Genomic DNA, 107,340 nt, shown 5'->3' with positions numbered 1-107,340 from the left:
ACACCCCACATTATAGTTGGCATTCTTCTTTCCATCGCACTTTGGGGATGCGCTAGTTATTACCAACAAAACCTAGTACTTCAACAAAATATTACCAGTGGTAATTTTGAGAAAGCTGATAAAATATTAAGTTCTGACAAGAAAGGTGAAGAGGGAAAAAATAGGGTGCTTTATTTTATGAATAAAGGAACTGTAAACTTTATGATGAATAACCATGAAGTGAGCAATGCCTATTTTGAGAAAGCAGATTTATACATAGAAGATTTTAAAAGGAGTGCAGCAAACGAAGCCTTAGCACTAATATCAAATCCAATGGTGCGACCATATAAGCCTGAGGATTTTGAAGCTGTAATGATACATTATTACAAATCTTTAAACTACTTGTTCCTTAATCAGTACGATGAGGCCATAGTAGAAGCCAAGCGTGTTAATATTTTACTACACCAAATAAACGACAAATACTCAAAATCAAAAAACAAATATAGCGATGATGCATTTGCTCATAACCTGATGGGCATAATTTACGATGCTTCAGGGGATAAAAACAATGCTTTTATTGCCTACAGAAATGCACTTGAACTATACGAATCAAAATACACCGAACTTTTTAAGCTAGCAGCACCACAACAACTAAAAAAAGATATACTCAGAACAAGTTACGAATTAGGCTTTGGCGAGGAACACAGAAGCTATAAAGAAAAGTTTAACATGAGTTACGAACCAGACAGCACTGAAACAGGTGATTTGGTATTTTTATGGATGAACGGGTTTGGTCCAGTGAAAGACGAATGGAGTATTAATTTTACAAACACTGGATATAATAACGGATGGATCACCTTAGTCAATGAACAGGAAGGATTTAGCTTCCCTATATACATAGGAAATAAAAGCAAAGACCAGCAAAATGCCTTTAAAAACCTATCCTTCCTACGTGTTGCATTCCCTAAATACAAAGAACGCAAACCACTTCTTTTTCAGGCTACTTTAACCGTAGACAATAGCGTACACAAATTAGAATTAGCCGAAAACATTAATGCTATTGCATTCCGATCGCTAAAAGACAGAATGGCTAGGGAGATGGCATACGGTATTGCCAGACTAGCAACAAAAAAAGCAATGGAAAGCATCGCAAATAACCAAGATCAGAACATAGGTACTATAGTAAGCATTGTGAACGCAATGACAGAAAAGGCAGATACCCGCAACTGGCAATCGTTACCATACGCAATTCATTATAGTAGAGTCAAACTTCCTGAAGGAAATCATCAAGTAACACTTAATGCAAAAGGTAAAACAAATACTCAGGAGCAATTTAACTTTGAAATAAAAAATAACAAAACAACATTCTTTTGTTATCATGAGTTGAATAGCGAACCTGTACAATAATACTCACAGCAAATTGACTAGTAAAAAACACCCTAAATAATTAACAATCACAACGTACTATACATAAAAACAATTACTAGAAATAAATCGCTCTTAAACTTTAACTTTTAACACTTTTCTAACACTTTTAATTCCAAGCCAGAAGGCAAAAACCTGTTAAAAAACAAGAATCTTTATGAAACTGAGGCATTGAATAATCGTAATAAAAACTATTTTTGTGGCTGCTAAAAAAAAGGCAATATACCATATAGTTATAACAGCATATTAATGTGACTGAGTGGGCGAAGCTGTATCACGCCTCGAACAAATCATCAAAACTTGACAAATAAAACTAATTAATATGGATGAAGTATTACATCAAACACCATGCCATATTTAATAACATTAAATTAACAATCTCATAACACTACCATATTTAGCATATCGATTATGAAATTTTCATTCCTTATTATTGCATTATCATTTGCATTATCCATTAGTAACACATTTGCCCAATCTTCTAACATCGACCCTAGTAGTGTTAATGTAGATGAACTCTCCGATGACCAGATTAGAGAAATGGTTCAGGAAATTGAGGCTCGTGGACTCAGTGATGAAGATGCTATTGCCATTGCGCGCATGAAAGGGGCTACATCTACTCAGGTTAGTAAAATGATGATGCGAATTCAAAAAGTAAGGCGTGAAAACCTAAACTCGTCTAATCCCAGCAATAACACCAATGTAAGCACTGATCCTGAATCATCATTTTTCATTAACGAGAGCAAAACATCAGAAAAGCAAAACTTCGTTTCTTTCGAGGCACAGGAGACTTATGGCTATCAACTATTCAACACCAAGAATCTAACTTTTGAACCCTCAATTAACATACCTACTCCAAGCAATTACATTATTGGTATTGGTGATCAAATAGATATTACCATTTGGGGAGCTTCTCAAACTACCTATCAACTACCAATTGATATTAACGGACAAATCAACATTCCAGACCTCGGATTAATATCTGTTTACGGAAAAACATTTGATGTAGCATCCAAATTAATCAAACAACGTCTTCAAGGCATATACAGTGGCATGAAAGGGGCAAACCCCAATACGTTTTCTGAAATTAGCCTAGGTGCCTTAAGGTCTATAAAAGTGAATGTTATCGGTGAGGTAAACGTACCAGGCACCTATAGCTTGCCAGCTACTGCAACAGCATTTAATGCTTTATACTTATCAGGAGGGCCAAACAAGAATGGTTCTTTTCGAAACATCTCAATTATACGCAATGGAAAAAGCATAAAGACAATAGATGTTTATAATTTCTTATTAAATGGTGATTTAAGCGATAATATTAACCTAAAAGAAGATGACATCATATACGTCTCTAGCTTTATCAGTAAAGTTAGACTACAAGGTTCATTTAAAAACATAGGTCTTTTTGAAGCACTTCCTGAAACAACCCTAGAAGAGGTAATCAAAATAGCAGGAGGTTTTTCTGAAGAAGCTTTTCAGAAAAACTTGAAAGTGATTCGTAAAACTCAAACTGAACTAGAGGTAAAAACAGTCGCTTTTGATCAATTCAAAAACTTTAAGTTAAAAAATGGTGATGAAATTACCGCAGGTAACCTATTAAGCAGATATGAAAATAGAGTTCGTATCCAAGGCCATGTGTTCAGACCAGGCGAATATGAACTTAAGGATGGTATGACACTTTCTGGTTTGATAAAGGACGCAGAAGGTGTTAAAGAAGGTGTTTTTACCAATAGAGGTTTAATTACACGTTTAAAGGTAGATAATACTTATAGTAACATATCATTCAACCTTAAAGATGTTCTAGAGGGTCGATGGGACATCCCTTTACAACGAGAAGATATCATTATTATACAAAGTGAAATAGGTTTAAAAGAGAAAGAGTTCATCTCTGTAAATGGTTTAGTACAAAAAACTGGCAAACAACTCTTTGCGGATAATCTCACTTTAGGTGATGTAATTTTTAAAGCGGGTGGTTTTAAAGAGTCCGCAGATATCAATAGCATAGAGGTATCACGCATATTATCTATTGAAGAAGGACAAGAATATACCAACCAATTACGACACACATTCAGCTTTGATGTGGATAGAAACCTCAAACTCAATGATACAGATGAAAGGTTCATTTTAAAACCATTTGATATCGTAAGTGTGCGTAAAGCTCCCGGCTTTAGAAAAGGGGGTACAGTAACGATTATCGGCGAGGTTATGAATGGTGGAACATATAGCATAACCACTAGAGAGGAATCTATCTCGGCATTAATTAACAGAAGTGGTGGACTTACTCCCCTAGCCTACCCTGCTGGTGCTATACTCATAAGAGAAAAAAACCTCACAGAGGAAGAATTACTAATTCGTGAAGAACTTATCAAAAAAGATAGCACTTTGAATATTTCATTATCTAACATCAGGCAGGTTGGGATAAAGTTAGATGAGATATTAGCAAACCCTGGAGAAGCAAATGACCTCATTCTTTCTGATGGAGATAAAATAATAATCCCCACACAATTACAAACGGTTAAAACTACAGGGAATATTATGAACCCCATATCGCTGACCTACCAAAAAGGGAAACGTGCTAAATTCTTTATCAAACAAGCAGGAGGATATGGCAATAGACCTAGAAGAAGTAGTGTTTATGTAGTCCATGCCAATGGAATTTCTAGCACAACAAAAAACTACATCTTATTTAAGCGCTACCCAAAAGTAAAGCCAGGTTCTGAGATAATAGTACCACAGCGCCCTGAGTCCAATATGGGTGCCGCACAATGGGTAGCAATAGCATCTGCTGTAACAGGTTTGGCAATTAGTATAACCTCATTGGCAAATATTTTAAAGTAAACCTCTAGTTAAATATATTCAAGACAGTATAACATGGATAACAATATAGAAAAAGCACAAATAGAGGACGACGAAATAGATTTAATAGCAATTGCTAAAACCATTTGGGAAGGCAGGGAAATTATCATTAAGTCAACTATTATTTGTACTATAATAGGTTTATTTATAGCCATATTTTCGCCTAAGGAATACACCGCAACAACAACTTTCATACCTCAAGTAAGCGATGGAAAAAGCATGGGTGGATCTTTAGGGGGCTTGGCTGCCATGGCAGGAATTAATTTAGGTAGTATGGGTAGTAATGCAGACATTTCACCTAATCTGTACCCTCAAATAATAGCTAGTACCGATTTCTGTAAAGAAATCATGCAAATGGAATTAACCATAAGTGATATTGATCATCCTGTAACATTTTATGACTACTTCATTGAGGAGCAAAGCCCTTCTATTATAGGATCTATTAAGCAATATACCATTGGCTTACCTAGATTAATTATTAGTGGTATAAAATCCATAAGTAAAGACGAAGAAGATACAACAGAGGAAACAAACTACAATGACATCGCAGTGTTAACTGCAGAAGAATATGGTTTGCAACTAATGATCCCTGCAATAATTACAGCAACAGTAGATGATAAGGAAGGTGTGGTAACTTTATCTTCCGTAATGCACGAGGCACTAGCAGCAGCACAAGTAACTCACAAGGCACAAGAGCTATTACAGAAATATGTAACACTCTATAAGGTAGAAAAAGCTAAAAAAGAATGTCAATTCATTCGAGAGCGCTATAATGAACACAAAATTGACTTTGAAAAAGCCCAAAATATATTAGCCGAATACTCTGATCAAAATAAAAATATAACCTCTGCAAAGGCTAAATCGGAGTATGAAAGATTGTCATCTGCTTATCAATTGAAGTTTAATATTTATAATGAACTCGCCAAGCAATTCGAACAAGCGAAGTTAAAAGTAAGTGAGGATACACCAAGTTTTAGCATGATACAAGAAGTGGTTGTCCCGATGGAAAAGAGTGCACCTAGGAGAAGTCTAATACTAGTGATTTGGTGTTTCCTAGGCGGATTTATTGGCCTAAGTACTATTATTGGAAGGCAAGTATTGGCTAAAATAAAGGTAAGTTGGACGGCAAATGATGAAGTAAAAAGTTAATTATATATGAAAAAAATACTCTTAGTTTTCGGAACTAGACCAGAAGCCATTAAAATGGCTCCAGTTGTCAAAGCCTTTAAAAAAGACACCACAAACTTCCAAACCAAAGTATGCGTAACAGGACAGCATAGAGAAATGCTTGACCAAGTGTTGAGTTTCTTTAGTATTAAACCTGATTATGATCTTGATTTAATGAAACCAAATCAAAATTTATACTCGCTAACAGGTGACATTATTAATGGTTTGAAACCTATACTAGAAGAATATAAACCTAATACAGTACTAGTTCATGGTGATACCACAACATCTACAGCAGCGGCTTTAGCGGCCTTTTATTCAGGTGCTAAAGTGGGCCATGTTGAAGCAGGCTTAAGAACCTTTAATAAATTATCTCCTTTCCCTGAGGAAATGAACCGTCAGATTACAGGGCGACTGGCAGACTATAACTTTGCACCCACATCCAAATCTGAAGAAAACTTATTAACAGAAAATATTCTAACAGAAAGTATCACTGTTACAGGAAATACAGTAATTGATGCCCTTCTTGAAAGTGTAAGTATTGTCAATAGTATAAGTGACAATGGGGATATAAACAAGCTCAAAGAAATTATTGAACCAAATAAAAAGCTTATTGTAGTCACAGGTCATAGAAGAGAAAACCATGGTCAAGGTTTCTTGAATATTTGTGCGGCTTTAAATGAATTGGCTACAAGAGAAGATGTACAAGTAATATACCCAGTCCACCTAAACCCTAATGTACAAAAACCAGTATATGAAACATTAGGTAACAACACAAATATTCATCTTATTGCACCTCTACCATACGAAGCATTTATATGGTTGATGGATAAGTCCTATATTATTGTTACAGATAGTGGTGGTGTACAAGAAGAGGCACCAAGTCTAGGTAAGCCAGTATTGGTGATGCGAGATACAACAGAACGACCAGAGGCAGTAGAAGCAGGAACAGTAATCCTAGTGGGAACCAATAAAAACCGTATCCTTAATGAGGCCAACCATTTATTAGATGATGAAGAACGCTACAATAAAATGAGCACATTACACAATCCCTATGGTGATGGTAAAGCCTCACAGAGAATCGTTGAATTCCTAAAAAAATAATACCATATTCGATTGCCTCAATGTCACTACATTATATAGTGCTTTTACAAATTAAACTTACTAACAAATGAACAAAGATATAAGTGTATCAACCATTGGCCTTGGGTACATAGGCCTGCCAACAAGTGCATTAGTAGCCTCTAATGGCATTAACGTAAAAGGAATGGATATTAACGCTAAAGTAGTAGATACCATTAACCAAGGTAAAATACATATTGTTGAACCTGAACTAGAAACTTATGTCGCACAAGCTGTAAAAGATAAGTTTTTATCAGCATCAACAAAAGTCCAAGAAGCAGATGTGTACCTCGTAGTTGTACCAACCCCTTTTAAAGGTAACCATGAGCCAGATGTTTCTTACGTTGAAGCAGCCACTAAGAATATAATACCTCTCTTAAAGGATGGAGATTTATATATTATTGAATCTACATCTCCAGTTGGAACTACCGAGGCTATGGAGCAATTCATCTTTTCAGAAAGACCAGAGTTAAAAGGTAAGATTCATATTGCCTACTGCCCAGAAAGAGTGTTACCAGGTAATGTAATGTACGAATTGGTAGAGAATGATAGGGTAATAGGTGGTATTGATGCTGAAAGTACACAAAGAGCTATTGATTTTTACTCCCTATTTGTAAAGGGTAAATTACATGCAACAAATGCACGAACAGCAGAAATGTGCAAACTAACAGAAAACTCAAGCAGAGACTCACAAATTGCTTTTGCCAACGAACTATCAATTATTTGTGATAAAGCAAATATTAATGTTTGGGAACTAATAGAATTAGCTAATAAGCACCCACGTGTAAATATATTACAACCAGGCTGTGGTGTCGGGGGCCATTGCATTGCAGTTGATCCATACTTTATTGTATCTGACTATCCTCGTGAAGCGCAGATGATTAATAAGGCACGAGAAATTAACAATTACAAATCCTTTTGGGTAGCTGAAAAAATACAAACGGCTAAATTAGAGTTTGAATTAAAACATGGTCGTAAACCTTCTGTGGCAATTATGGGATTAGCTTTTAAGCCCAATATTGACGATTTAAGAGAATCCCCAGCAAAGTATATTGCCCAAAAAGTTTTACAAAACTCTAATAACGAAGAAATCTATTTTGTAGAACCAAACATTAAAGAACATAATGTTTTTAAACTAACAAATTACAAAGTAGCGATTGAAAAAGCAGATATTATAGCCTTTTTGGTTGCGCATGATGAGTTTAAAACTTTAATTGTAAATGATAAGATCATATTAGATTTCTGCGGTGTTCAAGGTGAGTAAGTTCATTGATAAATATATTACTAGCCAAAAGTTTTTTCTTTTAATGAGCATTGGGCTTCCTGGATTATCTAAACTAATACTGGCAATACTCATTAAACATACCCAAGGGTTAATTTCACTTGGGGAATATGCAAATGATATGAATATTGCATTAATTTTTTCAGCTGTTACGGGAGTTGGTTTCTCAGCTCTTATTATGAATAGGGCGCCTTTGTTATCTGAAGAAACTAAGAAAAAAGAATTATTGGCTAGAATATTAATCTTATCAATTTTAGTTTCTATAATTTCTATTCCTATATTGATTCTATTAAGTTACTATAATTTAATTACAAATTGGGAGTATGTCCTTTTATTTATATTAGGGTATTCCTTGTATCAGATTTATAGACGATACTTACTCGCATTTAAAAAATATAAAAAAGTTGTATTATATGAGACAATATCTATCTTCTCTCTTATTATACTATTTATGTTTTTTAGCACTGTCAATTCATTATATATTCATAGTCTATCACTTATTACCTTATATGGAACTTTAAATCTACTAAGTTCTAGAATTTCTACTATTTCCCTTTTTGTCAAAAGGGAAATAATATCAGGTCTAGGTTTTGGTTTCTCAAATATTTCAAGCACTTTCTTGTCTCTCATATCAATTCCCTTAGCTCTTCAACTACTAGGTCCCTTATATGCAGGTTTATTAGGCATTATCAATCCAATAATACAGTTTATCATCCTTATTCCTCGAAGCCTAAGTACGTATTACTTACCTGACATCGTTAAGTTTAGAAATGACATCAAACAACTTATAATTTATAAAAAATTTAGTAATACTAATTTACTCTTTTTAATTACATCTACGATATTAATAGGTCTTATCTGGACATTATATAATCTAGTATTTCCTAATTCTGAATTAATATTAGCTAACAGTAGTATTGTTCTCGTATTAATTACTTTAAATGTTTTTTCATCACAAATTAGTTTACCAGGGTTTACTTTTTTATCAGCTTGGGATAAATCAGGGCTTAGTTTTCTTATAAACTTAATCTCGCTCTTATACTTTGTATGCTTTTTACCATTAATATTGAAATTTAGCAATGAGTTTAATAGTTTCATTGCAATTTATGTCCTATTAATAACAGGTAATGCACTAAGATATTACTATATAAAACATAAAGTTTATAGTAATATAATAAGAATTAATGTACAACATGGGAACAGTATTTAGTACAAAGCAAGAATCACAATTAGCATTCTTTATTATAGCAGCAACATTTATACTAACCTTTTTATCTGATGGTTTATCAAAATATGCATTTGTTCAAAGTGGAGGCTTTTATCGATTTAGTTTAATAACACGTGCGTTGCTAGAAATGATATTCATAGGGTTTATTATTCTATTTTTCAATAAATATAGGGCAACTTTAATTCTAGGAATTATAGTTTTATTTATAATATTTACAGCAAGTCAATTTTTTCTATCCCTCAACTTTCAACAAATTGATTGGGTAACTAACTTTATTTTTTGGAATAGATTTATTTTCCCTTTATTTATTGGGGCGGTATTCTTTTCACTAAAAAATGACTCCTTTTTTATTACTAGATTATGGGCAACAGTACGATTAATATTACTAATCAATAATACTTTAATAATCTTTGGTGTTTCTCGCCAAATAAACTTTTTAAAGACTTACCCTGATTCACTTTGGAAATTTGGATACGACGGTCTAATATTTGCACAAAATGAGGCGTCATACCTTTATATAATAGCATTATTAATCTTGTATTACGATGCTGTTTTTTTAAAAACACGTCGTTTACTTTTTACGTATACACTTGTTAGTAGCTTCTTTATAGGTACAAAAGCGGTATATATATTTCATGCTTCATTACTTCTATTTCATATAATTTATTTCATTTCATTTAAAAAGATTTTCCTTATTTTGGGGATAATATTTAGCACTACTTATTATTTTCTAACAGATAATTTACTTGTAAAACTTCAGTCTATATGGAGTGTTTTTCTTAACAATTATAAAAATGAAGGTCTATTAAGCGCCTTACTTTCTGGTAGAGATAATTTTATTCACAATCGAGTTATACCATTATTTTTTGAATTTTGGCAATGGCCAAATTATTTTATTGGAGGGCATGATTTAATTAATTTTTATACCGAAATGGGATTTATAGATCTATTTTTAATGTTTGGCATTATTGGTTCAATAATATATCTTTCGCTATACTCATTTTTTGTTTTTCCATATTTTACGAGAAATACTTATTTAATATTTTCAGCGACAATAACATTTATCATAGTATTTACTTCAGGACACTTCTTCGAAAGTCCGTTAAATGCAGCTTATGCGGCATTGTTTACTTTATATATGAGAAACGTTAATACTAAAGAACTTAAAAATGCAAAATAGAATCTTAATTATAGGTCCCATATCTGATACTTTAGGTGGAACAGGTGTTGCTGGTGTTGCCAGGCACATAGAAGGTTTAGCTCAAAATTTACAAACTGAAGGACAAAAAATTACTATATGGTATCACAAACAAAATAAAAGTTTACACACTGATGAAGGTATTAAAATTATAGGTGACACATATTTACAAAAGGGAATAAAAATCATTAAGGGTATTGTATATCTTTTATACAAACAGAATAATTTTATTAAAGAGTATCCAATTGCACGAAAGTTAACTATTGCATACCAATATATTGCTTTACAAAAAGTACTAAAAAAAAATGATTTTACCATAATACATATTCATTCACTGAATAGCTATATAGGCAACACTTTACAATTATTAAAAAGAGAAGGATTTAAACTACCAAAAATAATATACACAGATCACGGATTCTGGCAGAATCCACACCTTAGAAACTGTAAAAACAATGTTTATTATAAAAACATCAAATATAATACTGAAAGTGCTGATGCGGTAATATATATATCAGAATATGCTAAACAACAGTTAGTCGAGTATTGCTTTTGGAACAAGAGATTCAAGAAGATACCCAATCCTGTTTTAACCAAAAACCCGAAAAATGGAGAAGAGTATAATACCCCGCAAAATATAAAAACATTTTTAGATGATAATCCTAATAAAAAGATGATCTTTTTCAATGGTTACACAGAGTCTATAGAAAGAAAGAAACTTGATATTCTGCTAACTGCTATTGAAAGTAATTCAGACTTGCAAAAAAACGTTATACTTATTGCCATATGCAATAATAAAGGGACTAACTACATAAAGAAAAACCATTGGTCCTTTCCAATTCTTGCATTAGAAAAACAGCCTTTCAATGTCATTAGGGCTATATATAACGAATGCTATTGCTTAGTAAACCCAAGCCTTAGCGAAAGTTTTGGTTTAGTATACATTGAGGCCCTACAACATGGAAAGCCTATTATTGGTTTTAAAAGGGTTATAAATGAATTTAAAACTAATTTTGGGATGGATATCGGTTATGGTTTTACACATTCAGGAGATGTACAAAAGGATAAAGAGAAACTTGCTAGTTTAATTGTCAAACTACTAAGTAATAATTACAGTTCCCAATCTATAATATCAAAAGCCAGAAACTTAAGCTGGGACAGGCAAATCTTTAATTTTTTAGAATTGTACAAATCATAAATTATGACAAGCAATATATATGTTTTTTTTAAAGAGTCATTTAAGAGCTTCATAAGGTCAAAATTATTCATATACCCATATTTAAAAGAGCTTGAAACTGTGGCAGAAATGAGCACTGAAGAAATTAAGCATTATGAAGACCAAAAATTCATTAAAATTTTTAGGACAGCATATCGACATTCACAGTTCTATCGGCAATTATATTTAAAAAATGGTATACAAGAAGATGATATTAATGGATTAGACGACATAAATAAACTACCTATTATTAGCAAAAAAGACATTCAGAGGAATTCCGCAGAAACAATAACTACAGGCCGTTTAGGCTTAATTTCTACTAAAACTAGTGGTACAACAGGAGCACCTCTAAAATTACTATTCTCACTTAAGTTTATCCTTCGTGATTATGCTTATATACATTTATATAGAAAAAGAATTGGTTGCCTAAATAGTAAAATTGTTTCAATCAGAGGTAATCTTGGTCGTAATATTCTTAAGCAATATGTATTTACCAACAAAACTCTATACTTATCAAGTTATAATATTAAATCAGACACTTGTATCATTTATTACAAGCTAATAAAGAAGTTTAGTCCAAAGGTTATTGAAGGTTACCCAAGTTCTCTATATAACTTAGCTCTATTTCTAAAAGAAAAACAGTTATATCTATCTATTCCTATAGCTTTTACATCTTCAGAAACACTATTCCCATATCAAAGAGATCTAATTGAGAGAATATTTGGTACAAAAATATATGATATTTATGGTAATACTGAACGAACTATATCGTTACGACAAAACCTACAAAGTAATCAATACTTTGCTCCTGCTGGTTACTCTCATTTTGAGATATGTGAATTTGGCTTATTAACAACGAATCTAAATAATAAAACTTTTCCACTTATTAGGTATATAGTAGAAGACAAGGTAATACCTGCTACTAGCAATGAAACTTATGATAGCTTTTATCCAAGATCTCCTAGAATGCCAAATATCGAAAGAATAGAGGGGCGTTGTGAAGATGTAATAATTGGAATAGATGGAACTAAATACGGAAGACTTAATTTCTTAATAAAAGGGCATGAAAAAATTAAAGTTGCTCAAATAATTCAAAAACAAATTGGAGACATACTTATTCATGTTGTTCCAGATACTGATTATTCAAAAGAAGATGAGCGTTCAATACTTGATAGTGTTGCAGAAAGAATTGGCATCGATAATATTAATTGCCGTATAATTCAAATAACAGAATCTGAAATAATCTATTCTAAAAATAATAAATTTCGCTTTGTTGTATCTTTAATCGATGATAAATAATGAAAACTAAAAATGCAGTTGTAATTTTAGGACTCCAATCACAAGGTTTATTTTTAGCCAAGGCAATACAGCCATTTGTATCCAATATTATCGGTATAAGCAATGTTAGGGCAATTGGCTGCTACTCTAAACATATTAATTCAACAATAGTTAATTCAGATATAGAGCTCAAGGCAAAACTTGAACGTATCTATGAACGGTATGGGAGAATTAAACTTTTTGTAACTAGTGGAACATTTCTAGATTTTATAATTAATAACTCATCTAATACTCTCGATTTGTTTGATGTACAGATCGATGATTTCTCTAAAATCATGTATTTCTCAAATAAATGGGAAACTTATAAACTGTGTGATGTATTAGGCATAAAGTACCCAAAACTTGTTGATCTGAATGCACTAAAAAATAACACATTTGGAAATATAATTGCCAAATGGAGTAGAGAGGATTCAATATTTAACAAAAGGTCGTTTAAAACTTGTCAATTTAAGAAAAGTGATAATATCAACTCATTCCTTGATGCCAATAGCCAATACATTGAAAATGGATCGATCATTATTCAAGAATTATTAGATAAAAAAATATTTAATTCTGTATCTTATTTAGGCTCATATAAAGACGGTGAAGAACAAGGTGGCATTGGAGTAAAACAACTTCGACAATATCCTATAGGTATAACTAGTGCCATAAAGTCATTAGATGCTGAATCTGAAAATCTAATAAAAGAAATAGCATCTAAATTAATGAGAAAAACAAGATACTCAGGATTTGCAGAAGTTGAATTTTTAACGGATGATACTTTTAATCAAATATATTTAATTGAAGTCAACCCAAGGTTATGCGGTTGGAGTTCAGCACTACAATATAAATACACTAATATTGGTTCATTTATTCTTGGTAAAGAAAGTATTTTAAACAAAGAACAAACTAGTTTTAAAAATCCTCTTATATGGGTCAATATTACACGTGATATTATTGCTTTATTTAAGGAGCTAATAAAAAATAAGTCAATCTTTACTTTCTTATATGGTCTTAAAACTACAATTAACGCTGGAGTATACGACGGCATATATGATGATGAAAAGTTATTACTTTTAAAATATTACATGAATATACGTTAACTATACTTACTATAAAATGAATTTAGTTAAAATCAAATGTTTTGTCCGTGAAGAAGGGATTAGAAAACTTTTCAAATTACTTTTTAAAAAGTTACAAAAAATTACGATCTCAACTAACACTACTATCTTTATAAGACTTAAAAACACCACTTACCTTCAGAAAAACATAACAAATCTTACAGCAAAAACTTATAACATTGATAATCTACCTAAAATTGATTTCAAAAATGGTCGAATAGATACCAGAAAAGTAACGGAGATGTTAGCTAATGGGGGTAAATTATTTTGTTTTTACAATACTTCAAATCAACTAATAGGATATGGCATAATTAGATACAATTATGTAAAGATAGAACGTGATTTAAACTTAAATATAAATAATAATTACGTGTGGATTGGCCCAATTTACGTTTATAAAAAATATAGAGGTAATGGATATAGTAGTAAAATAATTAATATAATATTAAATGAAATAGCAATAAAAGGTCACACTGATTATTATTTAACTTGCATCAATATTGCAAATATAGCTTCAGTAAGGTCTTTTATTCGATGTGGATTTTCTATGTTTGGATACCTGATACACAAAACAACATTTAATAAAAAAGAGATTGTTTATATTTCAAATAATGGAATTCAATTAGATATTAGTTAGAAAATGAATCTTTTAATAACACTCGATTACGAACTATTTGGAGATGGCTCTGGGGATGTTTTCACCCACATGATTAATCCAACAAATCAAATTCTTAAAGCATGTGCCGAATTTGATATTAAGCTAACTATTTTTGTTGAAATAATTGAATACTTAAAACTTAAAGAGCAATGGGAAGATGACAATACGATGGGGTATTCTAAAAACCCGATTAAGGCTATTAAAAATCAAATTCGAGCTGCAGCGGAGGCAGGTCATGATATACAGTTACACATACACCCACAATGGATAAATGCTAAATACTTAAATGATAAGTGGCATGTGGATTTTAGTAATTGGAGACTTGGTAGTTTTAAAACAACAAATGGATTCGGAATTAGTGAACTTATTGCCCTTGGCAAAACTGAATTAGAGAAGATTGTAACGTTAGTCGATAAAGATTATAAATGTATAGCTATACGAGCTGGCGGTTATAATATTATGCCCTCAACAGATGTTTATAAAACTATAGAAAAATTGGGTATGAAAGTAGATAGCTCTATTTATTCTGGCGGTATTGAAAATGGAAAACTATCTTCATATGATTACTCATCTATATCTAATAATATTGATTATTGGTGGGCCGATAAAAATGATATACGTAATGCATCTAAAGACAAACAAATTCTTGAGATTCCTATATTTGCTATGCAAATACCTAGGTGGAAAAAATTTTTTACTATTGAAAAGGTACTCTCAATAATTAATCAAAAGAAAGGATCTGTAAGTGCCCTCACAAAAGAAAAAACAAAAAATATAAGTTTTGCACAAAAAGTAAAATATTTAATCCAAAAAGAATCAACTCCATGGGATATTTGTGTTTGTTCTAGGTCGTTAAATAAACATTTTTTTAAGATGGCTGAAAATACATTGTCTACAAAACGCCAGAATATAGTAGTTGTTGGCCACCCTAAAAGTCTTTCTAATAAAAACACATTTGAAAACTTTTTAGAGATTAATATCCAAAGAAAGCAACCATTCAAGTTTAAAACAATTAAAGAACTATATGACGAAGTTAGATAGCAATATTGCATTTGATAAGCTTAAAGATTGGTGTATTGCAGAAGGGTTTAAAGGTTGGGATCCATATGATGGATTAAATAGTAAATTATTCCAATCAGTACCCACAAAAAACAGCCGTTTTTTTCGTTTGGCTTGGATACAGTTTTTTAAACGCTCTCCTATAAATTTCAGAAAAATTGCGTTAGTACCAAAAGGATACAATCCAAAAGCCTTAGCTTTATTTATGATGGGTGATTGTAAAAGATATGAATGTGAGCAAAATGATGGTTTAAAAAAACAAATATATTTCTTTGCTGACAAGTTAATAGAACTACAAACAAAAAGATATTCAGGTTCATGTTGGGGATATAATTTTGACTGGCAGGCGCGCGCTTTTTTTCAACCCAAAGGAACACCTACTGTTGTGGCTACTTCATTTATTGCCAATGCTTTTTTAGATGCTTACGAACTGTTTAAAGAAAAGCAGTTTCTTGACATAGCAATATCTGCAAGTAAATTTATTTTATTCGACTTAAACAAGACATTTGACAATGATGGTGACTTCTGTTTTTCATACTCCCCTGAAGACAAAAGCCAAGTTTATAATGCAAGTTTACTTGGCTCTAGATTGTTAGCTCGTGTATATTATTATACCAAAGAGGTATTATTAAAAAATGAAGCTGAAAAAAGTATAAGGTACTGTATTAAGGCACAGAAGAAGAGTGGCGCTTGGGGATATGGTACTTTACCCTACCATCAGTGGATAGATAACTTTCACACAGGATATAATTTGGAATGCATAGCTGATTTTCAGAAATATACTGGCATCAATACCTATCAAGAAAATATAAACAGGGGACTTAAATACTATTTAATTACTTTCTTTACGAATGAAGGCATACCTAAATACTATAGTAATTCAATTTATCCTATAGATATACATGCCCCTGCTCAATTAGTCGCAACACTTTATAAATTAGGCAAACTCAAAGAACATGCTGAACTAGTTAATAAAGTACTTAATTGGACAATAAAAAATATGCTTGATAAAAAAGGGTATTTTTATTTCCAAAAAACAAAACATTACACCACTAAAATACCGTATATGAGATGGGCACAAGCATGGATGTATTATGCGCTCTCTTTTTATATAAACCAATTTTCACAAGATGACACACCCAACGATTAATCTATTTAATACCAATATAGCAAATTTAACGATGTCTGAGACCTTGAATATGATTCACAATTCCATTCAGCAAGGCACAAACATGCAGCATGTTGTTGTTAATGCAGCAAAAGTAGTGGCCATGCAAACAAATGATGAATTACGTACATCAGTAAACTCTAACGACATCATAAATGCCGATGGCCAAGCGGTAGTTTGGGCGTCAAAATTAGCTGGAAAACCATTACCCGAGCGTGTTGCTGGTATTGACTTAATGGAAAACTTAGTTGAGTTGGCTTCGAAAAACAATTTCAAAATATATTTTCTTGGAGCAACGGATGAAGTTGTGCAAAACGTAGTTGATATTTATTCTAGTAAATATGGCAAACAAATCATTGCAGGTTATAGAAACGGTTACTTTAATAAGGCCGAATGGGACACGATTGCTAATGATATTGCAAATAGTGGTGCTCATATATTATTTGTGGCCATCAGTTCACCTACTAAAGAAAACTTTCTAGCACAAAATAGTGCTGTTCTAAAAAATGTGAACTTTACCATGGGAGTAGGTGGAAGTTTTGATGTAATTGCAGGTAAGGTAAAACGAGCACCCAGGTGGATGCAAAATAATGGCCTAGAGTGGTTCTATAGGGTTAAACAGGAACCCAAACGCATGTGGAAACGTTATTTAATTGGAAACACAAAGTTTATTTACTTGGTTTGTAAGGAATGTTTAAAAAAGAGCAACTAAAAGCAGGCCTAATAAATAGACAATATAGCGAGCAAATATTACTATTTATGCTCCTTTTGTTTTTTACAACAGATGCAATTAATAAGGTTGTACCGCTTGATTATATACTTGAACCATTTAGATGGTTTAATTATGCGAAAATATCTTCCCTGAGCAAAGGCCTAGCTCTTTTGATACTAGGCCCCATTATCTTCTCTCGTTTATGTAAAAGGAGTGCTATTACTATCCTTTTATTTATAATAATAAGCTTATTAGTTAGCGTGCTCTTTAATAATATGGAACACTTAATTACTTGGATCTTACGAATCTCCAAAATAGCATTACCAATAGTAATACTAACTGTTATTAGATATTTTTTTGAAAAAAAATCGCTAGCAACACGAGTAATTAACCTTTATAAAGTACTCATTACAATACAATGTTGTGTAACAATAGGAGCTTATATTTTTAGTTGGGACAAATTTCTTACATTTGGAATTCACCGTTTTGGGTACTCTGGTCTTATAGTTGCACAAAACGAAGCTACCTTTTATTATATTATTGCTAGTATATTTCTATTAAAAGAATGGCAAGTTAAAAATAAGAACTTAGACTTACTCCTACTAATTCTAGTATCTACTAGTACCCTCCTATTAGGTACTAAAGCGATATTCATATACTATCTATCCATATTAATCTACTTTATATTCACACAAAATAAGTACAACAAATTTCACTTAGTTTCAATAGCTAGTTTTTTTAGCCTTATCATAATTTACATAGGCTACTTTTTTAGTTTCTTTGATTATTACATCAATTTCGCAAAAGAAAAGGGCCTCCTAACAATGATTACCTCCTTTCGGAGTGATCTTTTCTTAGAAAGAGTTCCTCGAGTTCTTTCTAGTTGGCATTGGTATAATTTTATATTTGGTGGTGCTAACCCAGCGACTGACTTTGTAGAAATGGATTTTGTTGATCTATTTTTATTTGGTGGCATTTTAGGATCAATCTTATATCTATATATTCTATCTAAAACATTATTTTCTTTCTCTAAGTCTAACAGAATGGCATGGCTCTTAGTCTCACAATACTTTATCATAGGAGGATTAGCGGGACATGTGTTTGCCAGTGGTATCAATGCTATTTATTTAGCTATAACCTGCTATTACTTACAAGAGTTTAACAATACATCCAAGCAGTTAATTGATGATAACACCCAATAATAAACATGGCAAAAAAGCCCTTTGTTTACTCATTGCATTTATAATAAATACACATTTATTTTCTCAAGAAAAGCTGCACATTGATATCAATACTTTTGGTATTGCATCAGCACACAATAACATTCAGCCCCATTATCAACATGCCAATAATTGGGGTATCATAGCTCCTTTGGATAAATCGTCACTATTCTTACAACCGAGAATCAATTATAAGTGGATTGAGACAGATAAGTTCCTATTGAAGACAGGTATTTCTGGGGTGATAAAAAACCAATATGAAGATAGTTTCTTACAAGAAATCTATTTAAGTGGAAATATATTCCGATTAATAGATTTTTCTTTTGGTAAAGAGGCTTATACTCCTTTATCGATTAATGACACCTTAACAGTTGGCGGTTTTCTCTACAACAGCAATGCTAGACCAATACCCAGATTTACTATTGGTTTTTTTAACTATGTGTCGGTACCCTTAACCAATGATTACATTAGAATAAAAGGTGGTATATCACATGGGTGGTTAAATGACGATAGAACAGCAAGTCTTAAAAGCAATAGTGCTGATAATATTCTTTTGCATGAGAAGTGGTTCTACTTACAAATTAACACCAAGAGCATCCAACCACATATTGGTCTATCTCACAGCTCTTTAATGGGAGGAACTAGAGCCGATGGAACAAAAGTACCTCTTGACTATTGGGCTTCGTTTTTTGCAAAAGGCTCAGATCATGTTCCAGGGGATAAATATAATGCGGCTGGAGCTCACGAAGGGTTCTGGGATTTTGGTTTTGATACACAATACGGTGATCAAAAAGTAAAAATTTATTTACAAAAGCCCTTCGCCGATGGTTCTGGTATGAATATATTAACTCTAAGAAATAAAGACTTCAAAATTGGTACTCTTGTAGACATTCATGGTATTAAATGGTTTAATAAATTAAGTTTTGAACTTATTCGAACTGACTATCAATCAGGTGCAGGCATCCCTGATCCCATTTACCCAAAAGATCACGAAAAGTCGGGTCAAATAATTTGGCTTCATAAAGTTGAGGACTATGATAAGTTTATGTCTGACAATTTTGGAGAAGAAACATCTGGGTGGACCAAAAAAGACGTAACATCGTATCTTGAAACAAATTTTAATGAAGGTCATAAATACGGTGGTCGTGACGATTATAATAACAATGGATCCTATTATAATGGATGGTCATATCATCATCAAAACATAGGATTTCCTCTCTATCACAATAATGACTTAGTCAGTATGTATGCCCCGAATTGGAATACCAATAATACAGTGAGCTTTAAAAACACTAGAGTTAAAGCTATTCATATTGGTATGGAAGGGCTACTAGCTGAACAAATATCATATTTAATTAAAGCTACCTATACTATCAACTACGGTTCATATGGAGAAGAATATATTGCAAGATATAGTTGGGAAGTTAGTGATAATTATTTATACGAAGGAGGAAGAAGTCAATACTACACCAATCTGCAATTAAAATATACACCTAGGTTAATGCCGAAACTTGTTCTTAATACATCCTTATCCTATGATGGTGGTCAGCTTTATAATGCTTTTGGTTGTATGTTTGGTATTAACTATTTACCCTTTAAGTAATGATGTAACTTACATATAAAATAATAAGTAATCTAACATTATATAAGCAATGGCAACTTCATACGAGTTTGCCTTTTTTTTGTCGCAAAAATCTTCTAAAATAACGTGAGCTCGATCTAAGCAGCCTTATTAATATGGTCATTATCTATGATGTCTATATTTAAAGAGGGTTTCTTAGGTAAGAAATGATATACTATTAAACCTGCGATTAGATTTGAAAGAAAGTTTTCAAACGACCTGTGTCTCGTATGTTCAATTTGACAGATATTTTTTAGTTCATCATTTACAGTTTCAATGAGAGCTCTCTTTTTGAGAAGAACTTTATCGTGTATGTGCATCAATGCATTCTTCATGTTCTTTTTTATTTTTGTAATCATATGAATACCGTCAATAAATAAGTCTTCGAATAGGTTTTTGCTTATGTATCCCTTATCTGCAATAAGCTTTCCGAATATTTTATCATGAAAATTCTTGTTTTTTAAAGGGGCTCTATCATCCACATTACCATGAGTAAACAAGAAATCTAGAATTTCACCTTTATCATTTATAACTATGTGTAGTTTGAATCCGTAAAACCATCCCATTGAGCATTTACCTTTCTGAGCTAGGTCTTTGAATACTTTATTTTGTTTCTCTCTTTTAATATGACATGCTCTTATGGGGGTTGAATCTATGAATGATATGCCAGTACATTCACCTAGACAAGACACTTGCAAGAAAACGCTCATAGGAATAAGTACCTTTCGTTGTAGCTCAGTAAAGCGATTGTATGATACAGTTTCTGGAAAATCATCGACCATGTGTTTCTGTACATAGTTGATATAAAAATGCTTAAGATTTCTAAATTGCCCTAAGTGAAACAGTATTAAAATAGTAATAACTTCACTGTCAGACATCTTAAACTTTCGTTTGCGAGTGTTTTTACTAGTATCTTTAGTTAAAACATGGCCTTCCTTTGCTAATTCAAACTCTTTACAAAATTCATCAACTAGATAGAAAATTTCAGTAACTTTACTCATCATAAGAAACAAGGTTTTTTGTAACTATATATTTAAATGTTAGATACTTAAATATAACAAACACTTTGTTTCTTTTCTCTTAAAATAGAACTTTTCTTACGTCGAATTCACGTTAAAATAAATTTCCTACATTTGCAGAAAAGAGCTTATTTTCAAAATAACATACGCATACAATGAAAGGAATCATACTAGCAGGAGGTTCAGGAACACGCCTCTACCCCATCACAAAAGGAATTAGCAAGCAGCTTGTTCCCATCTATGATAAACCCATGATCTATTACCCCTTATCAATTTTGATGCTAGCGGGTATTACCGAAGTACTTATTATTTCCACGCCTAAAGATTTACCAAACTTTGAAGGTCTTCTTGGTGATGGCAGTGAATTAGGGATGCGTTTTGAGTACAAACAACAACCTAGTCCTGATGGATTGGCGCAAGCTTTTACTATTGGGGCAGACTTCATAGGTGATGATGATGTATGTATGGTATTGGGCGACAATATATTCTACGGACATGGTTTGCCGGAAATGTTAGCCAATGCACGAAAAAATGTTGAAGAAGAAGGTAAATCTACCGTATTTGGTTACTATGTAAACGACCCAGAACGATACGGTGTTGCAACCTTTGACCAAGAAGGAAATGTAACCTCCATAGAAGAAAAGCCAGAAAAGGCTGCCTCTAATTATGCCGTTGTTGGTTTATACTTCTACACTAATGATGTGGCTAAAATAGCGAGTGAAATTGAACCTTCGCATAGGGGGGAATATGAAATAACTACAGTAAATCAAGTATACTTAGATCAAAGCAGGCTTAAAGTAGAGTTAATGGGTCGTGGTTATGCATGGTTAGATACAGGTACGCATGAATCATTCCTTGAAGCCAGTCAGTTTGTACAAACCGTAGAAACACGTCAAGGTTTAAAAATTGCTTGCCTAGAGGAAATTGCTTATAAAATGGGCTACATTGATGCGGAACAAGTAAAAAAACTAGCTGAACCATTAAAGAAAAATGCATATGGTCAGTATTTGTTGAAGTTGGTGGAATAGGATTAAGGGTTAAAAGAGTAAAATGGGTTGAAGAGGTGAAAAATGTTAGCCTTTCACATAACTCTTAAAAAAAAACACTTCTACCCTTTTAACCCCTTTTACCTTTGCAAGCATTTATACCCCCTTTAACTTTTTGAACCTTTGCAACCACTTCTAACTTTTACAAGTCCTTTAACTCATTAAACACTCAAAACTATGAAGGTAAGTCGCTTTGAGGATTTAGTTGTATGGCGAGAGTCACGTATTCTTGTTGGTGAAATATACCGAACGTTCAATGCATCTAAGGATTTTGGATTTAAAGATCAAATTCAACGTGCCGCAGTTTCTGTTATGAACAATATTACTGAAGGCTTCAAACGACAATCCAATAAAGAATTTATCCGATTCCTTTATATCTCTCGAGCATCTTGTGGCGAGGTACGCAGCATGCTTTACGTTGCGAAAGACCTAAAATATATTGACATTACAACTTTTGAAAACCTACATGGTAAAGCACTCAAAATTAGCATCAGTATATACAATACTCATAAAATCAATAGAGAGCTGAGAAGTTAAAGAGGTAAAAAGTGTAACTAAATTAGAGGAGTGAGAAGAAAAGAGTGTAAATAGTTAAAGTAGTGGCAGGTATGCTTAGACTAGTTAAAATAGTAGAATGCGTAGAAATAGTAGAAGTGTGCTATAGTTTGAAGAGGTGAAAAATGTAACCTCTCACGTAACCCTTTTAACAAAAAACACTTCTACTCTTTTAACCACTTTTACCTTTCCAAGCATTTATACCCTTTCAAACACCTTCAACACTTTGCAGCCCTTTAGCCCCTTTAACACATACACCCATTAAAAAGTAAAATAAAATGAAATTCATTAAAACAGATATACCTGAAGTAATCATTATAGAACCCGCAGTATTTGGCGATAGCCGGGGTTATTTCTTAGAATCTTTTAATCAAAAGCAGTTTGAGGCTAATATTGGTCCCATTACTTTTGTACAAGACAACGAATCAAAATCATCGAAAGGTGTACTACGAGGATTACACTTTCAAAATCCTCCTTATAATCAGGCTAAATTAGTTAGGTGTATCGAAGGTGAAGTTTTAGATGTTGCTGTTGACCTGCGTAAAGATTCACCTACTTATAGAAAATACGTAGCTGTAAACCTTAGCGGCGATAACAAACGTCAGTTATTTGTACCACGAGGCTTTGCACATGGCTTTGTAGTTCTCAGTGAAACTGCTACTTTTGCGTATAAAGTAGATAACGACTATGCCCCTGATCATGATTCAGGCATAGCATGGAACGATGAAGAAATAAATGTAGATTGGCAGATTGATGCTTCATTAATTCAACTTTCAGGAAAAGATCAAATATTAAAACCATTAAAGGATACTGCTAATCCTTTTTAAAACAGCATTATGAGTAAAAATATATTAGTTACAGGAGGAGCCGGATTTATAGGTTCGCATGTGGTTCGCTTATTGGTAAATAAATATCCTAAATACCACATTATTAACCTCGATTTATTGACCTATGCTGGTAATTTAGCCAACCTTACTGATATTGAAAAGAAAGACAATTATACTTTTATAAAAGCAGACATCTGTGACTTTGAGCAAATGCAAGAGCTATTTAAAAAGTATGATATTGACACTGTTATTCACTTGGCTGCAGAATCTCATGTGGATAGATCTATTAAAGATCCATTTACTTTTGCTCAAACTAATGTAATGGGTACCCTAAGTCTATTGCAAGCAGCTAAGCACTATTGGGGCGATAACTACGATGAGAAACTATTCTATCATGTATCTACCGACGAAGTATACGGTTCATTGGGCGAGGAAGGTTACTTTTTAGAAACTACTAAGTACGACCCGCACTCTCCATACTCAGCATCAAAAGCCTCATCAGATCATTTTGTAAGAGCTTTTCAAGATACCTATGGTATGCCTACTGTAATTAGCAACTGTTCAAATAATTATGGTCCATATCAGTTCCCTGAGAAATTAATTCCTTTATTCATCAACAATATTCAAAATAACAAGCCCCTACCCGTTTATGGCAAAGGAGAAAATGTAAGAGACTGGCTATTTGTTGAAGATCATGCCAGAGCTATTGATATCATTTTTCATGAGGGAAAAACAGGAGACACCTATAACATTGGCGGATTCAACGAATGGAAAAACATTGACTTGATTAAAGTAATGATCAAAACGGTTGATCGCTTATTAGGCAGAGAAGAAGGAACTTCTGAAAATCTTATCACCTATGTAACAGATAGAGCTGGACACGATTTACGTTATGCTATTGATTCAACTAAACTAAAAGATGAATTGGGCTGGGAACCATCGCTTCAGTTCGAAGAAGGTATAGAGAAAACCGTAAAATGGTATCTTGAAAACAAAGATTGGATGGAAAATATCACTAATGGTGAATATGAAAAATATTACGCAGAAATGTATAAGTAGTAGGAATTTGATAGAGGAATAAATAAGTTAATAGCATTAAATGGATTAAAAGTACGCCGCAATCTACTGACTAAGCATCACTATCTATTCCTAAAAAAACCGATTCATATACGAGTCGGTTTTTTTATGCCCAATAACTCTCTAAAAAGTGTGTAGCGGATGCGCAAATAGTTCGTACTATCAAGGTATTAAACTCTTATTAAATACATTTTTTATTGAATTTAATTTGATTTTACTATGAATTGTATATAGCTTTAATATAACTCTAATACGAACTTAATATGGCTAGATATACTAAAATGATGCAGGAAGGATCTTCAGGAAAAATTGGTAGTATTGTTACTTATCAGATGTATGGAAAAGGTTATATGGGCTCTCTTCCCTCTCATTATAAAGACCAGAAATCAGAGAAACAATTAGTACAACGCCAAAAAATGCAACTAATCAATAAGTTCCTGAGTCCTATTAAAGATATTCTAAGGTTCACATTTCGGAAGGAAGCATATGGACGATCGGCATATATGGCAGCAAAATCTTATAATATACGCCTTGCAATTAGTGGTGAATACCCTGAGCAACACATTGACTATACAAAAGCCTTGGTTAGTAAAGGGGATGTATTACTTCCCACTGATGCTCAAGCAAAACGAACGGATAAGGGACTCCTGTTTGAGTGGAAATACAATATAGAAAACATCCCTTAGATACCTTAGTGGTAATTGCAAATACACGCGATGAAATAAATTGCAAATATAAAATGACCGGCATTGAACGCTTTGAAGAATCGTACCTTTGGAAGGAGAACTTCAATCTGAAAAAAGCCTTTGATATATGGTTGGTATTTCGCGATTATAAAGAACGAGGTTTTAGTAATAGCCTTTGGCTTGGTCAAACCTAATAAACACCGAAATAACTCTATTGCAAATTAACTTATATAAAACGATATTTATACCATTAAAAAATCAGTGACGAATATAAATATATCTGTAACTGAAAAACTAATAACATGTCAAAAACAGCACTTATAACCGGTATCACCGGACAAGACGGCGCATACCTAGCCGAATTTTTATTACGCAAAGGGTATATTGTTCACGGACTAAAAAGACGTTCTTCGCTTTTTAATACCGATAGAATTGATCACTTATATCAACATCCACATATCGAGAATCGAAATTTGATTCTTCATTATGGTGATATGACGGATTCAATGAACATTACTCGAATTATTCAAGAAGTTCAGCCCGATGAGATTTATAACCTTGCGGCAATGAGTCATGTGAAGGTGAGCTTTGATACGCCTGAATATACAGCAAATGCCGATGGTATTGGTACACTTCGTATCCTTGAGGCTATTCGTTTTTTAAACTTAACGGAGAAAACCAAAGTATACCAGGCTTCTACTTCTGAGTTATATGGTTTGGTGCAAGAAGTTCCTCAAAAAGAAACTACACCCTTCTACCCTCGCTCACCATATGCAGTAGCTAAAATGTATGCCTATTGGATTACAGTAAATTATCGGGAAGCTTATAACATTTATGCATGTAATGGGATTTTGTTCAACCATGAGAGCCCCTTGCGAGGTGAAACCTTTGTAACACGTAAAATTACACGTGCGGCGTCTAAAATTGCCTTAGAAATGCAAGATTGCCTTTATCTTGGTAATATGGATGCCAAGCGCGATTGGGGGCATGCCAAAGATTACGTGCGCGCTATGTGGGCGATTCTTCAACAAGAGAAACCTGAAGATTTCGTGATTGCTACGGGAATAACCACTACTGTAAGAGATTTTGTGAGAATGGCGTTCGGTGAAGTAGGTATCGAACTTGAGTTTTCAGGTGAGGCAGAAAATGAAGTAGGCAAGGTAAAAGCCTGTAATAATCCTGATTTCCAAATAGAAATTGGTAAAGAAGTGGTAAAAGTTGATCCTGCTTATTATCGTCCTACAGAGGTAGAATTACTTATTGGTGATGCCACTAAATGTAAAGAAAAACTTAACTGGGAACCAGAATATGATTTAGCAGGGTTAGTGAAAGATATGATGCAATCAGATGTTAAACTGATGCAAAAAGATAAATACCTTAAAGAAGGTGGTTACGAGACACTAAACTATTACGAATAAAGTTTATCACGAATTAAGCAAAAGTGAACAAGTTCTGTTAACTAATTTAGAGAATTAGATGACTCCGATAATTTACAAAGACGAAAGTTATAATATTATTGGGGCATGTATGGCAGTACATTCGCAATTAGGCCCTGGGTTTTTAGAGGCTGTTTATCAAGAGGCATTAGAAAGAGAATTCTTTAAACGAAAAATTCCTTTTGAGAGCCAAAAGAAGCTTAACATAAATTACAATGGTGAACGGTTAAAAAAATACTATGTAGCAGATTTTGTTTGCTATAACGCTATTGTTGTTGAAATTAAGGCTCTAAACTATCTTGGTAAAAACCAATTTGAACAAACTGGTAATTATTTGCGTGCCATCAATCATAAACTTGGTATTCTGGTTAACTTTGGTTCTAATTCTTTAATCAGTAAACGAGTTTTAACCCAAACTTTTCCTAGCAAAGAATTCGTTTAATTCGCGATAATTCGATAAAATTAGTAGGTAAATGAAATTTACAAATAAAATATATGTAGCAGGTCACCGAGGATTGGTGGGGAGTGCTATTGTAAAAAAACTTGAAGCCCTAGGGCATACCAATATAATTACACGTACTTCTTCTGAATTAGATTTGCGTAATCAAGTTGCTGTAAATCGGTTTTTCGAAGAAGAAAAGCCTGATTTTGTCTTTTTGGCTGCTGCTAAAGTTGGTGGTATTGTAGCAAATAATACCTACAGAGGTGAGTTTATTTATGAAAACATGATGATACAAAACAATGTGATTCATGCATCGTATATAAATAAAGTACAGAAGCTTCTATTTCTAGGATCAACCTGTATTTATCCAAAATTAGCACCGCAACCAATGCCAGAGGATTGTTTATTAACAGATACTCTAGAATACACAAACGAGCCTTATGCGATTGCAAAGATTGCTGGCATAAAAATGTGCGAATCGTATAATATACAGTATGGCACCAACTTCATTTCGGTAATGCCTACCAATTTGTATGGACCTAATGATAATTTCGATTTAGAGAAGTCACACGTACTGCCAGCTCTAATTAGGAAAGCACACTTAGGCAAATGCCTGCAAAAAGGTAACTGGGATGCTATTAATGCCGATTTTAACCAGAACCCCATTGAAGGAGTTTCAGGAGCAAACTCTCAAGAAGAAATCTTAAATATCCTTGCCAAATATGGCGTTTCCTTAAATGCGAAGGGTAAAGTTAGCATCGAGATTTGGGGAAGTGGCAAACCAATGCGAGAATTCTTATGGTCGGAAGAAATGGCTGACGCTTGTGTATACATAATGGGCAAAGTCGATTTTAAAGATACTATTACCGATACTAATGATATTAGAAATACACACATCAACATCGGTACTGGCAAAGAAATATCAATACGTCAATTGGCTGAAACCATACAAAATAAAGTGGGCTTTAACGGAGAACTCGTTTTTAATGCTGATAAACCTGATGGTACTATGCGTAAGTTAACGGACGTTTCTAAATTACATAGTTTAGGATGGCAACATAAAGTTGAGCTTGATGAAGGTATCGATAGAATGTATAAGTGGTATTTAAAAGGATAACTAATTATCCATAAATGAAGATAATACCTAAGGGCAAGTTCAGTTTTGAGCTTGCCTTTTTTTATTAAAAATGAGCACAATTACACAGTATGAAAAAAGAAGATTTATTACATGTCGATTTACTTAAAACAGTTTAAGAGCGGAGATGAGTTAAATTCCTTTTTAATATTTCACGATATATCTGGGCTTGTTTTAACTCTGCCTTTAAACGAGCTATTTCTTCTTTTTCAGGTGTTAGTACTGGATTTCCATTACCTTGAGAACTATCTTTTCTTAAACCCTATATTCGCGAAACCAACGTCCATCCATACCTGAATCTAAACGCAACTCTTGGGATACATCCGAAACTTCCTGCCACTTATACACAGGTTAACTACCATTGATTTTAAATTCTTTGTTGTATTTCTTTTACTTTTATTTCACTTTTATTTCACTTTCATTTCATAATGATAAAGATAAAAAAGCTTAACTAAGCATCTACACAAATGCACCTACTTCATAAGTATTAATCGAAATTTTAAAAATTACTCTTGTTTTATAGGGGGCAAAACAAAAAAGTGGTAACATTTTATTTGCAATTCCTAGTAGGAAATATTAATTTAAATTATATATCTTCATATTAGTTTATGAAAAAAGAAACTGTTACTACTTATATGTGACTCACGTGGCGAAGCTGTGCCTATTAACCAACAAATAAAACTTACAAAAACCCACTCCATTCTGATAATATTTCTGTTAAAGCAGTTATGTATTTCAGCAACAAATCTTGCAGATTTGGTTGAAAAACAAGTCAATACCCCTCAGTTAAGCGTTTTTAACACTCTCCTGGAATGGTTTATCAATTTAAAACACCTTTTATTTGTTTTGTCCTGTAAAATTAACTGGACTTTAGTAGAGGATGACTTGTCGTTATGTTATTCTGACATAGGGCGTCCTTTTATCCCTATTTGTAGAATGATTGGGTTATTATTGTTCGAAAAGGGTACCAGGGAAGAACAAGAAAAAAATTTTAGAAGGAGCATTAAATCAGTGGACTTTAGATGCTGCTATTGAATCTAATCTTAATGAAATATATGTTTTTACAGAAGATGCTAATATTATGTGAAATTTTGAGAATGAATATGTTTGGAGTAATAAGGTTAAGGTAATGGAACGTAATACTGAAAGTGTAAATGACATAACTAGTAAAGAAATGGTAATGCTTGAATGTGCTGAACGTTTGAACTATGATTTTGAACTATTAACATTAATTCAAGCAACTAGCTCTCTAATTACGTTTAGTGATATCAATACAACGTTAAGGATGGTCAAAAAGAAAGTTTTTGACTCTGCCGTGACTGTTATCGAAACCAAACAATGCATTACCTGGAATAATTAGCAAACTGATATTAAGCTTACACATAATGGATGTGATATGGCAATACGAGAAGCTGTTGGATGCATAGTAAAGCAAAATAAACGTTTTAAATAAAATCAAAACATTGATTATAAATATGAAAGAAGCAAAAGTAATAGCAGAAATTGGTTGCAACCATAAAGGTGATTTGGAGATTGCAAAAGAGCTAATAAAGGTAGCTAAAATATTTTGTAATGCTGATGTTGTAAAGTTTCAGAAGCGTAACAACAAAGAATTATTAACTAAGGAGCAATATGACGCTCCTCATCCAAATCCTGCAAATTCTTATGGCGAGACATATGGTGCCCATCGTGAGTTCCTCGAATTCAATTTAGAACAAAATCGTGAATTAAAGGAGTATTGTGAAGATTTAGGGATCGTATTCTCTACCTCAACATGGGATCTAACTTCAGCAAAAGAGATTGCGTCACTAAAACCGGAGTTGATTAAAATACCATCAGCATGTAACAACAACTATGATATGTTAACATGGTTATGCGAGAATTATCAAGGAGAGATTCACTGTTCTACCGGTATGACAACTAAAAATGAGATAGAAGATCTAGTGTCATTCTTTGAAAGTAAGGGACGCGCTAAAGATGTTGTTCTTTACAATTGTACTTCGGGTTATCCTGTACCTTTTGAAGATGTATGCTTATTAGAGATCACAAGGCTTAAAGAGAATTATGCACATCGAGTTAAGGAGATTGGTTTCTCTGGACATCATTTAGGAATTGCTATTGATGTTGCTGCATATACATTAGGTGCAACATGGGTAGAGCGCCATTACACACTCGATCGTACCTGGAAAGGAACTGACCATGCTGCTTCACTTGAGCCAGAAGGTATACGTCGTTTGGTACGTAATCTTAAGGCTACTTCAGCAGCTTTAAACTATAAGAAAAAAGACGTGCTTGATATTGAAATGGTACAACGTAAAAAGTTAAAGAATCAAAAGTAATAATTGTATTTTATGAGCAAAAAACATGTCAGTAGAAGAGAATAATAAGCGAATTGCCAAGAATACATTACTCCTATATTTTAGGATGTTACTAATACTGGGAGTATCTTTATATACGGTTCGTATTGTTCTTGAAACACTAGGTGAAGTTGATTATGGTTTGTATAATGTTATAGCAGGAATAGTTGCTATGTTTGGTTTTATAAGCAACTCTATGGCTACAGCAACTCAACGTTTTTTTTCGTTTGAACTAGGGCAAAATAATCATGAGAAACTTAATCAAACTTTTAGTGTTACCGTAATTATATACACATTCATTTCAATATTAATAGTCGTTTTAGCAGAAACGATTGGATTATGGTTTATGAAAACTCAAATGACTATCCCTTTAGATAGAGTCGAGGCTGCAAATTGGGTCTATCAATTTGCAATTTTATCATTTGTTGTTACAATAATGTCTATACCATATAACGCAGCTATAATAGCACATGAAAACATGAAGATATATGCGTATGTAAGTATCATAGAGGTAACCCTAAAGCTTGCAGTTGTATACCTATTAGTTATATTCTCGTACGATAAACTTAAGTTATATTCCATTTTGATGTTTGGGACCGTATTAACTATTAGGCTGATTTATCAGGTTTATTGTAGAAGAAGGTATTCTGAGACAAAGTTCCAGTATTATTGGGATAACGAATTATTTAAAGAACTAGTTGGTTTTTCAGGTTGGAATTTGTTTGGTACAATTGCTATTGTCCTTAAAAATCATGGAATGAATATACTCTTGAATATGTTCTTTGGTCCAATTATTAATGCCGCAAGAGGCATTGCTTTTCAGGTGAATATGGCAATAAATCAATTTGCACGGAATTTTTTAACTGCGACAAAACCCCAAATGACAAAATACTATGCACAGGGTGAAGTTAATAAGATGTTAGACCTAGTCTATAGAACATCGAAATTTGCATTCTATTTATTACTTATGCTCTCACTACCTATTTTGCTGGAGACAAAATTTATTCTTTCTATTTGGCTAAATACTACTCCTGAATATGCGGTGTTATTTACACGTTTAGTTATCGTAACTTCTATCGTGGACTCATTATCATACTCTCTTATGTCAGCTGCTCAATCTAGTGGCAAAATTAGGAATTATCAAATGATTGTTGGTACAGTAATGATTTTAAATTTACCTATATCTTATACTATTCTAAAATTAGGCTATGGGCCAGACATACCATTTTATTTGTCAATACTAAACTCTTTAATTTGTTTACTTATTAGACTTAATTTATTAAATAAAATGATCGGGCTTTCAATAAAAAGGTTCGTTATTGACATATTAATGATAATTAGTTCTGTAACACTTTTAGCATATATTTTACCTTTGATAGTTTTATTCTCGTTAGATGAAAATATCGCGAGGTTAATTTTAGTATGTATTAGTTCTGTAATTTCATGCATAGCTGTTGTCTATATCCTTGGAATTACTGTAGAAGAAAGAAAAGATTTCAATATTTATATTAAGGAAAAACTTAAGAAATAAAATGGCAAAGATTTGTATTTTAAGCGATAATAGAACTGGAATTAATTGGGGAGCAAGGGCAACTAGTATATCTTTAAGTCAAATACTAAATCTCAAAAATGATATAGTAGGTGTAATATATAATGATCTAAAGAAAAACAATATAGTTCTATATTATAAATTGTTAGGACTTATTAAAATTAATTCTCCAAAAGAGAATAGCTCATCTAAAGCATTTACTCTATTTATGAAGATATTGTTAAAACTAAAAATATTGAAACCAATTTATTTTATTGGCTCAGATATAAATAGAAATATTAAATATTTTAATAAATATAAAAAATCTAATAAAGACTTAAATTATATTCAAGATCAAATACATGAGGCTGAATATATAGTTGTAAATGGAGAGGGAGATATGATCTTCAATTATAAAAGGAATACCTTATTCTTTTTACTGACCATAATGGAGATAGCATTTCAGCAGGGGAAGAAGATCACTTTTGTTAATGCGATGGTTTCTGAGTCACCTACAAAAACAAAATTTCCCGAGAAGAATCTTAATCTTAAAAACAAATGCATTGATATTCTTGCAAAATGTGAGAATATTCAATTGCGAGATTCTTTATCCCAGGAATTATTGAATAATATTTCAACAGGAATTAAATCATCTGTATTACCTGATGCCTTATTTTCGTGGTTACGATACTATGATGAATTAGATATCACTTGTGCAGATGTTGTATTACCAATAAAATCAGAGAAGAAATTCGGAGCATTTGACTTTAAAGAACCTTATATATGTGTATCAGGATCGTCAATTGCGCCGTTATTAGATAGGCATGAATTAATTAATAATTTTATCAAACTAGTTGAAAAATTAAAATGTTTAGATAAAAGAATTTATTTAGTTATTCCGTGTACTGGAGATCTTTTTTTGGAAGAGGTAGGAAGAAAAACGAATACCGATGTAATTCATGCAGAAACATCCATTCTTTTTGGCATGAAAATATTAGCTAATTCGGAGCTTTATATATCTGGTAGGTATCATCCAAGTATTATGGCATCTTTAGGAGGGACACCTTTGATTTGTATGGATTCAAATTCTCATAAAATGCCTGGCCTGCAAAAGCTATTGAATTATGGAAAAATAACAGAGTTTAAGTTGCCTTTGTCTAATAATAATATTGAAAAGATATATTCATTAGGCGAAGAATATATTGGCAATAAGAAACTAATATCAAGTATAAAAGATACAGTTAATGGTTTTAATGACAACTTAGCTAATAGCATAAATAAACCATATATAACAAGTAAATAATACTACATCTTAGTGAATATGTAAATGTTAAAATTATTTAGAATGAATTATCTTTCGAAGATTCCGAACAAGCTTAAAAGCATATATCAGAAACTAAAACCATTTCCTACAATTGTGAAATATACGCCAAATGGGACAAAGAAAATGTTTCATATATCCGCCTTTACTTATGGAAATGCTGGAGATATAGTGTTACCAATAGTTCTAAGAGATTTGTTCAACATTGGAGTTGGTGTTAAGTTGTGGAAAGGGCAACATGTATATAAAATTGTAAGTCAGACTGATGTCGATAACATAAATAGACACGATGCCATGGTTATTGGTGGCGGTGGTCTGTTTTTAAAAGATACCAACCCTAATGATTTAAGTGGGTGGCAGTGGTCATGTTCTATCGATGAGTTAAAACAGATGAATGTACCAATAATAATGTTTGCCGTTGGGTACAACAGATTTAGAGGTCAAAGTGAATTTAAGCCGCTTTTTAAACAGCACCTGAATGCTTTTGTAGGACAAGCTAAATTTATTGGAATTAGAAACACAGGGAGTATTAATAAATTAAAGGATTATTTGGAGACAGATGAGCTTAAAAATAAACTCACATTTCAACCCTGTATGACAACTCTAATATCTAAAATATATCCTGATTTGCATAATTACAAAAAGAAGGAAGATTTTATTGCTATTAATTGTGCTTTCGACAGAGTAGAATTAAGAAAAGGAACCGATTTGATATTAAATTCTATTGCGAGAGTAGCAAAAGAATTATCAAATATCACGAGAATTAAATATTATTCTCATATGCTATCCGATAATAAGATTCTTCCATACTTTAACAAATATAAAGTTCAATATGAACTTATTGAAATGAAAACGGAAAAACAAGTTCTTGAAGAATATATTAAACCAAGGTTGGTTATAGGTATGCGAGGACATGCGCAAATGATTCCCTTTGGATGTTTAACTCCAATACTTTCAATTGTATCCCATAACAAACTACAATGGTTTTTAGACGACATTTCACATCCCGATTGGGGAGTTGATGTACTTTCACCAAACTTCGAGAAAGAATTGTTAGAAAAATCTGTAGAAATATATACGCAATATACACATAATATGATCGAGGTAGAAATAGCTCAGGAAAAACTATGGCAAATTACGAAAGCAAACTTAAAAGAGATTAAGAGCCTACTAGATAACTAAATTATAAATCCATATTTAATACCGATTAAAATGTTTATAAAGAACTTCTTTGTTAATGTTAAAATGTTCTTAGCAACAATATATCATTTTACTCGTATTTGTTTTACCTTTTTTCGCGGTTACAATGGAATAAACAATATTGCATGTAAGAATAGTATAAGGCAAAAGGAATTAAAAATACTTGGTAACGGCAACTCTTTAAAAAAATCATTACATGAAATATCTATAAGCGATTATGACTTTATGGTTGTCAATCGCCATGTTTTATCAGAGTCGTACAATGTGATTAAGCCAAAATATTATATTTTGGCTGACCCACATTTTTATTCTCATGAGGAAGGAATAGGAATATTAAGTAAAGTTATTAAACAAACATCATGGGAGCTTAATTTATTTCTACCATTCGAAGCTCTTAATAGTAAAACAAGGTCAATCTTAAATAATATACCTGGTAATATTAAGGTGACTTTTTTTAATACAAGAGGTGCAAATGGGTTTAGTTTTTATAAATATTGGTTATATAACAAAAACCTTTCGATGCCCATCGTTCAAAATGTAATGGTTGCTGCAACCTATCTTGCTATTTCACTAAAATATAAGCGAGTAGATTTATATGGTGTAGAGCATTCTTGGTTGAAATATTTAAGTGTGAATGATAATAATGAAGTATGTCTGGAAAACCCACATTTTTACGATAAAGGAAAAACTAAAAAGCAGACATGGTATGAAATACAACATGTAACAGCGACATTGTCAGAAGTATTGAGAGCATATGCTAATATGTTTGAATCCTATCTTGAGGTAGAAGCATATGCAAGAAAAAAACAGGTAGCTATTGTGAATAAAACGGCAAATTCATACATCGATGCTTTTAGGCGAGAGTAGCTCATTAGTTTGTAGATATACACTCTGTAATAGAGTCACATATGGTATCCTATGAATTTAAAAAAGTTTAATTATTAAATAGTGTAACTTAACTTTTGATAGCATGGGTAAAATTAAAGAGATAGTTAAATTTATATATTATTTTAAAGTATATAATTATCTATTTAATCAACTTGTAATGAAGTTGAATAATGTAAAGAGTTCCTCAACTCCTAAACTTAATGGACGCTTATATATTAAATGTAAAAAAGGATCTCTTTTATTAGGCAAAAATGTAAAAATTAATAGTGGCAAAAAATATAATGTAATAGGAGGAGATACTCGAACAAATTTCATTATTAGTCCAGGGGCAACAATGCAGGTAGGTAATAATGTAGGCATTTCCAATAGTACCTTTTGTTGTCATAACTCATTAATTATTGAAGACAATGTGCTATTTGGTGGAGGGTGTAAAGTTTATGATACTGACTTTCATTCAATAAATTTCGACAATAGAATATTACCCTACCGATATGGTAAAAAAGATAAAACTATTCAAACTAAAGGTATTATAATAAAACGTGGTGCCTGGGTTGGGGGACATTGTATCATCCTAAAGGGTGTTAAAGTTGGGGAGAATTCAATAATTGGAGCAGGGAGTGTTGTGACAAAGAGTATTCCACCTAATGAAATATGGGCTGGAAATCCTGCTAAATTTATTAAAAGAATATGAATCCTAGCGTGTACTTCCCAATACTTAAATGATTTAGCTTTATGTTTTTTAACATAGATTACTATAAGTATACACAAAATTTAGTTTATAATAGACTTTGCCAACTTCAACATTATAATTAATTTCTTATGATCAATCTAATTAAGAAACTACTTAAGCATTATTATATTCTTATTAAGAATAGAAAAAAACTGATCTTATCATTTTCGTGCAGTGTTACGCTTAATTCCATATTTGAAGGTCGCAATAGAATTTGTTCTGAGGCATGGTTCAATGGTTCTATTGGCTATGGATCCTACCTAGGTTCAAAAACTATTATTGATGGGAAAATAGGAAGATATACATCTATTGGACCTTCCTGTAATGTAATATTTGGAACACATCCATACACTTATCCTTTTGTATCTACCTCACCTATGTTTTTTTCAACACGAAATCAATCAGGTTATACCTTTGCAGATCAACAGCATTTTAACGAATTTAGATATGCTGATGAAATAAATAAATATGCTATTGTTATAGGAAATGACTGTTGGATTGGAGCTAATGTTTCTATCATCTCAGGGGTATCTATTGGTGATGGAGTTGTAGTGCTTACTGGTTCTGTGGTGACTAAAGATGTACCAGATTATGCCATCGTTGGCGGTATTCCTGGAAAGGTAATTAAGTATAGATTTTCTGATGATGATATTGAGTTCTTACTAAAAATTAAATGGTGGGAGAATGGAGAAGAATGGATGAAAAAGAACAAAGACTTATTAATCAATTTTAACCTGCTCAAAGAAAAGTATAAACATTGTGATATATAAAAACAAGCACCAAATAATAACCTTGAGAATAGCTTAAAACCTAAATAATGGAGAAATTAATATTCTACCTTTTTGTCTATTCTTTAGGAATCGCAATTTATATTCGCAGGCCTGGCTATGTGCCATTATATGCAATTCTATTGATGGTATTTTCTTTACCTTTTATAGATTTAATATTTACTGGTGAGATCTACAGCAGTGGTAATAATGGATACTTAGGCATTTGGATTATCACACAAGTACTGCGGAACTTTCTCTTTATCATATGCTTTATAGAAATTGTAAAACGAGGTAACATTTGGCAATTTCGTAAAGTCCTTTTTGCTACAGGGGGGCTACTTGTACTGCTTACATTTTGGACAAGGCTTAATTATTTTCCTTTAAGAACTGTAATGGGCGATATATATTATATAATAACATTTCTTTCATTTTTAGTTTATGTGTATTTAAATAACAGCCTAAAGTCGAAAAATATAATTATAATGATTATCGTTATAATTATTGCAGAGGCATTGGTAGTTATTATCAACTTAAAAGGTATCTATCTTTTTAAAATGTATTATTTACCTAATTTAGGTAACATCCCTACCTATAAAATATCGGGAACATTTCATAGGTTCAATGCTTTTTCTAATTTTTTAACCACAATTTTCTTGTTTATATCTTTAACTCAATTTTCTGACAAATTAATATCAAAAGCCAATTATTTATTGTTGACAGCAGTTTTGGGAGCAATGTTGGTTTTGTCTGGTTCTAAGGCGTCAATCATAGTCTTCATTGTTATTCTACTTTCTGGCCTATTATATATAAAAAGAAAAAATCTGGTTCTATATGTGCCTGTTCTTGTATTGGTATTTATCGGTCTGATGATGATGAAAAACTATATAGAGAATATTAATTATAGTGCTGTTGACGCTGAAAATAGTTTTCAGCGAATTGTATATGGCTTTGCTGATGTAGCAAATGATAATCATACAACCTTATCTATCACGGAAGGTTTATTTGAAGATCTGTCGTTAAAAAATTTATTTTTTGGGCATGCTCTAGCCCCCTCCGTAGATTACTATAATGACATTGACGTAGCTCTTCTACGGGCAGATGCACGTGTGGCTTATATGCTATTTCAATTTGGCTTGTTGCCTGTTCTTGCCTATGTTCTGTTTTTCTACCAAGTTTATGCTTTTACAATTAATAAATTACGAAAGAAAAAACATAGGTTAAATATTAAAGTTGCCTACTTGTGTTGCCTATTGTATACCTTTACTGAAGGTGGTTTTTTTGATTTAACTATGATGATGATGACTGTATTATATTCGTTTTATCTTTATAAAAGAACAGAAGAGGCACTTTTTAAAGAATTTATAAAAACCATCTCCTCATGAAAAAACAACTTGCTGTATTAATCACTTGTTTCAATCGTAAAGAAGACACCTTGAGCTGTATCCATTCTCTAAGCCGTTCTTTTGAAAACACGTCAGACTTTACGATGAACATATATTTGGTAGATGATGGCTCTACCGATGGAACGTCAGAGGCTATCGCGAAGTCCTTTCCTGTGGTTAATCTAATACAAGGAACTGGTAATTTATTTTGGAACAAAGGAATGCGTTTGGCTTGGCAAACTGCAATTAATTCTCCAACAAAATATGATTACTACATCTGGTTGAATGATGATACAATATTGGATAAAAACAGCTTAGCAGAGTTATTTTTAACCTATACAAAAGCTGTAAAAAAAGAAGGTCATGAGGTTATAGTTACTGGTGCTTGTAGAATGACGAATGATGAAGCTAACTTTTCATATGGAGGTAGAGATGAAAAAGGACCTGTTATACCTAATGGCAAGATTCAAGAATGCAAGTACATTAATGGTAATGTAGTGCTAGTGCCTTCAGGTGTATATCATTCCATAGGAATATTATCACCAGATTATACTCACGCGATGGGTGACTTTGATTATGGAATTAGAGCTATAAACGCAGGCTATAAATGTTACACAACTGAAAATTTTGTAGCTACATGTCCCACTAACAATGGTATCCCTAAATGGTGTAACCCTGAAACTCCAATTATAAAAAGGCTAAAGTTATTGTATGACCCACTAGGTTTAAATTTACCCGAATATAATACATTTAGGCGTAAATTCTGGAGGAGTAAGTGGCTAGTATATGCCGTAAAAGCACACTTTAAAGCCCTATCACCAACTCTCTACACTATCATAAAAAAATAGAACAATTCTAATATAGTAGGTATAAGATTAAAACAATTTACTATAAATGCTAACAACTATGAAATATAATAATTCAATTAGTCTGAATAATTTCAATCTTCTTTAATAAAAAATATCAGGCAATAAATCTTACCTACTAAAGGCAATATTATGCAAACTCCTAAATAGATATAATGAAAAAAGGAATTATTTTTTACACTTACCTTCCTCCTTGGCGCATTGATATTTTTAATGAGATGGGGAAACTTTTTGATCTTCAGATAGTGTTTCTAAATACATCAGCTGAAGGGTTTAAATATAACCGTAACCGCCTATCAAATTTGCTCAATATAAAACATCACTTTTGGCATAGAGGATTTAAGTTACAAGGAAAAGTTTTTAGAACAGGTGTATATAAATTTTTATCAAAGGAAAAGCCTGAAGTAGTTTTTTCACATGAATATTCGCCTACTAGTGTTTTACTGGCTATTCTGCTAAAATTTAAATTCTTAAATTATCAATATGTAATAACTACTTCGGATAACTTATCTATTGCTGCAGAGGTTAGAGGATTAAAAAAGATAGCAAGAAAGTTTGTTTTGAATAATGCTGATGGTTTAATTGTATATAGTGAGCCTGTTAAACAGTTTTATAAAAATCACTTTAGAAATATAAATATAGAAGTTTGCCCTAATATACAGAATCCTAAAACGTTACTTTCTTATAAACCTCTTTTTGAGAAATTATGCATACAGCATATTGAAAATTATAATTTGAAAGGGAGCAAAGTGATACTATATGCAGGTAGACTAGTGGACGTAAAAGGGTTAGATTTATTAATAAGGGCATTCAGTAAATCTAAAAATAAAGGATATACCTTGGTGTTAGTAGGAGAGGGAAATGAAAAGGGTCAGTTAATAAGACTGGTGGAAGAGCTTGCGCTAAAAGACAGAGTATGCATGCCTGGTTTTTTTGATGGTGCTGAATTATATGCGTGGTATCATTTAGCAAGTTTCTTTGTGCTGCCGAGTCGATTTGAACCTTTTGGGGCTGTTGTAAACGAATCTTTAGTACTAGGATGTCCTGTGATGGCCAGTAAATATATTGGAGCTTTAGAGTTTATTGTAGAAGGCATAAATGGTCATATTTTTGATCCATTAGATGAACCTGATTTTATTAACATTCTGAATCATTGCATAATGCAATATTCAGTATTGGATGAGAAACGCTCCGATCTTATGCAACTTTCATTTGTGCAATACATAAATAGTTTTAAAACTGTACTCAATGATGAAAATTGAATATACAAACATGGCAAAAGGGGAAAATAAGCTTGTATTCATTAGTAAATACCTATTGCATATATTAAGAACATGGTATTTGTTTAACTTCAAATTTTCTTGGGTAAATTACAAAGGTTTTGTACGTGTTATGCGTAACGTCCGCTTTGCAAAAATGAATATTACAATTGGTGATAAAGTGCAACTCGGCAAAGACACTAAAGTAGCATGTGATCTTGTGATAGGTAATTACGTGTTAATTGCAGGGCAAGTTAGCTTTGTTGGGCGAAATGATCATCAATATAATTTACCTGGCACTACCATGTGGGATAGCCCAAGAGGCAAAGATAGTGCAACAATAATTCAAAATGATGTTTGGATAGGGAGTGGTTCTACTATTATAGCAGGCGTAAATATTGGCAAAGGTGCTGTTATTGCTGCAGGCTCTCTTGTTAATAAAAACATTCCTGATTTTGAAATATGGGGAGGCGTGCCAGCGCGAAAAATAAAAGATAGATTCGTAAGTCCCGAAGATAAAAAAACACATAAATTATACCTAGAATCTTTAAGTTAAAAACTTTTTTTATTTCAATATGAAAAAAAAAATAGGAATAATCACAGTCTCTCGAACAACTAATTTTGGGGCAGAATTACAAGCATTTGCCTTACAGTATAAACTTAATAAATTGGGCTACGATGCTGAGGTAATTGATTACTTGTATTTTAAAAACAATCGACATATCGTTTCAAAGAAAGCGAGACCTGAACTTTGCTTTAAAAAGAAAGAGCAGTTAAAAAATCTATTTATTTACAGAATTATTGGTCCGCTTATTGATGTTGCTTTCCCAATTTTTCACAAAAAAACAAATAGAAAGTTCAATAACTTTAAAAACTTTCACAAAAATAATACACGATTTTCGAAGGAATTCCGTACTGCAGACTCATTATACAAGCATTCATTCAATTATGATATTTTTATTACAGGAAGTGATCAGGTTTGGAACCCAGCAACATTCTCATCGTTGAAACCTTACTTATTAGACTTTGCGCCGCCTTTCAAGAAAAGAATCTCATACGCAGCTAGTTTTGGAGTTAGTAAAGTAAGCTCAGAATACAAAAACACCTATTCAGGTTTGTTTAAAAAGCTGGATTCCATTAGCGTTAGAGAAGAACAAGGAAAAGAAATTATCAAAGAAATTACGAACCGTGAAGCAAATGAGGTATTAGACCCTACCTTACTATTGTCTAAATCTGATTGGAAAGAGATTGCCAAAGGCAGTAAAATAAACATAAAAGAACCATATATACTTATTTATGATTTACATCCGTCACCGGAAATAATAGAGCTAGCCAACAAAACTGCTGCAAAACTGAATTGTAGAGTTTATCGCATATGCAAAAGAGCTTTCTCTAATCCAAAGAACAATGGCATAAAAAATATTGATGATGCTGGACCTACTGAATTTGTATCTTTATTTATGAAGGCTACCTATGTTATTACAAATTCTTTTCATGGAGTTATATTCTCCACAAATTTTAATATTCCCTTTAACGCAGTATTAAATCCAAAGAGGAAAAATAATTCTAGAATACTGAATTTCTTATCTTACGTTAACCTTAGTAATCGTATTGTTTGGGAAGACAATAAGGATCACTATCCCATTGATTTAAAGTTAAATTTTGAGGATGTAAATTTACGTTTATACAAAAAAAGAAAAACATCGGTAGAGTTCCTGAACTATAACATCTTAAACTAAAATAATAATGTGCAAAACTCTAAACTTTCTGCTTAAAAGGAGAATACATTTTGTTGAAGATGTATCACTAGCCAAAACCTCTTATTTAAAAACAGGAGGTACTGTTAAATTACTGATCTATCCTGAAAAGGATAAGGACCTACGAGAATTAATTAATTTTCTTTATACCAATAAGGTCAATTATAAAACCGTTGGTGCAACAACTAATTTATTATTCAAAGATGGTGTAGATTACTCATGCCTAGTATCATTAGAACGTTTCTCCAATATGTCGTTAAATACTGACGAAGGCATATTTACGGTTGATGCAGGTGCATCTCTGCCTGAATTCACTCGATTCGCATTATACAAATCATCGACTGGTTTTGAAGGATTAGAAGGCATTCCTGGATCTATAGGTGGCGCTGTATATATGAATGCTGGTGCCTATGGTTATGAAATTAAAGATACTTTAATAAAGGTTGAAACAATAAATCCTGAGGGAAAACAAAACTTCCTTAATGTATCTGAATTAAACCTAAGTAGACGAAATTCTATATTTAAGTCTGAACAGCAAAAACAAATAATATTGCGATGCTTTTTTAAATATAAAGCAGGTTGTAATATTGCAATTGCTCAAAGAATGGAGAACTATCACTATAAAAGACATAAATATCAGGACTTTTTATATCCAAATTTAGGCAGTATGTTTTCGGGATCATTATATCGCCATCTCGGGGAAAAAGATTTTATATTCAAAATAATATCTACGTCATATTACCTCTTTAATTACAAATTAAAATTTCATAGACGAGAATCACCATTGAATAGAAAGTGGATTAATGAAATTGTTGTTAAGAGGTTTAAGCTAAAGTATGATATTCAGCCTTTCTCTGACAAAACAATAAATTGTTTAGTTAATAGGGGGCAAGGCACTGATGAAATGATCCGTTATATTCAAGAGATGAAACAGCTAACAAACAACAATGTGGCAATTGAAAATGAAATTGTTGATGGTTTTTAATTATTAGCGAAAACAATAATGAATATTTTAATTAACGCTTATGCCTGTTCTCCAATAAAGGGTTCAGAGCCTGGGATGGCCTGGAACTGGATTATTCAACTTGCCAAACATTGTAAGTTATTTGTAATTACAGAGGGTGAATGGAAAGATGATATTGAAGCTTACCTTGAAGAGCATCAATTAAGGACTTGCATTCAATTTTATTATAATCCAGTCTCAGACAAAGTGCGCACAATGTGTTGGAATCAGGGCGATTGGCGTTTTTATTATTATTATAGAAAGTGGCAAAAGAAAACCTTAACTATTGCTAACAAAATTGTTGCTCAGGAATCAATTGATATTATTCACCAATTAAATATGGTGGGGTATCGTGAGCCAGGATTACTATGGAAAATAAAAAATAAACCAAATGTATGGGGCCCTATAGGTGGATTTGGTGAAATACCTAAAGATTATTTAAGTTTATATACTAAACAGTCGGCCTTAAAACAAAGCTTAAAACAGTTGATTAATAGACACCAAGTTAAACTACCCTATATAAAAAAACCCATACAAGGATTTGATCGTTTAATAGCTTGTAATAGCAGTGCCAAGATTATATTAGATAAAATATCAAAAAAGAATACGGCTACAATATCTGAAGTAGGTGCTCAAACGTTTAAGGGAGTTGTAAAATCCAAAAACTTTAATAGTAAAGTACTTAAAGTAGCATGGGTTGGTAAAAATGATGAACGCAAAGCTTTAAATATTGCACTCGATGTATTTAAGGAAATAAATAATTACAATATTGAATTGCATATTTTTGGAGTTGCACAAGCCGATTTGTCTTCTAATTACAAAAACATTATTTATCATGGCTGGTTAGCCCACGATAAAACAATACAAGAATTACAAAGTTGTCATTTGCTTCTTTTCACAAGTTTATTTGAAGCAACAGGTACTGCAGTGCTTGAAGCAATATCATATGGGCTACCAGTACTTTGTCATAACACCTGTGGGATGGGCGACATTATTGATGATTCGTGTGGTTATAAAATAGATATGAAAGGTGTTCATTATAGTATTCAACATTTTAAGCTGAAGATAATAGAGCTCTTTGAAAATCGTGATCTATTGCAAAGTTTATCCAAAGGCGCATTGAGTAGAGTGTTAGACTTATCGTGGGAAACAAATGCAAAGAGTATGGTACATATTTATAAAGAATTATCAGATACGAATACAAAACCATAAACTAATACCATGCAGCCGTTATGTACGAGCGCATTTACAAGAAAAATATTTTAACACTATTGCTTACTGTTTAGCATAGTGAATAAAGGTATATATACAAATACATTACAAAAGATGTAGTTACATTTTTTGTTATTGGTAATTTATCAAACAAAGTAGTAACACATGCAGTATTACGATAGAGAATATTTGTCTTAATTCTGAATAGTACCCATATTCAAATTAATGTTAACATCAAAAAAATATGATTTAAATAACTGGAGGCATACTTATTACACGATTTTGTTGCTAAATAAAAGAAAACAACAAATGTTTGTTTCAAAATAAATCATCAATTTTAAGCCTTTGGTAGAAACAAGCTACTATTAGATTAGTATCTAAATATAAACCGATCACTAAGCTGCACCCTTTCTATTAATCATCAGACACTTAAAGACGCACAACATATCAAACAAACATTAATACCATTGTAAATATTTTTTTTAATAACATCTGGACAATGTAAAATAATTGTTCTAACTTTTTTTTATCGATAATCTAATCCGATAGAAATTATGAGAAACAATTACTTAACAGTTCTGGATTACAATATTTATTCTGGAGACATTAGTACACTTTCGTTAAACAAGCGTACAGTAGTAAACACCTTAAATGGCCACTCATATGCAGTAGCCAAAAAAGATGTTGAATTTAAAAATGCATTACTTCAATCACAAATTCTATTGCCTGATGGTGAACCGGTTGTTTTTGGTAGTAAGTTATTATGTGGAGAAAAAATTAATAAAATTTCAGGTTATGAATGCTTCACTGCTATTATGGAGAAATTAAACAGACAAGGAGGATCTTGTTTTTTTCTTGGGTCAAATAACCATACACTAAATTTAATTAAGGAGAGGGTGTCGAGGGAGTATCCACTCATAAATATGGATTATTTTTCGCCACCATATGCAACCGAGTTTAACGCCGAGGAAAATAGAATAATGGTAGAGCGTATTAATGCTTATGATCCTGATGTATTATTTGTAGGTATGACTGCTCCAAAACAAGAAAAATGGGTGCATTCAAATAAGGATAAACTAAAAGTGAACGTTTTGTGCTCCATTGGCGCCGTGTTCGATTTTTATGCAGGTACCGTTAAAAGAGCTCCTGGTTGGATGGTTAAGTGTAAACTAGAATGGTTTCACCGCTTCTTAAAACAACCATTCAGGTTGGCACATAGATATTTTGTGAGTACGCCACAAATATTTATTGACATTTATATGCAAAAGAGAAAACTAAATAAAGAAAAACATAATCCTATTATAGATACCCATAAGGTGTATCAGAATTAAAAACAATGACATAATGCAGAAAAACACTAGCCTAAATTTACTCACACTTATTATTCTTACATTGTACTCTTGCCAACCACAAAAAGATCTGGTTTACTTTAATAATTCGGCAGATAATGAAGCCTTGGATGGTATGTTATCAAAAAGTCCTGATTATAAGATCAGGCAATTTGATAATTTATTTGTAGACATACAAACATCAAACCCTGAAGTAAACCAGCTTTTTAAGGCAACCTCTGATAATGCTATAAGTAGGGGTGGGTTACAACAAAACTTCGGTCAACCTGCCTTGCAATATTTAAGTGGCTATTTAGTTGATGCCAATGGCGATATTGTATTACCCATGCTAGGAGATATAAAAGTTGAAGGTTTGACGTTTGAAGAAGCACGTTCTATTATATCAGAGAAAGCCAGTGAATACCTTAAAGATGTAACTGTTAAAGTAAAGTTTTTAAGTTATAGAATAACCGTATTAGGAGAAGTTAAGAACCCAGGTGTGTATTATAACTATAATCCCAACTTATCGGTTTTAGATGGTATTAGTATGGCTCGTGGAGTAGCTACTTATGGTAGAATAAAAAAAGTATTGGTAATGCGCAATACTCCTGAAGGAAGTACTACTTACAGACTTGATTTAACAGATAAAAATGTGGTTAAGTCACCTGCTTTTTTCCTACAGCCTAACGATGTTTTAATGGTTGAGCCTCTAAAGAATAAAAACATAGTAGTTAGTGCACCTATATTTTCGCTCTTATTCTCAGCGGTATCTTCATTGGTGCTGATATTAAACTATATTGAATAGTATGCGTAAACCCTTACTTTACGTATTACTATCTTTATCAACAACTTATGTGTATTGTCAAAAAACCAATATTTATATAAGTACCTTCGGATTAGCAAATAGTAATAAAAACCTAGTGGGGCATTACCTACATGCCAATAAATGGGGTCTTATTTCTGAACTTGAAACATCGCATTTATTTTTGCATACCTACCTTAAACAGCAAATTATCAAAACAAAAAGAGTAGAACTCAACATTGGTGCTGCAGCACTATTGAAAGAGGATTGGCAGGAGAGCTTTTTGCATGAAGCCTATATTAGCGGAACTGCTTTTAGCATTCTGAACTTTTCATTGGGGAAGGAAGCTTTTTCGCCAGTATCTTATAATGATACACTTTCAACAGGTGGATTTCTTTACAATAGTAATGCACGTCCCTTACCTCGTATTACAATTGGGTTTTATGATTATGTTGATATACCCTTTACAAATAGCCTATTTCAAATACGTGGGGCCATATCTCACGGATGGCTAAATGATAATAGATTAGAAAGTGGTCATCCCAAGGCAGCTGATAATGTTTTGTTACATGAAAAGTGGCTTTATCTTCAATTCGGAAAATATAAAGTAAAACCGTTTGTAGGCATAGTACACAGCTCTATGATAGGTGGTACAAGACAAGATGGTAGCAAAGAAGCCGTTAATTACACAGCTACTTTTTTTGCCAAAGGAGGTAGTAAAGGTGGGCGAACTGAAACCAATGCCTGGGGCTCACACATGGGATTTTGGGATTTTGGCTTAAGTACTACAATCAATGAAAATTCATTTCTTTTATATATGCAAAAACCATTTTACGATGGGTCTGGCCTAAATATATGGAAAGGCAGAAATAAAGACTATAAATTAGGTATTCTAGCAAATCTTAACACAGAAGGACTCATCAAAGGCTTTAATTTGGAATTAATTAAAACAGATTATCAATGTGGTGAAGGAATACCGGATCCCATTTATCCTGAAAACACGCTATATAAAGAATTTAGCGAAGGAAACATTATCTGGGATAAGGACATAAATAATGACTACGATGACTTTATGCATGCTGTTTTTCCGCAAGCTCCCAATAAAACAGGATGGACAAAAGATGAGGTTTGGGCTTACATAAGGCAAGAAACTAATAATGGCCATCAATATGGCGGAAGAGACAATTATGATAATGCCAGCAATTATCATGGTTGGTCCTATTATGAAACAAACATAGGCTATCCTCTTTATCTTAATACGAATCAGTTTAGTATATATGCCCCTGAAGCAAATATAGACCACCAGGCATTTATCAACAACAATAGAGTTCGAGGCATTCATCTAGGTATTAATGGTCAGCTCATACAAGAAATTACCTACACCCTTAAAGCCACCCATACAAAAAATTTGGGTGCGTATCATGAGAAATATGAATCGAGATATTCCTGGGAACTCACACCCAACTATTTTTTTGCTACTAGCAAAAAACAGGTTTATACCTACCTAGATATAAAATATACACCCTCAGAGAAACCTAAAATAGAACTGTTTACCGCTATAACTTTTGATTTTGGTGAGTTATATCATACCTTCGGTGCTCAGTTCGGAGTCAAATACACACCCTTTTCATTGTAAAACAATTATGGAGAACAACATGAAAGAAATGATGGAATTATTAGAGACTGAAGAGTCTTTTGATATAAAGGCCTTTATAGGCAAAATGGTAAAGCACTGGTATTGGTTTTGCATAACAGGCTTTATAGGCTTATGCAGTGCTTACTTTATTTATAAAAACACCCCTAAAGAATACCTTTCTAATGCTGTGGTGCTCTTTGAGAGTGAGGGTGGTTCTCTAGGAGATGCTAGTATATTCGGAGATATATCAATTGGATCTAATAGTAAATCTAATATCCAAAACCAAATTGGCATCTTAAATTCATACTCTATACACCTAAAGGCACTAGAACAGCTTGATTGGACGAATACATGGTATAAAGAAGGTTTATTTAATGACACTAGCTTTTACAACAATAGTCCCCTTGAGGTCATTGCTAATAAAGATTACAAAAACCCAACAGGTATAAAGGTGTATATTAAACCTTTGGATCATGAAAACTACGGCATAAATGTAGATGATGAAAATGCAAAAGGTGAAATAATAAACTTTGCATCTCAGGGTAAATATGGCGAACCATTTAATAATGAATATTTTTCTTTTACAATAAATAAAACAGGTAAAACCACACCAGGTGACTACTACTTTACCTTAAACGATTTAGAACATACAGCAAGAGTATACAATAGATTAGTTGACGTAAGTTTACTCGACAAAAAATCAGAAATTATTCAATTATCACTCATAGGACATACACCTCAAAAACAAGTGGATTATTTAAACCAACTACTAGAAGTTTACATACAGTATGGTATGCAAAAAAAGAATAGAACTACCTTAAATACTGTTAGATTTATTGATGACCAACTAGATGGAATAGTAGACTCACTTGAGTTAGCTGGTAAGAATTTTACAGCTTTTAGAACCAAAAACAAAACAATTAACTTAAGCATAGAAGGCACAATGGTAGCCACTCGTTTGCAGGAGCTGGAATCACAACTTATGGAAGTAAGAATGCAAATAGATTATCTTAATAATTTATTGCACTATATGGAAGATGCTTCCGAGATCGATAAAGTAGTAGCCCCTTCCATTATTGGTATCACTGACCCTGGTTTAAATTCTCAGGTATTACACCTTGCGGATCTTTATGCCAAACGCACTTCTTTGAGTTACGTGGCTCAGGATAAAAACCCTAGTCTCATTTTGTTAAATACTGAAATTCAACAATCCCTAATTCAGTTACGTGAGAATGTGAGAAATCAGCTTTCAGCCTCTAAAAATCATTATAAATCCATTGATAATAAAAAGGATGAAATTACTATGCACATGGCTAGTTTACCTAGCACTGAACAGGAGATGATTAATATTAAACGTAGCTTTGATTTAAATAATGAATTATACACGTTTTTACTACAAAGAAGAGCTGAAGCTTCAATTACAACAGCATCTAATGTTCCGGATGCACAAGTATTAGATACTGCTCGCTTAAAAACAACCCTTAACGTCGGTCCTAATGCATCAATATTTCTAGCCCTAGGCCTCATTTTAGGCTTGGCTATTCCTTTTATAGTTATCATACTAAATGATTATTTCAATGATAGTATATCTTCTACAGAAGATATTGAACGCGCCAGCAAATTTCCTGTATTGGGAGAAATTGTGAGAAACAAATATAAAGAGGAATTACCAATTGCCCTCCACCCTCTCTCAAGTCTTGCTGAATCATTCAGAAGTCTAAGAACCAACCTTCACTTTAAACTTAATAAGTTTGAAGGCCCTAAAGTAATTGCGCTCCACTCTATGTTTCCAAAAGAGGGAAAAACATTTATTTCGGCCAACATAGCTAATATTTTCGCCTTAAATAACAAAAAAGTATTATTATTAGGTTGTGATTTGCGTAAGCCTAGACTAGACAAGATATTTACTACCTTAGACCTTGATAGAGGTGTTAGTACCTTTTTATTGGGTACTGATTCTCTTAGTAATATAGTACAATGTACTGATATCAAAAATTTATCTATTATTAATACAGGGCCTATACCTCCTAACCCAGCTGAGTTACTAGAAAATCAATTGTTTGAACAATTACTTATGGAGGCTAAAAAAGAGTTTGATATTATCGTTATTGATAATGCTCCCATAGGAATGGTTACTGATGGCTTAATATGTGCAAAATATGCCGATGTAAATTTAGTGGTATTACGCCAAGGTAAATCACATAAGAAGCAAGTTAACCATGTAAACCAACTTGAAGTTAAGAATAACTTACCTAACGTTGGCTTTATTTTAAATGATATGGTGAGTAATAGTTATGGTAACTATAGCGGTTATGGCGGTTACGGTAATTACAGCAAAAATACAGGCTATTATGTGGAAGGAAATGATAAAAAGACTGTCAAAAAGAAAGTATTTAGCCGTTTTTCAAATAATTAGTACTACTAACTTAAGGTTATTATTCAGTATTGATATTTGCTAAGATATTATAGCTGAACTCCATTATGTTCAGCTTTTTTTATACCCTATATTTTGTATTTTTGCAGCACAAAATAATCCATTTTATTATATGAATCCCACTACAGCAATCGATAAAAACTTTAACCTACATATTAAGCATCTTCCGGCACAAAAGACTTTCCTACAAGTTTTTGAACGTGAAGGCCTAACTTATATTGATAGCGGATTGGTGGTTGACACCTATAATGTAATTCATATTACTGATGCCTCTACTGTTAGCAAAGATACTATTGAAGAAGCTGTTAACTTTTACGATAATCGATTACGTAAATCGTGCATTTGGATTGAAAAAGATAAGCTAAATAAGTCACTTCTACAGATTTTCTCTGAACTTAATATCACGCATTCTGCTACAAATGAAGGAATGAGTGCCCCAGTAAATGTGCTTACCGAGGGAGAACTTAATCCTAATATTGTTCCTGCCTATAATAAACAAGCTATTATCGATCATGCTTTTATTATTGCTAATAATTGGGAACCTTTTGATACCAATGTATTAAAGTATTATAATACACTTGCAGAGACTATTCTTGACGATGATAATTTAGTCCTTTTGAATTATCTGCACGATAGCGTACCTAGTGGGGCTATTGAACTCTTCATTGAACCCGAGAACCCCAAAAGTGCAGGTATTTATAATCTCTCAGTAATGAAAGAAGATCGTAATCAAGGTATTGCCACAGCATTAGTAAAACATACTATCGCGTTGGCTAAAGAACGTGGTATTGAGCAAATACATTTACAAGCTTCGGATGATTCAAAAGGTATTTTTAGTAAAATGGGATTTAAACAAGCAGGCGAATTTATGGAGTATGCACTAGATGCTAGTTATTAGGTACTAGTTGTTAGTTATTAGGTACTAGTTGTTAGTTATTAGGCTGAAGGTAGTAGTGAATCCAATACCTACTCCTTCACTTCAAGCCTCTGCCTTCACCCTACTTACTCTATTAAACAACTAACTCGCTATTGGCTTTAACCTCACAGAATCACCATCTAAAGTGTAGCTTTTTAGGCGCTCCATAGCTGTAACTTCAATGCTTACAAAACCATACTCTTCAGCAACAAGTCCCTCAATGGTATAACAACCTGGCCCTCGGAAAGGATGCGTTTGCGCTGCTGGCGGAAAATGAACGGTATCTACCCAATGTCCATCTAAATCAATCCAGGTACCAAAAAACATCATTTTTCCTTTGTTAGTTTTATTGGGTTTGCAATGAATCAAGTAGGCCACAATACGCACATGTTTCCCAATAAGCTGTGGCAGATGATGTGCCCTAAGGCTCGATGTAAATTCGCCTTCTACCAACTCAAAAGGTGTACGCACTGATAAACCTAATAACTCCATCTCGTCAAAGGCATCCTCTAAATTATGCGCCCAAAGCTGTGGTAATTCAAATTCTTGTACTTCCGCTTGAAAGAGTGTTCGTTCTGATTTTGTTTTTTTATTATGCCCCAACAGCAGGTGCGCATCCCACAGCAATTCCTTTTTTCCCTTCCCGCTAAAGCGGAAAGCACCCACTCTTATTAAGCTAATCAGACTTTCTAAACCAACAGGGCAACGATTTACAAAATCGCGCAAGCTAGTATAAGCACCATTGGCTTTACGTTCTGTAATTAAATTCTGACAAATAGCATGTTCTGCGTCGCGCAGCAAATAAAAACCCAGATAAATAGTTTTATCATGCAAGGTATTTTGCCATTCGCTGCTGTTTACGCAAGGCACCTCTACAGCTGCCCCATTCATAATAGCCTCGTGCAAATACAGCTGTTGCGAGTAGAAACCACCACCATTATTTAGCGTAGCCACCATATATTCGAGCGGATAATAGGCTTTTAAATACAAGGCCTGAAAACTTTCTACTGCATAACTCGCCGAGTGCCCTTTGGCAAAGGCATAATTGGCAAAACTCTCTATTTGTCGCCATATATCCTGAATAACAGCATGAGCATAACCTTTTCGCTTACAATTATCGAAGAACTTATTGCGGATTTTCCAAAACTCGTTGCGCTGCCTAAACTTCCACGACATGCCACGGCGCAGCACATCCGATTCATCTAAACTTAAATCGGCAAAGTAATGTGCCACTTTTATCACATCCTCTTGGTACACCATTACGCCATAGGTTTCTGTAAGGATGTTATACAGCTCGGGCAAAGCCTTACGCGCACGCAATCGCCTACCCTCATCCTGAAAGCGCTCAATGTACTCGCGCATCATACCGCTTTGTGCAACTCCCGGCCGGATAATGGAACTTGCCGCCACCAAACGCTTATAATCCTCAGCCTTTAGCTTGGTAAGCAACATTCGCATGGCAGGCGATTCAATATAAAAACAACCTATGGCTTGTCCTTTTTTAAGCATCTGCTTAACACGAGGATCTTCCATAAAAAGTTTGGTATTATTAATATCTATATCTACCCCATGATTTTGCTTAATCAGGATAAGTGCATCTTTAATTTTACCCAAACCTCGCTGACTCAAAATATCAAACTTATGTAAGCCCACATCTTCGGCAATATACATATCAAACTGAGTGGATGGATATCCCTTGGGCAATAGCTGCGTAGAACAGTAACTACTAATAGGCTCCTCAGCTATTAAAATTCCACTGGAGTGGATGCTGCTGTGACTGGGAAAATCGATGATATACTGACTGTATTTAATCACCCACTTTCCGTATTCATCGGCCTCTTTAGGATTTGTATTTTTCTGTAAGCGCTTAATTTCTTCATCGGGCAAACCAAATACCTTACCTATCTCGCGAAAGGCTGATTTGTGATTAAAAGTGATAAAGGTGCCCAGTAGCACCGTTTTATCCCATCCGTAAGTATCGAACAAATAGCGGGTAATATCATCTCTATCCGTCCACGAAAAATCTATATCAAAATCGGGTGGCGAAGTACGATAAGGGTTGATAAAACGCTCAAAATATAAGTCGAGCTCAACCGGATCAACATTGGTTATTTGTAATAAGTAAGCCACCAAACTATTGGCTCCACTACCCCGCCCCACATGGTAATATCCTTTACTGATGGCGTATTGTACCAAATCCCAATTAATCAGAAAATAGGCACAAAAGTTCAGCTCTCTAATTACTTTCAGTTCTTTTTCGAGGCGAGCCAATACCTCATCACTCACAACATCGCCATAGCGATATTGGAGTCCTTTATGGGCTTCGTGCTTTAGCAACTCGTAATCGGCATCAGCCGAAGTACTGAAAACCTGCTTGTTTTTATTGCTCTTAAACTCAAACTCTAAACTGCAATTATCGAGCATGCGCTGTGTATTGATAATCAGCTTTGGGTACGATTTATAAATACGCATCAGCTCTTCCCTACTCAAATAAGCATCACTTTCATCAGCTTGCTTCTCCTTCGATAATTTACTCAACAAAGTATTGTTGTGAATGGCGCGCATTAAACGATGTATATTATAATCGCGTTTATTGCGGAATGTGGCCGTATGCAACATCACCAATTTGTTCTGATTATCATTCCACTCAGTAAAGTGCAAGTATTTTACATTATGCGGGCTCACTCCCATAAACTCGTTATCGCGCAGTTGGCGTAACTTCGATTGAAAGGGATATATAATATATACATGTCCAAACTCTGGAGCCTCGGTCTCAAATGGCTCGCCACTATGCAAATGCGCACTCACAAACTCGTTCAGCTCTCTAAAACCTTCAGCATTTTGAGCCAAAGCTACGTATTGTTGCGTTACGCCATTGCGGATATCAACGCCCACCACAGGGTCGAGATCGAATTCGGCTGCCTGCCGCACAAACTCAAGACTGGCTGCCGTGTTGTTTATATCGGTGAGTACGGCCGTAGCGTAGCCTCCATGCTCTAACTCTTGCAGAACTTGCTCTACGGACAATGCTCCGTATTTAAAACTGTAATATGAATGATTATTTATCACTCTTTATTTTTTAATCTGATTACAATATCGTCTTGGGATTTCATCCCAAACCCTGACTTCATTTTTTATCTTGATATAAAAAACGGAAGCAAAAAACATCAAGGCTGCTTTTTAAATAACTTTCTTATTTATTTAAAGCTTAAGTGCGGCCAGGCGATTTTCGAGCAAAGCTCTCAACTTCCTAGTCTTACTAAAGCTTTATATAAAACAAAAGCCATTTAAAAAAGAGGCCATAAACCGAGGCGCTTAAACCATATTGCATCAATACAATAAGAAATAATAATTCGCCAAACTCAATGTATTTGTGGCTCACTTAATGCATTATAGAACGGCTCGCCTTGAGACTGCTTCGTGCCTCGCAGTATCGCAATATCGTGGTGCTAAATACACTTCTGCCTTCAGTCTTTTCTCTTCAGCCTATCCCTCACTCTTTCGTTCCCTTAAAAGGGTTCATCCCGCCAAGGTTTACGGTATCCATACCCACCGCACGTTTGAGTGAGTTTTTGCCATATTTGTTTCGTACATTATCCATTGCCTGATAAAGTTTTATAATTTTCTCTGAATCTTCGAATAAACGCATCTGATAGGTTCCGCCCACAAGGTTGCTGAGCCTGACTCCAATAAGGCGCACCAAAACCCTGCGGTCGTAAACCTTCTCAAACAAATCGAGCACCGTTTCAATTAGTGTGTGATCTAACGAAGTGTAAGGCACTCGCTTTTGTCGGGTGTATGTCTGAAAATCGGTATATCTTATTTTTAATGTGATGCAAGCGGTTAGCTTGTTTTCTTTGCGTAGCTGATAAGCCAAACTTTCGGCCATGGCCACAATAATACTGCGCAGTTGATGGGTATCTGTAGTGTCTTGCTCAAAGGTACGCTCGGTAGATAACGACTTGCGCTCGTGCCAAGCCACAACCGGGGTATTATCAATACCCTGAGCCTTTTTCCAAATCATATTGCCATTTTTACCCAGCACACGCTCCATTAACTCCACAGGCATTTCTTGTACAGTTTTTACGCGCTCAATACCTAAACTGCGTAGCTTATGATAGGTTTTATCTCCCACCATCGGAATCTTTTTAACGGATAATGGCGCTAAGAAAGGCTTCTCATTTCCCTGCGGAATCAGAATGTGATTATTAGGTTTGGCTTCCCCTGTTCCTACTTTCGATACAGTTTTACTAGTTGATAAACCAAACGAAATAGGCAAATGCGTTTCGTGCAATATTTTCTCTCGCAACTCCCGAGACCATTGATAGCTCGATTGCACAAAACGATCCATTCCGGTAATATCAACATAAAATTCATCGATAGACGATTTTTCGAACAATGGCGAGCGTTCACGTATAATTTCGGTAACCATTTCGGAGAACTCGCTATACACGCCACTATTGCCTCTAATTATTATAGCATCCGGACAAAGCATCCTGGCCGTTCGCATGGGCATTGCAGAATGAACCCCATAAGTACGCGCCTCGTAACTGCATGCAGCTACCACTCCACGGTCTGCAGTCCCCCCAATTAGCACAGGTCTGTTATTTAACTTCCTGTCTAACAACCTCTCGCACGACACAAAAAAGGTATCTAAATCCAAATGTAAAATTGTCCTATCTAACACTGTCGACTATTTCGTAAACTTTCTGTCAATAATTTAAGCAATAATTCTTATATTTGACAGAGTATTCACTTTTTTAACACAGTGCACATGTGTATATTTGCAGCATTATGTTGATTTTTAAGACATACTGATTCATAAAAATTTTAGACAAATAAATACGATGTTTTTTCCCACCAATATTAAGTACCTACGCAATAGAAAGAAGCTTTCGCAAGCTGCTTTAGCCAAAGAATTAGAGCTAACTAGAACCAGTTTAGCGGGGTACGAAAAAAATATTCAGCCACCCTTTAGAGTACTGATTCGATTTGCTGAATATTTCGACATGTCGGTTGATGCCATCCTCAGATATAACCTAAAAGCACTATCGGAATTTCAGTTATCGCAAATTGAACAAGGTTTTGATATTGATATTACTGGTAAAAAATTGCGTTTACTTACCATATCGGTAAACGAAGAAGGTGACGAGAATATAGAAGTAGTACCTATTAAGGCACAAGCAGGCTATACCAACGGCTTTGGCGATTTAGAATATATTGAATCATTAGATAAATTCTCTATTCCATTTTTACCTAAAGATAAAACTTACCGCACTTTTCAGATACAAGGAGATTCTATGCTGCCTGTTCCTGAAGGAACTTGGGTTACATGTTCGTATATTCAGGATTGGGAAAATATTAAGGATGCCACGCCTTGTGTAATCGTTACAAAAGACGAGGGTATTGTGTTTAAACTGGTTTACAATCAGCTCGACACCAAACAAAACTTTCAGTTGGTTTCGACCAACAGATTATACAAACCCTACGAACTGCATATTAAAGAAGTACTTGAAATATGGCAATTTGAAACTTACAATAAGTTCGACATTGACTCTTAAGTCAACAATTGATAATACATCATTTTAAAGGCACAAAACTCTAGCAGTTCTTTGTGCCTTTTTTCTTTTAAAACAATCTAATCAAACTTAATTCACTCACCTTTTTTATTAAAATTTATTCAATTATATTTTATAATGAGAATATTCTCATTATGTTTGTAGTGAGAATATTCTCAATTAAACTTTTGATTGTTGAATAAATGCCACGTCAAAGAAGACTCAGAAAAGTAGTTGCTCCACCAAAGTTTAGGGGTTTTAAACCTTACGGAACATCAAACTCATCGGCCACAGCCATAGAGTTACTATATGAAGAATATGAAGCATTAAAACTGGCTGATTACGATATGATGAACCACAAGGAAGCCTCGGAACTTATGAATGTTTCAAGGGCTACCTTTGCGCGCATCTACGAAAGTGCCCGTAGAAAGATGGCTCAAGCTTTAGTGGAAACTAGAGAAATTAAGACTGTTTATGGAAATGCCGAAATGGATGAAAGTTGGCACTTATGTAATGACTGCCATGCTCGATTTACCATTCCTCCATCGGCGAATAGCCAAAATTGTGCTTTGTGCAGCTCCACTAATATTGAATCCATTAAAAAATAAGCTATGAATATTATAATTACCTCAACGGGAGATAATACAGATGCGGTATTTGACAAACGTTTTGCACGTGCTCAATATTTTTGCGTGTATAACACTGATACTAGAACTGCACAATTTATAAGCAATACCAGTAATAACAATGCAACATGCATTGGTGATACTGTAGTTGATAAAATAATTGACCTAAAAGCTTCTAAAGTAATATCGGGCGACTTTGGGTCTAAGGTAAAAGAGCTGCTTGATAAAGCTAACATACAAATGATAATATTACCCAATACGGAAGAAACCATTACTCAAATAATAAACAAAATTAAATAGTTATGCCACAATGTAACGGAAGAGGCCCTAAAGGTATGGGGCCACAAACAGGACAAGGATTAGGAAGATGTAATCCTGAGAATTTACGATTGGCTTCGGATAAGCACGAAGGAAAAAAGAAATGCTGCAAAGAAAAACATGGTCAGCACAAAGGCGGTCATTCTAAACATGGCAAAGGCTGTGGACATAAACATCACGAAGCTTAAAACTCTAACCCAACTTATAAATTATAGGTTGGGTTCATCAATTATTACAACTACTATGATTTCACACACAATGCAACTTCGGCCACGTTATGGCGAGGTAGATCAAATGGGTTATGTATATCATGCCAACTATGTAAGTTATTGTCACCAAGCTCGAACTGAACTACTCAGGGAAATAGGTTTACACGACAGTTATTTAGAAGAGAATAATGTGATGCTACCTGTAATCTCTTTTGATATAAAATATAAAAAGCCGGCTCACTACGATGAGTTAATCAACATAAAAACCACTATTAAGGAAATTCCGAAAGTGAGGTTTGAGTTTGAGTTTAAAATTTATAACGAGAGTAAAGAAATTATCTCAATGGCTAAATCAACTGTTGTATTTGCAGATGCAACAAGCCGCTTACCTATAAAGATTCCACCTTTTATTTTAAACATAATCAGTAAAATAATTAAAAAAGAAGATAATAGTCACTCGATTATATAACTGCTAATTGCACGCTACCTCCACTCACTTAAACCACTGAATACCAACATACATACCTCCCAAAAAGCATATAATACACTCTATCTAAACGGCATACAACCAACCAAATAACGTCTCATGAATAATAGAAAATACTTTTAACTCTAATTAAATTTTGACAAGTATCTAAAGTTCACTAACTTATTTAGAATAAAACTAACCTAAATAGGATGGACTTAATTAATTATCAATACCTACATGTCGGCGAAAATAAAATTGCCTATAAAAGACAAGGTGAAGGACAAACTATTTTGTTCATACATGGTATTGTTACTTATTCTTTTATTTGGAGAAACATTGCTCCTTCATTTGCAGCCAGAAATGATGTAATTACTATTGACTTATTAGGCTGTGGATTCTCTGATAAAGCATTTCATCAAGATCTTTCTCTTAAAAAACAAGCTCAAATTATTCATACATTTTGCAGCAAGCTAAAGCTTCAAAAGATCATATTAGTCTGCCATGATGTTGGTGGTGGAATTGGGCAAATACTAGCAGTAAACTATCCTAAATATTTTTCTAAACTCGTATTAATTAATTCAATTGGTTATAACTATTGGCCAGTACAACCTATTATTTCAATGCGTATACCTATTATCAGACAGTTAATTATATCTGTTCTTGATATGGGTATGTTAAGCTTAGTTATAAAACGAGGATTATACTACAAAAACAACCTAAGTAATGAATTACTAGCCCTCTTTTCGTTACCCCTAAAAAATATTGATGGTAGAAAAAGCGTTTTGCAATTTATTAAGAATTTAAATACTAAAGACTTAATAGAAATAGACGAGCAAATATCAGAATTAACTATCCCAACATTAATTATAAGAGGTAAAGCTGATATATACCTAAGCAAAGCTATTTGTAACAGGCTACATACCCAGATTAAAACCAGCAAACTAATTACCATAAAAACCGGAGGCCACTTTATTCAGGAAGATGAACCTGAGTTAATTTCAAGCTATATTAAATCTTTTATTTAATGAACCATGCCCGACTTAAAGAAAAATAAAACAGATCATCGCGCTCAGTTAAAGGTACTAGAGCATGAAAATGAAGTCCTCTCTATTAAAGTTGAGGAATCGTTATTATTGAATAAGATATTTGAAGAAATTGGTCACTTTCGAGAAATTGAGCAACTTTTAAGCGATGCACTTGAGTGTATTTCAATTTTTTTAGATCTACCTGTGACCGCCTTATATGATTACAAGGATAACGAATTTATTTATGTAGATGGATATTCTCAACTACATAACATTTCGAACTCTAATGTAAATATTAATATTCCCCAGCACTTATTAGAGGAAGATACAGGTACTAAATTTCACTTTTTTGAAGGCTCAGGATCTGTTATAATTAAGGATGGATATAATACGTTTTCTTCTAGTTGTATTGGATTAATTTCTCTTAGAACTGAGATTCATAAAAATAGATATTTTTTATTTGCAACTAATACAAACTCATCTGACCTTGAACAGAGAATTCCTATTCTTAAGAAGGTCGTTCATATTATATCGCGAAGACTTGAACGTATTTATTATCAAAAAGAATTAAAGCTTGTTAACACAAAACTTCAGGCAACCAATACAGCATTAAATAAAAAGAACCAAAATCTAATACTAAAAAATGAAATAATAAACACACAAAACACTGAACTTAAATGCACCATGAAAAACCTAAAAGAAGCACAGGCTAAATTAATTGAAGCTGATAAAATGGCATCGTTAGGTATTTTAACTGCGGGTATTGCACATGAAATTAATAATCCGCTAAACTATATTATGGGTGCCTACTTTGGACTTGAGAATCATTTTAAGGGTCAAAAACTAGAGAATGATGAAACCATAAAAATACTTATGGATAGCATAAAAGAAGGTATAGATAGAACTGCAAACATAGTACAAGGACTAAGCAACTTTAGTAGACAAAATGACAAGTTTGACGAGGATTGTAACTTAAATGAAATTATTGATAATTGTTTATCAATACTTCAGTATCATATTAAATCTAAAACTGAGATTATAAAAAACTATAGCAAGGTTATAATATGTAAAGGCAATGTTGGAAAGTTACATCAATTGTTTTTAAATATAATTTGCAATTCAGTACAAGCAATCAGTAAAAATGGTTTAATCAATATTTATATGGAAAAATGCAAAAATAATATTGAAATAACGATAAAAGATAATGGTTGCGGAATCAGTGAAAAAGATTTGCACAAAATTACAACGCCCTTTTACACTACAAAAGAACCTGGTGTTGGTACAGGATTGGGCTTATCAATATCGTATAACATTATAAAAGAGCATAAAGGAAACATAGAGTTTAACTCAATAGTTAACATTGGCACAACTGTTGTTATTGCTCTTCCACAATAAAAACACATAATATGAATAATTCTATAGGAATACTTTACGTAGATGATGAGCCTATTAATCTTCAATTATTCAAGATAAATTTAGGCAATAAGTATAATGTCTTCACTGCTAATAGCGGCAGTAACGCTTTGGAGGTATTAGCTGAGTTTAAAAAACAAATTAATGTTATTGTAAGTGATTTTAGAATGGCTAGAATGAGTGGTATAGAACTCATAAACACTGCAAAACTTAAATATCCTTCAATTTATTGTTATATGCTTACTGGTTTTGATAACAATAAAGAAATTGACGAAGCTATTGATAAAGGTACACTAAAGAAATGCTTTAGAAAACCGTTTAATATGGTAGAAATTGAATATGAAATGAAAGCAATAGGTGGAAGTATGTAATGGTATTTATTTTAATTCTTTAGTTTTCCTTTTATAAGGAATTTCAAAAGAAAAAGTACTACCCTCTCCTTTTTTACTTTTTATTTTTAGAGATCCTCTGTGTTTTTCAATTAAAGTAGAACAAAAATAGAGACCTAAGCCTGAGCCCATTTCGCCACTAGTGCCTGCGGTTGAATTATGATTATCATTTGATAATATACTATTTATCTGTGATTTCGACATTCCTACTCCATTATCGCTAACACTAAATTTGATTTTATCTGCTTTTAGAGCACACGATATCTTAATTATAGAATCCGGATCAGAAAACTTAATAGAGTTACTTAATAGATTACGCAATATGGTAAGTAACATATTCCTATCCCCACAAAAATTAATATTATCTACCTTTTTAATAATACAAATATGCTTTGTATTGGCTAGGTGCGATACATGACTAATTGCATCGCTTATTAAGGAATATGAATTAGTATCCTGACACGTGGGCTCAAAGCCTTGAGTATTATTTTGCGACCACAACAATAAATTCTCCAATAAATTATGTGTGGAATTAACCATAGGTACAAACTTTTTTAATAAGCCATCTATTGATTCATTGTCAAGTAATTTATGATGCATTAATTGTGTAAAGTTCTTCAGATTACCTATCGAATCGCGCAAATCGTGGCCAATTATACCTAATATTTTACGCATCGAATCGTTTAACTTATCAAGTTCAATGAGTAAGTTACGGTTAACATTATGCTCTTTATTCTTTTTATAAAAACCAATTGCTACCATACATAGCAGCAGAACTATTAACACACTAAAACCTATTAAAAACTGCTGTTGCTTCCACAACTGGTTATTCATTTCTTCACTGATCTGCAAATTACGCTTATTCAGTTCAAGTGCATGCTTGGTGCCCAAGGCATCTATTAACTCCGTATTATTTTTTAAATCTAGGCTATCAATATAAGCCCTTTCTTTTCTCGCATAAAGGAGTGACCGGCGGTAATACCCATTTTGCTCACAAAGACTACTGAGAAGAGCACTACTTTCTTTTAAAAGCTTATAATTACCAAGCTTTTCCGATCGTTGTAAAGCTTCTTTAGCGGAACTAAAGGCTGATGAAATTCTTCCGCTTTCATACTCTACTTCGGCAATCATATGCAGCTGTTTTATCACCTCATACTCTGAAGGTTCTTCCTCAAAAAAGGCCTTTGCTCTTTTGTAATGAAATAATGCCTTACTGTAATTCTTTTGGTTTTTTTCGGCTGTACCAAGGCCATCATATATATATCCATATAATTTATCGGTTTTACCATCTATATAAGTAAGCGCTTTATTCAAATAAATAATTGCACTATCATTTTTATTAACCTCTAAATAATAAGATCCTATATTATTAAAATTATAGCTGAGCGCTACACTATCATTGGCCTCTTCGTTATACTTTCTGGCAATTTGAGTATGATCAACAAAGAGTTTCTCGTAACCCAAATTGTAATAATCAACAGCAATATTACTATGGCATAAAGCAAGCAGACTTGAGTTTCCTTCTGATAAACTTGTAGCATCATCAAGTATGGCAAGCGACTGCTTATACTCTCCATTCATTGAATAAATTTGACTTAAGCCTACTGATGCATTAACAATGCCTGTGATATCATTTAACTCTGTAGCTAAGTCAAGAGATTTTTTATAATATTCTATAGCCTCATCAGATGAATTATAGGTAAGGTGCTGAGCCATTTCTCTGTATAATTCTACTTTAAGAGTATCTTCATCCGCAATTGAAATAGCATATTTTAGGCTATCAGTTTTGCTAACTTGTGACGACAGCTTATCAGAAACAATAATAAAAAGGGTGGTTAGTAAGATTGTTTGTAAAACAAACTTCATAGATTAAATAATATTACAATTACATATAAATGGGATAGGTAAGTGTTATATTATTAATATTTAAGGGCGCTAAAGTAATGATTTTTATTTATTCACAAAGAATAAACCGCTTCTGATATAAAACTGTTAGAATTGATAATATACTCAAGATTTCTATACCAATTATAAACATCTTCATCCGTAAAAAATATGCATTAATCATAAATCTGAATCATCTAAGCCATAATATTTATCCATTTTTTGAATTATGTAATATGTTTAAGATATTAGTCGCATTAAACAAAATAACCTTAAAATTTTTAATTTACTATGGAACTTATTGTATTGCCTCGCCTAAGTTTAAACCATCTGCAAACCATTACCGAAGAATCTGTTAAACTATGCGAAACCATTCCGGAACTCAGCGCTGCCATTGAAAAGGTAAATAATGTACTGGAGCCTTTTAAAGAAGGGATGCTTAAAGAATCGCTTACCGCCGTTGATAAAAAAAATACGGATTGGAAACGTGATAGATTAACCAAAGGGTTTATTAAAAGTGTGAGAAACGAACTCCTTTTTGATCATTCTGATGCTGAAGTTTTAGAAACCCTAAAGCAACTAAACAAAGTTGTAGATAAATATGGTATTGAGGTTACTCGCTTACCTTTAAATGCTGAAACGGCAGCCATTGATAATCTTTTAAGCGATGTGGCACAGATTGATATTACTTCATTATCGAACACTGGTATTACACGATGGATACCTAAAGTGAATGATGCCAACCAAGCATTTAAAATAGCCAACCGCGATTATAACGCTAAAACCACATCGAATAGTGCCATTAATTCGGCCTCATCAATAGCTCCATCGCTACGTAAATCTGTGAATGGTTTATATGCCATGCTTTTCGGATTAATAATGATGTCGCCTAGCGATAATTTAATCTCAACCTATAAACAACTTGATACTTTAGTTGACACCTATTAAAACTGAGTAAACGAGCTCTACTGATGAGCTCGTTTTAATTTTTTCACCATTTCAAAAATGCACAATGCCTCTGCACCCGTGCATCAGGCTGATTCAAAACTGTAATACCCTTCGGCAGATGTACCTAAGGCTATTTCAAAATTAAAACACCCTTTTTCATATATGCATAACTTATTTTTAAAACTGACATACCCTTTTTCATACGTGCAGAAGCCTATTTCAAAACTGTTTTACCCCTCTGCACAAGTGCACAATACCCTTACATAAATGTTTTTTGTAAAAGTTTAACAACTCATTTTTAACCGCTACTTTGCATACATAATTAATCATCGGCTTAAGCCGATATAGTAAAAAACACATTGCCTCGAGCATTGTAATCTTAAACTTAAATCATATTATTATGACTACATTTTTGGCGTTTTCGCCATTATCATCGGACTAATTGCGCTTATTATTTCGGCGCTAAACAAAACCAACAGTAACTTCCCAAGCATCTTAAAAAGCATTAAAAAGAGTCACTCGTATTTCCTATTCGGGATAGGTATATTCTTACTATTGACCAAGTCGTTATTCTTTTTTGCCGATCGTGGATTTAACTACCTACTGGTATCGCCAACTGGTAAAATGAGCGCTGTTATGGAGCAAGGTATTAAGTGGCGTGGCTTTGCTAAAATAGACAAATGGCAGAAGTACATTGATGTTAAGGTAGTAAGTAAAGCAACCGAATCAGATATTGATGAACTAGAAGGCGTAATGAGTCCTATTCCAATTCGTTTTATCGATCAGGTTACTGCTCTTGGCCATGTATCATTACGCTTTCAACTGCCTACAGATAACGAATCGTTTATTGGGCTTGCAGTTAAGTATCGTACTATGAGTAACTTGGTAAACAACACCATAATTCCTACCGTTAGAGAACAATTAACGAACACGGGTTATATGTTTGCTGCGCAAAATTATATCTCAGGTGAAGCTCAATCGTTCCGACAAACTTTTGAGGAGCAATTAAAAGGAGGAACTTATGCCGTAAATAAAATTGAGGTTAAGGATACCATTTTTAATCAGATTGAAGAAATTAAAACCGCGCGTACTATTAAGGAGATACAAACCAGCTATATTGTTGAAAAGATTCTAAAAAATGGAATTCCTAAACGTATACCTCACGAATTATCAGAAAACAATATTATTGTATCTCAGGTAATAGTTGATAAAATTGACCTTGAAGCTACCTTTAAACAACGCTTAGAAGCGCAACGCGATGAATCGGCAAAACGCCAGCTTGAACAACAAATGATTGAAACAGCCAAGGCCGAACAACAACGTATTGTTGCCCAAGGGGAGCGCGATAAAGCTGAAGAGCGTGTTAACCAAGAAAAGGAACAGGTGAAGGCCCTTATTGCCATTGAAACCAAATTAAAGCAAGAAGAAACCAATAAGAAACTTGCAGCCATCGCCTTAGAAACAGAACGCTTAAACGCAATGAAGCAAAAAGTAACGGCTGATGCCGAGGCTTACGAAATCTCGAAAAAGGTAACTGCTGGTATTACTCCTGAAGTGAAACTTCAAATGGAACTTGATCGTGATGTAAGGGTAGCTGCAGAGATAGCAAAAATCACTTTCCCAGAAACAATGATTATGGGTGGTAACTCTAAAGGCGGCACCCCGCTTGAAAGTTTAATTGGTGCTGCAATGGCTAAACAGTTGCAAACTACTAAGAAGTAATTGAATAAAACTTCGAATTTCTAACTACAAAAAAAGAGCTTGACCTTAAAAGGCAAGCTCTTTCTATTTTATATTTACCTATTTTTACATAGCTGGAACATATAAATTTCCGAAGGTACTTTCGCTATAGCTGTTAGGATTAATTATAATCTCAAAATAAATATTTTCGCTATCTCCTTCTCTATTTGGCGTATACAAGCTAGTTATTTCACCAATATCAAAGGTAGTAATGTCAAACCCAGTGGTTTTATCCTCTTCCTCTAATTCCTCACCTTCAAAAACGTTAACTAAAACCAACTTAACATCTTTACCCTCTTCTTGCATCGAAGGCTTATAAATTAACTGAAGTTCATTTTCTTCGTGGTCTTTAAGGTACTGAACTTGCATATTCACATTAGTCCCTGAAACAACAATCCCCATAGGAGATTCATAAACTAACGTATGCACAATTGTAGCAGTATCACTATCAGAATGTACATCAAGTTTTTTTCTATCAACATCTGCCATACCTAAAACCTTAATGCTATAAGTATTCTCAGCAATAGTTTCTTCAACTTCGTAATTAACAACAATTCTTTGTCCGTGCTCAATATCATCTCCAAACTCAATCATACTCTCTTCTGAGAATTGCAAAAGCATAAATCCATCAACATCAACAAGAATGCTTTCGTCGCTATTCACATATACATTTCCGTAGTTTGTATAGGTATTAATGAATTCCTCATCCTCCTGACACGAACTCATTAAAACCGTAAATGCAATTAAAAATACTCCCCAATAATTTTTCATCTTTATCATCCTAATAAGTTTATTTTTTATCCTAGTAACACTTTTTAACAAAAAGTGCGCCAATATACATATTTACCTTCACTATTACTTTTTTTTTGTTAAAAAAAAGAGCTGTTCATTTTTAAACGAACAGCTCTACTTTATATTATACTATAGATAGCCTATTTTACCAAACCTTCTCTAATTAGCAATGCATCATTAGTTGGTTCTTGTCCTCTAAAGGCAACATATAAATCCATAGGATGCTGTGTTCCCCCTTTTTCAAGGATGTTCTTTCTAAACGAATCCGCTGTTGCTTGATCAAAAATACCATTCTCTTTAAATACGCTAAAGGCATCAGCATCTAATACTTCGGCCCACTTATAGCCATAGTATCCTGCGGCATAACCACCTGCAAATATATGTGAGAAAGCAGTACTAAAGCAAGTTCCTTCAACTGCCGGAAATAACTCTGTTGGTGCCATTGCCTCATCCTCAAATGTATTAACATCACCTTCAAAAGCATTTTCTAAACTATGCCATGCCATATCGTCCATACCAAATGATAACTGACGAACACTTTGATAACCGCTTTGGAAATTAGCCGACTCCATAATTTTAGCCACTAAATCATCAGGAATTGTTTCTCCTGTTTGGTAATGTTTCCCTACTTGCTTTAACCATTCTTTTTCAGTTCCCCAGTTTTCAAGAATCTGCGATGGAAGTTCAACAAAATCGCGGTAAACATTGGTACCACTTTGACTTACATAGGTACACTTACTTAACATACCATGTAAACCATGACCAAACTCGTGAAGGAAAGTACGCACTTCTTGATACGTTAATAAAGATGGTGTATCCTCTGTTGGACGGCTAAAGTTACAGACCAACGAAACAAACGGACGAACATCTGTACCATCTTGAACAAACTGCTCGCGATAATTGGTCATCCAAGCCCCTCCTCTTTTACTCTCGCGCGGAAAGAAATCTAAATACAAAACAGAAATAAATTTGCCTTGTGCATCAAATACCTCATATGCTTTAGCTTCTTCGTGATATGGAGTAATATCAGCATTAGCTTTAAATGTTAAACCAAATAATGTATTGGCTAAACCAAAGATACCTTCTTCAACTTTTTCAAGCTGAAAATATGGTTTAGTCATTTCGTCGGTGATGCTAAACTTCTCATTTTTTAATTTCTCTGAATAGTAAGCAAAATCCCATCGCTGTAATTTACCTTTTAAACCATGTGCGTTGGCATAAGTTTCTACCTCTTTTACTTCTTCTTTTGCAAAAGGAAGCGATTTATCCAATAGTTCCTCTAGAAAAGCATTTACCTTTTCAGGTGTTTGTGCCATTCTATCTTCAAGTACATATGCTGCGTGACTTTTAAAACCAAATAATTGAGCTTTTTCAAGTCTAAGGTTTACAATTTGCTTTACAACATCGTTATTATCATGATCGTTTCCTTTGTTAGCACGCATTGAGTAAGCCATATAAAGCTCCTTACGTAACGCTCTATTATCAGCATACTTCATAAAAGGCACATAACTCGGGAATTGCAATGTAATTACCCAACCTTCTTTTTCTTTAGCTTTTGCATCGGCTGCTGCTGCTGCAATAATCGCATCTGGCAAACCTGCTAGCTCCTTTTCATCGGTAATATGTAATTCGTAAGCATTGGTTTCTGCCAATACGTTTTGTCCGAAAGTAAGTGTTAGTTTTGATAGCTCCGTGGTAATCTCGCGGTAACGCTCTTTCTCCTCACCCGTTAATAAAGCACCTCGTTTAACAAAACCTTTATAGGTATCTTCAATTAATTTAAGTTGCTCTTGATTGTAATTGTTTTCCTCTTTGGCGTCGAATACAGCTTTTACCTTGGCAAAAAGCGCTTCGTTTAACCAAATATCATTTGAATGCGCCGTTAGCATTGGAGAAACCTCAGACGCTATATTTTGAATATTATCGTTGGTATTGGCTGAATTAATATTGAAGAAAATATTGGCAATTCTGCTTAAATTCTCACCAGCATACTCCATTGCAAGAATGGTATTTTCAAAAGTTGGCGCTTCTGAATTAGAAATAATCTTGTCAACATCTTCCTTTGCCTCTTTAATAGCCTCAGTAAAAGCAGGAATATAATGTTCCTCTTCAATCAACTGAAAAGGCGGAGTTTGATGTACTGTTTTAAACTCTGAAAGTAATGGATTGCTGTTCATATTGTTTTTGTTATTGCTACAACTCATTTGTAATAGTGTGCAAATTAAACAACTAAATACTAAATTTAGTTTCTGCATAGGATAAAAATAGTTTTTTTGATAAAGAAGTTGTTTAAAGTCGTGCTGAAAAACTGCGAGTAACATCTTGATTGCATTACCTTCAGCTAATTTTTATTCCGTAGCTATGGCTATGCAATAAAAATTAAGCTTTGTTACTGAAAACCAATATGTCACTCTCGAAATTTACAGACAACATTAAATAACTTCGAAAAATTTTAAAAAGCGAAAGTATTCTTTTTAGTATATATTTTTCATGATAATAGTTAGTTCCTCATTGTAAAAGAAATATCATCAAATAGTTATTTTTTAGTACCTGTAGATGAAAACTATACATTAATACATAGTTTTAGGCACTGAATAAAATAACACAATGAGATCACCTAAAAAACCAAACACAAATCACTTCTCACATAATAACAGAATTATTCTGTGGATACTATCTGCGAATTTCATTTTACGATTCATAATTGCTTTTTATACTGATTTAGGAAATGACGAGGTATATTATACAAATTATGCTTTATTTCCTGATTGGAGCTACTTTGATCACCCACCAATGGTTGGATGGCTAATTAGATTATCAACCTTTAATATGTACTTTTTCAACAATCCGATATTCGTAAGGCTAGGATCGTTGATCATAGGTAGTTTAAACCTTTGGATTGTATATAAAACGGCCATTTACATAGGAAACAAAAAGCTAGGTATTATTTCTACTTTTCTCTTAAGTAGTTCATTCTACAGTTCGGTTATAGCTGGCGTATTTATATTACCTGACACCCCCTTAGTTTTGTTTTGGTTATTGGCCATAAACCAAATGGTCAAATATATCAACACCAATAAAAATCAATTTATAATAACATTTGGAATTTGTGTGGGCTTTGCGCTACTATCAAAATATCAGGCCATATTTTTATGGTTTGCGGCATTTATATACTTTATTGTATACAATCGTAAAGCTTTTCTTTCTCCCATCTTGTATGTTTCAGGGCTTTTATCAGCCATATTATTTTCGCCCGTTATAATCTGGAATTTCAATAGCGAATTTTCGGGTATTAATTACCATACCAATAGAGTAGGAAGCGATAGTATATGGGCAAATTTTGAGAATTTTGGACCTGAACTATTCGGACAAATATTCTACAATAACCCAGTCAATTTTGTTCTCATTATAATTGGGTTAGTTACCCTTTGGAAACACCGAAATATTATTACAAAACCAATTGCATTTTTACTGTGCGTAGGCTTACCTCTTCCCTTGGTTACTATTTTTTTATCGGCATATAATAAAACCCTACCACACTGGAGCGGCCCTGCTTATTTTGCCCTCATACTAGTTAGTATCTATGCTATTCAGGAAACCGTAGCCATAAAAAGACCTAGATTTTTTTCTAATTCGGTCATCATTGCGCAATCAATATTCTTATTGGTATTTATAATTACTTTAGTTCAAGTTGAATCGGGAAAGCTATTCCCCAATAATGAAATTAGTGAAACAAGATTTGGTAAAAAAGACTTTACTGCGGATATAAGTGTTTGGAGAGAACTAGAAAATACTCTCTCTGATTATATAGAAACAGGAGGAACTATAAAAACTAATATTTACACGCATAATTGGTTTCCGGCAGCACATATTGATTACTACTTCGCTCATCGAAATAATATAGATTTATACGTAGTGGGAAACCCGAACCACCTCCATCAATACATTAAAATTAATCAAACACGTGGCCAGATACAGAGTGGTTCTGATGCATATTTCATAAGCACCTCGCATCATTATTCTGAACTGCCAGAGGATTTAATTTCGAGGTATACACAGGTATCATTACCTCAAATTATTCCGATACATCGAAACAATAGAAAAAGAGTAAACCTATTTTTATGGAAACTATCCCATTTGAAAGAAAATTACTTACCCGAGGCTTATCACAGTCACAATATTCAATAAGAAATAGTTAAAATACCATTAGCTTAATACTACACTTTTCAGTCAATAATATTGGTATAACATTACAGTTAATATTGCATTCAAAATAACTGTTTCTTAATGCTGATATAAATTACCAATTACCTAAAAGCACTTGTTTTGCAATATTATACTTTCAATAATATATTATGGTAAAAAGCGCTAAATTTTCAACTTTAAACAGCAAAGGGGTAAAAGAATTTCTTGCCGTTTTCGCAATCTTTCTATTGGTTGGTTCTATTCTTCTTTTATCCTATAACAAAGGTGAACTTGTTTTTAATCTGAATTCTGTAGCCAATACAACATTAGATGAATTCTTTAAATTATATACAGATATTGGACTTGGAGGTGCATTGGCAATACTTGCCGTAGTATTTTTATTTATCAGATATTACTATACGATATTAATAGCAGCCAGTCTTATCGGATCAGGTATTCTTGTTTACTTATTTAAACAGGTATTATTCACCTCTTATAAACGGCCAACCAAGGTTTATGATATCGATTTATTTCCTCACATTATGGAAGGCGTTCAGTTTCATTCGCATGGCTCTTTTCCATCAGGGCATACCCTAACCGCTTTTGCTGGAGCTATTATTATAGCAATGACATCGCACAGGAAAGGAATTGGTGCACTAACCTGTGTTATGGCAATTCTAGTGGCAGTATCACGAATGTATTTATTACAACATTTCTTTATGGATGTATTTACAGGGGCTGCCATGGGTGTTATGCTTGTATTAGGTCTACATTTTTGGTTGGGTAGATATGAAAACAAATTAAGTGGCAATTTAATTTACACCATTAATAAGCGTCAAAAGCAAAAGGTGCCAGACCTAAAAAAGGCCTAAGAATTTATTACAAATAAATATTTCAGATACTAATGCAATATATTAAGCATCTTTTATAACAGTTTTATAATTGTTACAAAGGGTGCTTTTTTGTTTACCTATAAATCCATTTAAATCAGTACATCCATTCCTAATTTATCCACTCTTAATTCCTTATCAGGATAAAATAATTGACTTACGCGTTGTATACTGTAACAAAACGGAAGACTGACCGTTAAAGTAGCTTAAATCGCACACTCTAATTAGTCAACAATAATATGCTAAAAAAAACTTTCCTATTAGGAATCCTTTGCGCACTTACCATCCATTTTGCCCATGCCCAAAAAAGTGAACTTTTATCAACAAAAGATGAAAAAAGAATAGCTAAAGCCGAAAAGAAAATCAGCAAGGCCGAAGCTATTGCCGCCAAGGCAGATCCGTTAACCGAGAAAGTTGAAACGGCTAAAGCGGATGGTAAATCAAGAAGAAAAATAAAACGTCTTGAAAAGAAAGCCAACAGTAAAACCATCTTATCTGCATCATACTATAAAGAAGGATATAATAAAAAATATAGCGCATACGAAAAAGCCGTTAAACGCAACCTGAAAGAAGGGAATGTGGCGGATAATAAAGATCAATTAAAAAAGGCAAAAGACGCCTACAAAAAAGGTAAAAAGTGGCGTCGTCAGTTGGCTAATGAAGATAAACTAGAAGAGAGTGTTGAGTTATTGTTTATGGCCAATAATATTCAAGAAGATGCCACTAAGCACCTCAATAAAATACTGATTCCGATACCGCAAGAAGCCACTATTGTTGAAACCCCGATAGCAATAGATTCAATACCGGCAACTATTGAAGCCGACACTTTAGTAATGGCAGAAGATACAGCTGCCATATCAGAAATAATTGAACCTATAGTAACTGAAGAAAATACCGTAGCAGCAGCAATTGTTGCCCCCATAGCTATTATTGAGGATACTGAGGAGGTGAAACCAAATGAAAATGGCATATACTTTACGGTACAAATTAGCGCCTCACCCACGCAATTAAATCAACTGCAGAAAGACAATTTATACAGTGGATCTTTAAAAATACTTGAACACAAAACAGAGAGCTCATATAAATACAGTGTGGGTAAATTTAATACCTATGATGAAGCAAGTGCGCTAATAGGTAATGAAATTAAAAAGGGTTTTGTAGTGGCTTACAAAGGTGATGAGCGCATCTCAGTTAGACTGGCAAAAGAACAAACCCAACCCTAAATATAGCGGTACTCTTAAGCTAAAAAAACCCAACAATAAAACTTAAACACATTAACTACCATAAGAAATGAAAAAAGCAAAACTTGTTTTAGCACTAATCCTACTAACAAGCACTACTTACGCACAGTTTGGCAACAAAAGTATCGGTGACTTCTTAAGCTTGGGAACAGAGGATGCCAATACCTTAGCCAACCCTTATTTAGCGCCAATGGCTAATATGTTAGGGGCCGGACTAAATGCAGGGTGGTATACCTCGGCAAAAACACATAAAACCTTCGGTTTTGATATTACCGTAACCGGGGCCTATATGCCAACTAGCAATAAATCGAAAACATTTAATGTGGCAGATTACGAATCGCAATTAAACGAGTTTAAATTGGCTGATCCCAGTAATTCTATTTCTCCTACAGTGATGGGACAAATGGATAATAGGCCTAAGTTGGTATCACAGAGTGATCCTTTCGGAACTGAAATATCAATGCCCGATGGTGCTGATTTAGACTATATGGTAACCCCCATGATTACCTTAGGCCTTGGTTTGCCTTATGGTTTTGAATTAAAAGGTAGGTTTACAACGGAGTTAGATCTTGATGACTATGGTAAGTTCTCATTATGGGGATTAGGCGTTCAAAAGGAAATAAAAGAATATATACCCGGCGTAAAGCACGTTCCTTTTTTAAACATGTCGGTATTGGCAGCATACACAACGCTTAATGCAGTTACTGGTGTTGAGTTTGAAGAATCAGATGGAGATTTAGATGTGCAGTCTAATGCCTATACTGCCCGATTATTGGTTGGGGCTAACTTTCCGGTAGTATGCTTTTATACTGGGCTAGGATATGGAAATAGCAATAGCGATTTTAACGTTATTGGTGATTTTGTTGTTAATGGTGAAACTGTTACTGATCCGATAACACAAAACTTTACTACCAGCACCTTCGATTTTAATGCTGGTATGCGCATCCGATTAGGTATTTTTGCTTTACATGCTGAGTATACAACCGGAGAATACAGTGCGATTACTGGTGGGGTTGGTATTAGCTTTAGATAGATAAGGTATTAGTTGTTAGCTGGTAGCTAGTAGCTGTTAGTTAGTAGCGAACACTTCACATATATCACAAAACAAAAAGCCAAAGGAGAATCTTATTACAATTCTCCTTTGGCTTTTCTGTTTATATCTTTTAAAAATTAGTGTAAAGTCTGTTATCTCTTATCTAAAGATGCATTCTTTATTTAAACTCGTTATAAAACATTACCTCTTCAATCGCTTTACGTTTCTTTTCAGGAGGTTTGATATCCACGGGATAACCGATAGTGATCAGCGCTATGGGCTCCCATTGGTGGGGCACTTTTAAATAACGCTTTATTTTATCGGCCTTAAAATGACAAATCCAGCAAGTTCCCAAGCCCAATTCAGTAGCCATTAAAGTCATATGATCAATCGCTATTGCCACATCAATATCGGTATGGTCTTTTTTATCATACGAGCGTTTCCACCCTGTACTATGGTCGCCAAAAACGGCAATAACACATGGTACCACCTTAAACCAATCTCTATCGTAAGCATCCCTTAAGTCGTTCAATACCTTATCCTCATCTATCACCACAAACTTCCAAGGTTGTTTATTGGCGGCCGATGGAGCAAGCCTTGCAGCATTAATCACTTCTTTTAATAATGGGCGGGTTACTTTATTTTCATGATACTCGCGAACGGAATATCTGGTTTTCATTAATTCTTTAAAGTGCATAACTAAATATTGAATGGGTTATCAAAAAATCCTACTATAAATATATAAGAAACTGTTTGTATATTCGAGCCCTAACAAAACAAATCGCAAATAAATGTTTTTTATTCTATCTAAAGTCCTATCCTTTATCCTCTCTCCTATTTGGTGGATTACTGTGCTACTATTGTGTTACCTTATTTTTAGAAATTACAAAAAACGTAAAGTCTTACTTTACGCTGCCATAACGATACTATTAATTTTTTCTAACAAAAACCTATTCCATCACGCGGCAAAAGCATGGGAAGGAGCACTAACAAACCCCGATGCAATTGAGCATTACGATGGAATTATTGTACTTGGCGGATTTTCGGGTTTTCAGACCGAGAGCAATAGAATTCAATTTTACCAGAGTGCCGATCGTTTATTTCAGGCTGTTGAACTCTATAAAAAAGGCAAGGCCGATAAATTTATCTTTACAGGAGGATCAGCAAGTATTATTGTAAAAGAGAAACAAGAGGGCTTATTTATTAAGGATTACTTGAAAAAGTTAGATATCGCTGAAGACAGTACATTGGTGGAATGGGAATCGCGCAATACGCACGAAAATGCAGTGGAAACCAAAAAAATGCTCGAAGCCATTGGTGCTGAAAATGGCAAATACCTTTTGGTTACTTCGGGTTTTCATATGAAACGCGCCATGGGATGCTTTACTAAAGAAGGCATCCGTGTTGAACCCTATACTACAGATGCCTTACAAAGCTTAATACCACCAACTTTTGCTGATGTTTTAACGCCTTCGGCTAGTGCCTTGGCGCTATGGGAACGCTTATTCAGAGAATGGGTTGGTATTGGGGTTTATAAACTTAAAGGATTTTTATAAGCGATAAATGATAAGTTATAAATGATAAACGACAGCAAGCTTTACGTCTTACTGTTATTTATAACTTATCATTTATAACTCATCACTTCTAAACATTGCTCTTTTAGCATATATTAAGACCATCATGCCTAAACAATCATTAATTAAGGTTATTTTTGTGCCCGAATAAGTAAAATCAGAACATGAGTTTTAAGCCAGAATTATTAATCCCAGCGGGGAATATTGAGTCGTTTCATGCAGCAGTAGAAGGTGGTGCTGATGCTATTTTTTTAGGACTAAAGCAATTTAATGCTCGTAAAAGAGCCACTAATTTCTCTAATCCGCAGTTAATTACCATGCTCCACATTGCTAAAGAAAACAATGTGCGCATATACGTAACGCTCAATACGGTAATTAAAAATCATGAGATTCCTGAATTGCTCGAATTCCTACACTTTTTATCGCAAACCACAATTAGCGCGGTAATTATTCAGGATTGGGGTATTTGGTATCTGGCTAAAAAGTATTTCCCTAATTTGGTGGTTCATGCCAGTACGCAAATGGCCAACCATAACTCGGCGGGAGCTAACTTCTCTAAAAAAGCCGGAATTGATAGGGTTATTATGGCGCGCGAACTCACCCACCCTGAGTTAAAACTGATTATGAAAAAAACACAGTGTGAGGTTGAGATATTTGTGCACGGTGCATTGTGTTATTCGTTCTCAGGACTTTGCTTATTCAGTAGCTATTTGGGTGGTAAAGGCGCCAACCGAGGGCAATGTACACAGCCTTGTCGTAGGGTTTTTAACGACGATGGTAAGGGACATGCTATTTTTTCGTTAAAGGATAATCAGCAAATTAAGTTGGTTCCTGATTTTACCGACATGAAGGTGGCCTCACTCAAAATTGAAGGTCGCATGAAATCGGCGGCCTATGTATACCGTGTGGCTCAGGCCTACCGTAAAGTAATTGACAACCCGGCTGATATGGCCGAGGCTGAAGAATTATTGAAATGGGATTTTGGTAGAGAAAAAACCGACTATTTCATGGGTGGTAAAGTTAAAGGGTCTATCTCTGAAAACACTAGCAACGGTATTTTCTTAAGCAAGGTGCGCAAGCTGGGTAATGATAGTTTCTTTATACAAACTAATCATGATATGGAACGCGGACAGCAGTTGCGTTTGGTGAATAAAACGGGCGACTCAACCAATGTTAAGGTAAAGGATTTTGAGAAAGACCACTCTACCTACGAGATATTCACAGAGAAAAACATTCGTAAAAACGACGATGTGTACTTGGTGGGATTACCTTCTAAAAACTTCCCTAGCAAATTTGAGAGCTTAAAGCATTTGAATGTAAAACCACTGAACGGAAGTGTGAAACAAAAAGTCCGTCAGGATATAAAAATAAAGAACAAACAAAGCAGTAAACCTGAGTTTTATGTGCGCGTTGATAACCTAGAGTGGTTGCGTAAACTTAGGGTGGATGAGTATACTGGTATTTGGTTAGACATCTCTAAAAAAGACTACCGTAACATTCCGCTCGATAGTCCATTCTTTAAAAAGAACCTTCACCGCTTTTACATTGAGCTACCAGGTTTTGTGGCCGAAAACCATTTACAAGAGCTGATACAAGATATTAATTGGTTGGCTAAAAAAGGTATGAAGCAATTTGTATTGAGTCATCTTTCGCAGCTTGAGTTATTACCTAAAGGATGTAAGGCCATTACCAACGAGCGTGTATACGTATACAACGATGCGGCCATTAGAGGCGTTAAAACCTTTAAGGTGGAGAATGTGACCTACCCGGTTGAAAGCGACTTTGAGAACTTACAAAAAAGTACATCGCGCGATGGTATTATGCCCATGTATAGTAACCCCGAACTATTTTTTGCGCGCATGCCTGTTGAGGTTAATAATGCCGATGATGAGTTTAGCGACAATACCAATAAGGAGTTTAAACGCTATATCCGTAATGGTATGACTTCTGTTTACTCTAAAACACCAGTGGCGCTTTTTCAGTATGCAAATACACTAAAAAAAGAAGGCTTTTTCCGATTCTTATTTGATTTGAGAACCGAAGCTCCTTCGAAGCATTTGCCTACTAAATTATTTAAGAAGTTTAAGGCATCGGAACAGCTACAACCTTCTACTACGTTTAATTTTAAACGAGGATTGAGTTAGGTATTAGCTTTTAGGTGTTAGGGGTTTGCATTTAGGGGTTAGCTGCTAGCTTTTAGTTGTTAGGTGCTAGGTATTAGCTTTTAGGTGTTAGGATGAAGTGCAATATTAAATAACCTATAATTAACTATAATATAAAGACGAACATGTTACAAGTAAACGAGTATTTTAACGGAACTGTAAAATCAATAGCTCTAGAGAATGCAGAGGGTAATGCGACCATTGGTGTAATGGAAATTGGCGAGTACGAATTTGGTACTGCTACCATTGAGCACATGACTGTTACTAGTGGTACTTTATTGGTACAACTACCTGGCGAAACGGAATGGAAAACCTTTAATAAAGGCGAAACCTTTATTGTTGAAAAGGATGTAAAATTTAAAGTAAAGGCTGAAATGCAAGTGGCTTACCACTGTTTGTATGTATAAAGAGCTGTTTTAGCTTTTAGCTGATAATATTTGAGGGTATCGGGTGATACCCTCTTTTTTATACCAATTCTATTTTAAAGTGAGGCTTAAATTGTTTTGTATATTTTTGACTTAGGCAAGGCAAAAAATTGAGGCATATCCCTAGCTACGGCGATATTTTTTAACGATGGATAAGTTAAAAAGAACGAAAGAATAAGGCTCATTTTAATGTAGTATTGGTATTAGGCCTTATTCTTTTTCGAAAATAATATTCCTATTCGTATCCTTTTTATACATATCCTTAGTAACAATCACTTTTTTGGTACTCGGACGATAGGAATTATTGTGTGGGTTTAGAATGCACTCCACTTGGTATTCGAGCATTTTTTCAAAAGGCAAAAGGAAACCCTCGGTCTCACATTGCTCCAATTCGCCTTTGTTAAGTAGGTTTAACACCGTATGCACCGACTCGATGGTACTAAGACAAAGCGATTCGGGTTGCTGCTTAATAATAAACTTCGATTTAATTTCATTATCGAAACTCACCCTTTGTAGTTGTTGCAAGTTGGTACTTAGTTTAAGCATTTTACGGGCACAGGGCCATGTGCCATCTAAAACAAATATGCATGGATTAGTACCCATAAACGAATTTATTTCAGCACCATTTCTTAAGGATAAATTGAAATTCTCTTTTCCTGGATAAAGCAAAAAAGAGGAATTGGCTTTGTTATTCAGTATTTCATTTACACGCTTATTCTCGGTAAAATCAACACCCACTATAATCTCCGAATTCTCAAGTTGAAGCTTCGTCATACGACCCGTTCCGTTTTTTTCGTACTTGTACTCCTTGGGGTGCATCAGTATTATAAAACGAGTATTAGTTTGGATAGGATTGGTGTGTTTGCAAATACATGAGCTCGAAGGCCTCATACATATGTAACATTTTGATCTTGTACTTTTTATTTCTTCGCGCAAAGTAAATGTATTTTGATTTTTATTGGCTAAAGCACCTTTGTGATTAATGCCGAAATGAAGCCACCACTGCATTTAATTACAGAGCACGCAAAACTACGATTTTACAGGTAACTATCAAACTTTAAAGGGTGTGTCAAATTAAGGTTATCACCACAAAAGTAAGCTGCCCCAATTTTTGGTATAACTATAGCTGCGATTTACTTGTACACAATTTTTTATTGAAACACCAATTTCTATTCAACGAACCTATCCTTAGCGCATTGCCTAATATTATTACTGATACCGTGTTATGGTCCGATTATTTTCACATACTCATTTTATAATAAAACAGGCCATCTTGAGGCCTTTTTATCACATTCTGCTCCATCAAAACATCTGTAGTTTCGGTATAAATAATATGATACCACCAAATAAAAAACTCTTCAAATGTAATCTCTTTATCAAAGGCTAATTCTTTATATACTTTTTCAAAATCAAGTTTATGCTTTTCTAAAATCTGAACCAGCGTAGGTAAAAATACTTTTGGCATTTCATACACAACTGTATTGAAATCATTTTTACTAAATGAGTGAACCACCTTTTCTTTATAATTTTTCCATCCTTTATGTTGGTCAGTCCTTGTATTTCCATATACTGAAATAAGGGTAGAGTCATTTCTTACAATTACTTGATTTCCATAAATACCATAAGCTTCCTCAATGCTTTCATTCTCTTTTTCAAGAATAGCTAAATAGTATCTACTCCCGTTACGCAATGGTCTTTCCTTTCGTAGAAATCTTTTTTCAACATTATTAATTTGTCCTACATCTAAAAGTACATCACTTAAGTAGAAAAAGGATAAATCGTAAAAACTATACACTTTTGATATATCACTGTTATCATGAAGCTTTACTAAATCAGGTATTTTCCCTTTTATACTATCAGCTATTTCCTTAGCTAGTAAAGAACACTTTTCTGTTAATAAACGGCCCCTTTCTAATGTAAAAATACCTAGGCCAGGAACCAGTTTATCATCTTGTTTCTGAAGCAGGCCATTCTCAATTAGTATACTAATATTATATTTTGTTTTTTCTTCATCCCATTTAAGTGTATTAGCAATCTCGCTTACTGGTATATTATAATGTAACGCTACAAGAAAAACATCCATCTCGTCGTTTGTAATGTCTATTTTAGGCTTACTATTTCCTTTAGATATCTGCTTCACATCTAAAGTAGATTTTACAATTTCATCTACCTTTTTCTTATTTTCAATATTACAACTAGATATTGTTAGAATTGAAATTAATAATACTAAGTTTCTCATGTTATTTTAAATTATTTAGATTGGTGTACAACGGCCACTTGGATGAATAGCCTGGAAATTAAAGGATAATCCACTTCTTAAATCTATCCGAGCCAAAGCTTTTTATTGTGTTGGTTGCTTTTCATTTTAGACTATATAACTAAATATATTCCAAGACATATGAAATATAATAGACACGCCAATTGACTTAGATCGAAAATAGAGAATTCCAGATATTATACCTCCAAAAAATGTTATATAAAATAAATGCCAATCTTGTATAAATGAGTCAAATATCAAATTCATATAAGGTAAATGAACTGAAGCAAACAATAAAGACGCTAATAAAACAGCAAATATAACACTCGTTTTTTTCTGTAAATTATTCTGGACATACTCTCTGAAAAACAACTCTTCTGCTATAGGAATCATTAGAATAGCAGAAACTATATTTATATCCCTGAACTTTGGCAAACCATCAAATCTATATGCAATATAGTATTCTGTTCCAAACATAAAATTGTATATCCAATTTAAAGGAGTTTGTATAAAAACAAATGAAATGCCCAATATCAGAGCAAGTAAATACCATTGTCTTTGAGTTTCTTTAATTAGATTTTTAAAAGTCCGCTCTTTTATAAAAAAAATAAAAATAGAAACTGCGATTAATTGCAAAGTTCCTTGAATTAAGAAATAATATCTGTCTAAGATTTCTAATCCATTTATTTTCTTTATCAGAGACCAAGAACCTATAAGCTCAATGCCAATGATATAAAGCAAAGTTACTAAAATAGCCTTTAGTATAGTTTTCATTTTGGGTCTTTCTTGCTCGTGCCTAACTATCCCCCACCATATGCGTATATCATTCTACCGTATGTTCTGTATACTCACCAAGGGTGTCAATATAAGCTTATAACTAGGGTTTATTTTGTGCATGAAAGTAGCAAAAACTATATTATGTTTTGTTTTATAAACTCAATTTGTAATCAAATTAAATAAGACTGGCCAAAATGATAAGTTAAAAACTACTTGTAATGGCCTTCTACCCTCCCCACCATAGGCATTGATACCATAATGTTTCTAATGTTATTTTAAACTATTGTTTGAGTTGGTTTATAACGGCCACATACAAGTGCAGTACGGGTTTTCGAAGCACTGCACTAGCAATGGGCTGAAAATCTATCAAACTTTAAAGGCCGAGTCAGATTTAAATTTGGTAGGGCTTAAAAATGGCAAACTTGGATAGATGATACGTTCTCACATTACTATTATGTATTGCCTGGGCATCGTTCTTATTTATTTCTTATCAATCATTTTAAAATCTCTCCTTTTACTCCAAACCCATCAAGTACATTGTAATTTTCTAAAGTATTTGCCTTTGCTTGAATAACCATTAGAATCATTATATCATCAGAATTGTTTCTCCAAGTTCGTTTCCCTTTAGGTGCAACCCTAATTATTGTGCCTTCTTGAATATCAAAAAGGTCGTTGTCAACTTGAAACTGTCCTTCTCCTTTTATAAAAACATAAAGCTCTTCTTGATTTAAATGACTATGCAAAAATGGAATATCCGAATTTGCTGGCATTACTTGAAAGGAAACCTCAGTTCCGGTGGTTTTTAGTGTTTCGCCAACAAACAACTTACCCGGAACATCTTGTTTTAATTTTGGGTGTGGAAACGAATATTCGGCTAGGTTTTGTAGCTTTCCTATTTCAATTGCTGAATAGTTATTCCCTTCTGATTTAATTATTGCTTTTTTCATTTTTCTCCAATTTAAAATTAAACATATACTTGTTTAGTGGAGAAAAACACTATGCTGTGACAACTTCTCAAATTATTTTTTCCCAATAATTTTTACGGGGCAATTCTTTATCAAACTTTTTATAAATATCAACAAGTCGCGCAGCATTTGAAAGTTTCTTATATTCTTCATCAAGCCCTACGGACTCAACATGCTTACGGATTCTGCACCTACATTTGGCATGTGAATTAAACAGTATGCAATCTTTTTGCATGAAGTTTTTCACTTTCTCGCGAGAACGTGATGCAATTTGCCGAATATTCTCTGCTTTCAAGTCCATTATTTGTGCAATTTCTGAATCCCTTAACTCGGCAATATCTCGGAATAAAAAAATCATTCGGGCCTTATTTGTTAAACAATGGCAAAATGCTGTTAGGCAATAATCACACTGCTCCTTTACCCATTCTTTTTCGTTATTTTCAGAACCATTATAATCAATACTTTCTAAATTGAAATGAGAATCTATCTCTGATGATTTCAGAATCCTCTCCTTTTGAGAATATCTTAAAATGGTTCTTTTCGCAATAGAATAAATCCATGTTGAAATACTTGAGTTTCCTTTAAAAGTGTCAAGACTTTTTAAAACTTCATACCATACTTCTTGAGATGCTTCCTCCGCCAACTCATTATTCCAAATCATCCGATGTGATAATCTCGAAATTTTTATCCCATATTCTTTTACGAGTTGCTCTGTATTCATATCAATTAATCAGAATGTTTATATGGGTGTTATTGTGTGTTTTCTGACGTTGGGTTGATTAAGCTATAAGCGATTTGAAAAACCAAAATAACCCAAACACCACAAAGCCAGCATTTTTATTTGTGTTTAAACTTAATTGTTTCTGAACATAAATAAAAATTTTGGCGAAATTCAAACAACTTACATAATTTCTAATTACTATAAACACGTATGCTTTATGCCATATTATTGTACGCTGCCCATTTTACAAAAAGATGTATTAACGCCTTGCTCCTATCTTATCAAAACATTGTCCTATCTTCTTCAATCCTGCTCCTATCTGATCAAAATTTAGTCCTATTTTGTGAAAATTGATATTAATGTGTTCCTCATGCATTTAGTAGTTATCAAAACTTAAATAAATGTGCACAAAACGATATCCTATCTAAATAAAATAGGAGCAAATCTTATGAAGAAATGCTCCTATGATGATGAAACTTAGTCCTATTTATGAATAAGCTACTCCTATGTTGCTTAACCTGCAATATGCATTAACTTATCTATTGCGCACTAAAACTACTTCAGAACAAAACGATTAACTTTTACCAACTCACCATAGCGGTGCTATGCCTCGTCTCTATAAGTTTTTGTTTTATTGTATTTTTAATGCTCATTGCGATATTCTAATACATAATACGGTTTAAAGCTATTTAATTTACGGGCTCGCTAATTTTACGGGCTGCATTCATATTTGCTATTACCTTAGCAAAGGTGAATTGATCTTTCTTTAGTTCATCGTATTGATAATAGTTGGATGCTATTTTACAGATGCCAATGATTTCGTTATAAATTGTATTAAAGGTTAGTGTAATATCTTTGGATACTGATTTTGTTTCTGTTTTTAATGTTTCTTGCGAAACGTTGGCTTGCTTAAGATTGCCGGCATATCCGATTACGCGATCTAACAGCGCTGGATTTATACCTTTTGATATAATTACGCTTCTTAATTCGTCGCTAAGGTTTTGCTTAAAATGATAGAGTAATGCAATTAATGCTTCTTGATCTTTTTTTTGTACTTGTTTTAGGTGCTTGCTAAATCCTAGGGTGTTTAGCATTTCGTTAAGTTTGGGTTTGTCGTGGGAGAAATCGACTTCGAGTTGGGTTTTTAAGAAACTTAAATCGCGCATAGCAGGGAGTTGAATGGCTTGCAGGTTGCCTGTTGCATTGCGTAATTCTTTCTTTTTATCTACGCCTAATTGATTATCGATTGCATCATCAATTTGAGTGTCTAATTGAAGGGCATATTCCTCTGTCCAATTAGTACGAATAGTTGATAATTCAGGAAGGTTTGTAGTAAATGATTTTGTAATTGTTTTTGATGCCATTAACATATCAACATCTTTGTAATTGTAATTTCGATTAAGTGCCATTTTGGTAAATTATTTTAAATTAATACACATTGAATTTAATAATTTATTTTGAAAATTACGATTATTACTTTTATTCAAGTTATTAATAAACAACACACCCACACATTGCTTACCTAATAAAGGGTTTGCGACACTTACTTTTTAATATTGAAATATTAGTTAACAGTATATTTTATTATCCAATATTTTTTTATATACTTTGCAACATTAAATTATCAAATTACTAACCTAATTCTGTTTATTTTATGTTTGGACATAAAAGCTTTTTACGCATAGGCGAATTAACTGATGGAAGTATAAGTGGACTGTACACGGGAGGCTACGAACTGGTATCGTGCCGTTATAGTTTTGGACAAGGGATTGACCAAAAAGGACAAGCTCAAACCGAGGTGAGAGGCGGAAGTATAGAAATTAACTACGGTAATGTTCCGCCTAACGAGCTACTAGAATGGATGCTCAAATCAAACGATTTACGCAATGGCGCTATTGTTATTTGCGATGCGAATGATACGCCTATTGAGAAAATTTATTTTGAGGATGCGGCTTGTGTTGACTTAAAAATTAAGCACATTAAAAAAACACATGGCTATACGGCTTGTGAATTTGTATTGCAGGCTCGTAAAATTATTTTTGAATCGACAGCTCACGAAAACCGTTGGGCAAACCTAAAAAACTAAACCCATGCACAATTTAATACAAGATGATGCCAACATAGATGTTTGGCTTATATTAGATAATAGCGAGTACGAACTTTCGGATTTTAAGATATCGTTTAGTCAGGCTTGTGATGATAAAGGAGAACCGCAAAGTATTGTTAGAGGCGGTAGAATGAATTTATCGTTTAAACAAAGTTTACCCGAGAGCATTTATAATTGGGCTGTTAAAACGAGCCTGAAAAAAAGTGGCTCGGTGGAGTTTAGATTACAAAGCCAGAGTGCGCCTTTAAAGGTTGAGTTTATGGATGCTTATTGTATAAACTTTGATAGAAATGTTGATTCTATCGGCGGTGGGTTAACCACCTCACTTATTATATCGCCCGAGGAAATACTAATTAATGAATTTTCGTTTGATAATAAATGGAATAACTAAACCCCTATAGCATGAGCAAGTATAGTAACAAATATATTACCTCAGAAGAGTTTGAGGTTTTGGTAGGCTTTGGTAGCCTTTACGAGGGCTTTGTTGAGGGTGTGGGCTATGCCTTTATTAGTAGTGGATCTGTACCTCCACCTAATGATGTATCGTGGCCTAATGCCCCTGCACACATACCCTACACTGAAAGTTATACTACCACGTTTTTTATTCAGAAGGTAGACACTTCGGAAGAGATGCGCATATTAAGCTTAAAGCATAAGATAGCTGCGCAAAACAGAAATTTACCTAGTAATACAAAAGACCCCAATACAGGTTGGGTAAAAAAAGAGGATGGTTCAGCTTATTGGGGTGATAAAACAAAACTAAAAGAAGGCGAAAAGTTTAAGGGTAAAAAGGGTTATGATTTAGAGTACACTTACCACGAAGATGGTTCGAAAAGTGCATTTACTGGCTTTATGCTGAGTGATGTTAATGTTAGACCTGATGAAGGGGAAGTGGTTGCACGATCAGTAAACCACAGCATGAATACCGAAGGTGTTAAAGTAGTAGCCATTACTATTTGCGTGCCCCTTGCTATTATTGCAGCTGCAGAAGCTGCCCCTTTATTATACCAAGGAGGTAAAAATATAGGAACTTTAGGTATGAGAAAGTTAGCTGATTATCAATACTGGAATGGCAATTTGATAGAGCAAGCCAATATTATTTATTATGGTGTTGGTGCTAAATTAGGTTCACAAGGTGTTGACCTTATAAAAGATGCGTTACCTATATTATATGAAGAAGTCAGTACTGAATTTCCGGGTGTTTCTCCAAATCAAGTTCCTATGCAAATATTAAAGTCCACGTTAGATGCTATGAATGATGAATTAATAGAAATATATCATAACGAACAAATTAGACATAAAGAAAAAGTTAGAAAATGAAGATATTGATTCTTATATACTTAGTATTTATATTCCCTTTTGTTTACCAAAGTATTAGGACTAGTGATTTTAAAAATATTTACGTAATAATTCTTAATACATTATTTACATTCGTATCTTTTTTATACTTAAGCGCAGGGGTACTTACAAACTTGAAATATTTAATCAACAATTCGCATAAACTGTATGATATATTTCAGCCAATTGGTCTAATGCCAGGTTTCGTTAACTTCCTTACATTTATAATGTATACAATTGCCTATCTTTTCTTTTGTATATTATGCATTGGAATAGCTGTACGCTCCAACATCATGAGAGTGAAGCTTCTCAAATATCTACCCTATTTAATAGTATTAGATTTAATTATAAATTACAAGCTAGTCATTCAAAATAATGAATCTACCCATTTGATATTTATTACTTTGATTATTGAAATAGTCTTTTATTTATTCTTAAAAAGAATATACACACTAAAAATATTTGAAAGATATTTTAAAAAAGCGTAAAATACTGTTAAGAGAACACTTGCGTGCCCCTTGCTATTATTGCAGCTGCAGAATTAGGTACTTCGCAACTAGCTTTACAGGGGTATAAGTATATGGGTAGGTATGCTAGCAAGGCAATAAATAACAAATATATTAATGTGCCTGCCATGGCAGGGGAATATGCATCACAATTGATTAAACATGATGGAGATTGGCATGCTGCTGCCATGAATTTTAATTTTACATCGGCAATACCAGGGGGGCCTATGTGGGGAAAAGCCGCAAATGTAGCAGCTGGGACTATCTTTGAACGTTCAAGTTTGAAGGATGGATTGATAACATATAAAGATGGATTGGCTGGTTATACAGGAAGGACTATAGCTGGGACTTTGATACAATTTGGCGCACATGAATTTGGCACTATTGGAGGAAGTGCTTTAGGTAATTCTTATGGAAACTATATAAACATACTTACAGCTTATGGGCAAAAACACACCAATGTCAAATAGAAATCAGATATTAATTGTAATACTTGTAACTTTCATACTCTTCATTATTTCAAGCGTATACAACAAACTTGTATATAGCAAATACATGACTGAAGTTGAAAATACAATTGGAATTACAACGGAAGCTTATCTAGCTGGCAATTTAACAGTCTATACTAGTTATTCTTACCACTATAAAGTTAATGGAAAAACATATCGTAATAGTTACTCAAATGGAGATGGTAGTCGCACTAGAAAGTATCTTAAGTACCCTAATTATAGATACTTGGTGATTTACAGTAAAAAGAATCCTGCATACCATATTTTTATTCCAAGAGAAGTAACAAAAGATAATTATAAAGAAATTAAAATCTCTGATGAAGTGATAAAGGACAAGTTCTTTTGGCTTAATGACAAAGCTAGAGTTGTTAAACAAAACTGAGTTAATATGAATATTAGTTGAAATGCTATTGGAAACTATATAAACATATTTTCAACCCAGAGGTTTTTCATGCACAACAAATCATACTAGTAAAAAGTTATGAGATTAAAAAAGTATTCAGATGGCAGAATTCCTCTGATAATATTACTAATAATAATTTATACCCATCAATTTTATGAACACAAGAATAACAAAACATTAGAGGAAAATCACCGCTATACTATAGGGAATGTATACGAGCATAAATATTTATCTAAGGGTGGAAGAGCAATATATTTTAGTTTTAATTATGAAGGAGTCAGATACACCTCAAGTAAAACTGTAGACTCAAAAGAGTTTCTACACAAAAATTATTTTATAAAATTTAACCCAGAAAAACCTACCCACTGTGAAATATTACTAGATAAAATAATACCAAAGCATATTGTAGCCCCAATAAAAGGATGGAAAACAAAACCTAGAATAGTTAAAAAGAAAATTAGTTGAATTGCTATTAAAAACTATTTACCCAATAATAAACAATTGATGAAAAACATTGAAATTTGTAAAGGCTGTACCAATAAGAAGTTGGACATAGAGAGAGGACTTATGTGTGGTCTGACTAATGATAAACCAAATTTTGTAAGCAAGTGTGGAGATTTTATTCCTGTGGATGAGTCATACAAGGATGTTGCAAATAAAATTCTTGCTCAAGATGAATATTTAGAACCAATAAGAAATGAGGAAGAAACAGAATCAGATTCGAAACAGGATGACTCTTTAAATCAGCGCACAGAAGAAAAACAAATTAAAAGTGCAGCAAGTTGGTTTTTCTGGATTGCAGGGCTTACATTAATGAATTCAATATACCAATACCTCGATTGTGGGCAAATCTTTATTTTTGGTGTAGGGTTAAACCAAATTATTGAAGCTGCATTGTATGAATCAAGTGAAGTAAAGTCCATTTTGTTTTTAATTCCGAGTATTTTAACATCAGGTATTTTTGTTTTAATCGGGGTAAAAGCCCGAAAAAAGATAAAAGGAGCATTTTTAGCTGGACTAATTATTTATAGTATTGATTCGCTTTTATACTTATCCGTTGGGGGCTACTTATCGTTTGGACTTCATTGTTTTGTTTTATTTATGGTATATAAAACTTTAGAAGCATCAAAGTTAATGACAAAAGAGCAAGTTGTTAAACAAGTAGCTGAGTTTACACGGATTAATAGATATAAATAGGAATAAACGAGCCTTGAATTGGGTTTACTTTCTAAACTGTTTATCCAACTGCAGGTACCTCACAACTAGCTTTACAGGGGTATAAGTATATTGCTGTTAACAAAATGCTAAAAGATGACTTATCATATTTTCAAATGTCTCTTTGTTATTTGTGGTCCAAAGAATATTTAATTGCTCCATTTTTGTAATTATTTAATGCTGCTTAATAGATTTCTAAGTGCTTTGTAATAACTCTCAGGACTATCCTCTTGAGTAAAATGGCTTGATTCGGGCAAAATTGTTGTGTTAGCATTAGGGAAATGCGACTGCCATCTATTAATGATATCCTGTGTTCCAACAGTCCAATCTTTTGTGCCAAATATAAATTCAACATCTTTGTTGTATAACGTTAGTAAACCCTGTTCTAACTCGCTTAAAAATTCACCTGCTCTAGTGATGTTTTTCGGAAATTCTGATGTCCCCTTTCTTGATTCTATAGTTGGAAATTGATATTTATAAGCATCTGTAATATTCTTATTTTTAGATGCTTTTTTATTTAACTCGCCTCTCATTAGAGTTGTAGCAAAAATATTTCTATTTACATTTATTCTATTCACGATGGGAGTTCGCATAGCATAAGAGAAATATTTTACTGCTCCACTTTCAATTTTCCAAGCCCAGGTATTACTTATAACCAAACCAATAACATGATCAGGATAATTGACAGCGACATTAAGCCCCGTTGGTCCTCCCCAGTCTTGAACAACCATTATAAATTTATCTAATTTTAAGTGATCAAAAATCAATGACGCAATCCACTCTGAATATTCAGCCGGAGTATAATTCCAGGTATCTGGTAATTCAGAAAAACCACAACCCGGCAAATCATAAGCAATTAATCGGGCTTCGCCAGATAACTCTTTAATTAAATTTCGATATATAAATGACCATTCAGGATTACCATGACATAATACTACGGGTATACCTTCTCCTTCGTCGATATAATGCATTGATACTCCATCGCGTTCGTACCAATTACTTCTAAAAGGATATTCCTTTTTATCAACAATAAATGGTCGTTGTTTCATATCTAATTGGTCTGCATTAAATGATATTGGATCGGGTATAACCTCATATTCTTGGGGGGCTGTGAGAGCTAAAAACACAAGAATAGGCCCAACTATGAAAATTATTAATTTGAATACTTTAGATTTTAAATACTTCATTTCATTCTTATTTTATTGTTATTCCGATCGAGTTGTATTTGGTACGATTCTTTAGCCCACTCCACTAAAGTTGATGCATCTTCAATTACATCAACAGGTACACTATAGAACGACAAAACAGTTTTATGATTTTTAAAAGGCTTTAGTTGAATAGAATCCGATTTAATGTACTTTTCAACATTTAATTGGTCTACTTTAAAGTATAACTGGTTATCGGCAATCATACCAAAAGCAAGTTCGTTTTTATAAAGTGCCGCTCCGCCAAACATATGTTTTGCAGAAACCCCTTCCCATAAATAGAGTTGATCGAGAATAAATTGAAGAAAATCGTTACTGATAGCCATTTTTTTATTGATTAAAATAGATGCATTAGAACAGGGCCTAAGTATGGAATTAACCAAATACCCCAAACAGAAATACTAAAGTGATGAAAGTTCTTAATTCTCTTTTCATCTTTACTTAGTAAAACAATAAGAGCCCATATGGCATGAATAAGCATTAAACCAATGGCACAAAACCCTATAATGGCATGGAAGCTATAGCTAATACCATCAGTATAACTGAACATTATACTAGTTCCAATACTATCGAGAATTAAACCACAAATAAAACACGCTAAATGCCACAGTTTTAATTTCCCTGATATCTTTTCTGCCCAAACTCCTACTGTGTAAAAAAGTAGGGCTAATGACATAATGATACTAATAGTTGAACCCACTTTAAAACCCTCTAATTAGTAGCTCTGGCGTAAAGCTTTGCAGCTATTGCAGCACCAATAATCATTTCAGCCCAAGCAATAGGAAAGAGTATTGCTGCCGTACTCCATTCTCCCAAACCTGTGTTTACGCTGGCTATCCAAAATATACCAATAGTGGCTAGTGCGGTAGTTGTACCTGAAATAAGAATGGCTTTTACATTTTGACCGAATGCTACTGCGCACAACCAATAAACAAATACAAGGATAAGTGTTAATAATGTGTCCCAAGCTCCCCAAATAAGGGCATTACTTACTTCCATTGCTCCAATAGGAATGCGACCTGCAAAGAATTCTTCCATTAACGGAAATGCCACAAACATAGCACGTGCAACTTCTGCAATGTGTATCCAAATACTAGTAATCAAGGTGATGATTACAAATGTTTTAAGATTGAATTTTGTAGTGTTCATACTTTCTATTTTTAATTACAGTGCAAAAGTATGAGCTGAAAAATGGCGCGACGTTGATATTTGCTAAGAAATGGCTTTCATAGCTTTTTTTAGAGATGTTGGTGTGGTTTTATGAAGATGTGCTGAACTACATTTATTAAACCTACAGAAATCTTTAAGGGTTTTATCAAAAGCAAATGTAAAGGCATCGGATAATGAAAAGTGATTTTCAAAGGCCAGGTGATTAATATGCAGTATCCCGGTTTTATGGTCAGCCTTGCTATCCATTCTTCCCGCAAACTGATTCTTCCACAATATAGGTAACGAAAAATAACCATACTTGCGTTTAGCTTCAGTGGTATAACATTCTATTTGATAATCGAAATCGAACAAGGTTTTCATTCGCTTACGCTGAATAAGCAGGTTATCGAAGGGCGAAAGGATTTTTACTTCATCGTAGGCTTCTTCATTCTCAATACCATTTAATAATTGATTAAGAACATAATACCTTTCATTGTCTACCTGAACCTCTACGATCTCTTGCTTATATAACATTTCCTTTAATTCAACAGCAACAAGATTTTTTGTTTTTTTAAGTAGATAAGCAATTTCAGAAGCAGTACCCAAAGCATTAGCCCGCAAATAGTTTGTTATTAGAAAGCGTATGTATTCTTGTTGGGTAGGAATGGCAGTATTTATGCCCTTTGGTAATATACGCTCGGCAAGGTCATATACCTTATGAAAGTTTTTACGTTCTGCCACCATCAAGTCGCCTTGCATATACAAGTTTTCAAGTGCCTGCTTAGCGGGTTTACTTCCCCATTCGTTTACTTTCTGAGAATGCTGAAAATCTTTTGCCATTAGCGGACCTTCATCTGCAATACGCTTCAGAATATTGTCCATTAACTGGATGTCTTTTTTGAACCAATGCTTTTCGTGCCCCATGTGAAAGGCTTTTTTGCGATAAAGCGTATAGCGATAATCTTTCATTGGCAAAAAGGCAGCCGCGTGCGACCAGTATTCAAATACCTTTTTCTGGGCAACAAGCTCTTCTATATGTAATAAGTTATAATCTGAATTTCTATTCCAAAGCGTATGATGATGTGCCCGCTGTACTACCGAAATGGTATCTATTTGAATATAACCCAGGTGTTCAATTGCTGACAATGTAGTACCTAAAGCATTGTTATGAGATGGCTTTGCAAACAGTTGCTGAGATTGAACAACTAGCCTTCGGGCTTCTTCTTTTGAAATCGTTATGGGCATATTTTATTATTCGTTATCACGTATCTCTTTACGAATACGACTAAGGTGTTCAGCAGAAATACCTATGAAGGAAGCTATCTGGTGTTGAGGAACTCTTGAAATAACTTCTTTATTATTCTTCAGCAGCGTTAGATAGCGTTGTTTAGGGGTTTTAACTATGAAATCGATTCTCTGTGACTCTAGTATAATTAAATACATCTTAAATATTTGATGATTCATTTGATGTATACCCAATATCTCGGAATTAAGAAAATCAAGTGCTTCCATCGATATTTCAATAGCTTCTACATCGGCAAGTGCTTGAATATTAATTTCAACTTTCTCTTCCTTTAGGTAATTAACATAGTCGTAAGCATGGTCTTTCTCAAAATAAAAGTTGGTTGTCACTTCTTTTCCATCAACCAACATAAAACCTCTTGCACACCCTTTAATTATAATGCGAACTATATTACTTGCATCACCTTGTTTTTGAATATCAGCTCCCTTTTTATAGTATCGCTTTTCAGATCCTGATAATAATATGTCTGCATCGGCTTCACGCATTTTTATTTCCTCAATCAAATATTTCTTATAAGCATCCATTTCGCAAATCTACAATTTTATTTATGTGGTTTCAAAAACCTGGCTAAAGCGCATTTTTTTTAAAGATTCATTTGCGATAAATACGCAATACCCCTAATCTTAAAAATCCTATTAAAATAGCAATCCAAGCCACCGAAGTAAGCAATCCTTTTAATAGGGTAAAAGAACTGGATACAAACACAAATGCTTCACTTAGCTCTACTGCTTTTAAGATCATTAGAATAATAAGAATGTTCTCGATATAATCGGATGCCATAGCTAAAAAGGGAATCAACAAAACTACGAAACCCAGTTTACTATTCGTATTCATCACCCTAAACAGAAGGCTACTTTGCAGCAATGCCAATAATATTGGGTAAAGTAGATCTAGAAACAATAATTGAGGAAACAGGTATAGCTGGGTAGTTTCGGCATTTAAGCTATCCACTATAGATGCTGCCACACTTGCTGAATATCCGAAGGTTTGTAAATCGAAGGCTTTGGTTCCTATTTGCGCATTAATGGATGGAAAGGTAAATAGCATCATCAATAATAAAACCAGATGACTGCAAACAAATAGCACCAATAGATTTTTTAAGGAGGATGTTTTTTGCAATATGGATGTGAAAACTGACATGACTTTTGTTTTGAAGTTATTTAAAGTTGTATCGAAAATCTGCGAGTAACATCTTGATTTCATTGGCTTCAGCTAATTTTTATTCCGTAGCTACGGCTATGCAATAAAAAATTGAGCTTTGCCACTGATAACCAATCTGTCACTCTCGTAATTCCACTACAACCTTAAACAACTTCATTGATTGAAATGCAAAGTTTGTCAATTAAAAATACGAATCCATTAACAAATGATAATGGTTATGACTCGGTTCTTAACCTACTTAACGAAATGGGTGTAATGCCTAGGTATGATGCAATATCGCTGTGCGGGATGCAGTTTTCAATATTTGGGTAGTTCTTTCGTAAAAAGTGTAACTTATCCTTACCCTTAAGCGAAGCCAATGCAATTTCCTTCTGCACCTTTGCCATCAATTCGCTTCGTAATACCGCATTGCCAAACTCTCGTATTTCAACATCTTCAATCATCAATTTTTCAAAGGCCATTGCATCCATTGTTGCAATTTCGCCATTGCTTAGGGCCTTGATATTAATAATGGATTTGCCTGCATTATTTCGTGTGGTGCTAGGCGATATAATTGACTCGGGCATAAAAAAAGAAATGCTTACACTTTCTCCTTCCGGAGTATCTAAATATGTTTTGAATATGCCCTCCATTACAAAATACTCCAAATTATTCCACTGCCCTACTTCGGCTAGCAAGTCTCCCTTTTTAACTATTTCATAGCGAATTAGGTCGATAATTTTTGCTTGTGCTTTTTCAGAAATAGGAGCAACGGCATTAATGATAGAGGATATTTTACGACGCATTTTGTATCAATATTGTGATAATTCAAGGCTGCTTTACAAAAAACTTTCTTATTTATTTGAAACTTAACTGCGGCTGGCGGATCTAAGAGCAAAGCTCTCAGCTAGCCAGTCTTACTAAAGCTGCAAATAAAACAAAAGCCTTTTGTAAAGAGGCCAACCAAACAAGGCGCTTAAGTGCAAGCCTATAATTGTTTTAATAAAAAGGGCTATTACTCATATAGAATAACAGCCCTCTAATATCATAATAAAACCTTAATACTACTCAAACTGAGCCAAAGTGTTTTTAATAATTTCAACAGCTTCTAAAAGTTGTTTTTCGTTAATCACCAATGGCGGAGCAAAACGAATGATGTGTCCGTGTGTTGGTTTGGCAATAAGTCCGTTTTCTTTCATAGCCATACAAACATCCCAAGCGGTTTTTCCATCCTTAGGTTTAATAACTACGGCATTTAGTAGGCCCTTTCCCCTCACCAACTCAATCATTGAGGAGTCTATCTTATTCAATTCATCTCTGAATAATTGACCCAAACGCTCAGCATTTTCTTCTAGATTTTCATCTTTAATAACATCCAATGCAGCCATGGCCACTTTACAACCCAAAGGATTACCTCCGTAGGTTGAACCGTGCTCGCCAGGCTTAATGCAAAGCATAATATCATCATCGGCCATTACGGCTGATACCGGATAAACACCGCCTGAAACTGCCTTTCCGAGTATTAATATATCTGGTCGGATACCTACGTGATCGCAAGCCAACATTTTACCAGTACGCGCTATTCCCGTTTGAACTTCATCGGCAATAAAAAGCACATCGTGCTGCTTACATAAATCGTAAGCTTTTTTCAAATAATCATCTTCAGGAACAAAAACACCTGCTTCGCCTTGGATGGGCTCCACCAAGAATCCTGCTACATGCGGATCGTCGAGAGCTTGTGCCAAGGCATCAATATCGTTATAAGGCACCACCTCAAATCCTGGAGTATATGGGCCGAATCCTTTGTATGAATCCGGATCGGTAGACATAGAAATGATAGTAATAGTACGTCCGTGGAAGTTACCATCGCACACAATTATTTTAGCCATATTTTCTGTTACACCTTTTTTCTCGTAGGCCCACTTTCGGCAAAGCTTAATGGCTGTTTCATCAGCTTCAGCTCCCGTATTCATTGGCAATACCTTATCGTAACCAAAATACTTACTCATATACTCTTCAAACTCGCCCAATACATTATTGTAAAAAGCGCGCGAAGTAAGCGTTAGCTTTGCAGCTTGAGTGGTTAAAGCTTCTATAATTTTAGGATGACAATGCCCCTGATTAACTGCTGAATAAGCGGATAGGAAATCGTAATACTTGTTACCATCGGTATCCCACACAAATATACCCTCACCCCTATCTAATACAACAGGAAGAGGATGGTAATTATGTGCGCCAAACTGATCTTCTCGGTTGATGTAATCTTGCTGATTCATTGTCTATCTTATTTTAATGTTAGAATTCTTAGAATTTCAAATGTAAAATTTAATAGGCACAATGCTGATGAGATTTATCACATCAAAAACGCGATACTAATTTAACATTAACCCGACGTGATGTTAGATAGTTAGGCACAGCGTACTGGCGATTATTTACATCGGATACCCAATAGTACGAAATGGTGTTGTCTATATCAAAGAGGTTAAACACCTCAAGACCCAACCATAGGTTCTTAAATATTTTATCGGCCTTGTTCGGATTTTTATGCACGCCTGTTAATTCCTTCGAGAAACCGATATCTACTCTTCGGTAGGCAGGCATGCGGGCAGTGGCTAAATAACGTTCTGAACGAGGCGGGCCGAAAGGCAAGCCTGTACCAAATACCAAATTTAAATTCACTTTAAAGCTTGGGTTATTGGGCAGGTAGTCTTGAAACATTAAACTAAAATTGATACGCTGATCTGACGGACGAGGAATGTAACCCGGATAAACCGTTTCGCCAGTATTTTTATCCACATAAGAATCGTCAAGTATATCTTCCTCAGTTTGCATTATGGATAAACTTGCCCAAGATTCGACTCCCTTTACAAACTCACCATTAATTTTCATATCGATACCTGCAGCATAACCCTTTGCATTATTCTGGGCTGTATATCTTATCCTTACATTATCGATGGTGTAAGGGTTTAGATTAGTCATATGCTTGTAATACAATTCTGTGGAGTATTTAAACGGTCGGCCCCACGACGAAAAATAATGATCGAAACCTGTTACAAAGTGTATGGATTTCTGCGATTTAATATCGTAGTTTATACCTACACCTTGCGCTCTGTACTCTTTATAAAATGGACTTTGATAATAAACACCCGTTGCAAACTTAAAGCGATAATCTTTTTCCCACATGGGGTCGTACAATACACTTGCGCGCGGACTTAGTAAAAACTCATTGTTAAAATCCCAATAACTGGCTCTAATACCGATGGCCAAATCTAGTTTACCCTTTTGTAAATCAAAGTGCATATTGTCTTGCAAGAAACCCGTTACTCGGTTTGAACTGATATCGTGCGTGGCGTTATAGGCGTATGAAAGCACCAACTCAGGATCTGATATTGGAATACTATAGCCTGCTGAATCGCGCATCACCCATTCGTTAATCTGATCGCTGAAACGCTCGTGTTGGTATTTGCCTTCCCACTCAAGGCGATGTTTATTTACGCGGTGCTTACCTCGCACTGCTACATTGCGCACTGTGCCAAATAAATAATTTCGGGCATGCTCTAAATAGCTCCCTACTCCTATTCCTGTTGCCGAGTCTTCAGGCTTACTAGGCGTACCATCTTCCGATTCTAAATCCTGAATCCAATACTGCCCCAATATATCAAAGTTTTCATTTTCTGAAGTTCTGAATCCAGATAATATCAGCTTGTAGCTGTTATTTTTATTAGGTGAGAAATTAAGTGTTCCGGCCATAAAACCGGTTAAAAAATCATCCTTCTCCTCTCCCTCAAAATAAATTCGAAGGGTTTTAACTTCGGATAAAGTACCAAAGGTAGTCTCTCTATCCACGGGTTTAAAATTGTAAGTATTTTGCGATACATTACCCAAAAAGCTTACACCCCATTTATCGTTAAACTGATAAGTAAGATAGGTTTGTAAATCTAAAAATGTAGGATTGTAATCGCCGCTAGCATCTAGTGATCCCAATAAATAACTGTTGGTTTTATAGCGAACCCCTGAAATATGGGTAAACTTATCATCCTTCGAAGCGCCTTCAATATGGGCATTGGCTCCCAATAAACTGGCAGATGCACTTCCGCCAAATTCGGTGGGGCGCTTGTACGTAATATCTAATACCGATGACATTTTATCGCCATAACGCGCATCAAATCCACCTGCCGAAAATCTAATATCAGATACCATTTCTGGATTCACAAAACTCAGTCCTTCTTGCTGTCCTGAACGAATTAAAAATGGTCGGTAAACTTCAATATCATTCACATAAACCAGGTTCTCGTCAAAGTTACCACCACGCACACGGTATTGAGAGCTTAACTCATTATTGTTACTTACCCCCATTTGCGTTTTTACCAAGGCCTCAATACTACCGCCCGTTGCATCGGGTAATTGCGCTGAGAGTTTTGCATCAATCTTCTCAAAATTCTGCTCGTTCTTACGTTTGGCTTGCACATTTACCTCTTCTATGGTTTCATCCTTTTGGCGTAGTTTTATGAGTAAATCTGATTTTTGACTTTCGGCAGAAAAGGTAATGTAGGCCGTTTGATAACCTATACTTGAAAATACCAAAGTGTAAGGCGGAACCGCCTTTGTAAAAATGGCAAATGTACCGTCGGATTTACTGATGGTACCTCCTGGTTTTCCTTGAACAGATATATTAACCAAATCAAGCACCTCGCCTTGTTCCGACTGCAGAATACCAGTAATAGAGACATCTTTCTGTGCATAAAGCATTACAGAACAACATAAAAATATTGCAAGAACAATACTATTTTTCAACATAGATTTCAATTGAGAAGAATTGGGCGTAAAGTTAAATATTGTTTGTAAACTTCATAAGTTTAGTACACCTTACTGTTAGAAACTACTTATTTTTTATATTGATGTTATATTATTTTGTCACCATTCACATACATTCATCATAAGAAAACCATAATCTATTCTGTATTTTAGCTTTTCTTAAATCTGAAATGCAAACAAATTCAAAACTGAGCTATATCGGTTTCTTATTTTAAACGTTAATTTTGATTGTTTAGTACACATTAAATTATGGCACATAAAATATTAGTATTATTTAGTATCCCCAATTGTGGTTTTACCGAACTAGGAAGCGATTACGAAGTCATTTTTCCGAAAGGGGAAATTATTAGTGATGAGGAAATTGAGCAGCACATTGGCACAACTGATGTTATTGTTTCAGTATTTGGTAACAAGCTAGAAAACCACATAATAGATAAAGCTCCCCATTTAAAATTAATAGCAAACTACGGAGTTGGCTATGATAATGTGGATATCAACTACGCCAAAGAAAAAGGCATTGTAGTAACCAATACGCCTGATCCGGTAACAGAACCCACTGCTGAATTAGCACATGCTTTAATGCTTGCTGTAGCACGACAAGTAGGCTTGCTGAATAGCAAAGTACGCACCAATGAAGGAGTCACCATGGGTGTGATGAAAAACTTGAGCACCACACTAACCGGAAAAACTCTTGGTATTATTGGCTTGGGCGCCATAGGAAAAGCCACGGCACGAAGAGCGATTGCGAGCGGCATGCATGTAGTTTATAACAAACGTACACCTTTAGATAGCGCTGAAGAACAAGAGTTAAATGTTAGCTATATGGATTTAGAAGACTTACTGCAACAATCTGATGTTGTATCATTACATACTCCACTAAATGACGATACAAATGGAATGATTGGTGATGCTGAGTTTCAGTTAATGAAAAACACGGCTTATATTGTTAATACAGCACGGGGGCCCGTTATTGATGAGAATGCATTAATGAACGCATTGCAAAATAATTTGATTGCCGGTGCTGGTTTAGATGTTTACTGGAATGAACCCGAAATACCACAAGCTTTACTGAAATTTGATAATACAGTGCTTACACCGCATGTTGGCACGGCTACTTTAGATACAAGAGAAGAAATGAGCATTTTAGTGAGCGAAATTATTAAAATGTTCTTTAATAAGAATCTAAAGCAATATATTGTGAATGGGTGATTAGTTTAGTAGATCATTAGAGTTTAGACATTAGACTACATTAACACAAAAAATAACAAAACACATTGGTACAGACTGATAATACAAAACTAAATTTTACATCTTGTAGAAAAGGCTATTATCTCCTGTCTCAATTCTAAATAATATATACATGAAGAAAGTATTAATCTACTCGAATAAGAATGCGGCTCGTTCGCAAATGCTTGAAGGCTGGTTGGCCTATTATTTAAAAGGGAAAGCCGAGGTACAAAGTGCAGGAACTGAAATTGAACCCATACATATGTTGGCTCAAAAAGCCATGATGGAATCGGTAATAGATATTAATAAGTTTAAATCGGCAAGTATTACTGATTGCAATAAAGAGAAGTTTGACTTGGTAATTATTTGCGATGAAACGATACCTGAGGCCTTAAAGTTAGAGCAAGAGCCTGACGAAATCATTACGCGTCCGTTTAGAGACCCTTCGTTGGCTATTGGTACTGATTTAGAGAAACTAAAATCGTACCGTGAGGTTTGTAATGTGATAGAAGATTATGCGCTAGAAATTGCCATGAAGTACTTTGGGCTTTTGGCTTAAACTTCTTTTGTAAACTAAATGAATTACTGCCAACTGCGATTTTTAGCCTCTTGCTAGAACCCAGTTGGCTTAGTGATAGAAGCGGCATCCTTTGTGAGCCCATTATGGCGAAGCAAAGATATAGCGCATAGCACGACCCGCAGGGGAAGCCCCCTATTTTACTTTGTTTAATTCGATAAAAATAAAAAATGATTGATCAGTTAGAGATAAGATTACCCGAATTCAGACGCGGTTTTCATTTGATAACAGACCTTATAGAATCGCGCATTAAGCTACCACAAACTGGGATGCTGAATTTATTTGTTCAACATACTTCGGCTGGTTTAACCATAAATGAGAATGCTGACCCATCGGTGCGTACTGATTTTGAGACTATTTTTAATAAGCTTGTTCCGGAAAATGACCCGGACTATGTACATACTTTGGAGGGTAGCGACGATATGCCGGCTCATGTAAAATCGACGCTGGCCGGACCTTCGCTTACAATACCTATTAGCAAAGGAAGGTTGAACCTTGGTACTTGGCAGGGGATTTATTTTTGTGAATTTAGAAATTATGGGGGCCCACGAAAGATGGTTGCTACCGTTTACTCCTAAGCTTTATTTTTTGCCTACTCTGTTAACGAGAATCTAAAGCTTACGCCAAAGTTACTGTTGGTTGTTGGATAGGAAAGCGATATATAAGGCGAGTTAATGGCTCTATCGTAAAATACCTGCATATTAAATCTATCGCTTAACACATAATCGGCCGTGAACTTAAGGGTTGTTATTTTTTGACCTGAGGTGAGCTGATCAACTCCCTCTTCTATTTGACGAATAATGGCTACATTATCACGTACTGATATATCTGCTCGTAAGTTTAAGTCGCTCGACATTTTTTTCTGACCGCCTTTTCCTCCGAATATCAAATCCATTTTATCGAAACGATAGCCTACACCAATAACATATTCTTGGTTGTGATTTTCGATGAGCTGCTTGTTGGCTAAACTCAAATTTAAGGTACGTGCTTTTTTGGTTTCTAAACGGGTGGTCATATTATTTTTCCACGTAATATTGAATGCCAATAAAGGACTAAAAGTTTCATTTATAGTAACCGAGTTTACTTGGAATTGTGGTAAGAAATTACTCTGTGCATCACGCATCCAAGTCACACCATCTTCGTCAAACCCATAATCGGTATCTGTAATATAAGAACCCACATTATAGGTTGAGCGATATCCATGCGAAATATCGAACGAACGCAATACGTTTTTAAATAGTTTAATTCGTCCTAATCCATCATAAGTTATACGCCAGTTAGGACGCATAGCTGCTAAACTTGGGAATAATTCTGTGAATATGTTATTTGGATCCTTGCCACCATATGCTGCTAAAAAGGCAGGGATTAGAACTTCTTGTGAGTTTAAACCATACCCATCTTGATCGGCAGCATCTTCGGGAGTGTATTTTTCATCGATACCAGAATTGAGGCGTTCATTTGACAAACGCTCAGCTACAATTACCCTATTATCCAGGAAGGTTTGGTAATTTTTCGATTCATAGGTTCCATTAATATCAACCTTTTCAAATGCCGTACTGAAGGAGTTTATACTCATGGTGAAATTACCACTTTCTCGGGTATTGGTAGCCTCAAACATGCCATTAGTTTGCCTATAATACTCATTCATATTATTTGAATAACGGCGATTGGCAGTTAAATCGATACGTAAACCTTTTATGGGTTCAATGGTGGCCTTCAAGCTAAGGTCTTCTTGATGCGTCATGGCATAAGCTTGATTAATACTATCAGCTGTAATCCAACCATTATCAGCCGCCTTTTGTGCATAATCTCTATCCTGCCATCCTGCAATAAATGCGTAACCTGGTGCACTATTACCTTGGTAAGTTGATGTACCTAAAAACTTAGAATCAGGAAGATATCCAGGTAATATAGTACCATTGGTTTCGGTATAATTTACCGAGAAGTTTTTAACTCCTGTTAAGAACATGGCACTATAGTCGACAGCAGTTCCGAATATGGTTGTTTTATCTTCAACAGTACCTGTAACCATTATTCGGGCATTATCATAATCCTGACTAGGAATAAACTCAGCCTTTGTTTCACTAATTGGAGTGGTTTCTCCTTTAGCCGTTCTACCATTTTCATCGAAAACACGAACACGAATCTCGGTAGTTTTAAGTTTATGATTAATGATATACGATTGACCCTTGGCTAATTTTACTTTCTCCTTATTATAACGTACCGTTCGTTTGGTTGATTTCTTTTGTGAAGAACGTGAATTACCATACTTACGCGATAAACCTTTCAGGTATTTAGAGCGGTTATATAAAGTTGTGAAGTTAAGCTGTGTTGAACTTTGAATATTATTGGAATTACTAATGGTGTTACCCCAATTGAAAGCATCAGGATCGTTAGAATCCTGCAAAGGAGCTGCAACCCAATTATACATTCCGCTATAGCGTATGGTAGAGGTAGTCCAATTTAAATAGGGGAGCTTATCGATTGGTATTTTATAACTCAAATTAAAATTATGCAGGTAATTAGTGGTTCTACCGCCCGATTTTATATTATCTAAAATACGATCTCTAGACTCGTAATAAGGATCGGCATTAGGATCATCAATATCGTAAAGAGGGTCAATTTCATCGATACGCGCATTAACGGTCGATTTAAAATCGAATTTAAGATTCTTGGTTAAATTAAATCGCAGATCGAAATAGCGATTCCAATAGAAATCTCGTCGCTGAGTTTTAGGAATCACATAATCAGGGTTATTAACTACGCGTAATTGTTGCTCATTGGTATTTCGCATCATTTCTGTTCGATACGAAAGTTGTGTTGGCATTAAGTAAAAATTGAAATCCTTTATCAACTTAAAGGCCTCACCCTTTAGGGCTTTACTTTTCTTAAAAGGCTCAATGGCTTTTGGTCTATTATTAAAGTTGTAGCCCAGCACACCTCTGTAATCTCTATCGAGCGCTTTTTCGGTATTTATATTATGTGCTTCTGTTTCGCTAAAAGAGTAACTCGCCGAAAGGTTAGAAATATCATACACCCTTGACTTGTTACTTTTAGGTTGCAAGCGTACATTGGTAAAATTATAGCTTTTACGCTTTATTACATCTTGCGATATGTTTTTTATACTATCGCGTTCTTCTGAACTCTCGGCATTATCCAAAGCTACTTTTAGGGGTATATCCGGATCGAGAGGGAAATATTTTGGTGTAGATACTTCTTGAGATGTTCCATAATAAAATGGAATAGTCATACGAGTATTAGCTCCTGTAAACTTACCCAAATCAAGGTTTGCGGCAATATCGTATTGATAGAAATCTTCCTGACTTCGTTCTGCAACACTCTTTTCTATACTTCCGAAACCAATGGACGATGTATTACCTGCCACGGACACATTACCGAAATCAGATAACTTAATATTTACACGTGCATTTGCTGCCCATCCGCCTTCTTCGTTAAAATCGGTTAAGCGCAATTCATTAAACCACGTTTCAAAAGATGCGAGGTCTTCACTTACCATACTTCTAATACCAATAACAATTGTACGAACGTTACCGATGTTAGGATTACCCTTAATCTTAACCCAGTTCTCGTCGTCCTTCATGGTATACACATCGCCTACCGGATAATTGTTATTATTACGTAATAATTTAACCGCTTGTAATTTCTCAAAGGCAAAATCAAATCTATTTTCAGCAGGCCAAATGGCTTCGGGGTCTGTAGCATTATGTGGCGTCATACTTAAGGGAATTTCATACTCATAATAGTTATTACGAGCATCTGACCCAAGACGTATAAAGGCACGAGCTCTGCCTTTTCCGATTGTTCCCTCAACTATTTCTTCGGCATGCACCTCCATCTTTAATTTGCCGTATTGGCGCATATCCATATTCAGGGTTTTGAATACAGCACGCCTGTCGTTCTTTGCAATATCAGTTACTTTTAATAAAATAGATTGCTCATTCAATTCGCGCAACTGGGGATTGGCAGGATCTATAACCCTATCAACTCCAGGAGGTAGTACATATGGCACTGGTTGCTTAGAAGCATTCTCTTCGATATTAACAGCCCCAACTTCAAATTTGGTATCATCATTGGGCACTACACTTTCATTATCCTCCTCTAAATCATCGCCATAAATACGCCATTCACTTCGTACCAAATCCAAGGTAGCAAAACGTAAAATGGTTGTATCAGAAAAATTATGCATAAACATACGCATAAACCTTATAGAGCGTGTATCGGAAATACTTCCTATCGTTTGATCTGGCTGATTAATAGGAATTCGAAATTGGTACCAATTAACTTTCTCTGTATTTCCATTCTTTAAGTCAACTTCAGCTTCAACCTTATCTGTAATATAGTTTTGACCAATAACCATTTCATTTGGATCCAAGCGAACCTTATATTGGTAATAACTTTCGTTTTCACTTAAGGTATTATCCCTATTTACATCTTCCTGATCAGGAAGCGTAGTTGCTGCTGTTGCGTATGATTCTGGAGAATACTCAGAAGGAACAGCGTTACCTTCAAGTCCATTAAAATTCTTATATCTGTCTAATATTGATGTTTTATCCTGATCGTAATCAGAACCTCTAAAATAATGGTAATCATCAGAAGCGGGGTCAGCCATAATCTTGTCATAAGCTTCAGACGATAGTCCTCCTGAACTCAGGAGCGCCTGCATCTCTGCAATATACTCTGCATAAAACACTTGTTCTCTAGAACTTGGCATACCATTTAATCCAACATCTTGCGCTAATCGAGTGGCAGGATCGTTACTAAATGCGTTAATTATACTTAAACGACTATTAGATGGTACATAGCCCCAATTTGTTTTCTCAACATGATCTTCAAAAACTTGATCAGGACCTGGTAATCCTTGTTCAAAGGATTTACGCGAATCACGCAATACGTCCTCTGATATATTACCCAGATTAAAATATAAATCTCCTGCTTTTTCAACATTTTGGTCGTAAACAAATGGATCCATCATCCAAAACTCAATAAACTCAATATTAGCAGCCTCAAAGTCATTGGTTTCAACACGACGCATGATACCACCCCAATTATTCTCAGGGTTTCTTAGGTCTCCATTTTCTTCTACATCAGTACTAAAGTTATAAACCCCTCTCTCCTTAGGATAATAGGCTACATTTAATACCGGAATATTAGTGGCCTGTCCATATACAGCTTGTCTATTAGGAAAAATCTCTTTTTCAAATACTTCGCGCGAAAAATGATTCGATTGCTCATCTGGATCATCCTTGATATGTTGAGGGGTAAACTGATTACTCCTTGAAAATAAGGGATCGATAATATACCAAGCCAATTTACCTCTTTGATAACCATATGCCAAGTCGTTGACTAAGCTAGACTCTGGAAATAATATTGAATCTTGAGGCGTACCTGCAATACTCCAAGCCGTCCAGTTGCGCATATCTATCGAAATCTTAGTACCTTCAAAATCATCAATATAAGCCTGGTTACCAACCACACTTGGGCTACCTGGCACTAACTGAGCATACTCCCCTTCGAAAGCAATACTTGATACATCTTTCACACTCAATAGCGGAATTTTATCTAAAGCATTGGTTAACCATTGTGTTTCGCTATAGTACGAAGTGTTAAAACCATAAATTGTGTTGGAAATAGGTTCGTCGCCAATATTAACCTTTTGGGTTAACGGACGCTCACTAAGGTACATTACCGTACCGCCAATATTAAAGTCCTTATTTATTTGGTAATTCATGTGGGTACCGAGCATTGTTTTGGTTTGCAGGTTAAACAAACTCTGACTCTCTAAGGATACTTGAATAGGAGACCCACTGGCCAATAAGCCTTGATTGATAATTTTTACGGTACCAAAAGAATAATCTACAGTATAATCTACATTCTCAACCAACTTAATACCACCAGCAGTTACAATTACAGAACCTTGCGGGATATTTTGGGCATTTAAGGATATTTCGTTGCTTACACTTGATTTGTACGACCCCCTTAACCTAAACTTATTTTTTTCCGCATCTTGCTCGGCAATAGTTGAGGTTTCATCATATAAGCTTTGATAAACATATTTTTCAATCAGTTTTTTATCTCCACCCAATTGACCTTCTAAGAATGATCCAAAAGGTTCAAGTACAGGAAAAATTACCCTTCCGTTTTGTGGATAAATGGTTTGATCATTAATGTAATCGAAAAAGCCATCTGGATAAGGATCATAAGTTTCATTTAACTTATCAAGGTTCATTACCCTTAATAGAAGCTTCCCCTTCATATTAGGATTGTTA

The 107,340-nt window shown here is 34.1% G+C and carries 96 protein-coding genes (1 of these 96 running past the window's edge); 72 read left to right on the top strand and 24 right to left on the bottom strand.

Going from position 1 to position 107,340, the window contains the following annotated elements:
* The 16 genes from A8B35_RS02270 to A8B35_RS02195 form a co-directional block, all read left to right on the top strand.
* The coding region (locus tag A8B35_RS02270; RefSeq protein ID WP_317041842.1) for a COG3014 family protein at positions 1 to 1,386 on the top strand (1,386 nt) is incomplete at its 5' end.
* A gap of 429 nt (positions 1,387 to 1,815) precedes the next feature.
* Complete coding sequence (locus A8B35_RS02265) at positions 1,816 to 4,239, top strand: polysaccharide biosynthesis/export family protein (protein WP_068471680.1); 2,424 nt, start codon at positions 1,816 to 1,818, stop codon at positions 4,237 to 4,239.
* Between the two features lie 33 nt (positions 4,240 to 4,272).
* On the top strand, positions 4,273 to 5,406 hold the full coding sequence (locus A8B35_RS02260; protein ID WP_068471679.1) for a Wzz/FepE/Etk N-terminal domain-containing protein: 1,134 nt from the start codon (positions 4,273 to 4,275) through the stop codon (positions 5,404 to 5,406).
* Between the two features lie 6 nt (positions 5,407 to 5,412).
* A complete protein-coding gene (gene wecB / locus A8B35_RS02255) occupies positions 5,413 to 6,528 on the top strand; it encodes a non-hydrolyzing UDP-N-acetylglucosamine 2-epimerase (RefSeq protein WP_068471678.1) in 1,116 nt (371 codons plus the stop codon).
* Between the two features lie 67 nt (positions 6,529 to 6,595).
* Complete coding sequence (wecC, locus tag A8B35_RS02250) at positions 6,596 to 7,810, top strand: UDP-N-acetyl-D-mannosamine dehydrogenase (RefSeq protein ID WP_068471677.1); 1,215 nt, start codon at positions 6,596 to 6,598, stop codon at positions 7,808 to 7,810.
* Positions 7,803 to 9,038 carry a hypothetical protein gene (locus A8B35_RS02245; RefSeq protein ID WP_139314785.1) on the top strand — a complete coding sequence of 412 codons (1,236 nt, stop codon included), beginning with the start codon at positions 7,803 to 7,805 and terminating at the stop codon, positions 9,036 to 9,038. The genes wecC and A8B35_RS02245 overlap by 8 nt, the downstream gene beginning before the upstream one ends.
* Positions 9,022 to 10,236, top strand: coding sequence for a hypothetical protein (locus tag A8B35_RS02240; RefSeq protein ID WP_068471675.1), 1,215 nt, complete (start codon positions 9,022 to 9,024; stop codon positions 10,234 to 10,236). Before A8B35_RS02245 ends, A8B35_RS02240 begins: the two co-directional genes overlap by 17 nt.
* On the top strand, positions 10,226 to 11,452 hold the full coding sequence (locus A8B35_RS02235) for a glycosyltransferase family 4 protein (RefSeq protein WP_068471674.1): 1,227 nt from the start codon (positions 10,226 to 10,228) through the stop codon (positions 11,450 to 11,452). Before A8B35_RS02240 ends, A8B35_RS02235 begins: the two co-directional genes overlap by 11 nt.
* Before the next feature lie 3 nt (positions 11,453 to 11,455).
* Positions 11,456 to 12,769: a phenylacetate--CoA ligase family protein gene (locus tag A8B35_RS02230; RefSeq protein ID WP_068471673.1), complete on the top strand. Its 1,314-nt coding sequence runs from the start codon at positions 11,456 to 11,458 to the stop codon at positions 12,767 to 12,769.
* Entirely contained in the window at positions 12,769 to 13,890 is a 1,122-nt protein-coding gene (locus A8B35_RS02225; RefSeq protein ID WP_068471672.1) for an ATP-binding protein, read from the top strand. Before A8B35_RS02230 ends, A8B35_RS02225 begins: the two co-directional genes overlap by 1 nt.
* Positions 13,891 to 13,906: 16 nt before the next feature.
* Entirely contained in the window at positions 13,907 to 14,545 is a 639-nt protein-coding gene (locus A8B35_RS02220) for a GNAT family N-acetyltransferase (RefSeq protein ID WP_068471671.1), read from the top strand.
* A 3-nt stretch (positions 14,546 to 14,548) separates the two neighbouring features.
* Complete coding sequence (locus A8B35_RS02215) at positions 14,549 to 15,607, top strand: polysaccharide deacetylase family protein (RefSeq protein ID WP_068471670.1); 1,059 nt, start codon at positions 14,549 to 14,551, stop codon at positions 15,605 to 15,607.
* Positions 15,591 to 16,775, top strand: a complete 1,185-nt coding sequence (locus A8B35_RS02210; RefSeq protein ID WP_068471669.1) for a prenyltransferase/squalene oxidase repeat-containing protein — start codon at positions 15,591 to 15,593, stop codon at positions 16,773 to 16,775. The genes A8B35_RS02215 and A8B35_RS02210 overlap by 17 nt, the downstream gene beginning before the upstream one ends.
* A gap of 31 nt (positions 16,776 to 16,806) precedes the next feature.
* On the top strand, positions 16,807 to 17,505 hold the full coding sequence (locus A8B35_RS02205; protein WP_222844083.1) for a WecB/TagA/CpsF family glycosyltransferase: 699 nt from the start codon (positions 16,807 to 16,809) through the stop codon (positions 17,503 to 17,505).
* Positions 17,484 to 18,707, top strand: coding sequence for a hypothetical protein (locus A8B35_RS02200; protein ID WP_068471667.1), 1,224 nt, complete (start codon positions 17,484 to 17,486; stop codon positions 18,705 to 18,707). The genes A8B35_RS02205 and A8B35_RS02200 overlap by 22 nt, the downstream gene beginning before the upstream one ends.
* On the top strand, positions 18,691 to 20,328 hold the full coding sequence (locus A8B35_RS02195) for a hypothetical protein (protein ID WP_068471666.1): 1,638 nt from the start codon (positions 18,691 to 18,693) through the stop codon (positions 20,326 to 20,328). Before A8B35_RS02200 ends, A8B35_RS02195 begins: the two co-directional genes overlap by 17 nt.
* A 116-nt stretch (positions 20,329 to 20,444) precedes the next feature.
* Here A8B35_RS02195 and A8B35_RS02190 read toward each other — a convergent pair whose 3' ends face one another.
* Positions 20,445 to 21,350: an IS982 family transposase gene (locus A8B35_RS02190; protein WP_068471665.1), complete on the bottom strand. Its 906-nt coding sequence runs from the start codon at positions 21,348 to 21,350 to the stop codon at positions 20,445 to 20,447.
* A gap of 170 nt (positions 21,351 to 21,520) precedes the next feature.
* Here A8B35_RS02190 and rfbA point away from each other — a divergent pair, with 170 nt between their 5' ends.
* The 29 genes from rfbA to A8B35_RS02045 all read left to right on the top strand — a co-directional run bounded on the left by rfbA (position 21,521) and on the right by A8B35_RS02045 (position 51,940).
* Positions 21,521 to 22,393, top strand: coding sequence for a glucose-1-phosphate thymidylyltransferase RfbA (gene rfbA / locus A8B35_RS02185; protein ID WP_068471664.1), 873 nt, complete (start codon positions 21,521 to 21,523; stop codon positions 22,391 to 22,393).
* Positions 22,394 to 22,588: 195 nt separating this feature from the next.
* Positions 22,589 to 22,948, top strand: coding sequence for a four helix bundle protein (locus A8B35_RS02180; RefSeq protein ID WP_068471663.1), 360 nt, complete (start codon positions 22,589 to 22,591; stop codon positions 22,946 to 22,948).
* Between the two features lie 296 nt (positions 22,949 to 23,244).
* Entirely contained in the window at positions 23,245 to 23,793 is a 549-nt protein-coding gene (gene rfbC / locus A8B35_RS02175) for a dTDP-4-dehydrorhamnose 3,5-epimerase (protein WP_068471662.1), read from the top strand.
* A gap of 9 nt (positions 23,794 to 23,802) precedes the next feature.
* Positions 23,803 to 24,852 carry a dTDP-glucose 4,6-dehydratase gene (gene rfbB, locus A8B35_RS02170; RefSeq protein WP_068471661.1) on the top strand — a complete coding sequence of 350 codons (1,050 nt, stop codon included), beginning with the start codon at positions 23,803 to 23,805 and terminating at the stop codon, positions 24,850 to 24,852.
* A gap of 281 nt (positions 24,853 to 25,133) precedes the next feature.
* Positions 25,134 to 25,556, top strand: coding sequence for a DUF6266 family protein (locus A8B35_RS02165; protein WP_068471660.1), 423 nt, complete (start codon positions 25,134 to 25,136; stop codon positions 25,554 to 25,556).
* A gap of 53 nt (positions 25,557 to 25,609) precedes the next feature.
* Positions 25,610 to 25,750, top strand: a complete 141-nt coding sequence (locus A8B35_RS23245; protein WP_171973138.1) for a hypothetical protein — start codon at positions 25,610 to 25,612, stop codon at positions 25,748 to 25,750.
* Positions 25,751 to 25,858: 108 nt separating this feature from the next.
* Positions 25,859 to 26,974: a GDP-mannose 4,6-dehydratase gene (gene gmd / locus A8B35_RS02155; protein WP_068471659.1), complete on the top strand. Its 1,116-nt coding sequence runs from the start codon at positions 25,859 to 25,861 to the stop codon at positions 26,972 to 26,974.
* A 58-nt stretch (positions 26,975 to 27,032) separates the two neighbouring features.
* Positions 27,033 to 27,434: a GxxExxY protein gene (locus A8B35_RS02150; RefSeq protein WP_068471658.1), complete on the top strand. Its 402-nt coding sequence runs from the start codon at positions 27,033 to 27,035 to the stop codon at positions 27,432 to 27,434.
* A 31-nt stretch (positions 27,435 to 27,465) separates the two neighbouring features.
* Positions 27,466 to 28,551, top strand: coding sequence for a GDP-L-fucose synthase family protein (locus A8B35_RS02145; RefSeq protein ID WP_068471657.1), 1,086 nt, complete (start codon positions 27,466 to 27,468; stop codon positions 28,549 to 28,551).
* 1,147 nt (positions 28,552 to 29,698) lie between these two features.
* On the top strand, positions 29,699 to 29,929 hold the full coding sequence (locus A8B35_RS02140) for a glycosyltransferase family protein (protein ID WP_068471656.1): 231 nt from the start codon (positions 29,699 to 29,701) through the stop codon (positions 29,927 to 29,929).
* A 115-nt stretch (positions 29,930 to 30,044) separates the two neighbouring features.
* On the top strand, positions 30,045 to 30,908 hold the full coding sequence (locus tag A8B35_RS02135; RefSeq protein ID WP_068471655.1) for an N-acetylneuraminate synthase family protein: 864 nt from the start codon (positions 30,045 to 30,047) through the stop codon (positions 30,906 to 30,908).
* A gap of 25 nt (positions 30,909 to 30,933) precedes the next feature.
* Positions 30,934 to 32,457, top strand: coding sequence for a lipopolysaccharide biosynthesis protein (locus A8B35_RS02130; protein ID WP_068471654.1), 1,524 nt, complete (start codon positions 30,934 to 30,936; stop codon positions 32,455 to 32,457).
* Between the two features lies 1 nt (position 32,458).
* Positions 32,459 to 33,757 (top strand): polysaccharide pyruvyl transferase family protein, encoded by a 1,299-nt coding sequence (locus tag A8B35_RS02125; protein WP_068471653.1) that lies wholly within the window; start codon positions 32,459 to 32,461, stop codon positions 33,755 to 33,757.
* 42 nt (positions 33,758 to 33,799) lie between these two features.
* On the top strand, positions 33,800 to 34,957 hold the full coding sequence (locus tag A8B35_RS02120; RefSeq protein WP_075601822.1) for a polysaccharide pyruvyl transferase family protein: 1,158 nt from the start codon (positions 33,800 to 33,802) through the stop codon (positions 34,955 to 34,957).
* 30 nt (positions 34,958 to 34,987) lie between these two features.
* Positions 34,988 to 35,842 (top strand): hypothetical protein, encoded by an 855-nt coding sequence (locus A8B35_RS02115; RefSeq protein ID WP_068471651.1) that lies wholly within the window; start codon positions 34,988 to 34,990, stop codon positions 35,840 to 35,842.
* A 178-nt stretch (positions 35,843 to 36,020) separates the two neighbouring features.
* Positions 36,021 to 36,554 (top strand): acyltransferase, encoded by a 534-nt coding sequence (locus tag A8B35_RS02110; protein WP_171973137.1) that lies wholly within the window; start codon positions 36,021 to 36,023, stop codon positions 36,552 to 36,554.
* A gap of 128 nt (positions 36,555 to 36,682) precedes the next feature.
* Entirely contained in the window at positions 36,683 to 37,363 is a 681-nt protein-coding gene (locus A8B35_RS02105) for a CatB-related O-acetyltransferase (RefSeq protein ID WP_083634271.1), read from the top strand.
* 47 nt (positions 37,364 to 37,410) lie between these two features.
* Entirely contained in the window at positions 37,411 to 38,745 is a 1,335-nt protein-coding gene (locus tag A8B35_RS02100; RefSeq protein WP_068471649.1) for a hypothetical protein, read from the top strand.
* Positions 38,742 to 39,593, top strand: coding sequence for a glycosyltransferase family 2 protein (locus tag A8B35_RS02095; protein WP_068471648.1), 852 nt, complete (start codon positions 38,742 to 38,744; stop codon positions 39,591 to 39,593). Before A8B35_RS02100 ends, A8B35_RS02095 begins: the two co-directional genes overlap by 4 nt.
* Positions 39,594 to 39,766: 173 nt before the next feature.
* Positions 39,767 to 40,873: a glycosyltransferase gene (locus tag A8B35_RS02090; protein ID WP_068471647.1), complete on the top strand. Its 1,107-nt coding sequence runs from the start codon at positions 39,767 to 39,769 to the stop codon at positions 40,871 to 40,873.
* Entirely contained in the window at positions 40,860 to 41,426 is a 567-nt protein-coding gene (locus A8B35_RS02085; protein ID WP_245820763.1) for an acyltransferase, read from the top strand. The genes A8B35_RS02090 and A8B35_RS02085 overlap by 14 nt, the downstream gene beginning before the upstream one ends.
* 19 nt (positions 41,427 to 41,445) lie before the next feature.
* Positions 41,446 to 42,609: a polysaccharide pyruvyl transferase family protein gene (locus tag A8B35_RS02080; RefSeq protein WP_068471646.1), complete on the top strand. Its 1,164-nt coding sequence runs from the start codon at positions 41,446 to 41,448 to the stop codon at positions 42,607 to 42,609.
* A 7-nt stretch (positions 42,610 to 42,616) separates the two neighbouring features.
* Positions 42,617 to 43,612 carry an FAD-binding protein gene (locus tag A8B35_RS02075; protein ID WP_068471645.1) on the top strand — a complete coding sequence of 332 codons (996 nt, stop codon included), beginning with the start codon at positions 42,617 to 42,619 and terminating at the stop codon, positions 43,610 to 43,612.
* Positions 43,613 to 43,630: 18 nt separating this feature from the next.
* Positions 43,631 to 44,842: a glycosyltransferase family 4 protein gene (locus A8B35_RS02070; RefSeq protein ID WP_083634270.1), complete on the top strand. Its 1,212-nt coding sequence runs from the start codon at positions 43,631 to 43,633 to the stop codon at positions 44,840 to 44,842.
* 554 nt (positions 44,843 to 45,396) lie between these two features.
* On the top strand, positions 45,397 to 46,173 hold the full coding sequence (locus tag A8B35_RS02065) for a WecB/TagA/CpsF family glycosyltransferase (RefSeq protein WP_068471643.1): 777 nt from the start codon (positions 45,397 to 45,399) through the stop codon (positions 46,171 to 46,173).
* A 13-nt stretch (positions 46,174 to 46,186) separates the two neighbouring features.
* Positions 46,187 to 46,975, top strand: a complete 789-nt coding sequence (locus A8B35_RS02060) for a polysaccharide biosynthesis/export family protein (RefSeq protein WP_068471642.1) — start codon at positions 46,187 to 46,189, stop codon at positions 46,973 to 46,975.
* Between the two features lies 1 nt (position 46,976).
* Entirely contained in the window at positions 46,977 to 48,608 is a 1,632-nt protein-coding gene (locus A8B35_RS02055) for a hypothetical protein (protein ID WP_068471641.1), read from the top strand.
* Positions 48,609 to 48,615: 7 nt separating this feature from the next.
* Positions 48,616 to 51,024: a GumC family protein gene (locus A8B35_RS02050; RefSeq protein WP_075601821.1), complete on the top strand. Its 2,409-nt coding sequence runs from the start codon at positions 48,616 to 48,618 to the stop codon at positions 51,022 to 51,024.
* Positions 51,025 to 51,154: 130 nt separating this feature from the next.
* Entirely contained in the window at positions 51,155 to 51,940 is a 786-nt protein-coding gene (locus A8B35_RS02045) for a GNAT family N-acetyltransferase (protein WP_068471639.1), read from the top strand.
* Positions 51,941 to 52,060: 120 nt separating this feature from the next.
* Here the strand turns inward: A8B35_RS02045 and A8B35_RS02040 are convergent, their stop codons facing one another.
* Positions 52,061 to 55,027 carry a DNA polymerase III subunit alpha gene (locus A8B35_RS02040; protein WP_068471638.1) on the bottom strand — a complete coding sequence of 989 codons (2,967 nt, stop codon included), beginning with the start codon at positions 55,025 to 55,027 and terminating at the stop codon, positions 52,061 to 52,063.
* A 424-nt stretch (positions 55,028 to 55,451) separates the two neighbouring features.
* The gene (dinB, locus tag A8B35_RS02030) at positions 55,452 to 56,645 is read right to left on the bottom strand and encodes a DNA polymerase IV (RefSeq protein WP_068471636.1); all 1,194 of its coding nucleotides are present in this window, start codon (positions 56,643 to 56,645) and stop codon (positions 55,452 to 55,454) included.
* A gap of 160 nt (positions 56,646 to 56,805) precedes the next feature.
* On the opposite strand from dinB, the gene A8B35_RS02025 reads away from it, so the two are divergent.
* From A8B35_RS02025 to A8B35_RS01990, 8 genes are all read left to right on the top strand, one after another.
* The gene (locus tag A8B35_RS02025; RefSeq protein ID WP_068471635.1) at positions 56,806 to 57,519 is read left to right on the top strand and encodes an XRE family transcriptional regulator; all 714 of its coding nucleotides are present in this window, start codon (positions 56,806 to 56,808) and stop codon (positions 57,517 to 57,519) included.
* 200 nt (positions 57,520 to 57,719) lie between these two features.
* The gene (locus A8B35_RS02020; RefSeq protein WP_068471634.1) at positions 57,720 to 58,124 is read left to right on the top strand and encodes a DUF134 domain-containing protein; all 405 of its coding nucleotides are present in this window, start codon (positions 57,720 to 57,722) and stop codon (positions 58,122 to 58,124) included.
* Positions 58,125 to 58,127: 3 nt separating this feature from the next.
* The gene (locus tag A8B35_RS02015) at positions 58,128 to 58,442 is read left to right on the top strand and encodes a NifB/NifX family molybdenum-iron cluster-binding protein (protein ID WP_068471633.1); all 315 of its coding nucleotides are present in this window, start codon (positions 58,128 to 58,130) and stop codon (positions 58,440 to 58,442) included.
* Between the two features lie 2 nt (positions 58,443 to 58,444).
* Positions 58,445 to 58,648 (top strand): DUF5320 domain-containing protein, encoded by a 204-nt coding sequence (locus A8B35_RS02010; RefSeq protein WP_068471632.1) that lies wholly within the window; start codon positions 58,445 to 58,447, stop codon positions 58,646 to 58,648.
* Between the two features lie 55 nt (positions 58,649 to 58,703).
* Positions 58,704 to 59,138: an acyl-CoA thioesterase gene (locus A8B35_RS02005; protein WP_068471631.1), complete on the top strand. Its 435-nt coding sequence runs from the start codon at positions 58,704 to 58,706 to the stop codon at positions 59,136 to 59,138.
* A 209-nt stretch (positions 59,139 to 59,347) separates the two neighbouring features.
* The gene (locus A8B35_RS02000) at positions 59,348 to 60,163 is read left to right on the top strand and encodes an alpha/beta fold hydrolase (protein WP_068471630.1); all 816 of its coding nucleotides are present in this window, start codon (positions 59,348 to 59,350) and stop codon (positions 60,161 to 60,163) included.
* A gap of 6 nt (positions 60,164 to 60,169) precedes the next feature.
* The gene (locus tag A8B35_RS01995) at positions 60,170 to 61,558 is read left to right on the top strand and encodes a sensor histidine kinase (protein ID WP_068471629.1); all 1,389 of its coding nucleotides are present in this window, start codon (positions 60,170 to 60,172) and stop codon (positions 61,556 to 61,558) included.
* An 11-nt stretch (positions 61,559 to 61,569) separates the two neighbouring features.
* Entirely contained in the window at positions 61,570 to 61,947 is a 378-nt protein-coding gene (locus A8B35_RS01990; protein WP_068471628.1) for a response regulator, read from the top strand.
* Between the two features lie 6 nt (positions 61,948 to 61,953).
* Here the strand turns inward: A8B35_RS01990 and A8B35_RS01985 are convergent, their stop codons facing one another.
* On the bottom strand, positions 61,954 to 63,831 hold the full coding sequence (locus A8B35_RS01985) for a tetratricopeptide repeat-containing sensor histidine kinase (RefSeq protein ID WP_068471627.1): 1,878 nt from the start codon (positions 63,829 to 63,831) through the stop codon (positions 61,954 to 61,956).
* A gap of 309 nt (positions 63,832 to 64,140) precedes the next feature.
* On the opposite strand from A8B35_RS01985, the gene A8B35_RS01980 reads away from it, so the two are divergent.
* Positions 64,141 to 64,797: a DUF6261 family protein gene (locus tag A8B35_RS01980; RefSeq protein WP_068471626.1), complete on the top strand. Its 657-nt coding sequence runs from the start codon at positions 64,141 to 64,143 to the stop codon at positions 64,795 to 64,797.
* Between the two features lie 555 nt (positions 64,798 to 65,352).
* Positions 65,353 to 66,519: a flotillin family protein gene (locus A8B35_RS01975; RefSeq protein ID WP_068471625.1), complete on the top strand. Its 1,167-nt coding sequence runs from the start codon at positions 65,353 to 65,355 to the stop codon at positions 66,517 to 66,519.
* A gap of 84 nt (positions 66,520 to 66,603) precedes the next feature.
* On the opposite strand, the gene A8B35_RS01970 is transcribed toward A8B35_RS01975, so the two are convergent.
* Positions 66,604 to 67,317 (bottom strand): hypothetical protein, encoded by a 714-nt coding sequence (locus tag A8B35_RS01970; RefSeq protein WP_068471624.1) that lies wholly within the window; start codon positions 67,315 to 67,317, stop codon positions 66,604 to 66,606.
* 152 nt (positions 67,318 to 67,469) lie between these two features.
* Positions 67,470 to 69,506, bottom strand: coding sequence for a M3 family metallopeptidase (locus A8B35_RS01965; protein WP_083634269.1), 2,037 nt, complete (start codon positions 69,504 to 69,506; stop codon positions 67,470 to 67,472).
* A 430-nt stretch (positions 69,507 to 69,936) separates the two neighbouring features.
* Between A8B35_RS01965 and A8B35_RS01960 the strand changes: the two genes are divergently transcribed.
* The 4 genes from A8B35_RS01960 (at position 69,937) to A8B35_RS01945 (ending at position 74,678) form a co-directional block, all read left to right on the top strand.
* Complete coding sequence (locus tag A8B35_RS01960) at positions 69,937 to 71,517, top strand: glycosyltransferase family 39 protein (protein ID WP_068471622.1); 1,581 nt, start codon at positions 69,937 to 69,939, stop codon at positions 71,515 to 71,517.
* 167 nt (positions 71,518 to 71,684) lie between these two features.
* The gene (locus A8B35_RS01955; protein ID WP_068471621.1) at positions 71,685 to 72,386 is read left to right on the top strand and encodes a phosphatase PAP2 family protein; all 702 of its coding nucleotides are present in this window, start codon (positions 71,685 to 71,687) and stop codon (positions 72,384 to 72,386) included.
* A 257-nt stretch (positions 72,387 to 72,643) separates the two neighbouring features.
* Positions 72,644 to 73,627: a hypothetical protein gene (locus A8B35_RS01950; RefSeq protein WP_068471620.1), complete on the top strand. Its 984-nt coding sequence runs from the start codon at positions 72,644 to 72,646 to the stop codon at positions 73,625 to 73,627.
* Between the two features lie 67 nt (positions 73,628 to 73,694).
* A complete protein-coding gene (locus tag A8B35_RS01945; RefSeq protein WP_068471619.1) occupies positions 73,695 to 74,678 on the top strand; it encodes a DUF6588 family protein in 984 nt (327 codons plus the stop codon).
* Positions 74,679 to 74,856: 178 nt separating this feature from the next.
* Here the strand turns inward: A8B35_RS01945 and A8B35_RS01940 are convergent, their stop codons facing one another.
* Entirely contained in the window at positions 74,857 to 75,375 is a 519-nt protein-coding gene (locus A8B35_RS01940) for a nitroreductase family protein (protein ID WP_068471618.1), read from the bottom strand.
* 94 nt (positions 75,376 to 75,469) lie between these two features.
* On the opposite strand from A8B35_RS01940, the gene A8B35_RS01935 reads away from it, so the two are divergent.
* From A8B35_RS01935 to ppnP, 3 genes are all read left to right on the top strand, one after another.
* Entirely contained in the window at positions 75,470 to 76,234 is a 765-nt protein-coding gene (locus A8B35_RS01935; protein ID WP_068471617.1) for a YdcF family protein, read from the top strand.
* Positions 76,235 to 76,416: 182 nt separating this feature from the next.
* Positions 76,417 to 78,396, top strand: a complete 1,980-nt coding sequence (locus A8B35_RS01930; protein WP_068471616.1) for a peptidase U32 family protein — start codon at positions 76,417 to 76,419, stop codon at positions 78,394 to 78,396.
* A 143-nt stretch (positions 78,397 to 78,539) separates the two neighbouring features.
* Entirely contained in the window at positions 78,540 to 78,821 is a 282-nt protein-coding gene (ppnP, locus tag A8B35_RS01925) for a pyrimidine/purine nucleoside phosphorylase (RefSeq protein ID WP_068471615.1), read from the top strand.
* A gap of 228 nt (positions 78,822 to 79,049) precedes the next feature.
* Here the strand turns inward: ppnP and A8B35_RS01920 are convergent, their stop codons facing one another.
* The 6 genes from A8B35_RS01920 to A8B35_RS01895 all read right to left on the bottom strand — a co-directional run bounded on the left by A8B35_RS01920 (position 79,050) and on the right by A8B35_RS01895 (position 84,968).
* Positions 79,050 to 79,847 carry a tRNA-uridine aminocarboxypropyltransferase gene (locus A8B35_RS01920; protein WP_083634268.1) on the bottom strand — a complete coding sequence of 266 codons (798 nt, stop codon included), beginning with the start codon at positions 79,845 to 79,847 and terminating at the stop codon, positions 79,050 to 79,052.
* Between the two features lie 232 nt (positions 79,848 to 80,079).
* On the bottom strand, positions 80,080 to 81,078 hold the full coding sequence (locus A8B35_RS01915) for a hypothetical protein (protein WP_068471614.1): 999 nt from the start codon (positions 81,076 to 81,078) through the stop codon (positions 80,080 to 80,082).
* Between the two features lie 126 nt (positions 81,079 to 81,204).
* Complete coding sequence (locus tag A8B35_RS01910) at positions 81,205 to 81,870, bottom strand: CPBP family intramembrane glutamic endopeptidase (RefSeq protein ID WP_068471613.1); 666 nt, start codon at positions 81,868 to 81,870, stop codon at positions 81,205 to 81,207.
* 497 nt (positions 81,871 to 82,367) lie between these two features.
* On the bottom strand, positions 82,368 to 82,820 hold the full coding sequence (locus A8B35_RS01905; RefSeq protein ID WP_068471612.1) for a cupin domain-containing protein: 453 nt from the start codon (positions 82,818 to 82,820) through the stop codon (positions 82,368 to 82,370).
* 67 nt (positions 82,821 to 82,887) lie between these two features.
* The gene (locus A8B35_RS01900) at positions 82,888 to 83,559 is read right to left on the bottom strand and encodes an RNA polymerase sigma factor (protein ID WP_068471611.1); all 672 of its coding nucleotides are present in this window, start codon (positions 83,557 to 83,559) and stop codon (positions 82,888 to 82,890) included.
* Positions 83,560 to 84,248: 689 nt separating this feature from the next.
* Positions 84,249 to 84,968, bottom strand: a complete 720-nt coding sequence (locus A8B35_RS01895; RefSeq protein ID WP_068471610.1) for a hypothetical protein — start codon at positions 84,966 to 84,968, stop codon at positions 84,249 to 84,251.
* Positions 84,969 to 85,213: 245 nt separating this feature from the next.
* On the opposite strand from A8B35_RS01895, the gene tssD (A8B35_RS01890) reads away from it, so the two are divergent.
* The 7 genes from tssD (A8B35_RS01890) to A8B35_RS01855 all read left to right on the top strand — a co-directional run bounded on the left by tssD (A8B35_RS01890) (position 85,214) and on the right by A8B35_RS01855 (position 89,619).
* Complete coding sequence (gene tssD / locus A8B35_RS01890) at positions 85,214 to 85,645, top strand: type VI secretion system tube protein TssD (protein ID WP_068471609.1); 432 nt, start codon at positions 85,214 to 85,216, stop codon at positions 85,643 to 85,645.
* Positions 85,646 to 85,649: 4 nt separating this feature from the next.
* On the top strand, positions 85,650 to 86,057 hold the full coding sequence (gene tssD / locus A8B35_RS01885; protein ID WP_068471608.1) for a type VI secretion system tube protein TssD: 408 nt from the start codon (positions 85,650 to 85,652) through the stop codon (positions 86,055 to 86,057).
* A gap of 11 nt (positions 86,058 to 86,068) precedes the next feature.
* A complete protein-coding gene (locus tag A8B35_RS01880) occupies positions 86,069 to 86,986 on the top strand; it encodes a hypothetical protein (RefSeq protein WP_068471607.1) in 918 nt (305 codons plus the stop codon).
* A 529-nt stretch (positions 86,987 to 87,515) separates the two neighbouring features.
* A complete protein-coding gene (locus A8B35_RS01870; RefSeq protein ID WP_068471605.1) occupies positions 87,516 to 87,980 on the top strand; it encodes a hypothetical protein in 465 nt (154 codons plus the stop codon).
* Between the two features lie 85 nt (positions 87,981 to 88,065).
* On the top strand, positions 88,066 to 88,401 hold the full coding sequence (locus A8B35_RS01865) for a hypothetical protein (RefSeq protein ID WP_222844082.1): 336 nt from the start codon (positions 88,066 to 88,068) through the stop codon (positions 88,399 to 88,401).
* 99 nt (positions 88,402 to 88,500) lie between these two features.
* The gene (locus A8B35_RS01860; protein ID WP_068471603.1) at positions 88,501 to 88,887 is read left to right on the top strand and encodes a hypothetical protein; all 387 of its coding nucleotides are present in this window, start codon (positions 88,501 to 88,503) and stop codon (positions 88,885 to 88,887) included.
* Positions 88,888 to 88,926: 39 nt separating this feature from the next.
* Positions 88,927 to 89,619 (top strand): hypothetical protein, encoded by a 693-nt coding sequence (locus A8B35_RS01855; protein ID WP_068471602.1) that lies wholly within the window; start codon positions 88,927 to 88,929, stop codon positions 89,617 to 89,619.
* 188 nt (positions 89,620 to 89,807) lie between these two features.
* Here the strand turns inward: A8B35_RS01855 and A8B35_RS01850 are convergent, their stop codons facing one another.
* The 10 genes from A8B35_RS01850 to A8B35_RS01805 form a co-directional block, all read right to left on the bottom strand.
* On the bottom strand, positions 89,808 to 90,824 hold the full coding sequence (locus A8B35_RS01850; RefSeq protein ID WP_083634266.1) for an alpha/beta fold hydrolase: 1,017 nt from the start codon (positions 90,822 to 90,824) through the stop codon (positions 89,808 to 89,810).
* Positions 90,821 to 91,168 (bottom strand): TfoX/Sxy family protein, encoded by a 348-nt coding sequence (locus A8B35_RS01845; protein WP_068471601.1) that lies wholly within the window; start codon positions 91,166 to 91,168, stop codon positions 90,821 to 90,823. Before A8B35_RS01845 ends, A8B35_RS01850 begins: the two co-directional genes overlap by 4 nt.
* A gap of 11 nt (positions 91,169 to 91,179) precedes the next feature.
* A complete protein-coding gene (locus A8B35_RS01840; protein ID WP_068471600.1) occupies positions 91,180 to 91,518 on the bottom strand; it encodes an HsmA family protein in 339 nt (112 codons plus the stop codon).
* Between the two features lie 35 nt (positions 91,519 to 91,553).
* Positions 91,554 to 91,991, bottom strand: a complete 438-nt coding sequence (locus tag A8B35_RS01835) for a hypothetical protein (RefSeq protein ID WP_068471599.1) — start codon at positions 91,989 to 91,991, stop codon at positions 91,554 to 91,556.
* Positions 91,992 to 92,054: 63 nt separating this feature from the next.
* The gene (locus tag A8B35_RS01830; RefSeq protein WP_068471598.1) at positions 92,055 to 93,236 is read right to left on the bottom strand and encodes a winged helix-turn-helix domain-containing protein; all 1,182 of its coding nucleotides are present in this window, start codon (positions 93,234 to 93,236) and stop codon (positions 92,055 to 92,057) included.
* 6 nt (positions 93,237 to 93,242) lie between these two features.
* Positions 93,243 to 93,818, bottom strand: coding sequence for a Crp/Fnr family transcriptional regulator (locus A8B35_RS01825; RefSeq protein WP_068471597.1), 576 nt, complete (start codon positions 93,816 to 93,818; stop codon positions 93,243 to 93,245).
* Positions 93,819 to 93,885: 67 nt separating this feature from the next.
* Positions 93,886 to 94,434, bottom strand: a complete 549-nt coding sequence (locus A8B35_RS01820; protein ID WP_139314782.1) for a hypothetical protein — start codon at positions 94,432 to 94,434, stop codon at positions 93,886 to 93,888.
* 236 nt (positions 94,435 to 94,670) lie between these two features.
* Positions 94,671 to 95,240 (bottom strand): Crp/Fnr family transcriptional regulator, encoded by a 570-nt coding sequence (locus A8B35_RS01815; protein WP_068471595.1) that lies wholly within the window; start codon positions 95,238 to 95,240, stop codon positions 94,671 to 94,673.
* Positions 95,241 to 95,498: 258 nt separating this feature from the next.
* Complete coding sequence (gene rocD, locus A8B35_RS01810) at positions 95,499 to 96,710, bottom strand: ornithine--oxo-acid transaminase (protein ID WP_068471594.1); 1,212 nt, start codon at positions 96,708 to 96,710, stop codon at positions 95,499 to 95,501.
* A gap of 82 nt (positions 96,711 to 96,792) precedes the next feature.
* Positions 96,793 to 99,231, bottom strand: coding sequence for a TonB-dependent receptor (locus tag A8B35_RS01805; protein WP_068471593.1), 2,439 nt, complete (start codon positions 99,229 to 99,231; stop codon positions 96,793 to 96,795).
* Positions 99,232 to 99,498: 267 nt separating this feature from the next.
* Between A8B35_RS01805 and A8B35_RS01800 the strand changes: the two genes are divergently transcribed.
* From A8B35_RS01800 to A8B35_RS01790, 3 genes are all read left to right on the top strand, one after another.
* A complete protein-coding gene (locus A8B35_RS01800) occupies positions 99,499 to 100,458 on the top strand; it encodes an NAD(P)-dependent oxidoreductase (RefSeq protein WP_068471592.1) in 960 nt (319 codons plus the stop codon).
* A 151-nt stretch (positions 100,459 to 100,609) separates the two neighbouring features.
* Complete coding sequence (locus A8B35_RS01795) at positions 100,610 to 101,035, top strand: arsenate reductase/protein-tyrosine-phosphatase family protein (protein WP_068471591.1); 426 nt, start codon at positions 100,610 to 100,612, stop codon at positions 101,033 to 101,035.
* A 188-nt stretch (positions 101,036 to 101,223) separates the two neighbouring features.
* A complete protein-coding gene (locus tag A8B35_RS01790; protein WP_068471590.1) occupies positions 101,224 to 101,631 on the top strand; it encodes a secondary thiamine-phosphate synthase enzyme YjbQ in 408 nt (135 codons plus the stop codon).
* Between the two features lie 14 nt (positions 101,632 to 101,645).
* On the opposite strand, the gene sov is transcribed toward A8B35_RS01790, so the two are convergent.
* Positions 101,646 to 107,340: the 3' portion of a T9SS outer membrane translocon Sov/SprA gene (gene sov, locus A8B35_RS01785; protein WP_068471589.1), read on the bottom strand. Its footprint extends 1,694 nt past the window's final position; 5,695 of the gene's 7,389 nt are visible here — the last part of the coding sequence; its start codon lies off the right edge, out of view — the gene reads right to left on this strand; it ends in the stop codon at positions 101,646 to 101,648.

Source organism: Saccharicrinis aurantiacus (assembly GCF_001660705.2).
In the GTDB taxonomy this organism is placed as follows: Bacteria; Bacteroidota; Bacteroidia; order Bacteroidales; family Marinilabiliaceae; genus Saccharicrinis; species Saccharicrinis aurantiacus.
The sequence above is the reverse complement of the archived record's forward strand: the minus strand, read 5'-3'. Positions and strand labels throughout refer to the sequence as shown.

Coding starts and splice junctions, on each gene's coding strand:
- A8B35_RS02265 (WP_068471680.1), top strand. CDS start 1,816: ATGAAATTTTCATTCCTTATTATTGCATTATCATTTGCATTATCCATT.
- A8B35_RS02260 (WP_068471679.1), top strand. CDS start 4,273: ATGGATAACAATATAGAAAAAGCACAAATAGAGGACGACGAAATAGAT.
- wecB (WP_068471678.1), top strand. CDS start 5,413: ATGAAAAAAATACTCTTAGTTTTCGGAACTAGACCAGAAGCCATTAAA.
- wecC (WP_068471677.1), top strand. CDS start 6,596: ATGAACAAAGATATAAGTGTATCAACCATTGGCCTTGGGTACATAGGC.
- A8B35_RS02240 (WP_068471675.1), top strand. CDS start 9,022: ATGGGAACAGTATTTAGTACAAAGCAAGAATCACAATTAGCATTCTTT.
- A8B35_RS02235 (WP_068471674.1), top strand. CDS start 10,226: ATGCAAAATAGAATCTTAATTATAGGTCCCATATCTGATACTTTAGGT.
- A8B35_RS02230 (WP_068471673.1), top strand. CDS start 11,456: ATGACAAGCAATATATATGTTTTTTTTAAAGAGTCATTTAAGAGCTTC.
- A8B35_RS02225 (WP_068471672.1), top strand. CDS start 12,769: ATGAAAACTAAAAATGCAGTTGTAATTTTAGGACTCCAATCACAAGGT.
- A8B35_RS02220 (WP_068471671.1), top strand. CDS start 13,907: ATGAATTTAGTTAAAATCAAATGTTTTGTCCGTGAAGAAGGGATTAGA.
- A8B35_RS02215 (WP_068471670.1), top strand. CDS start 14,549: ATGAATCTTTTAATAACACTCGATTACGAACTATTTGGAGATGGCTCT.
- A8B35_RS02210 (WP_068471669.1), top strand. CDS start 15,591: ATGACGAAGTTAGATAGCAATATTGCATTTGATAAGCTTAAAGATTGG.
- A8B35_RS02205 (WP_222844083.1), top strand. CDS start 16,807: ATGTCTGAGACCTTGAATATGATTCACAATTCCATTCAGCAAGGCACA.
- A8B35_RS02200 (WP_068471667.1), top strand. CDS start 17,484: ATGTTTAAAAAAGAGCAACTAAAAGCAGGCCTAATAAATAGACAATAT.
- A8B35_RS02195 (WP_068471666.1), top strand. CDS start 18,691: ATGATAACACCCAATAATAAACATGGCAAAAAAGCCCTTTGTTTACTC.
- A8B35_RS02190 (WP_068471665.1), bottom strand. CDS start 21,350: ATGATGAGTAAAGTTACTGAAATTTTCTATCTAGTTGATGAATTTTGT.
- rfbA (WP_068471664.1), top strand. CDS start 21,521: ATGAAAGGAATCATACTAGCAGGAGGTTCAGGAACACGCCTCTACCCC.
- A8B35_RS02180 (WP_068471663.1), top strand. CDS start 22,589: ATGAAGGTAAGTCGCTTTGAGGATTTAGTTGTATGGCGAGAGTCACGT.
- rfbC (WP_068471662.1), top strand. CDS start 23,245: ATGAAATTCATTAAAACAGATATACCTGAAGTAATCATTATAGAACCC.
- rfbB (WP_068471661.1), top strand. CDS start 23,803: ATGAGTAAAAATATATTAGTTACAGGAGGAGCCGGATTTATAGGTTCG.
- A8B35_RS02165 (WP_068471660.1), top strand. CDS start 25,134: ATGGCTAGATATACTAAAATGATGCAGGAAGGATCTTCAGGAAAAATT.
- A8B35_RS23245 (WP_171973138.1), top strand. CDS start 25,610: ATGACCGGCATTGAACGCTTTGAAGAATCGTACCTTTGGAAGGAGAAC.
- gmd (WP_068471659.1), top strand. CDS start 25,859: ATGTCAAAAACAGCACTTATAACCGGTATCACCGGACAAGACGGCGCA.
- A8B35_RS02150 (WP_068471658.1), top strand. CDS start 27,033: ATGACTCCGATAATTTACAAAGACGAAAGTTATAATATTATTGGGGCA.
- A8B35_RS02145 (WP_068471657.1), top strand. CDS start 27,466: ATGAAATTTACAAATAAAATATATGTAGCAGGTCACCGAGGATTGGTG.
- A8B35_RS02140 (WP_068471656.1), top strand. CDS start 29,699: ATGGAACGTAATACTGAAAGTGTAAATGACATAACTAGTAAAGAAATG.
- A8B35_RS02135 (WP_068471655.1), top strand. CDS start 30,045: ATGAAAGAAGCAAAAGTAATAGCAGAAATTGGTTGCAACCATAAAGGT.
- A8B35_RS02130 (WP_068471654.1), top strand. CDS start 30,934: ATGTCAGTAGAAGAGAATAATAAGCGAATTGCCAAGAATACATTACTC.
- A8B35_RS02125 (WP_068471653.1), top strand. CDS start 32,459: ATGGCAAAGATTTGTATTTTAAGCGATAATAGAACTGGAATTAATTGG.
- A8B35_RS02120 (WP_075601822.1), top strand. CDS start 33,800: ATGAATTATCTTTCGAAGATTCCGAACAAGCTTAAAAGCATATATCAG.
- A8B35_RS02115 (WP_068471651.1), top strand. CDS start 34,988: ATGTTTATAAAGAACTTCTTTGTTAATGTTAAAATGTTCTTAGCAACA.
- A8B35_RS02110 (WP_171973137.1), top strand. CDS start 36,021: ATGAAGTTGAATAATGTAAAGAGTTCCTCAACTCCTAAACTTAATGGA.
- A8B35_RS02105 (WP_083634271.1), top strand. CDS start 36,683: ATGATCAATCTAATTAAGAAACTACTTAAGCATTATTATATTCTTATT.
- A8B35_RS02100 (WP_068471649.1), top strand. CDS start 37,411: ATGGAGAAATTAATATTCTACCTTTTTGTCTATTCTTTAGGAATCGCA.
- A8B35_RS02095 (WP_068471648.1), top strand. CDS start 38,742: ATGAAAAAACAACTTGCTGTATTAATCACTTGTTTCAATCGTAAAGAA.
- A8B35_RS02090 (WP_068471647.1), top strand. CDS start 39,767: ATGAAAAAAGGAATTATTTTTTACACTTACCTTCCTCCTTGGCGCATT.
- A8B35_RS02085 (WP_245820763.1), top strand. CDS start 40,860: ATGATGAAAATTGAATATACAAACATGGCAAAAGGGGAAAATAAGCTT.
- A8B35_RS02080 (WP_068471646.1), top strand. CDS start 41,446: ATGAAAAAAAAAATAGGAATAATCACAGTCTCTCGAACAACTAATTTT.
- A8B35_RS02075 (WP_068471645.1), top strand. CDS start 42,617: ATGTGCAAAACTCTAAACTTTCTGCTTAAAAGGAGAATACATTTTGTT.
- A8B35_RS02070 (WP_083634270.1), top strand. CDS start 43,631: ATGAATATTTTAATTAACGCTTATGCCTGTTCTCCAATAAAGGGTTCA.
- A8B35_RS02065 (WP_068471643.1), top strand. CDS start 45,397: ATGAGAAACAATTACTTAACAGTTCTGGATTACAATATTTATTCTGGA.
- A8B35_RS02060 (WP_068471642.1), top strand. CDS start 46,187: ATGCAGAAAAACACTAGCCTAAATTTACTCACACTTATTATTCTTACA.
- A8B35_RS02055 (WP_068471641.1), top strand. CDS start 46,977: ATGCGTAAACCCTTACTTTACGTATTACTATCTTTATCAACAACTTAT.
- A8B35_RS02050 (WP_075601821.1), top strand. CDS start 48,616: ATGGAGAACAACATGAAAGAAATGATGGAATTATTAGAGACTGAAGAG.
- A8B35_RS02045 (WP_068471639.1), top strand. CDS start 51,155: ATGAATCCCACTACAGCAATCGATAAAAACTTTAACCTACATATTAAG.
- A8B35_RS02025 (WP_068471635.1), top strand. CDS start 56,806: ATGTTTTTTCCCACCAATATTAAGTACCTACGCAATAGAAAGAAGCTT.
- A8B35_RS02020 (WP_068471634.1), top strand. CDS start 57,720: ATGCCACGTCAAAGAAGACTCAGAAAAGTAGTTGCTCCACCAAAGTTT.
- A8B35_RS02015 (WP_068471633.1), top strand. CDS start 58,128: ATGAATATTATAATTACCTCAACGGGAGATAATACAGATGCGGTATTT.
- A8B35_RS02010 (WP_068471632.1), top strand. CDS start 58,445: ATGCCACAATGTAACGGAAGAGGCCCTAAAGGTATGGGGCCACAAACA.
- A8B35_RS02005 (WP_068471631.1), top strand. CDS start 58,704: ATGATTTCACACACAATGCAACTTCGGCCACGTTATGGCGAGGTAGAT.
- A8B35_RS02000 (WP_068471630.1), top strand. CDS start 59,348: ATGGACTTAATTAATTATCAATACCTACATGTCGGCGAAAATAAAATT.
- A8B35_RS01995 (WP_068471629.1), top strand. CDS start 60,170: ATGCCCGACTTAAAGAAAAATAAAACAGATCATCGCGCTCAGTTAAAG.
- A8B35_RS01990 (WP_068471628.1), top strand. CDS start 61,570: ATGAATAATTCTATAGGAATACTTTACGTAGATGATGAGCCTATTAAT.
- A8B35_RS01985 (WP_068471627.1), bottom strand. CDS start 63,831: ATGAAGTTTGTTTTACAAACAATCTTACTAACCACCCTTTTTATTATT.
- A8B35_RS01980 (WP_068471626.1), top strand. CDS start 64,141: ATGGAACTTATTGTATTGCCTCGCCTAAGTTTAAACCATCTGCAAACC.
- A8B35_RS01970 (WP_068471624.1), bottom strand. CDS start 67,317: ATGATAAAGATGAAAAATTATTGGGGAGTATTTTTAATTGCATTTACG.
- A8B35_RS01965 (WP_083634269.1), bottom strand. CDS start 69,506: ATGAACAGCAATCCATTACTTTCAGAGTTTAAAACAGTACATCAAACT.
- A8B35_RS01960 (WP_068471622.1), top strand. CDS start 69,937: ATGAGATCACCTAAAAAACCAAACACAAATCACTTCTCACATAATAAC.
- A8B35_RS01955 (WP_068471621.1), top strand. CDS start 71,685: ATGGTAAAAAGCGCTAAATTTTCAACTTTAAACAGCAAAGGGGTAAAA.
- A8B35_RS01950 (WP_068471620.1), top strand. CDS start 72,644: ATGCTAAAAAAAACTTTCCTATTAGGAATCCTTTGCGCACTTACCATC.
- A8B35_RS01945 (WP_068471619.1), top strand. CDS start 73,695: ATGAAAAAAGCAAAACTTGTTTTAGCACTAATCCTACTAACAAGCACT.
- A8B35_RS01940 (WP_068471618.1), bottom strand. CDS start 75,375: ATGCACTTTAAAGAATTAATGAAAACCAGATATTCCGTTCGCGAGTAT.
- A8B35_RS01935 (WP_068471617.1), top strand. CDS start 75,470: ATGTTTTTTATTCTATCTAAAGTCCTATCCTTTATCCTCTCTCCTATT.
- A8B35_RS01930 (WP_068471616.1), top strand. CDS start 76,417: ATGAGTTTTAAGCCAGAATTATTAATCCCAGCGGGGAATATTGAGTCG.
- ppnP (WP_068471615.1), top strand. CDS start 78,540: ATGTTACAAGTAAACGAGTATTTTAACGGAACTGTAAAATCAATAGCT.
- A8B35_RS01920 (WP_083634268.1), bottom strand. CDS start 79,847: ATGCAGTGGTGGCTTCATTTCGGCATTAATCACAAAGGTGCTTTAGCC.
- A8B35_RS01915 (WP_068471614.1), bottom strand. CDS start 81,078: ATGAGAAACTTAGTATTATTAATTTCAATTCTAACAATATCTAGTTGT.
- A8B35_RS01910 (WP_068471613.1), bottom strand. CDS start 81,870: ATGAAAACTATACTAAAGGCTATTTTAGTAACTTTGCTTTATATCATT.
- A8B35_RS01905 (WP_068471612.1), bottom strand. CDS start 82,820: ATGAAAAAAGCAATAATTAAATCAGAAGGGAATAACTATTCAGCAATT.
- A8B35_RS01900 (WP_068471611.1), bottom strand. CDS start 83,559: ATGAATACAGAGCAACTCGTAAAAGAATATGGGATAAAAATTTCGAGA.
- A8B35_RS01895 (WP_068471610.1), bottom strand. CDS start 84,968: ATGGCACTTAATCGAAATTACAATTACAAAGATGTTGATATGTTAATG.
- tssD (WP_068471609.1), top strand. CDS start 85,214: ATGTTTGGACATAAAAGCTTTTTACGCATAGGCGAATTAACTGATGGA.
- tssD (WP_068471608.1), top strand. CDS start 85,650: ATGCACAATTTAATACAAGATGATGCCAACATAGATGTTTGGCTTATA.
- A8B35_RS01880 (WP_068471607.1), top strand. CDS start 86,069: ATGAGCAAGTATAGTAACAAATATATTACCTCAGAAGAGTTTGAGGTT.
- A8B35_RS01865 (WP_222844082.1), top strand. CDS start 88,066: ATGACTGAAGTTGAAAATACAATTGGAATTACAACGGAAGCTTATCTA.
- A8B35_RS01860 (WP_068471603.1), top strand. CDS start 88,501: ATGAGATTAAAAAAGTATTCAGATGGCAGAATTCCTCTGATAATATTA.
- A8B35_RS01855 (WP_068471602.1), top strand. CDS start 88,927: ATGAAAAACATTGAAATTTGTAAAGGCTGTACCAATAAGAAGTTGGAC.
- A8B35_RS01850 (WP_083634266.1), bottom strand. CDS start 90,824: ATGAAGTATTTAAAATCTAAAGTATTCAAATTAATAATTTTCATAGTT.
- A8B35_RS01845 (WP_068471601.1), bottom strand. CDS start 91,168: ATGGCTATCAGTAACGATTTTCTTCAATTTATTCTCGATCAACTCTAT.
- A8B35_RS01840 (WP_068471600.1), bottom strand. CDS start 91,518: ATGTCATTAGCCCTACTTTTTTACACAGTAGGAGTTTGGGCAGAAAAG.
- A8B35_RS01835 (WP_068471599.1), bottom strand. CDS start 91,991: ATGAACACTACAAAATTCAATCTTAAAACATTTGTAATCATCACCTTG.
- A8B35_RS01830 (WP_068471598.1), bottom strand. CDS start 93,236: ATGCCCATAACGATTTCAAAAGAAGAAGCCCGAAGGCTAGTTGTTCAA.
- A8B35_RS01825 (WP_068471597.1), bottom strand. CDS start 93,818: ATGGATGCTTATAAGAAATATTTGATTGAGGAAATAAAAATGCGTGAA.
- A8B35_RS01820 (WP_139314782.1), bottom strand. CDS start 94,434: ATGTCAGTTTTCACATCCATATTGCAAAAAACATCCTCCTTAAAAAAT.
- A8B35_RS01815 (WP_068471595.1), bottom strand. CDS start 95,240: ATGCGTCGTAAAATATCCTCTATCATTAATGCCGTTGCTCCTATTTCT.
- rocD (WP_068471594.1), bottom strand. CDS start 96,710: ATGAATCAGCAAGATTACATCAACCGAGAAGATCAGTTTGGCGCACAT.
- A8B35_RS01805 (WP_068471593.1), bottom strand. CDS start 99,231: ATGTTGAAAAATAGTATTGTTCTTGCAATATTTTTATGTTGTTCTGTA.
- A8B35_RS01800 (WP_068471592.1), top strand. CDS start 99,499: ATGGCACATAAAATATTAGTATTATTTAGTATCCCCAATTGTGGTTTT.
- A8B35_RS01795 (WP_068471591.1), top strand. CDS start 100,610: ATGAAGAAAGTATTAATCTACTCGAATAAGAATGCGGCTCGTTCGCAA.
- A8B35_RS01790 (WP_068471590.1), top strand. CDS start 101,224: ATGATTGATCAGTTAGAGATAAGATTACCCGAATTCAGACGCGGTTTT.